This is a genomic window from Microbacterium sp. ARD31, assembly GCF_031844425.1.
Genome location: NZ_JAUZVE010000029.1, coordinates 1 through 83,361, shown reverse-complemented (window position 1 = coordinate 83,361; position 83,361 = coordinate 1). Strand labels below are relative to the sequence as shown.

88 protein-coding genes are annotated in these 83,361 nt (G+C 69.0%); 58 read left to right on the top strand and 30 right to left on the bottom strand.

Going from position 1 to position 83,361, the window contains the following annotated elements; all coding sequences use genetic code 11:
* The 19 genes from Q9S36_RS36885 to rplQ form a co-directional block, all read left to right on the top strand.
* Nucleotides 1–115 (top strand): uL14 family ribosomal protein (locus Q9S36_RS36885; protein ID WP_311289749.1); only part of this gene is annotated, 115 nt, incomplete at its 5' end.
* Between the two features lie 2 nt (nucleotides 116–117).
* On the top strand, nucleotides 118–477 hold the full coding sequence (rplX, locus tag Q9S36_RS36880; RefSeq protein WP_064003325.1) for a 50S ribosomal protein L24: 360 nt from the start codon (nucleotides 118–120) through the stop codon (nucleotides 475–477).
* 2 nt (nucleotides 478–479) lie between these two features.
* Nucleotides 480–1,070, top strand: a complete 591-nt coding sequence (gene rplE / locus Q9S36_RS36875) for a 50S ribosomal protein L5 (protein WP_064003324.1) — start codon at nucleotides 480–482, stop codon at nucleotides 1,068–1,070.
* Between the two features lie 134 nt (nucleotides 1,071–1,204).
* The gene (gene rpsH, locus Q9S36_RS36870) at nucleotides 1,205–1,603 is read left to right on the top strand and encodes a 30S ribosomal protein S8 (RefSeq protein WP_064003323.1); all 399 of its coding nucleotides are present in this window, start codon (nucleotides 1,205–1,207) and stop codon (nucleotides 1,601–1,603) included.
* Between the two features lie 6 nt (nucleotides 1,604–1,609).
* On the top strand, nucleotides 1,610–2,146 hold the full coding sequence (gene rplF / locus Q9S36_RS36865; RefSeq protein WP_311289743.1) for a 50S ribosomal protein L6: 537 nt from the start codon (nucleotides 1,610–1,612) through the stop codon (nucleotides 2,144–2,146).
* Nucleotides 2,147–2,148: 2 nt separating this feature from the next.
* Complete coding sequence (gene rplR, locus Q9S36_RS36860) at nucleotides 2,149–2,508, top strand: 50S ribosomal protein L18 (RefSeq protein WP_311289742.1); 360 nt, start codon at nucleotides 2,149–2,151, stop codon at nucleotides 2,506–2,508.
* On the top strand, nucleotides 2,505–3,185 hold the full coding sequence (gene rpsE, locus Q9S36_RS36855) for a 30S ribosomal protein S5 (protein WP_311289741.1): 681 nt from the start codon (nucleotides 2,505–2,507) through the stop codon (nucleotides 3,183–3,185). The genes rplR and rpsE overlap by 4 nt, the downstream gene beginning before the upstream one ends.
* Nucleotides 3,185–3,370 (top strand): 50S ribosomal protein L30, encoded by a 186-nt coding sequence (rpmD, locus tag Q9S36_RS36850; RefSeq protein ID WP_020098644.1) that lies wholly within the window; start codon nucleotides 3,185–3,187, stop codon nucleotides 3,368–3,370. Before rpsE ends, rpmD begins: the two co-directional genes overlap by 1 nt.
* The gene (rplO, locus tag Q9S36_RS36845) at nucleotides 3,370–3,930 is read left to right on the top strand and encodes a 50S ribosomal protein L15 (RefSeq protein WP_311289739.1); all 561 of its coding nucleotides are present in this window, start codon (nucleotides 3,370–3,372) and stop codon (nucleotides 3,928–3,930) included. The genes rpmD and rplO overlap by 1 nt, the downstream gene beginning before the upstream one ends.
* Before the next feature lie 100 nt (nucleotides 3,931–4,030).
* Nucleotides 4,031–5,356 carry a preprotein translocase subunit SecY gene (secY, locus tag Q9S36_RS36840; RefSeq protein ID WP_064003319.1) on the top strand — a complete coding sequence of 442 codons (1,326 nt, stop codon included), beginning with the start codon at nucleotides 4,031–4,033 and terminating at the stop codon, nucleotides 5,354–5,356.
* Nucleotides 5,353–5,946, top strand: coding sequence for an adenylate kinase (locus Q9S36_RS36835; RefSeq protein WP_217528396.1), 594 nt, complete (start codon nucleotides 5,353–5,355; stop codon nucleotides 5,944–5,946). The genes secY and Q9S36_RS36835 overlap by 4 nt, the downstream gene beginning before the upstream one ends.
* Nucleotides 5,946–6,779 carry a type I methionyl aminopeptidase gene (map, locus tag Q9S36_RS36830; protein ID WP_311289738.1) on the top strand — a complete coding sequence of 278 codons (834 nt, stop codon included), beginning with the start codon at nucleotides 5,946–5,948 and terminating at the stop codon, nucleotides 6,777–6,779. Before Q9S36_RS36835 ends, map begins: the two co-directional genes overlap by 1 nt.
* A gap of 13 nt (nucleotides 6,780–6,792) precedes the next feature.
* Entirely contained in the window at nucleotides 6,793–7,470 is a 678-nt protein-coding gene (locus Q9S36_RS36825; protein ID WP_311289737.1) for a thioredoxin domain-containing protein, read from the top strand.
* Nucleotides 7,471–7,609: 139 nt separating this feature from the next.
* Nucleotides 7,610–7,831 carry a translation initiation factor IF-1 gene (gene infA / locus Q9S36_RS36820; RefSeq protein ID WP_017201569.1) on the top strand — a complete coding sequence of 74 codons (222 nt, stop codon included), beginning with the start codon at nucleotides 7,610–7,612 and terminating at the stop codon, nucleotides 7,829–7,831.
* 66 nt (nucleotides 7,832–7,897) lie between these two features.
* A complete protein-coding gene (gene rpmJ / locus Q9S36_RS36815) occupies nucleotides 7,898–8,014 on the top strand; it encodes a 50S ribosomal protein L36 (RefSeq protein WP_005050492.1) in 117 nt (38 codons plus the stop codon).
* Nucleotides 8,015–8,162: 148 nt separating this feature from the next.
* Nucleotides 8,163–8,537 (top strand): 30S ribosomal protein S13, encoded by a 375-nt coding sequence (rpsM, locus tag Q9S36_RS36810; RefSeq protein ID WP_064003314.1) that lies wholly within the window; start codon nucleotides 8,163–8,165, stop codon nucleotides 8,535–8,537.
* Nucleotides 8,538–8,571: 34 nt separating this feature from the next.
* On the top strand, nucleotides 8,572–8,970 hold the full coding sequence (gene rpsK, locus Q9S36_RS36805) for a 30S ribosomal protein S11 (RefSeq protein WP_018171470.1): 399 nt from the start codon (nucleotides 8,572–8,574) through the stop codon (nucleotides 8,968–8,970).
* Nucleotides 8,971–9,085: 115 nt separating this feature from the next.
* Nucleotides 9,086–10,075 (top strand): DNA-directed RNA polymerase subunit alpha, encoded by a 990-nt coding sequence (locus Q9S36_RS36800; protein ID WP_217528388.1) that lies wholly within the window; start codon nucleotides 9,086–9,088, stop codon nucleotides 10,073–10,075.
* Between the two features lie 56 nt (nucleotides 10,076–10,131).
* A complete protein-coding gene (rplQ, locus tag Q9S36_RS36795; protein ID WP_311289736.1) occupies nucleotides 10,132–10,701 on the top strand; it encodes a 50S ribosomal protein L17 in 570 nt (189 codons plus the stop codon).
* A 250-nt stretch (nucleotides 10,702–10,951) separates the two neighbouring features.
* Here the strand turns inward: rplQ and Q9S36_RS36790 are convergent, their stop codons facing one another.
* Nucleotides 10,952–12,895, bottom strand: coding sequence for an acyltransferase family protein (locus Q9S36_RS36790; protein ID WP_311289735.1), 1,944 nt, complete (start codon nucleotides 12,893–12,895; stop codon nucleotides 10,952–10,954).
* A gap of 192 nt (nucleotides 12,896–13,087) precedes the next feature.
* Between Q9S36_RS36790 and Q9S36_RS36785 the strand changes: the two genes are divergently transcribed.
* From Q9S36_RS36785 to truA, 3 genes are read left to right on the top strand one after another with little or no spacing between them, the layout of a single operon-like run.
* Nucleotides 13,088–13,930 carry a universal stress protein gene (locus tag Q9S36_RS36785; protein ID WP_311289734.1) on the top strand — a complete coding sequence of 281 codons (843 nt, stop codon included), beginning with the start codon at nucleotides 13,088–13,090 and terminating at the stop codon, nucleotides 13,928–13,930.
* Between the two features lie 42 nt (nucleotides 13,931–13,972).
* Nucleotides 13,973–14,878 carry a PfkB family carbohydrate kinase gene (locus Q9S36_RS36780; RefSeq protein WP_311289733.1) on the top strand — a complete coding sequence of 302 codons (906 nt, stop codon included), beginning with the start codon at nucleotides 13,973–13,975 and terminating at the stop codon, nucleotides 14,876–14,878.
* Nucleotides 14,879–14,900: 22 nt separating this feature from the next.
* The gene (gene truA, locus Q9S36_RS36775) at nucleotides 14,901–15,743 is read left to right on the top strand and encodes a tRNA pseudouridine(38-40) synthase TruA (protein WP_311289732.1); all 843 of its coding nucleotides are present in this window, start codon (nucleotides 14,901–14,903) and stop codon (nucleotides 15,741–15,743) included.
* Between the two features lie 79 nt (nucleotides 15,744–15,822).
* On the opposite strand, the gene Q9S36_RS36770 is transcribed toward truA, so the two are convergent.
* Nucleotides 15,823–16,389, bottom strand: coding sequence for a hypothetical protein (locus Q9S36_RS36770; RefSeq protein WP_311289731.1), 567 nt, complete (start codon nucleotides 16,387–16,389; stop codon nucleotides 15,823–15,825).
* Between the two features lie 228 nt (nucleotides 16,390–16,617).
* Here Q9S36_RS36770 and Q9S36_RS36765 point away from each other — a divergent pair, with 228 nt between their 5' ends.
* The 3 genes from Q9S36_RS36765 (at nucleotide 16,618) to Q9S36_RS36755 (ending at nucleotide 19,935) form a co-directional block, all read left to right on the top strand.
* Complete coding sequence (locus Q9S36_RS36765; protein ID WP_311289730.1) at nucleotides 16,618–17,235, top strand: hypothetical protein; 618 nt, start codon at nucleotides 16,618–16,620, stop codon at nucleotides 17,233–17,235.
* Nucleotides 17,236–17,396: 161 nt separating this feature from the next.
* On the top strand, nucleotides 17,397–18,230 hold the full coding sequence (locus tag Q9S36_RS36760) for a fructose 1,6-bisphosphatase (RefSeq protein ID WP_311289729.1): 834 nt from the start codon (nucleotides 17,397–17,399) through the stop codon (nucleotides 18,228–18,230).
* Between the two features lie 19 nt (nucleotides 18,231–18,249).
* Nucleotides 18,250–19,935, top strand: a complete 1,686-nt coding sequence (locus tag Q9S36_RS36755; protein ID WP_311289728.1) for a glycosyltransferase — start codon at nucleotides 18,250–18,252, stop codon at nucleotides 19,933–19,935.
* Between the two features lie 198 nt (nucleotides 19,936–20,133).
* Here the strand turns inward: Q9S36_RS36755 and Q9S36_RS36750 are convergent, their stop codons facing one another.
* Both Q9S36_RS36750 and Q9S36_RS36745 read right to left on the bottom strand, forming a co-directional pair.
* Nucleotides 20,134–21,114 carry a response regulator gene (locus Q9S36_RS36750; protein ID WP_311289748.1) on the bottom strand — a complete coding sequence of 327 codons (981 nt, stop codon included), beginning with the start codon at nucleotides 21,112–21,114 and terminating at the stop codon, nucleotides 20,134–20,136.
* 103 nt (nucleotides 21,115–21,217) lie between these two features.
* Nucleotides 21,218–22,228, bottom strand: coding sequence for a glycoside hydrolase family 6 protein (locus Q9S36_RS36745; RefSeq protein WP_311289727.1), 1,011 nt, complete (start codon nucleotides 22,226–22,228; stop codon nucleotides 21,218–21,220).
* Between the two features lie 31 nt (nucleotides 22,229–22,259).
* On the opposite strand from Q9S36_RS36745, the gene Q9S36_RS36740 reads away from it, so the two are divergent.
* Nucleotides 22,260–22,955: an endonuclease/exonuclease/phosphatase family protein gene (locus tag Q9S36_RS36740; RefSeq protein ID WP_253035290.1), complete on the top strand. Its 696-nt coding sequence runs from the start codon at nucleotides 22,260–22,262 to the stop codon at nucleotides 22,953–22,955.
* Between the two features lie 2 nt (nucleotides 22,956–22,957).
* On the opposite strand, the gene Q9S36_RS36735 is transcribed toward Q9S36_RS36740, so the two are convergent.
* The 6 genes from Q9S36_RS36735 to Q9S36_RS36710 all read right to left on the bottom strand — a co-directional run bounded on the left by Q9S36_RS36735 (nucleotide 22,958) and on the right by Q9S36_RS36710 (nucleotide 31,520).
* Entirely contained in the window at nucleotides 22,958–23,515 is a 558-nt protein-coding gene (locus Q9S36_RS36735) for a cell wall protein (RefSeq protein ID WP_311289726.1), read from the bottom strand.
* Nucleotides 23,516–23,609: 94 nt separating this feature from the next.
* Entirely contained in the window at nucleotides 23,610–25,406 is a 1,797-nt protein-coding gene (locus Q9S36_RS36730) for a DUF4012 domain-containing protein (RefSeq protein WP_311289725.1), read from the bottom strand.
* A gap of 37 nt (nucleotides 25,407–25,443) precedes the next feature.
* Nucleotides 25,444–26,574 (bottom strand): hypothetical protein, encoded by a 1,131-nt coding sequence (locus Q9S36_RS36725; RefSeq protein WP_311289724.1) that lies wholly within the window; start codon nucleotides 26,572–26,574, stop codon nucleotides 25,444–25,446.
* Nucleotides 26,571–28,208 (bottom strand): ATP-binding protein, encoded by a 1,638-nt coding sequence (locus Q9S36_RS36720; protein WP_311289723.1) that lies wholly within the window; start codon nucleotides 28,206–28,208, stop codon nucleotides 26,571–26,573. Before Q9S36_RS36720 ends, Q9S36_RS36725 begins: the two co-directional genes overlap by 4 nt.
* Before the next feature lie 45 nt (nucleotides 28,209–28,253).
* Nucleotides 28,254–29,714 (bottom strand): sugar transferase, encoded by a 1,461-nt coding sequence (locus Q9S36_RS36715; protein WP_311289747.1) that lies wholly within the window; start codon nucleotides 29,712–29,714, stop codon nucleotides 28,254–28,256.
* Nucleotides 29,715–29,858: 144 nt separating this feature from the next.
* Nucleotides 29,859–31,520: a HAMP domain-containing sensor histidine kinase gene (locus Q9S36_RS36710; RefSeq protein ID WP_311289722.1), complete on the bottom strand. Its 1,662-nt coding sequence runs from the start codon at nucleotides 31,518–31,520 to the stop codon at nucleotides 29,859–29,861.
* A gap of 101 nt (nucleotides 31,521–31,621) precedes the next feature.
* On the opposite strand from Q9S36_RS36710, the gene Q9S36_RS36705 reads away from it, so the two are divergent.
* On the top strand, nucleotides 31,622–31,987 hold the full coding sequence (locus Q9S36_RS36705) for a response regulator (protein WP_253035297.1): 366 nt from the start codon (nucleotides 31,622–31,624) through the stop codon (nucleotides 31,985–31,987).
* Nucleotides 31,988–31,991: 4 nt separating this feature from the next.
* On the opposite strand, the gene Q9S36_RS36700 is transcribed toward Q9S36_RS36705, so the two are convergent.
* The 3 genes from Q9S36_RS36700 to Q9S36_RS36690 all read right to left on the bottom strand — a co-directional run bounded on the left by Q9S36_RS36700 (nucleotide 31,992) and on the right by Q9S36_RS36690 (nucleotide 34,746).
* Nucleotides 31,992–32,213, bottom strand: coding sequence for a hypothetical protein (locus tag Q9S36_RS36700; protein ID WP_311289721.1), 222 nt, complete (start codon nucleotides 32,211–32,213; stop codon nucleotides 31,992–31,994).
* Nucleotides 32,214–32,340: 127 nt separating this feature from the next.
* The gene (locus Q9S36_RS36695; RefSeq protein ID WP_311289720.1) at nucleotides 32,341–33,228 is read right to left on the bottom strand and encodes a hypothetical protein; all 888 of its coding nucleotides are present in this window, start codon (nucleotides 33,226–33,228) and stop codon (nucleotides 32,341–32,343) included.
* A 3-nt stretch (nucleotides 33,229–33,231) separates the two neighbouring features.
* Nucleotides 33,232–34,746 carry a polysaccharide biosynthesis tyrosine autokinase gene (locus Q9S36_RS36690; RefSeq protein WP_311289719.1) on the bottom strand — a complete coding sequence of 505 codons (1,515 nt, stop codon included), beginning with the start codon at nucleotides 34,744–34,746 and terminating at the stop codon, nucleotides 33,232–33,234.
* A gap of 116 nt (nucleotides 34,747–34,862) precedes the next feature.
* On the opposite strand from Q9S36_RS36690, the gene Q9S36_RS36685 reads away from it, so the two are divergent.
* Nucleotides 34,863–35,348 carry a DUF4916 domain-containing protein gene (locus tag Q9S36_RS36685; protein ID WP_311289718.1) on the top strand — a complete coding sequence of 162 codons (486 nt, stop codon included), beginning with the start codon at nucleotides 34,863–34,865 and terminating at the stop codon, nucleotides 35,346–35,348.
* Here the strand turns inward: Q9S36_RS36685 and Q9S36_RS36680 are convergent.
* From Q9S36_RS36680 to Q9S36_RS36665, 4 genes are read right to left on the bottom strand one after another with little or no spacing between them, the layout of a single operon-like run.
* Nucleotides 35,336–35,602 (bottom strand): Dabb family protein, encoded by a 267-nt coding sequence (locus tag Q9S36_RS36680; RefSeq protein WP_311289717.1) that lies wholly within the window; start codon nucleotides 35,600–35,602, stop codon nucleotides 35,336–35,338. The two genes, Q9S36_RS36685 and Q9S36_RS36680, sit on opposite strands and share 13 nt — an antisense overlap.
* 21 nt (nucleotides 35,603–35,623) lie before the next feature.
* Entirely contained in the window at nucleotides 35,624–36,646 is a 1,023-nt protein-coding gene (locus tag Q9S36_RS36675; protein WP_311289716.1) for a GDP-L-fucose synthase, read from the bottom strand.
* Nucleotides 36,604–37,632 carry a GDP-mannose 4,6-dehydratase gene (gene gmd / locus Q9S36_RS36670; protein ID WP_311289715.1) on the bottom strand — a complete coding sequence of 343 codons (1,029 nt, stop codon included), beginning with the start codon at nucleotides 37,630–37,632 and terminating at the stop codon, nucleotides 36,604–36,606. The genes Q9S36_RS36675 and gmd overlap by 43 nt, the downstream gene beginning before the upstream one ends.
* A 29-nt stretch (nucleotides 37,633–37,661) precedes the next feature.
* Nucleotides 37,662–38,933: a glycosyltransferase family 4 protein gene (locus tag Q9S36_RS36665; protein ID WP_311289714.1), complete on the bottom strand. Its 1,272-nt coding sequence runs from the start codon at nucleotides 38,931–38,933 to the stop codon at nucleotides 37,662–37,664.
* Nucleotides 38,934–38,985: 52 nt separating this feature from the next.
* Here Q9S36_RS36665 and Q9S36_RS36660 point away from each other — a divergent pair, with 52 nt between their 5' ends.
* The 12 genes from Q9S36_RS36660 to rfbD all read left to right on the top strand — a co-directional run bounded on the left by Q9S36_RS36660 (nucleotide 38,986) and on the right by rfbD (nucleotide 50,751).
* Complete coding sequence (locus Q9S36_RS36660; protein WP_311289712.1) at nucleotides 38,986–39,537, top strand: acetyltransferase; 552 nt, start codon at nucleotides 38,986–38,988, stop codon at nucleotides 39,535–39,537.
* Entirely contained in the window at nucleotides 39,537–40,376 is an 840-nt protein-coding gene (locus Q9S36_RS36655; RefSeq protein WP_311289711.1) for a glycosyltransferase family 2 protein, read from the top strand. The genes Q9S36_RS36660 and Q9S36_RS36655 overlap by 1 nt, the downstream gene beginning before the upstream one ends.
* A gap of 27 nt (nucleotides 40,377–40,403) precedes the next feature.
* Entirely contained in the window at nucleotides 40,404–41,528 is a 1,125-nt protein-coding gene (locus Q9S36_RS36650) for a glycosyltransferase (RefSeq protein WP_311289710.1), read from the top strand.
* Nucleotides 41,525–42,736: a hypothetical protein gene (locus Q9S36_RS36645; RefSeq protein ID WP_311289709.1), complete on the top strand. Its 1,212-nt coding sequence runs from the start codon at nucleotides 41,525–41,527 to the stop codon at nucleotides 42,734–42,736. The genes Q9S36_RS36650 and Q9S36_RS36645 overlap by 4 nt, the downstream gene beginning before the upstream one ends.
* A 60-nt stretch (nucleotides 42,737–42,796) precedes the next feature.
* Complete coding sequence (locus Q9S36_RS51695; protein WP_396653915.1) at nucleotides 42,797–43,474, top strand: acyltransferase; 678 nt, start codon at nucleotides 42,797–42,799, stop codon at nucleotides 43,472–43,474.
* A gap of 154 nt (nucleotides 43,475–43,628) precedes the next feature.
* The gene (locus Q9S36_RS36640) at nucleotides 43,629–44,822 is read left to right on the top strand and encodes an O-antigen ligase family protein (RefSeq protein WP_311289708.1); all 1,194 of its coding nucleotides are present in this window, start codon (nucleotides 43,629–43,631) and stop codon (nucleotides 44,820–44,822) included.
* Nucleotides 44,823–45,028: 206 nt separating this feature from the next.
* The gene (gene rplM / locus Q9S36_RS36635; RefSeq protein ID WP_253036147.1) at nucleotides 45,029–45,475 is read left to right on the top strand and encodes a 50S ribosomal protein L13; all 447 of its coding nucleotides are present in this window, start codon (nucleotides 45,029–45,031) and stop codon (nucleotides 45,473–45,475) included.
* A gap of 29 nt (nucleotides 45,476–45,504) precedes the next feature.
* The gene (rpsI, locus tag Q9S36_RS36630; protein ID WP_064003289.1) at nucleotides 45,505–45,990 is read left to right on the top strand and encodes a 30S ribosomal protein S9; all 486 of its coding nucleotides are present in this window, start codon (nucleotides 45,505–45,507) and stop codon (nucleotides 45,988–45,990) included.
* A 7-nt stretch (nucleotides 45,991–45,997) separates the two neighbouring features.
* Nucleotides 45,998–47,341 carry a phosphoglucosamine mutase gene (glmM, locus tag Q9S36_RS36625; RefSeq protein WP_217528328.1) on the top strand — a complete coding sequence of 448 codons (1,344 nt, stop codon included), beginning with the start codon at nucleotides 45,998–46,000 and terminating at the stop codon, nucleotides 47,339–47,341.
* A 142-nt stretch (nucleotides 47,342–47,483) separates the two neighbouring features.
* A complete protein-coding gene (gene rfbA / locus Q9S36_RS36620) occupies nucleotides 47,484–48,353 on the top strand; it encodes a glucose-1-phosphate thymidylyltransferase RfbA (protein ID WP_311289746.1) in 870 nt (289 codons plus the stop codon).
* Nucleotides 48,353–49,351: a dTDP-glucose 4,6-dehydratase gene (rfbB, locus tag Q9S36_RS36615; RefSeq protein ID WP_311289706.1), complete on the top strand. Its 999-nt coding sequence runs from the start codon at nucleotides 48,353–48,355 to the stop codon at nucleotides 49,349–49,351. Before rfbA ends, rfbB begins: the two co-directional genes overlap by 1 nt.
* Before the next feature lie 2 nt (nucleotides 49,352–49,353).
* Entirely contained in the window at nucleotides 49,354–50,751 is a 1,398-nt protein-coding gene (rfbD, locus tag Q9S36_RS36610; protein ID WP_311289705.1) for a dTDP-4-dehydrorhamnose reductase, read from the top strand.
* A 16-nt stretch (nucleotides 50,752–50,767) separates the two neighbouring features.
* Here rfbD and Q9S36_RS36605 read toward each other — a convergent pair whose 3' ends face one another.
* Complete coding sequence (locus Q9S36_RS36605) at nucleotides 50,768–52,231, bottom strand: glutamate--cysteine ligase (protein ID WP_311289704.1); 1,464 nt, start codon at nucleotides 52,229–52,231, stop codon at nucleotides 50,768–50,770.
* Nucleotides 52,232–52,414: 183 nt separating this feature from the next.
* Between Q9S36_RS36605 and Q9S36_RS36600 the strand changes: the two genes are divergently transcribed.
* Nucleotides 52,415–52,585: a CsbD family protein gene (locus tag Q9S36_RS36600; RefSeq protein ID WP_064003284.1), complete on the top strand. Its 171-nt coding sequence runs from the start codon at nucleotides 52,415–52,417 to the stop codon at nucleotides 52,583–52,585.
* A 134-nt stretch (nucleotides 52,586–52,719) separates the two neighbouring features.
* Nucleotides 52,720–54,537: a hypothetical protein gene (locus tag Q9S36_RS36595; protein WP_311289703.1), complete on the top strand. Its 1,818-nt coding sequence runs from the start codon at nucleotides 52,720–52,722 to the stop codon at nucleotides 54,535–54,537.
* Nucleotides 54,538–54,554: 17 nt separating this feature from the next.
* Here the strand turns inward: Q9S36_RS36595 and Q9S36_RS36590 are convergent, their stop codons facing one another.
* The 3 genes from Q9S36_RS36590 to Q9S36_RS36580 all read right to left on the bottom strand — a co-directional run bounded on the left by Q9S36_RS36590 (nucleotide 54,555) and on the right by Q9S36_RS36580 (nucleotide 57,711).
* Nucleotides 54,555–54,692 (bottom strand): hypothetical protein, encoded by a 138-nt coding sequence (locus Q9S36_RS36590; protein WP_311289702.1) that lies wholly within the window; start codon nucleotides 54,690–54,692, stop codon nucleotides 54,555–54,557.
* A gap of 74 nt (nucleotides 54,693–54,766) precedes the next feature.
* Nucleotides 54,767–56,317: a GMC family oxidoreductase gene (locus tag Q9S36_RS36585; RefSeq protein WP_311289701.1), complete on the bottom strand. Its 1,551-nt coding sequence runs from the start codon at nucleotides 56,315–56,317 to the stop codon at nucleotides 54,767–54,769.
* A gap of 17 nt (nucleotides 56,318–56,334) precedes the next feature.
* On the bottom strand, nucleotides 56,335–57,711 hold the full coding sequence (locus tag Q9S36_RS36580) for an alpha/beta hydrolase (protein WP_311289700.1): 1,377 nt from the start codon (nucleotides 57,709–57,711) through the stop codon (nucleotides 56,335–56,337).
* A 246-nt stretch (nucleotides 57,712–57,957) separates the two neighbouring features.
* On the opposite strand from Q9S36_RS36580, the gene Q9S36_RS36575 reads away from it, so the two are divergent.
* Complete coding sequence (locus Q9S36_RS36575; RefSeq protein WP_311289699.1) at nucleotides 57,958–58,851, top strand: SDR family oxidoreductase; 894 nt, start codon at nucleotides 57,958–57,960, stop codon at nucleotides 58,849–58,851.
* A 3-nt stretch (nucleotides 58,852–58,854) separates the two neighbouring features.
* Here Q9S36_RS36575 and Q9S36_RS36570 read toward each other — a convergent pair whose 3' ends face one another.
* Entirely contained in the window at nucleotides 58,855–60,426 is a 1,572-nt protein-coding gene (locus Q9S36_RS36570; protein WP_311289698.1) for a cellulase family glycosylhydrolase, read from the bottom strand.
* A 135-nt stretch (nucleotides 60,427–60,561) separates the two neighbouring features.
* On the opposite strand from Q9S36_RS36570, the gene coaA reads away from it, so the two are divergent.
* Nucleotides 60,562–61,509, top strand: a complete 948-nt coding sequence (gene coaA, locus Q9S36_RS36565; RefSeq protein WP_311289697.1) for a type I pantothenate kinase — start codon at nucleotides 60,562–60,564, stop codon at nucleotides 61,507–61,509.
* Nucleotides 61,510–61,529: 20 nt separating this feature from the next.
* Here the strand turns inward: coaA and Q9S36_RS36560 are convergent, their stop codons facing one another.
* Together Q9S36_RS36560 and Q9S36_RS36555 are read right to left on the bottom strand one after the other, a co-directional pair.
* Nucleotides 61,530–61,994 carry a VanZ family protein gene (locus Q9S36_RS36560; protein ID WP_311289696.1) on the bottom strand — a complete coding sequence of 155 codons (465 nt, stop codon included), beginning with the start codon at nucleotides 61,992–61,994 and terminating at the stop codon, nucleotides 61,530–61,532.
* Between the two features lie 73 nt (nucleotides 61,995–62,067).
* The gene (locus tag Q9S36_RS36555; protein WP_064003278.1) at nucleotides 62,068–62,565 is read right to left on the bottom strand and encodes a CAP domain-containing protein; all 498 of its coding nucleotides are present in this window, start codon (nucleotides 62,563–62,565) and stop codon (nucleotides 62,068–62,070) included.
* Nucleotides 62,566–62,720: 155 nt separating this feature from the next.
* Here Q9S36_RS36555 and glmS point away from each other — a divergent pair, with 155 nt between their 5' ends.
* Both glmS and Q9S36_RS36545 read left to right on the top strand, forming a co-directional pair.
* Nucleotides 62,721–64,571, top strand: coding sequence for a glutamine--fructose-6-phosphate transaminase (isomerizing) (gene glmS / locus Q9S36_RS36550; protein ID WP_311289695.1), 1,851 nt, complete (start codon nucleotides 62,721–62,723; stop codon nucleotides 64,569–64,571).
* A gap of 429 nt (nucleotides 64,572–65,000) precedes the next feature.
* Nucleotides 65,001–66,311, top strand: coding sequence for a UDP-glucose/GDP-mannose dehydrogenase family protein (locus Q9S36_RS36545; protein WP_311289694.1), 1,311 nt, complete (start codon nucleotides 65,001–65,003; stop codon nucleotides 66,309–66,311).
* Between the two features lie 28 nt (nucleotides 66,312–66,339).
* Here Q9S36_RS36545 and Q9S36_RS36540 read toward each other — a convergent pair whose 3' ends face one another.
* Nucleotides 66,340–67,155: a CPBP family intramembrane glutamic endopeptidase gene (locus tag Q9S36_RS36540; RefSeq protein WP_311289693.1), complete on the bottom strand. Its 816-nt coding sequence runs from the start codon at nucleotides 67,153–67,155 to the stop codon at nucleotides 66,340–66,342.
* Nucleotides 67,156–67,271: 116 nt separating this feature from the next.
* On the opposite strand from Q9S36_RS36540, the gene Q9S36_RS36535 reads away from it, so the two are divergent.
* The 8 genes from Q9S36_RS36535 to Q9S36_RS36500 all read left to right on the top strand — a co-directional run bounded on the left by Q9S36_RS36535 (nucleotide 67,272) and on the right by Q9S36_RS36500 (nucleotide 72,807).
* Nucleotides 67,272–67,859: a low molecular weight phosphatase family protein gene (locus Q9S36_RS36535; protein ID WP_311289692.1), complete on the top strand. Its 588-nt coding sequence runs from the start codon at nucleotides 67,272–67,274 to the stop codon at nucleotides 67,857–67,859.
* A 214-nt stretch (nucleotides 67,860–68,073) separates the two neighbouring features.
* Complete coding sequence (locus Q9S36_RS36530) at nucleotides 68,074–68,430, top strand: holo-ACP synthase (RefSeq protein ID WP_311289691.1); 357 nt, start codon at nucleotides 68,074–68,076, stop codon at nucleotides 68,428–68,430.
* A gap of 5 nt (nucleotides 68,431–68,435) precedes the next feature.
* Nucleotides 68,436–69,551: an alanine racemase gene (alr, locus tag Q9S36_RS36525; protein ID WP_311289745.1), complete on the top strand. Its 1,116-nt coding sequence runs from the start codon at nucleotides 68,436–68,438 to the stop codon at nucleotides 69,549–69,551.
* Nucleotides 69,548–70,051, top strand: coding sequence for a tRNA (adenosine(37)-N6)-threonylcarbamoyltransferase complex ATPase subunit type 1 TsaE (gene tsaE / locus Q9S36_RS36520; RefSeq protein ID WP_396653914.1), 504 nt, complete (start codon nucleotides 69,548–69,550; stop codon nucleotides 70,049–70,051). The genes alr and tsaE overlap by 4 nt, the downstream gene beginning before the upstream one ends.
* 48 nt (nucleotides 70,052–70,099) lie before the next feature.
* Nucleotides 70,100–70,768 carry a tRNA (adenosine(37)-N6)-threonylcarbamoyltransferase complex dimerization subunit type 1 TsaB gene (tsaB, locus tag Q9S36_RS36515; RefSeq protein ID WP_311289690.1) on the top strand — a complete coding sequence of 223 codons (669 nt, stop codon included), beginning with the start codon at nucleotides 70,100–70,102 and terminating at the stop codon, nucleotides 70,766–70,768.
* Nucleotides 70,765–71,262: a ribosomal protein S18-alanine N-acetyltransferase gene (gene rimI, locus Q9S36_RS36510; protein ID WP_064003268.1), complete on the top strand. Its 498-nt coding sequence runs from the start codon at nucleotides 70,765–70,767 to the stop codon at nucleotides 71,260–71,262. The genes tsaB and rimI overlap by 4 nt, the downstream gene beginning before the upstream one ends.
* Nucleotide 71,263: 1 nt before the next feature.
* Nucleotides 71,264–72,322, top strand: coding sequence for a tRNA (adenosine(37)-N6)-threonylcarbamoyltransferase complex transferase subunit TsaD (gene tsaD / locus Q9S36_RS36505; protein WP_311289689.1), 1,059 nt, complete (start codon nucleotides 71,264–71,266; stop codon nucleotides 72,320–72,322).
* Entirely contained in the window at nucleotides 72,319–72,807 is a 489-nt protein-coding gene (locus Q9S36_RS36500; protein WP_311289688.1) for a hypothetical protein, read from the top strand. Before tsaD ends, Q9S36_RS36500 begins: the two co-directional genes overlap by 4 nt.
* A gap of 1 nt (nucleotide 72,808) precedes the next feature.
* On the opposite strand, the gene Q9S36_RS36495 is transcribed toward Q9S36_RS36500, so the two are convergent.
* A complete protein-coding gene (locus Q9S36_RS36495) occupies nucleotides 72,809–74,008 on the bottom strand; it encodes a class I SAM-dependent methyltransferase (RefSeq protein WP_311289687.1) in 1,200 nt (399 codons plus the stop codon).
* Between the two features lie 170 nt (nucleotides 74,009–74,178).
* Between Q9S36_RS36495 and groES the strand changes: the two genes are divergently transcribed.
* The 3 genes from groES to Q9S36_RS36480 all read left to right on the top strand — a co-directional run bounded on the left by groES (nucleotide 74,179) and on the right by Q9S36_RS36480 (nucleotide 77,053).
* Complete coding sequence (groES, locus tag Q9S36_RS36490) at nucleotides 74,179–74,475, top strand: co-chaperone GroES (protein WP_017203655.1); 297 nt, start codon at nucleotides 74,179–74,181, stop codon at nucleotides 74,473–74,475.
* Between the two features lie 131 nt (nucleotides 74,476–74,606).
* Nucleotides 74,607–75,545, top strand: a complete 939-nt coding sequence (rarD, locus tag Q9S36_RS36485; protein ID WP_311289686.1) for an EamA family transporter RarD — start codon at nucleotides 74,607–74,609, stop codon at nucleotides 75,543–75,545.
* A gap of 146 nt (nucleotides 75,546–75,691) precedes the next feature.
* Nucleotides 75,692–77,053 (top strand): ABC transporter substrate-binding protein, encoded by a 1,362-nt coding sequence (locus Q9S36_RS36480; RefSeq protein WP_253035317.1) that lies wholly within the window; start codon nucleotides 75,692–75,694, stop codon nucleotides 77,051–77,053.
* A 210-nt stretch (nucleotides 77,054–77,263) separates the two neighbouring features.
* Here Q9S36_RS36480 and Q9S36_RS36475 read toward each other — a convergent pair whose 3' ends face one another.
* Genes Q9S36_RS36475 through Q9S36_RS36460 form a run of 4 tightly spaced genes read right to left on the bottom strand, consistent with a single transcriptional unit; the run spans nucleotide 77,264 to nucleotide 81,352 of the window.
* Nucleotides 77,264–78,031 (bottom strand): ABC transporter ATP-binding protein, encoded by a 768-nt coding sequence (locus Q9S36_RS36475; protein WP_253035316.1) that lies wholly within the window; start codon nucleotides 78,029–78,031, stop codon nucleotides 77,264–77,266.
* Complete coding sequence (locus Q9S36_RS36470; RefSeq protein ID WP_253035315.1) at nucleotides 78,028–79,056, bottom strand: ABC transporter ATP-binding protein; 1,029 nt, start codon at nucleotides 79,054–79,056, stop codon at nucleotides 78,028–78,030. The genes Q9S36_RS36475 and Q9S36_RS36470 overlap by 4 nt, the downstream gene beginning before the upstream one ends.
* Nucleotides 79,046–80,026, bottom strand: coding sequence for a branched-chain amino acid ABC transporter permease (locus tag Q9S36_RS36465; RefSeq protein WP_217528277.1), 981 nt, complete (start codon nucleotides 80,024–80,026; stop codon nucleotides 79,046–79,048). Before Q9S36_RS36465 ends, Q9S36_RS36470 begins: the two co-directional genes overlap by 11 nt.
* A 6-nt stretch (nucleotides 80,027–80,032) precedes the next feature.
* Nucleotides 80,033–81,352: a branched-chain amino acid ABC transporter permease gene (locus Q9S36_RS36460; RefSeq protein WP_253035314.1), complete on the bottom strand. Its 1,320-nt coding sequence runs from the start codon at nucleotides 81,350–81,352 to the stop codon at nucleotides 80,033–80,035.
* Nucleotides 81,353–81,556: 204 nt separating this feature from the next.
* On the opposite strand from Q9S36_RS36460, the gene guaB reads away from it, so the two are divergent.
* Nucleotides 81,557–83,059 (top strand): IMP dehydrogenase, encoded by a 1,503-nt coding sequence (gene guaB, locus Q9S36_RS36455; protein ID WP_311289685.1) that lies wholly within the window; start codon nucleotides 81,557–81,559, stop codon nucleotides 83,057–83,059.
* The last annotated feature ends 302 nt before the right edge of the window (nucleotides 83,060–83,361 follow it).

Here is an 83,361-nt window from a genome sequence, read left to right as displayed (position 1 = left end):
CATCCTGAAGAACGACGGGGAGCCCCGCGGCACCCGCATCTTCGGCCCGGTCGGTCGTGAGCTTCGCGACAAGAAGTTCATGAAGATCGTCTCGCTGGCACCGGAGGTCATCTGATCATGGCGCACATCAAGAAGGGTGACCTGGTTCAGGTCATCAGTGGCCGCAAGCAGGACAAGGGCGGCGACCGCGGCAAGCAGGGCAAGGTCCTCGAGGTCCTCGTCGAGCAGAACCGCGTCGTGGTGGAGGGCGTGAACTACGTCACCAAGCACACCCGCGTCGGCCAGTCGCAGCGCGGCACCAAGACGGGCGGCATCGAGACGATGGAAGCCCCGATCCACATCTCCAACGTGGCGCTGGTCGACCCGTCGACCAAGAAGCCGACCCGTGTCGGCCACCGCGTCGAGGAGCAGACGAAGGACGGCGTCAAGCGCACCGTCCGCGTCCGCTACGCCAAGAAGAGCGGCAAGGACCTCTGAACATGAGCAACGCAACTGCCGCGGAGGCTGGCAAGATCCAGCCCCGCCTGAAGCAGAAGTACCAGACCGAGATCAAGAAGGCTCTGCAGGACGAGTTCGGCTACGCCAACGTCATGCAGATCCCCGGTCTCGTGAAGGTCGTCGTCAACACCGGTGTCGGTGAGGCTGCGCGCGACAGCAAGGTGATCGATGGTGCGGTCGACGACCTCACCAAGATCACCGGCCAGAAGCCGGTCGTCACCAAGGCCCGCAAGTCCATCGCGCAGTTCAAGCTGCGTGAGGGTCAGGCCATCGGCGCCCACGTCACCCTCCGCGGTGACCGTGCGTGGGAGTTCGTCGACCGTCTCGTCAACCTCGCCCTGCCCCGCATCCGCGACTTCCGCGGACTGTCGGCGACGCAGTTCGACGGCAACGGCAACTACACCTTCGGTCTCCAGGAGCAGTCTGTGTTCCACGAGATCAACCAGGACAAGATCGACCGCGTCCGCGGTTTCGACATCACCATCGTCACGACGGCGAAGACGGATGACGAGGGTCGGGCGCTGCTCAAGCACCTGGGCTTCCCGTTCAAGTCGGCGGACGCTCAGGCGTGATCCGATAAGATCGATCGTTCGGCCTCGGGGCGTGCTCCGGGGCCGAACGACTGCACAACTGAATATCGCTCATTCATAGAAGGTCGCCTGTCGTGTAACGGCAGTCGAAACCTCATGACTAAAGGAACACACTTATGACGATGACAGACCCGGTCGCAGACATGCTGACCCGTCTGCGCAACGCGAACTCCGCGCACCACGACACCGTCGCGCTGCCGAGCTCGAAGCTCAAGACGCACATCGCCGAGATCCTCCAGCAGGAGGGCTACATCTCCGGCTGGGAGGTCTCCGACGCCCGTGTCGGCCAGACGCTCACCCTGACCCTGAAGTACGGCCCGAACCGCGAGCGGTCGATCGCCGGCATCAAGCGCGTCTCCAAGCCCGGTCTCCGCGTGTACGCGAAGTCGAACGAGCTTCCCAAGGTCCTCGGTGGCCTCGGGGTCGCGATCCTGTCCACCTCTTCTGGCCTCCTCACGGACCGCCAGGCCGAGCAGAAGGGCGTCGGCGGGGAAGTCCTCGCCTACGTGTGGTGATCTGACATGTCGCGTATTGGACGTCTTCCCATCGACATCCCCGCCGGTGTGACCGTCACGGTCTCCGGCCAGGACGTCGCCGTCAAGGGCCCCAAGGGCGAGCTGAACCTCAGCGTGGCACAGCCCATCGAGGTCAAGGTCGAGGAGAACCAGGTCCTGGTCTCCCGCCCCGATGACGAGCGCGAGTCGCGTGCTCTCCACGGGCTCACCCGCACCCTCATCAACAACAACATCATCGGCGTGACCCAGGGCTACACCAAGGGCCTCGAGGTCGTCGGCACCGGTTACCGCGTCGCTCAGAAGGGCACGGCGGTCGAGTTCGCACTCGGCTTCTCGCACCCCGTCCTGGTCGAGGCGCCGGAGGGCATCACGCTCACCGTCGAGGGCAACAACAAGCTCACCGTCGCCGGTATCTCGAAGCAGGCCGTCGGCGAGGCAGCCGCCAACATCCGCAAGATCCGCAAGCCGGAGCCCTACAAGGGCAAGGGTGTGCGGTACGCGGGCGAGGTCGTTCGCCGCAAGGCCGGAAAGAGTGGTAAGTAACCATGGCTCTCAAGTCGAAGTCCGACGCACGTTCGCGTCGTCACGCCCGTCTTCGCAAGAAGATCGTGGGCACCGAGGCGCGTCCGCGTCTCGTCGTGACCCGTTCCGCCCGCCACGTCTTCGTCCAGCTGGTCGACGACAGCAAGGGCTTCACCGTCGCATCGGCCTCCACCCTCGAGGCCGACCTGCGCACGTTCGATGGTGACAAGACCGCCAAGGCCCGCAAGGTCGGCGAGCTCGTCGCTGAGCGTGCGAAGGCTGCCGGCATCGACACGGTCGTCTTCGACCGTGGCGGCAACCGCTACGCGGGCCGCGTCGCTGCGATCGCCGACGGCGCTCGCGAAGGAGGTCTGAACCTGTGACCGAGAACAAGGAGAACGAAGTGACCGCGACCGAGCAGCCCGCCGCGGCTGCGGCCGAGGCGCCCGCCGAGCGCGAGCGCGAGCCGCGCCGCGGTGGCCGCGAGCGCAGCCAGACCCGCGACCGCAACTCGCGCGACCGCGGCGACAACCAGTTCCTGGAGCGCGTCGTCACGATCAACCGCGTGTCGAAGGTCGTCAAGGGCGGTCGTCGCTTCAGCTTCACGGCGCTCGTCGTCGTGGGTGACGGCAACGGTCTCGTCGGTGTCGGCTACGGCAAGGCGCGTGAAGTCCCCCTCGCCATCTCGAAGGGTGTCGAAGAGGCCAAGCGCAACTTCTTCCGCGTGCCGCGTGTCGCCTCCAGCATCCCGCACCCCGTCCAGGGTGAGGCTGCTGCCGGTGTCGTGCTGCTGCGTCCGGCCGCTGCCGGTACCGGTGTCATCGCCGGTGGTCCGGTCCGCGCCGTCCTCGAGTGCGCCGGCATCCACGACGTGCTGTCGAAGTCGCTGGGTTCGTCGAACACGATCAACATCGTGCACGCGACCGTCGCAGCGCTGAAGCAGCTCGAGGAGCCGCGCGCCGTCGCTGCGCGTCGTGGTCTCGACTTCGACCAGGTCGCCCCCGCGCGTCTGGTCCGTGCCGAGGCTGACGCCGCCAAGGCTGCAAAGGTGGGTGCATGATGGCTGCTCGTCTGAAGGTGACCCAGGTCAAGTCCAAGGTGAGCGAGAAGCAGAACCAGCGTGACACGCTGCGTTCGCTCGGTCTGAAGCGGATCAACGACTCCGTCGTTCGTCCCGATGACGCGCAGACGCGCGGGTACATCAAGACCGTCGCGCACCTCGTGAAGGTTGAGGAGATCGACTGATGGCTGAGAAGAAGGACGAGACGGTCGAGGCCGTCGAGCCCAAGGCCAAGAAGCCGGCAACCCGGAAGGCTGCGGCCAAGCCCGCTGCCGACAAGGCTGCCCCGAAGAAGGATGCGGCGCGCCCCGGCGTGCTGAAGGTCCACCACCTGCGTCCGGTCCCCGGTGCCAACGTCGCGAAGACCCGTGTCGGTCGCGGTGAGGGCTCGAAGGGTAAGACGTCGGGCCGCGGTACCAAGGGTACGAAGGCTCGTTACCAGGTCAAGGTGGGCTTCGAGGGTGGGCAGATGCCCCTCCACATGCGTACGCCGAAGCTGCGCGGGTTCAAGAACCCGTTCCGCGTCGAGTACCAGGTGGTCAACCTCGACAAGCTCGCGGAGCTGTACCCCAACGGTGGCGACGTCACCGTGACGGACCTCGTCGCCAAGGGCGCCGTGCGCAAGAACGAGAAGGTCAAGGTGCTCGGCACCGGCGACATCTCGGTCGCGCTGACGGTCTCCGTCGACAAGGTCTCGGGTTCGGCCGAGCAGAAGATCGTTGCCGCCGGCGGCTCGATCAAGTAATCACGTGCCAGGGGCCGGAGGATAACCTCCGGCCCCTGTTGCCGTATGTTGGAATGCGGCGAGCTCCGGCGCGCCCGGCATCCCACTGGAGGAAATCCCTTTGTTCAGCGCCATCGCGCGGGTCTTCCGCACTCCGGATCTCCGTCGGAAGATCGGTTTCACGCTCGGCATCATCGCCATCTACCGGTTCGGCGCGCACATCCCGGCTCCGTTCGTGGACTTCCCGAACGTGAAGACCTGCCTCGACCAGTCCGGGTCGACCGAGGGCCTGCTCTCGCTCGTGAACCTCTTCTCGGGCGGCGCGCTGCTGCAGCTGTCGATCTTCGCGCTCGGCGTCATGCCCTACATCACCGGCACGATCATCGTGCAGCTCCTCCGCGTGGTGATCCCGCACTTCGAGACCCTGTACAAGGAGGGCCAGGCCGGTCAGGCCAAGCTCACCCAGTACACCCGCTACCTGACGATCGCGCTGGCGCTGCTGCAGTCGACCACACTCGTCACCGTCGCCCGCTCGGGTCAGCTCTTCGGCATCACCGGCGTGGCCGAGTGCCAGCAGCTCCTCACCGACGAGGCCTGGTGGGCGCAGCTGCTCATGATCGTCACACTGACCGCCGGCACCGGCCTCATCATGTGGATGGCCGAGCTCGTCACCGAGCGCGGCATCGGCAACGGCATGTCGCTCCTCATCTTCACCTCGATCGCGGCGACCTTCCCGTCGGCGCTGTGGAGCATCGCGGTCGCCCGCAGCTTCGAGATCTTCCTGCTGGTCCTGGCCGTCGGCATCGCGACTGTCGCGCTCGTCGTGTTCGTCGAGCAGTCGCAGCGCCGCATCCCGGTCCAGTACGCGAAGCGCATGGTCGGGCGCCGGACGCTCGGCGGCAGCAACACGTACATCCCGATCAAGGTCAACATGGCCGGCGTCGTGCCCGTCATCTTCGCCTCGTCGCTGCTGTACATCCCGGCCCTCATCGCGCAGTTCAACGCGAACCCCGCCGCCGACGGCAGCGTGCCGGGCTGGGTGTCGTGGATCCAGGCGAACTTCGTCAACGGCGACCACCCGCTCTACATGGCGGTGTACTTCCTGCTCATCATCGGCTTCACCTACTTCTACGTCGCGATCACGTTCAACCCGGTCGAGGTCGCCGACAACATGAAGAAGTACGGCGGGTTCATCCCCGGCATCCGTGCGGGACGTCCCACGGCGGAGTACCTCGACTACGTCCTCACCCGCATCACCCTGCCGGGTTCCATCTACCTGGGCCTCATCGCCCTGCTCCCGCTCCTGGCCCTCGCGACGGTGGGCGCCAACCAGAACTTCCCGTTCGGTGGCGCGTCGATCCTCATCATCGTCGGTGTCGGTCTCGAGACGGTGAAGCAGATCGACGCCCAGCTCCAGCAGCGCCACTACGAAGGACTCCTCCGATGACGCAGAACCCCGCCCGCCTCCTGATCATCGGCCCGCAGGGCTCGGGCAAGGGGACGCAGGGAGCCCGCATCGCCGAGCGGCTCGGCATCCCCACCGTCTCGACCGGCGATGTCTTCCGCGCGAACGTCAAGGACGGCACCGACCTCGGGCTCAAGGTGAAGGCGATCATCGACGCCGGCGACCTCGTCCCCGACGAGCTGACGAGCGAGATCGTCCGCGACCGACTGTCGCAGCAGGATGCCGCGCACGGCTTCCTGCTCGACGGCTACCCGCGCAACCTGACCCAGGTCGGCCACCTCGACGGCTTCCTCGAGCAGCGGGGCGAACCGCTCACCGCGGTCATCGAGCTCTCGGTGCCGCGCGACGAGTCGATCGCCCGCCTCTCACGTCGCGCGGCCGAGCAGGGCCGCGCCGACGACAACGAGGAGTCGATCGCGAAGCGCCTGTCGATCTACGAGTCCGAGACGGCGCCGATCCTCGACGTGTACCGCGAGCGCGGCATCGTCGACGAGATCGACGGCGTCGGGTCGCTCGACGAGATCACCGAGCGCATCACGGCGGCCCTCGCGGCACGCGGCATCACCGCCTGATGGTCTTCCGACGCTCCATCTACAAGACGCCCGCGCAGCTGCGCGCGATGGTCGAACCGGGTCTCATCACCGCGGCGGCATTGGATGCCGTGCGTCCGGCGGTTCGCGCGGGTGTGGCGACCGCGGAGCTCGATGCCATCGCCGAGCGCACGATCCTCGCCCGCGGGGCGGAATCGAACTTCCAGCTGGTGCGCGGCTACCACCACACGACGTGCATCTCGGTCAACCAGGAGGTCGTCCACGGCATCCCGGGTGATCGGGTCCTGCAGCCGGGCGACATCGTCTCGATCGACTGCGGCGCGCAGTTCGAAGGGTGGAACGGGGACTCGGCGATCACGATCGTCGTGCCCGCCCCGGACCGTCCCGAGCTCGTCGAACGTCGTCAGCGGCTGTCGGACGTGACCGAGGGCTCGCTGTGGGCCGGCATCGCCGCGCTCGCCTCGGCCTCGCGCGTCGGCGAGATCGGCGACGCCGTGCAGTCCTACGTCGAGGCGTCGGGGGAGGGCTACGGCATCCTCCGCGATTACGTCGGACACGGGATCGGCCGCAAGATGCACGAGGGCCCGACGGTCTTCAACTACCGCGTCGCCGACCTCGGACCCGAGGTGCGGCCGGGGCTGTGCGTTGCGATCGAGCCCATGATCGTCGCGGGGGGCGAGGCGACCCTCGTCGAGGACGACGACTGGACAGTCAGCACGGTCGACGGCCAGGACGGCTCTCATTGGGAACATAGCGTCGCGGTGCACGAAGGAGGTATCTGGGTGCTGACGGCCTTTGACGGCGGCGCCGCGGGACTCGCGGCCTTCGGCATCACCCCGACCCCCATCTCCTGAGGAGGGCACACACATGGCGACGGCCACGGGTAAGACCAACTGGTTCGCGATCTGGATCAGCGTCGCGGTGGTGGCGGTCCTGGTGGGTGTCGTCGCCGTTGTCGCTGTGCTGAACTCGCAGGCGTCGGACCCCGGACCCGTCCCGCAGGCCAGCGGCATCAACCGCGAGACCGGTGCGATCACCTTCGGCGACGGGCCCGACACCGTCGCCACCTACGTGGACTTCATGTGCCCGTACTGCGGCCAGTTCGAGGAGACGGAGGGCAAGACGATCTCGGGCCTCGTCGACGACGGCAGCATCACCCTCGAAGTGCACCCGGTCACGATCCTCGACCGGCTCTCCCAGGGCACCGAGTACTCGAGCCGTGCGGCATCCGCCATGTACGCCGTCGCCGAAGCCGACCCCGACAACGCCTACGCCTTCTTCCGTGCGCTGTGGGACGAGCGGCCCCAGGAGCAGACGCCCGGCCTGACCGACGACGAGCTCATCCAGATCGCGAAGGATGCCGGCGTGAACGTGACCGCCGAGCTCGAGAAGTCGATCAAGGACCACGAGTACAAGAGCTTCGCCCAGTCGCAGGAGTTGCCGGAAGGCGCCACCGGGACCCCGACGCTCGTCGTGAACGACGAGGTCGTCCCGGTCACGTACGACCCGCAGGCCGACATCCTCTCGCGACTGTCCGCTCGGTGATCTCGAAGGCGACACGCCGAGTGGCGGGTCGCCTCGATATCACGTACACTAAATCTTTGGTGCGTTGCGCCTGTTTCGGCGTGTCACCACAATCCCCACTCACCGCAGACCGACCGGTCTGCCAACTGTAAGCGAGCGTATGGCGAAGAAAGACGGTGTCATCGAGATCGAGGGTGTGATCTCCGAGGCTCTGCCGAACGCGATGTTCCGCGTCGAGCTGAGCAACGGTCACAAGGTCCTGGCCACGATCTCCGGAAAGATGCGGCAGAACTACATCCGCATCATCCCCGAAGACCGTGTCGTCGTGGAGCTCTCGCCTTACGACCTCACGCGCGGTCGCATCGTCTACCGCTACCGCTGAGACCGGTCGAGAAGTAACGCCCCGCACACCCGTGTGCGTCGGCGAAGACAGCGAATCAGGAAAATCATGAAGGTCAACCCCTCCGTCAAGCCCATCTGCGACCACTGCAAGGTCATCCGCCGCCACGGTCGCGTCATGGTCATCTGCAAGTCGAACCCGCGCCACAAGCAGCGCCAGGGCTGATGGGATGCCGCGCCCCGGCGCGGCCTCGCAGGCTCACAACTGAACACATCTCGGCAGGATCAGAACCCGCTCAGCGGGGGACACCTCGGGTCGGAGGCCCGGGCACCGATCCTGCTCCACACCTCCACTTACTCCTAGGAGACATCGCATGGCACGTCTTGCCGGCGTTGACATCCCGCGCGACAAGCGCGTGGTGATCGCCCTCACCTACATCTACGGCATCGGCCGTACCCGCTCCGTCGAGATCCTCAGCTCGACCGGCATCGACGAGTCGATCCGCGTCAAGGACCTCACCGACGACCAGCTGGTCGCTCTCCGCGACCACATCGAAGGCACTTACAAGGTGGAGGGTGACCTGCGCCGCGAGGTCGCCGCAGACATCCGCCGCAAGGTCGAGATCGGCTCGTACGAGGGTATCCGCCACCGTCGCGGTCTGCCCGTGCGCGGCCAGCGCACGAAGACCAACGCGCGTACCCGCAAGGGTCCCAAGCGCACCGTCGCCGGCAAGAAGAAGGCGCGCTAAAGCGCGGCCGCCACAGGTTTAGGAGAACACTCACATGGCACAGGCCAAGTCCGCTGCGCGCAAGCCGCGCCGCAAGGAGAAGAAGAACATCGCGCTGGGCCAGGCCCACATCAAGTCGACGTTCAACAACACGATCGTTTCGATCACCGACCCCTCGGGTGCGGTCATCAGCTGGGCCTCCTCGGGTGGCGTCGGCTTCAAGGGCTCGCGCAAGTCGACCCCGTACGCCGCCGGCATGGCCGCCGAGTCCGCTGCGCGTCAGGCGCAGGAGCACGGCGTCAAGAAGGTCGACGTCTTCGTCAAGGGCCCCGGCTCGGGCCGCGAGACCGCGATCCGTTCGCTGACCGCCGCCGGCCTCGAGGTCGGTTCGATCCAGGACGTCACGCCTCAGGCCCACAACGGCTGCCGCCCCCCGAAGCGCCGCCGCGTCTGATCCTCGACGGATGCCGGGGTGCGACGTGCGTCGCGCCCCGGCATCCCGGTCACAACTCAACACTTCACCAACTGCACGTGTCATATAGCGGTCACGTGACTGAAAGGAACACATAGTGCTCATTGCACAGCGTCCCACTCTGACCGAGGAGAAGGTCGGCGACTTCCGCAGCCGATTCGTCATCGAGCCCCTCGAGCCGGGCTTCGGCTACACGATCGGCAACGCGCTGCGTCGCAGCCTGCTGTCGTCGATCCCGGGTGCCGCGGTCACCAGCATCCGCATCGACGGCGTGCTGCACGAGTTCAGCACCGTCCCGGGTGTCAAGGAGGATGTCACCGAGATCATCCTCAACATCAAGCAGCTGGTGGTCTCCAGCGAGCGCGACGAGCCCATCACCGCGTACCTGCGCAAGACGGGCGCCGGCGAGGTCACGGCCGCCGACATCTCCGCTCCGGCGGGTGTCGAGGTCCACAACCCCGACCTGGTCATCGCGACGCTCAACGACTCGGCGAAGTTCGAGCTCGAGCTGACGATCGAGCGCGGCCGCGGCTACGTCTCGGCCACGCAGAACCGCAACGAGTACGCCGAGGCCGGTCAGATCCCGATCGACTCGATCTACTCACCCGTCCTCAAGGTCAGCTACCGCGTCGACGCCACCCGTGCCGGTGAGCGCACCGACTTCGACAAGCTCGTCCTGGACGTCGAGACCAAGTCGTCGATCAGCCCCCGCGACGCCGTCGCGTCGGCCGGTCGCACGCTGGTCGAGCTGTTCGGTCTCGCCCGCGAGCTGAACGTCGAGGCCGAGGGCATCGAGATCGGCCCCGCGCCGGTCGCCGAGGTCCTGACCAACGAGCTCTCGATGCCGATCGAGGACCTCGACCTGTCGGTCCGCTCGTACAACTGCCTCAAGCGCGAGGGCATCAACACGGTGTCCGAGCTCGTCGCCCTTTCGGAGACGCAGCTCATGAACATCCGCAACTTCGGTCAGAAGTCGGTCGACGAGGTCAAGGACAAGCTCGTCTCGCTCGGCCTGTCGCTGAAGGACTCGGTCCCCGGGTTCGACGGTGCGCACTTCTACGGCGGCTACGACGACGAGACCGTCTGAGCGGACTCCGGTTCGCCCCGGTCCACTGACTGAATTTCTTTCCAGGAGTAATTGACATGCCCAAGCCCACGAAGGGTGCCCGCCTCGGTGGCGGCCCCGCCCACGAGCGTCTTCTGCTTGCGAACCTCGCTGCCGCGCTGTTCACGCACAAGTCGATCACCACGACCGAGACCAAGGCCAAGCGCTTGCGTCCGTTCGCCGAGCGCCTGGTGACGTTCGCCAAGCGCGGCGACCTGCACGCTCGCCGTCGCGTCCTGTCGGTCATCGGCGACAAGTCCGTCGTGCACGAGCTCTTCGCCGAGATCGCGCCGCTGGTCGCCGAGCGTGAGGGTGGCTACACCCGCATCACGAAGGTCGGCAACCGCAAGGGCGACAACGCGCCCATGGCCGTGATCGAGCTCGTCCTCGAGCCCGTCACCCCGAAGGCGAAGTCGTCGAAGAAGGCTGCTCCGGCCGCCGCTGCGCCGGCTGCCGAGGAGCCCGCTGCCGAGGAGACCGAGGTCGAGACGCCCGCTGAGGACGCCGCCGACGCCGGTGCCGAGTCGCCCGAGGAGGGCGCTGCTGCCGAAGCCATCGCCGAGGACGCCGTCGCGTCCGACGACGAGAAGGCCGACGAGGCCAAGTAAGGCTCCCTCCCCGGAGGGAATCCGAGGGCCCGCCCCCGTTTCGGGGCGGGCCCTTTCTCGTACCCGCGCGGGTGCGTGGGTGCGTGCCCTCCCTGGCCACATCATGTGCTCGCAACGACATCACACGCTGTGCACGGTCCAGAACGTGTGCCCTCGTCCGGAGCACATGATGTGGATGCAGAGGCGGCGCCGCTCGGCGGGCGCGGTGGGGCGGCGGGCGCGGGGGGCGGCGGGAGCGGTCCCGAGGGGGTCAGCGCGCGGCGTCGAAGGTCTGGGCGACGGCCCACTGGGCGAGCTCGACGCGGTAGCGCAGCTGCGCGCGGCTGTTCTCGACACCGTCGATCGCGTCGGCCACGGCGTCGGCGTAGCGCTGTCCGCCACGGGCGCCGGGGTGGATGCCGTCGCCCGCCAGCAGGTCTTCGTGACCGCTGATCGCCGCCGACCAGTCCGCGATCGCGACGCCGGGGGTGTGCGCAGCGAAGGACTCGAGCTCCTCGTTGACGCCCGGGATCCAGTCGCGGGGCGCGTGGGCGGTCACGAGCACGAGCGTGCGGTGGGGACCGACATCCTTCTTCAGGCGCGCGAGGTCGTCGGGGTTCACCGGTCCGTTCGTGCCGAGACCCACGACGACGTAGTCGCGCAGCTGTCCGCGGGCGGCGAGGCGGTCGACGATCGCGACGCCGGCCCCCATCGAGCGGGACACCTTCGCGTCGACCTGGGCGCCCGGCATCCGGTCGAGGAGGCCGCCGGCGGACGCGAGCATCACCGAGTCGCCGACGAGTGTCACGCGCGCTCCGGCGACGCGGACGGAGGCGGGCGGTGCGGGGCGGCCGTCCGGCGGGGTGCAGAGTCCCTCGTCGTCGCTGAGGTGCGCGGAAGGGCACTCCGGACGCAGCACGGCGTCGTCGCTGCGGAGGGCGGCGCCGGGCAGCGTCGCGTGATGCGAGCGGGAGGATGCCGCGGCGAGCGCCGCGCGTCCGTCGCGGACGGCGGCTTCGCTCGAGGCCATCGTCGGCGCGTCGGCGACCGCCGCAGTCGTGCCGGCGACGACGAGGAGCCCTGCGACCATCGCGGCCGTGGCGGTGAGGCGTCGCACGGGGCCGCCGCGGAACGCGCGCCCGACGGACCGGAGCGACGCGCGGAAGCCGAGCCGGCGCACCGGCTGCTCGATGAAACGGAACGACACCTCGGCGGCGACCAGCGTGAGCGCCAGGGTGAGGAGCGCGACCTCGACCGGCACCGCGACGTCGGGGGAGGAGCGCGTGGTCGCGACCGTCAGGATGACGACGAGAGGCCAGTGCCAGAGGTAGATCCCGAAGGACCGCTCGCCGATCCAGCGCAGCGGCGCGACGTCGAGCGCCCGTCCGAGGCGCGAACCCGCGCGCACGGCTGCCGCGATCGCCACGACGGTCAGGACGGATGCCGCGACGAGAAGCCCGGGGAAGGTCTCGATCCCGTCGCCCGGCGTCACGAACGCAAGCGCGACGACCCCGGCGATCGCCGCGCCGCCGACCACGGCAGGCACGCCGCCGCGGCGCTCCGCCGGGCGCAGGAAGGCAAGGGCGACGCCGAGCAGCAGACCGAAGGCGTGCGTGTCGGTGCCGTAGTACACGCGGGTCGCGCCGCTGCCGGCGAGGAGCACCGCGGCCACGACGGATGCCGCCGCCAACCCGACGGCGACGGGCACCCGGCCTCGTCGCAGCCGCAGGACGAGCGGCAGCAGCAGCGGCCAGAGCAGGTAGAACTGCTCCTCGACGGCGAGGGACCACAGGTTCCGCAGCAGTTCGGGCGCGGAGGAATCCAGCCCGCCGCCGAAGTACGACGACCCGTTCGCGACGGCGACCCAGTTGTATGAGAACGTCGTCGCCCCGAGCAGCTGACCGCCAAGGCCCACGAGGATGTCGCCGCCCACCATCCAGGCGAGCGACGCGGTCACGAGGACGACGACCCCGATCGCGGGCAGCAGGCGGCGGGCCCGCCGTCGCCAGAAGTCCACCAGGCCGATCCGACCGTGCTCGTCGTGCTCGCGGAGGAGGAGGGTCGTGATGAGGAACCCGGAGATCACGAAGAAGACGTCGACACCGAGGAACCCGGCGGGCAGCGCCGGGAACAGGTGGTACACGACGACCAGCAGGACCGCGACGGCGCGGAGTCCGTCGAGGCCCGGCAGGCGCGCGGAAGAAGGTCGAGTCATGTCGAAGCGGGGAGGGGTCTCGAGGCGAGCGGGCGATTCGCGGCATCCAGTCTAGGTCGGCATCCTGAACGGGCCCGCCCCTTCCCGCCTCGCCCGTGGCTGGGATAGGTTGGCATCACCGAGACACGGACGAGCGCCCGCAGACGTCACCGCGATCCGGCAGGCGCGTCGCCCCCAGAAGGGACGTGCAGCATGGCCGGAAAGATCATCGTCGGAGTCACGGGTGCCCCGGTGTCGCGCCGTGCCGTGGACTGGGCCGTCACTCGTGCCGCCCAGCGCCAGCAGGCGGTCGAGCTCGTCTCGGTCGTCGGCGGCGCGGTCGGGGCCGTCGGCGAGGCCGAGGTGCTCGGTGCGGCGCAGACCGCGACGCAGCGTCTGCTCGACGGCGAGGCGGCGCGGGTGACGGATGCCGGGGTCCCGGTCACGACCCGCGTCGAATCCGGCAACCCCGTCACCAAGCTCATCGAAGCCGCCGCGGACGCCGCGCTCCTCGTCATCGGCAGCGACTACCGGGGACCAGGGACCGGCCCGGCACGCGGGGTGCACGGCATCCGGATCGCGGCCGGCGCGAAGTGCCCCGTGGTGGTCGTCCCCGACCGCGATCTCGGGGAGGGGGCGGGGATCGTCGTCGGCATCGACGGGTCCGAGGTGTCGGAGCAGGCGATCGAGTTCGCCGCCGCCGAGGCGGACCGGCTCGGCGAGCCGCTCATCGCGGTGAACGTCTGGACGCCGCTGCACACGCCGCGGAACGCGATGGAGGTCTACCCCGACCTCTACCTCGCGAACATGCAGTCGACGGCCGAGGAGGTGCTGGCGCTGTCCGTCGCCGGCCTGTCGTCGCGCTACCCCGACCTGCGCATCGTCCGCCGCGTCGAGCGCGGTTATCCGTCGCAGGTGCTGGCCGGGATCGCCGCCGACGCCCGCATGGTCGTCGTCGGCACTCACGGCCGGGGTGCGCTCGCCCGCTTCCTGCTCGGGTCGATCAGTCAGGAGCTCCTCTCGCACCTGCCGACCGTCACCGCCGTCGTCCGCTGACATCGACGTGCGCGCCCGCGGGCGACGTGCGAAAGTGAGGGCATGACCTCTCGGCACGCCGTCCTCGTCCTCGGCGAAGCGCTCATCGACATCGTGGAACGGGACGGCGGTGACGCCGAGTTCGTCGGCGGCAGTCCCGCGAACGTGGCCGTCGGCATCGCGCGGCAGGACGTGCCGGCAACCCTGCTGACGCGCCTCGGCCGTGACGACCGCGGCCGGCGGATCGCCGATCAGGTGACCGCGTCCGGCGCGGTCGTCCACGAGGCGTCCTGGACGGATGCCGCGACCTCCACCGCCCGTGCCCGGCTGCGCGCCGACGGCTCGGCCCAGTACGACTTCGACATCGCCTGGGCGCTCGAGGCGGACGCCGCGGCGGACGCGGCAGCGGCGGCATCCGTCGTCCACTCCGGGTCGATCGCGCTGTTCCTGCAGCCCGGGGGAGACGTCGCGCTCGCGACCCTCGAACGCGCACGGCAGGCGGGCCGTGTCGTGACGGTCGACCCGAACGTGCGGCCGGCGCTCGTCGGACCCGACCCGCGGCCGGTCGCCGAGCGGGCATTCGCGGCGGCGACGCTGGTGAAGCTGAGCGATGAGGATGCCGAGGCGCTCTACCCGGGTGTGCCCGCCGCGCGCGTGCTCGAGACCATCGCCGCCCGGGGGGCGCAGATCGTCGTGATGACGCGCGGCGGCGAGGGCGCCCTCGCGCTCGGGCCGTCGGGTCTCGTCGAGGTTGCGCCGCTCGTCGTCGACGTCGCCGACACGATCGGCGCGGGCGACGCGTTCATGGCGAGCCTCATCACGAGCCTCGTCGACGACCCCGGACTGCTCGCGGGCGACGCTGACGCCCTGCCGCGCGCGCTCCGCCGCGCCGTCGTGACGGCGGGGATCACGGTGTCGCGACCCGGCGCCAACCCGCCCACGCGCGCGGAGGTCGACGCGGCAGTCTGACCGGCGCGGATAGGCTGACACCGTGCGCCTCCGGATCGATCTCGCCTACGACGGCACCGACTTCCGGGGCTGGGCGCGACAGCCGGGCCTGCGGACCGTGCAGGGGACGCTCGAGGCGGCGATTGCCCGCATCCTCGGCGGGGATCCGCGGCTGGTCGTCGCCGGGCGGACGGATGGCGGGGTGCACGCGTCGGCGCAGGTGGCTCACCTCGACCTGACCGACGGGCAGGAGCGCCGGCTGCTGTCGGGACGGCGACCGGAGCCCGAGGCGCTCGCCGCGCGCATCAACGGTGTGCTCGGTCCATACCCGGATGTGGCCGTGCACCGCGTGAGCGTGGCGCCCGAGGGTTTCGACGCACGCTTCTCGGCCGTCTGGCGTCGCTACGCGTACCGCGTCGCCGACCGCGTCACCGGGTACGACCCGCTGGAGCGCGGCCGCACGACGTGGGTAGCCGCGGAACTCGACGTGGCGGCGATGGATGCCGCAGCCCGCAGCCTGCGCGGACTGCACGACTTCGCCGCCTACTGCAAACCGCGCGAAGAGGCGACGACGATCCGGACGCTGCTCGAGTACGGGTGGCGACGGGACGAGTCCGGCGTCCTCGTCGCCTCGGTGAAGGCGGATGCGTTCTGCCACAGCATGGTGCGCGCGCTCGTGGGCGCCTGCGTCGCGGTCGGGGAGGGGCGCATCGGCGTGGACCGCGTCGCCGAGATCCGCGACGAGCTGGTCCGCACCAACGAGGTGAAGGTGCTCGCCGCCCGCGGCCTGACGCTCACCGAAGTGGGCTACCCGGCGGATGACCTGCTGGCCGCGCGCGCGGAGCAGACCCGGGCCCGACGGGAACTGGGCGCCGCCGACGACTGAGCCCTGATGACACGAGAAACGGAAGAACCCCCGGACCGTGGCCCGGGGGTTCTTCGTTGTGCGATGGTTCGCGAGTGCCTTATGCCCGACGCGTGCGGCGCACCGAGGTCGCGACCGCGATGCTCGCACCGGCGAGGACGAGGACGCCGCCGCCGACCCAGAGGCCGAGGAGCGCGTCACCGTCGAAACCGGTGTCACCGAGGGCGGGGCCGCCGGCGCTGCCGTCGTCCGAACCACCGTCGCCGCCTGCCGGAGCGGCGAGCGCGATCGTCACGGGCTCAGCCGCGCCGCTTTCGGAGCCCACCGCGGCCAGCGTGTAGGTGCCGGTCGCGTCGTCGGGGAGGGTGACCGTAGCCGTGGCTGCACCGTCTTCGCTCGCGTCCTTCGTGACAGACGTGGAGGTCACAGCGAAGGAGACGAAGGCGAGGTTGTCGGGGCCGACGCCCTCACCCGTCAGGGTGAAGGTGACCTGCTCGCCCGGCTCGAAGCCGGTGAACTGAACGGGAACCGTGCCGCCGGGAGTGATCGTGATCGTCTCGGGGCCGGCGGGGGTCGGAGTGTAGGCGCTCGCGACGGCCGGAGCCGCGAAGACCGCCGCGATGGCGACGGCGAAAGCCGCCGCAGCCTTGCTGATCTTGTGCTTCATGGTGCTTCTTTCGGTCGTCTTGAGTTCGGGGCGCAGACGGCAAAAGAAGATCCAACCGGCCGCCCCCCGTTGGTTGGACATTGCCAGTATTCAGGAATCGCTCAGGAAGAGCAACTACAGCGGGTTTCGATCAGGTAAACAGTGTCACGGGTCGACACATCCGCATCGGGTGGCAGCGGCATCCGCACTTGTAGACTGACCGCACCGCAGGGAGGGGTCATGATGCGGATGAGAACCATGCGTCTGGCCGCCGCGGCGGCGCTCGTCGGCAGCGCGGTCGTGCTGTCGGGATGTGGCCCGTCCCCGTGGGCCCTGCAGAGCCCGACCCCGACGGCCCCGGCCGCGGTGTCGAGCTCGCCGGTCGTGGTCGCGCCTCCGGTCGAGAACGACCTCTCGAGCGGGTCCACGCAGCGGGACCTGACGGCAGGCGCCGTGAGTGTCGCCGTCAACTACTGGTCGGACCTGCGGATGGACCGATGGACGGCGAACGCGGTCAAGCCCGTCAGTCTGTCGCTCGTGACGACCATCACGCCCAACGACGGGCAGAAGGTGTACCTGCAGAAGGCCACGATGCTCGCGGTCCCCGCGAACGCCGAAGAGACCTTCCCCGCGCTCGACCCGCAGATCGACGAGGCGAGCGTGAAGAACGGCTACCTCGTCCTGAAGCCCTACAGCTACTCGCAGACGTTCAACGTCGGTCAGGTCCCCGAGGGCGCCACCTACGTCACGCTGCAGTTCACGTACGACTTCCTCGTGCAGACCAAACCCAAAGCCGACGAGTACGCGAAGCAGACCGCGACCGACACGGTGACGGTCGCGATCGCGCAGCAGGCGGCATCCGGCTGAACCTCAAGAACCTCAAGGTCCGGTAAAGACCAGCGCGAGGCTTCGCGAAGTCACCGGTGAGCGAGGGTTTCCGCGCCTACGGTGAAGACGTGGCACTGGCGGCGGCGACCCGAACCCCGCCGCCGGTGCCCTCCATCCTTCACACCGAACGAGGTTCGCGCATGTCCATCCGTCCCACCGCCCGTCGCTGGCTCGGCGTCGCCGCCCTGGCCGCCGCGGCTGCGCTGTCGCTCTCGGGGTGCGCTCAGGTCGTCGAAGCCTTCAACTCCATCTCGGGGACGAGCGAGAACGTCGCCGCCACCCCCGCTCCGAACGCGACGCCCGCGACCGGGACGGTGGAGATGCCGTTCGACTCGCAGTTCACGTACGACGGCTCGGTGCGGATGACGTACGAGATCGCCGACGGTCTCGACATCATCCTCGACTTCTGGGCCGTCGACTCCAAGCGCACCCGCGAGTGGTACGCCGACAACGCGAAGACCTTCGGCTTCGCAGTCAACGTCAAGGACACCCGCGTCGACGAGAAGGCGGTGCTCAAGCAGAAGCGTCGCGTGTTCCTCTCGAACGTGTCGATCTCGTCGCAGACCGCGCAGTCCTCGAACCAGGTGAGCTCGCCGTTCCAGTTCAGCGCCGACCCCCGCACGCTCGTGCCCACCGACACGATCCGCTCGAGCAAGGGCCTGCTGATCAACAGCTACCAGGGCGGTCTGCTCGTCCCCGAGACGACGATCAATCAGCTGCCGCCGGACACCTACGGGATCACGCTGCAGTTCGCGCTCGACGTGTGGGTCGAGGGGGCGGCCGACGACGACAAGTCGTTCGTGCAGCAGACGGTCTACCCCGTCATCCCGATTGCGATCTATCCTCGTGAGACAGAGACCGACGGGTCCACGGGGGGCGCGACCGACGGCACGTCGAACGACGGCTCCCAGGGAACCACAGGCACCGACGGGTGGACCACCACCCCCGGTACCGGCGGTCCCACCAGTCCGTGATCCAGTTCGAGGAACCGACGTGACGAGTCCGTACATCCCCGGCCCGCAGGGCTGGCAGCCCGCGCAGCCCCCGGTGGGCGCGCAGCCGGCGGCCGGCGCCTGGCCGGGCCAGGAGCCGCAGTGGGGCCAGCAGCCCGCGTGGCAGCCTCCGCAGGCGCAGCAGCAGCCGCAATGGCAGCAGCCCGCCCCGCAGTGGCAGGAGCCGCAGGCGCAGTGGCAGGGCGTCGCCCCGCAGGGTTCCTGGCAGGCGGCCCCCGAAGCGGCCGGTTATGCCGCGTCGCCCGGCGGTCCCGGCGAGATCGTCCCGGTGGATGAGTTCGCCGACGACTTCGCCTCGGTGCTCGAGCACCACTCGGTGCACCGGTCGACGATCGGATGCGTCGTCCCGGCCTACAACGAGGCCGAGTCGATCGCCGACGTCATCCGCTCTCTCCTCGAGCAGAGCCGCGTGCCCGACGTGATCCACGTGGTCGTCAACAACACCTCCGATGACACGGTCAAGATCGCGTCGGAGTTCTCCGGACCGCACGAGGTGGAAACCGAGCTCGGGCTGCAGTTCACCGAGGTCTTCGTCCACGACATCGGCAAGAACCCCGACAAGAAGGTCGGCGCGCTCAACTACGGCTACGCCCTCGTCGAGGGGTACGACTACCTGCTCGGCGTCGACGGCGACACGACCGCCGACCGCCGCGCCGTGGAGTACCTCGAGAACGAGGCCGTCTCGGACTCGCGCATCGGCGGCATCTCGGCGATCTACACGATCGACGACCGACCCATCAAGGGCTTCATCGCCAAGTGGCTCATCGCCGGTCAGCGCACGCAGTTCGCGGCCTTCAACATGCAGAACCTGCTGCGCGGACGCAACATGGCCGTGCTCGGCGGACAGTTCTCGATCTTCTCGACGACCGCCCTGCGCGACGTCATGAAGGAGAACCACCAGAACTCGCCGTGGGTGAAGGACTCCGAGGTCGAGGACTCGCTGCTCTCGCTCCAGATCAAGTCGGCCGGCTATCTCACCAAGATCAGCCCGTTCGCGCGAGCGGATGTCGGCGGCATGACGACCCTCAAGGGGTACGACGCGCAGCAGGTCAAGTGGACCTACGGCGCCATCGAGCTGATGTGGCCCGGTCAGCGTGGAGACACGAAGGGGCAGCCGTTCCACCCGAACCTGCGTCTGCGCTGGTTCGAGCAGTTCTCGATGCTCACGAACTTCTTCGTCCGTGTCGCGTTCATCACCCTGCTGATCGCGTCGCTGTCGATCAACGCGTTCGTGTTCTCGCCGTGGTGGCTGATCCCGCCGCTCGTGGCCGCCGGCCTGAACCTGCGGATGGCCCGCGCGATGGAGAAGTGCAACTCGCGCGACATCGCCTTCGCCGTGCTGCTGTTCCCCGCCGAGATCTTCATGTGGATCCGCATCAGCCACTTCATCCGGTCGTGGACCCGCTTCCTCTCCAAGAAGAAGGTCGACAACTGGGCCCTGCAGGCGAGAGCCGAGAAGGGCGGCGTGAGCTTCGGACACTGGACGCCCTTCATCATCCTCGCCATCGTCGCCGTCACGATCGCCGTCATCTGGAACCTGCTCGACCCGATCACCCAGTCCGCGATCCTGTGGGTCGGCTGGCCGATCGTCGGTGTCGTCACGGTCCTGCAGACCCTCACGATGGCCATCAAGCTGTTCCAGCGCCACCAGGGCTACAAGGTCTGACCTCGCCCGTCCCGAAGGAAGCCCCCGGAGCCTGTCTCCGGGGGCTTCTTCCGTATGGCCGGGGTGTCCGCGGATGCAATGGATCTGAGGTGACACGCCGATCAGTGGCAGGCGGATGCGGGGTGTCGTGCGGCATCCGTTGCATCCGTGAACGGGGTGCACGAGCGACGCACGCGCACGCGCGCGGCGGGGCGAGGGTCAGGCGCCGGCGACCGTTTCGGAGGTGAGGCGGTAGCCGACACCCCGGACAGTCTCGATGTACCGGGGGTTGTTCGGGTTGTCGCCGAGCTTGCGGCGCAGGTTCGTCATGTGCGCCTCGATCGCGCGCTTGTCGGCCTCGCCGACGAAGTAGCTCGTCACGTACGACTCGCCGCGCAGCACCAGCGTCAGATCGGCCTTGCTGCGCACGCGACGCTTGGACTCCATGAGCGTCGACAGCAGGTCGAACTCCGTGCGGGTGAGCGTGAGCTCGCGCCCCGCGACGAGGACGACCCGGTGCTCGGCGTGCACGGCGAGGTCGCGGTGCACGGTCCAGCCGGGTCCGCCCACGGGCGGGACAGCGGATGCCGGGGCCACCGCGTTGCCGGGCTGCGGCATGCCCGGGTGGGCCCCGCCCAGCTGCGGCGCTCCCTGCGGCGGCAGGACCACCGCCCCGCCCTGCGGCGGCTGCTCGCTGTACACGGGCGTCATGATGCGCTCGTCGAACACGGGGGAGGTGGGCACGGCGTCGTACTGCGGCACGGCGGGTCGTGCGCCCGGGAACGACGGACCGGTCGCCTCCTGCCGCGGCGCGGCGGCGACGGCCGTGCCGGTGGCGCGCGGGCGGCGCAGCAGCGACTCGACGCGCGCACGCAGTTCGCGCGGGCGGAACGGCTTCACGACGTACTCGTCGGCGCCGGCACCGAGGCCGAGGACGACGTCCGCCTCTTCTTCGAGGCCGGTGATCATGATGATGTAGGTGTCGCTCTGCGCACGGATGCGGCGGGCCGCCTCGAACCCGTCGATGCCGGGCATGTTGACGTCGAGGGTCGTGATGAGCGGCTGGTACGAGAGCACGGCGCGGACGCCGTCGATGCCGTTGCCGACCGAGACGGTCGAGAATCCAGCGGCCTCGAGTACCTCGACGATGAGATGACGGATGTCGGGATCGTCCTCGACGATGACCGCCGTCTTATGCATCGACATCGAATCACTCATCGATGTAGCCCCCCGGATCGCGTGTGAAAGTCGGTCCTCATGCTACACAGGCGGCAGGCACCGCCTCGCGCGGTCGCAGCCGCGCTCACCGGACGTCCCGCGTCAGCTCGACGCCGGCTTCGGGCCAGTAGACACCGGCAGCCGGTCCGCCGTTGCACTCGCCGTCGCTCTCGCCCGGCGGTTTGATCCAGAGGTTCGTGTCGACGACGGTGTCGTGGAAGGTGCCGCCCGGCTCGCCGACGAGCTGTCCCGGCGGGTTGCACCATTCGCCGCCCGAGGTGGCCGCGCCGCTGCGGGAGGTGTCGACGATGGCGTGCGCTCCGCCGAGGAGCGACGACAGCGACGCCGCGTAGGCGAACTCGTCGGCGGGGGACTGGTAGTTCGAGACGTTCGTCACGAAGCCGCGCACCCGGTCGATGACACCGGTCTGCCGGATGAGGTCGGCCATCTTCTGCGGCGGCAGCCAGTTGCTGTGCCCGCCGTCGATGTAGATCCAGGTGTTCGGCGACGTGATCAGGTCGACCGCCGTGCTGAGCTGGCGCGCGCGATCGGCGATGTTGCCGCACTCCTCCGACAGGGCGATGCTGTCGGGCTCGAGCGCGACGATCTTCTGCACGTCGGGCGCGGTTTCGAGGGCCGAGCCGATCTCGCGCAGCCAGACCGGGTAGTCCTGCTCGGACAGGCCGCCGGCGGAGTGGTTGCCGCAGTCGCGCCCGGGCAGCCCGTAGACCACCAGTGCGACGGAGCGACCCTGATCCCGCGCCTGGGAGATGAGGTCGAGTACTGTCTCGCCGGCGGTGCCGATGGGGTCCTGCTCGGAGGTCAGCCAGTAGGCGGTCGGCTGCGCGGCGAGGTAGTCGGCGGCATCCTTCTGCTCACCGGAGAGCTCGCGCGCGGCTGCGGCGGCCTTCGCCTGGGTCGGCGCGATGACGGTCGTCCCCATCTCGGGGGCGCGCGCCGTGAGGGCGTGGAATCCGCGGGTCACGGCGCCTCCGATGACACCCACGAGCACGAGGACCACGACGAGTCCCAGCACGATGCCCAGGGGGACGAGTACGCGGGCCGGCGGCATCCGCAGCTTCTTCCTGGGAGCCACTCTTGAACTCTAGTCATAGGCTGATACTCCGATGATCAGTGTCGTCTCGTACAACCTGCGCAAGCACGCCGCGGCGGGCGAACTCACCGAACTGGTGAGCCGCTACGACGTCGACGTGCTGTGTCTGCAAGAGGTGGACACGACCGACATGCCCGAGCGCATCGGCGGCCTCGTCCTCGCCGACGCGACCCGCTCCAATCGATTGGGCCTGGCGATCTACTACCGCGAGAACGGGTTCCGCGCCGGTGCGAGCCGCACCTTCTCGCTCAAGAAGTCGTTGCACGACATCGTCCTCAAGCCCGCCGACGAGCGGATGCTGGGGCTCCACCTGCGTGACATCGATCACGGCACCGAGTTCATCGTCGCGTCCTTCCACGCGGCACCGCTCACCGCGCTCAACTCGCTGCGTCGTCATCAGATCCGGGCGGCGCTGCGCGAGCTGTCGACGCTCGGCAAGGGCGCGCCGATCCTCATGGTCGGCGACTTCAACTACCCGGTGTTCAAGGAGAACCTCGGGCAGGTCATCCGCGAGAGCGGATACGAGCTGAGTCTCAGCGATGCGCGCACGTACACGCGGTACAAGTTCTTCAAGGGTTACTACGACTTCGCGACCTCGAGCGGGTTCGAGATCCAGCAGGTGCGGACGCTGCCGCAGGGGGCGAGCGACCACCTGCCGATCCTGGTGACGGCTGAGCCGATCGCGCGGGCGAAGCCCGACGTCGCCTGACGTCAGTCGTCGATCCGGTCTCGTCGGCGACGCAGACCCGCGGCGACGAGGATGACGGCACCCGCCGCGACGAGCGCGCCGGCGCCGATCCACAGGCCCGTGAGCTGGGTGCCGTCGAAGCCCGCCCGCACGAGCGGGTCGGTGCTCTGACTGGTGTCGATGACGGCGCTGGCGGTGCCGCCGGCCGAGGTCGCCGAGACGGCGGCGATGTTGTACACCCCGCGGGCGTCGGAGGGCAGGGTGATGCGGACGGTGGGCAGCGCCCCGCTCGCGTCGGACTCGTAGACGGCGCTCGCCGTCGAGACGGCCATGCGCACCATCGCGAACGTCGCACCGGCGCCGTTCTCGCCCGTCACGGTGACCGTGACGGTCTCGTTCGGGCCGAACGTGGTGTCGTCGCACGAGAAGCTGACCGTGTCGCCCGGGCCGGCACCGGCGGCATCCGACTGGCAGGCGTCGACCGGCGGGTAGATCGTCGAGGCGTGAGCGGCGACGGGCGCGCCGACGGCCAGTGTCGCGAAGACGGTGGTCGTGAGGAGGGCGCGGGGGAGACGGCGCATGGATGCTGCTTTCAGGCCGGGTACTCACCTGAGTGTAACTGAGGCCGCCCAACCTGCGGTTTCCGTCGTGTGACGATTCGGGGTGCCGGCCGGGTCAGCCGAGGACAGCGCCGTCGGCGGGGTCGCACGACGCGCGCACGATCGGCGAGAGATCGGCGTCGGCGGTGGGGGTGACCCATGCCTCGGCGTCACGGATGTCGGTGTCGGCGGTGACCTCGATCGTCACCGTCTGCGTGTCGCCGGGCTTCAGGTCGACCGAGTACGACAGCACCTGACGGCCGCCGACCATGCCGCCGCCGAACCCGCTCTCCGTTGTGATCTCGGAGGAGGCGACCTCGAAGCCCTCGGGCAGGTAGACCTCGCCGACGACGCGGGCGATCCCGGGCGGGACGCCGTTGGCACCGCCGCCCGTGATGTATTCGGGGAACGAGGTGGCGGCGTCGGCGGGGGCGTTCGAGGTCAGCGTGACCTGCACGGTGAGGGTGCGCGGGGTGGCGCCGACCCCGCATCCGGTGATGGCGAGGTTCACGTCGGGCGTGACGTAGTAGTCCATCTTCGAGCCGGTGCCGTCGTTGAGGTACACGCCGAATCGCGCGGTGTCGTCGTCGTTCGTCGGGGGAGCCCCTGCGAGCGTCGTGCCGGCGAGGACGTCGGCGTCCGCCGGGACCGCGCTCCAGAGGTACAGGCGGTGCTCGGAACCGGCGCGGGACAGCGCGCGCAAAAGCGCACCGGCGTCCACGTCGCCGCTCGTCAGCGCCGAGAAGACCGCGCCCGCCGCTGCCGAGAACACGAGGTCCTGCTGGTCGGCGTCGGGGTAGTCGAGGTAGACGTCGTTGAGCAGGAACTGTGCGGCGCTGGCGCTTGTCAACGTCACGCCCGTCGGCAGGTCGACGGGGCCCGTCGCCTCGAGCAGGTACGACAGGGCGACGGGGTCGATGGAGATGACGCCGTCGACGGGCACGTCCTCGCGCGCCGCGAACTCCTTCGCCAACTCGGCGGTGAGCCGGAAATCGGGCACCTGCGTGATGTTCTGCAGGAAGCGCCCCGGTTTGGCCTGGTAGATGGAGGCGTACTCACCCAGGTCGAGGATCGACTCGGGGTACTGCGTCGTCGCGCGGGCCTGGATCTGCTCGCCGAGCGCGAGGCGTCCGTCGTCGGCGCGCACCGGGGTCATCGAGCCGACGATGCCGCCGAGGGTGCGCCATTCGGCGTTGTTCTGCACGAGCAGAAGGTGGTTGCGCGCGCCCTCGGCGCCGAGCATCGACGGCAGGAGCGTGCTGGCACGCGCGAGGGCGTCGGTCCCCGCGGCGACCTGCGAGAGGGCGTCGCCCAGCTGGTCGACGGCGTCGGCGATGGGGGCGACGAGGGGGGTGCGGTCGATCGCCGCCACGTCGTCACGAGCGGATGCCGCGACCCCCGCGGCATCCGTGGCCGGATCCGCGAGCGCCGCGAACGCCGACGTGTCGATGCGTCCGTCGACGGGGACGAACGCCTCGGCACCGAAGCCGACGGCGACGGAGGCGATGGGGCGGGCGGTGCCGGTGACGACGTCGTCGACCGCCGCAGCGACGTCGGCGACCGCGGCGAGCTGCGGGCCGATCCAGGCCACGCCCTCGGCGCCCTGCCAGAGGGGGTCGGAGGTCAGCTCCCGCGCGGCGGCGGTGTGGCGCGCGATCTCGTCGATCGCCTCACCCGCGGCGCTCAGGTCGCCGAGGTCCGACGCGATCTCGGGCGCCCGCTTCTGCGCGCTCGAGAGGTGGTCGTAGGCGAGGTACCCGCGCACCGCGATCCACCCCAGAGCGAAGAGGACGAACAGGAGCGCGAGCCCGAGGACCCACACGACGACGCGCCCCGCGGTGCGGGCGGCAGGGGGCAGGAAGGTCTCGGGCATCGGCATGATCCTACGGGGGTCGGCCGACTGCGCCGGATCAGGGGGCGAAGACCGCGCGTTCCCAGCGGTCGCCGCCCGAGACCTGTGCGTGCGCGGCGGCGTCGCTTGCCGCCGCGCGCAGGCGGTCGAGGTCCCAGTCCGCGAGGGGCGCGGCAGCCACGCCGATGCTCGCCGACAGTCGGACGGGCACGGCCTGCTGGTCCGTGAACGTGCCGATCCGCTCGAGGAGCTGCGACATGAGTCCCCTCACGGCGGTGTCGGGACGCGGCAGCAGAACGAGGACCTGAGTTCGTGACACGGCGTGCAGGTCGGCCTCGGGCGGCATCACGTCGCGGATGTCGTTCGCGAAGCGAGTGGTCACGCGCTGAAAAACCCGGCCGCTCGATGCCTCGAGCAGCTCACCCGGATCGTCGAGGCGGATGTCGAGAAGGGACCACCAGTGGTCGTCGGCGGCTCTCGCGCGGGCGAGGCGGTCGCGCGCGATCGTCGAGAAGTCTGGTGTCTGCTGCGGATCCGCGCTCTGCGAGCCGCGACGCACGAGATAGAGAAGCGTGACCAGCGCGCACACGAGATACAGCAGGGCGACGAGCTCGTTGAGCGCGTAGAGCCCGGACATGTCCGCCTCGGTCTGCCCACCCTGTCCGTTCACCCACCGGATGATGCCGTCGATGCCCACGAGGAGCGCGAGCCCGACGAATCCGACCGACGCGACGAGCAGCGGAAGAGACATCTCCAGCTCCGGCCGGCGCAGGCGGACGAGTTCCGACACGGCCAGTCCCGATACGACGGCCCCCACAGCGAAGGCGACGCGGAAGACCAACCCGTAGACATCCGTCTCCGCGGTGAGACCCAGCGCCACGGTCAACACGCTGAAGACGGTGATCGTGGGCACCAGCATGATCGGTTCACGCCCCCGACGGGCTCGCAGTCCGACCCACACGAAGGCGGAGGCGCACAGGATCGGGCCGTGCGCGGCGGCGCGCAGGAAGCTCGAGTCGAGCTGGTCGGCGACGACGAGCAGGTAGCAGCTCAGCATGGCGAGGGCGAAGCCCGACGACCAGATCGCCGCCGCGCGGCCCGGGAACGGGAGGAAGCCCAGCCCGATCATCATGATCGTGCAGGCGGTCGCGATCGCGACGAGCGCGATGGTCACATCGACCTGCGTCATGACTCGACCCCCTCATCACGATCCGCGGCGGGCAGTCGGACCGTGACGGTCGTCCCGCGTCCGAGGGTGCTCTCCACCGCGATGCTACCCCCGTGGGCCTCGACGATGTCGCGGGCGATGCCCATGCCCAGCCCCGTGCCCGACACTGAGCCCTCCTGCGCGTTCTGCGCCCGGAAGTACGGGGTGAACACGCGCTCGACGTCCTCGGCTGTCATGCCGATGCCCTCGTCGGCGATCGAGACGGCGACCCAGCCGTCGTCGTCGAGCGCCGCCGCGACGCGCAGGGTGCCGCGGTCACTGTACTTGATCGCGTTGCTCATGATGTTGTCGACGACCTGGCGCAGCCGGAACTCGTCGCCCTCGACGAGGAGGGGACCCGCGACGACGGATTCGATGGCGAGGGCCGAGGCGGATGCCGCGGGCTCGAACGCCTCGATCGAGGCCTCGACGAGCGCGGCGGCGTCGAACCTCGCGTGGTCCTCCGCGGCATCCGTCGACTGCGAGAGGAGGCCCTGGATGAGGGTGAGCATGCGCTCGCTCGCCGATTCGATGACGTCGAGGTGGTCGCGCTGCCCGGGGGTGAGGTTCGAGCCCTCGAGGAGCAGGTCGGCGTGGCCGAGGATCACCGTCAGCGGGTTGCGCAGCTCGTGCGCGACGACGCGGGTGACGTGGGGCCGCTCGCGCTGGGCCTCGGCGACGGCGGTGAGGTCGGCGAGCTCGATGACGACCGTCTGCTGGCCGAGGGAGTTGGGGGCGGCGTCGCGGATCGACAGTCCGAGCGCACGCCAGGTGCCGCTGCGGTCGAAGAGCCAGAGCCGCTCGTTCTCGACCAGCTCGCCTCGCACGGCGCGGGCGACGGTCGTCTCGGTGGGGCTGAGCGCCCGCCCGCGATAGTCGGAGTACTCGACGGCGCCGCCGACGGGGAAGCGCAGGTCCTGCGTGTCGAGGGAATACAGGGCGCGGTACGCGGCGTTCGCCGAGACGATCTCGCCGCCGGGCGTGACCCGCGCCAGCGCGACCGAGATGGAGTCGAACACGGCATTGACCCGCTGCTCGGTGGCCTGGACCCGGTCGACCGTGGCGGCCAGGCGGCGCGCCTGGTTGCGGGCGAGGACCCGGAACGCGCGGATGCGGCGGGCGCCGCTGGCGACCGTGATGGCGAGGAATGCCAGCGCCAGCAGGATGATCAACAGCTCGACGATCACGTCGGGCGAGAAGCCCCAGTGCGACGGGTCGGCGAGGCTCATGACCGCGACGGCGCAGATGGCGAGGACGATCTCGGCCGACCCGTAGTAGGTCGCGATCCAGGCGATCGGGAACACCCACAGGTAGCCGAGGCTCGGTTCGCTGAGGGTGAGGAACCCGATCGCGACGATGTCGACCAGCGGGAGGACGAAGGCGGCGTGCCGAGGTATGCGGGCCCACGGGGTGACCAGGGTCGCCATCGAGCAGATGACGATGACGAAGATCCCGACGAGGAAGCCCGGGCTCGCGAGCAGTCCGACGTTGAGGACGCCGACGACCAGCGTGATCGCGACGACGCTGAAGGTGAAGATGAGCTGCCACTGCCACACGGATCTCACACGCGTGCCGATGAGCTGACTGTCTGCCCAGCGGCTTTCGGTTGTCGGCATCAGTTGGCTCCGTCGCCAGTGTATCCACGCGCAGAGCGCGCAGCGTCAGAAGGCGGTGTCGCCGGGGGCGAGCGCGGCTCGTGCGGTCTTGAAGAGGATGACGACGTCGCCGACGAGCGTCCAGTTCTCGACGTACGACAGGTCGAGCCGCACCGACTCCTCCCAGGACAGCGAGGAACGGCCGCTGACCTGCCACAGTCCGGTGATGCCGGGCTTGACGAGGAACCGCCGGTGGACGTGATCGGCGTAGAGCTCCACCTCGCGCGGCAGCGGCGGGCGGGGGCCGACGAGCGACATCGATCCGCCGATGACGTTGAACAGCTGGGGCAGCTCGTCGAGGCTGAGCCGCCGCATGATGCGACCGATGGGGGTGACCCGGGGGTCGTTCTTCATCTTGAAGAGGACGGTGTTGCCGGCATCCCGTTCCTGCTCGAGGAGGGCGTCGAGACGCTGCTCGGCGTCGACCACCATCGAGCGGAACTTCAGCATCGTGAACTCGCGGCCGCCGTGACCGACGCGCGTCTGGCGGAAGAGGATCGGGCCGGGGCTGGACAGCCGGATCGATGCGGCGAGGAACAACAGGACCGGGCTGATGAGCGCCACGCCGAGCGACGCCGCGCTCACGTCGAGGATGCGCTTGGCGACACGCTGACCGCCGCTGAAGCGCGGCGTCTCGACGTGCAGCAGGGGCAGGCCGGCGACGGGGCGGCTGCTGATGCGGGGGCCGGCGATGTCGGCGATGCCGGGGGCGATCACGAGGTGCTGCCTGCCCGCCTCGAGGCTCCACGAGATCTGCTTCACCTTGTCGGCGGGCAGTTCGTCGGTGCTGGTCACGACGACGGTGTCGGCGTTCGTGACTTCCATCGCGCTGCTGAGGGCCGAGATCGACCCGATGATCGGGATGTCGGTGCCCTCGACAGTGTCGGCGACCGCCGCACCCGGGATGCAGGCGCCGACGACGTGGTACCCCGCGCTCGGGGTGCGGACGAGCTCGTTCGCGATGTCGACGACCGACCGCCGCGACCCGACCAGCAGGACGCGCGCCGAGAAGTCGCCCGTGCGGCGCTGGGCGATGAGCCACTGCCGCCAGAGCCACCGTTCGAAGAGAAGGACGAGGATGCCGAGGGGCAGGCTGATGAGCAGGAAGCCGCGCGCGACCTCGATCTGCGTCAGGAACGCGACGATCGCGATGACTCCGAAGAGGGTGACGCTCGACCGGGCGATCCGCGCGTACTCGGCCGAGCCGGCGCCGATCACCCGGTGATCGCGGGTGTCGGCGAGGCTGAGGGTCAGCATCCACACCAGGATGAGCCCGGTCGAGAAGGTCCAGTACGAGATCTCGCCCGCCACCCTGCCGTCGCGGATGGCGATCTCTGCGGCGCCGAGGCCGAACCAGGCGATCTGGGTGCCGTAGACCACCCAGATCAGAGCGAGGAGGTCGCTGACCCACAGGCGGCGCGCGTAGACGCGACGCCACGGTGCGGAGAAGGGGGCCGTCGCCGTCACCGGCGCGCGCCCGCTCTGTTCGTCCCTCGTCTCGGTCACCGTCGTGCTCGCCACATTCCCCCCAGGATGAGAGGGCTCTCACCTTCTCTCATAGGGCACCGTACCAGCGACCTGTAACACGGGTGTGTCGAGGATGTCATCGGTCTACACCGCGGGCGCGGCGGGAAGGCGCAGCGTCGCCCGCACACCCCGTCCCGGCGTCGAGACCAGCGTGACGTCGCCGTTGTTGCGGCGGGCGAGATCGCGCGCGTTGGCGAGCCCGAGGCCCAGGCCGCTGGCGGTGCGCCCCTCGGCTTCGCGGCCGCGGAAGAACCGTTCGAAGGCGCTCGCGAGGGTCTCGGGCGACATGCCCGGTCCGTCGTCGGCGACGACGATCGCGATGTCGTCGCCGTCACGGCGGGCCTCGACCCAGACGGTGCCGGCCTCGGCGAAGGTGACCGCGTTCGAGACGAGACTCCAGAGCGCCCGCCGCGCGTCGGGCTCGGCCGCCCAGACGTGCAGGCCGCTCGGCGTCGTCACGAGGTGGGTGCCGCGGGCGACGGCTTCGGGGCGGTGGGCGTCGCACACCTCGAGGATGAGCTCGTCGACCGGGATGCGGGTGGGCTCGCCGCCCGAGGCGGCCTGGGTCAGTCCGTCGAGCAGGCCTGCCAGGCGGGCGGCCCCGCGCCGGATCGCCTCGACCCAGCCGCGCTGGTCGCCCGACAGCGGGGAGTCGGTCAGCAGGTCGGCATAGCCGAGCACGTTGGTCACAGGGGTGCGCAGTTCGTGGCTCGCCGCGGTGACGAAGTCCTCGCGCTGGCGTTCGAGGTCGAGCTGCTGCGTCATCGCGGCCGCGCGCGCCCGCTCGGCGGCGGCGATGTCCTCGGCGGCCCGGACGGCGAGGGCGGCGTTGGTGCGCCCCTCGAAACGGGCGGTCGAGACGAGCACGGTGAAGACGCCGATCGCGCTCATGAACACGACGAGGGTCACGGCGGCATCCCGCGACTCGACGGTGCCGAGCCCGCTCCTGCCCCCGGCGGTGAGGGTGAGAAGGAGGACCGCGATCGAGGTGAGCAGCGCCGACCAGGTGGCGACGCGAACCGGGAAGCGCAGGCACGCGACCGCGATCGCCGCGAAGGTGAGGAACGACAGGTGTGCGAGGCCGGGTGGGCCGAAGGTGAGGATGACGCTGGCTCCGACGGCCGCGGCGTGCACCACGAGTTCGAGAGGACGAGCGCGCTCCTCGCGGCCGGCGGGGAGGATCGCGAGGCTCCCGATCAGGATCATGGCCGAGCTGTGCGAGGCGAAGATGACGATCGAGGTGGGGAAGAAGTCATCCCGGAGGAGCAGGACGTTGGTCGCGGCGATCCCGACGCTCGCGACGGCGGCGCCCCCGAGCACGGCCGCGACGAACCCCGTCGCCCGCGACAGGGTGTCGAGCCGGAATCCGGTGCCGCGCCGGGTGAGGAGCGCGGTGACGAGCAGCACCTCGAGGGTGTTGAAGAAGGCGTACAGCAGCCACAGCTCCCAGGAGCGGCCGGCGATCGCGTTGGCGGTGGCGGTGAGGGCGAAGATCAGCGCCAACACGATCCAGCGCCGTTCGGGCGCGACACGCAGCGCGAAGGCGAGCGACAGACCGGCGGCCGGCCACCAGATGGCGATCGGCAGGCCGTTCGCCTGCAGTCGGACGCCGACCAGGGCGAGCAGCAGGATGCCGGCCGACGTGAGGGCCCACCACAGGATGCGGCGGCCCGGGGCGAGGTCCGGGGCGAGACCTGCGGCGCGGCCGCGCGGCGGCGCGCCTTGCCCGCCCCCGCTTCTCGTCACGCGTACACCGTACAGTCGGCGGTGTTCCGGTGGGTACGGCGGTGTAATGTCTGCTGCATCGCCGACGTTCGGGGTCGGCGTCGATGACGCGAGGTGAGCGCGTGGCACACGTGCTGGTGGTGGAGGACGACGTCGATGTCGCGTCGTTGCTGCAGCAGGTGCTCGCGCGCGTCGGCCACGAGGTCTCGGTCGCTCATGACGGCGGCGCCGGGCTCGATGCGGCGCATGCGCGGCATCCCGATGTCGTCATCCTCGACTGGATGATGCCGATCAAGACGGGCATCGAGGTGTGCTCCGAGCTGCGGGCGGACCCGGGGTTCGCCGACACCCGCATCCTCATGCTCACCGCCCGGTCGTCGCCGCAGGACGTCTCGCGCGCGAAGGCGGCCGGGGTCGACGACTACGTCGTCAAGCCGTTCACTCCGCGTCAGCTGCGGGAGCGGGTCGAGAACCTGCTCGCCGGCTGAAGCGTCAGTCGGCCGGCACCACCAGCTCGCGCTCGAGCACGACCTGATCGCCGACCTGCCGCAGCGCCGTGCCCGCCTCGCGCGTGCCGAGCCCCGCCGGGACGGCGAGGGTCAGGGCGCGGGGGGAGAGGATGCCGGGGCTCCAGACCTGCACCCGCAGCCGGTCGCCCGTGCGGGTGAGCTCGACGGCGGCTTCGCGCGCGCCGGAGTGCTTGACGGCGTTCACGAGTACTCACCGCTCGCGAACGGGGCCGACAGGACGGCGACGGCGAGGTCGGTGCGGCGGCGCCACCTGGACGGCACCTCTGTCCTCGCGCCCTGCACATGGGCAGCGTAGCGGCAGTCCGGTGTTCTCAGCGCGGGACGGTGGTCAGGTCGTCGCCGGTCCAGAGCAGGACCGCGTCGGGGGTGATCGCGAGGGCTGCCGGGGTCGCGGCATCCGCTGTCACACAGGCGAGCGGGTCGGTGTCGGAGGTCAGCGACGTGAGCAGCAGGCCGTCGCAGTCCGGGGTGCGGGTCGCGGCGATGATCTCGCCGTCGAGGGTGTCGAGGGCGACGACGTCGGTGCCGATCGCGGTGGTCTCGCCGTCGGCGGTGGCGTAGGCGGTGCCGGCGCAGAGGAAGGCGACCGTGCCGGCGAAGGAGCGCAGTCCCCACGGGGCGGGGCAGGGCGCGGCCAGGGTGTCGCCGTCGACGACGACGTCGGCGCCGACGAGGTAGTCGGAGCGCGCGAGCACGTCGTCGTAGGGCGACCAGAACGCGCCGTCGGTGAAGGTGCGCAGGGCCTGGGTCTCGCAGTCCTCGCCGACGTCGGCGACGGCGGTCGCCTGGGTGTCGGCGACAGAGCGCAGGGCTCGCACTTGGGCGATGTCGCGGTAGAGCGGGGTCTCGTCGGTCCAGGTCGCGCCGTCGTCATCCGATCGCTCGATGAGGGGCGCCTCGCCCCCGCACGCGCCGGCGGTCGCGCGCCAGAGCACGTCGGTTCCGGCGGCGAGGTAGCGCTCGCCCGCGGCGAGTGCCGTGACCGCCGGAGCGGCGCTCGCCGTCGGCGACGGGCTGTCGACGGGAAGGGTTGCCGCGGGCACGGATGCCGCGGGCCGCGCGACGCGCTCAGGATCCATTCCCTGCGTGCGCTGCAGTGCGAGCGCGACCAGGCCGCCGACCGCCACCGTCAGGGCGACGACGAGGACGGCGACGACGGCGGAGGGCAGGCCTCGGCGCACCCGCGACCGGCGAGCCATGGGTCAGCGGACGGCGGTGTCGCCGGCGTCACGCGCTTCGCGTCGCGTGTCGAAACCGATCTCGCCGATGGCGGGGGCGGTGTCGGGCACGACGGCGACGGGCGCCTTGCGCTTGCGGCCGCGTGCCGCCTTGGGCTGCTCCTGCGTGTAGCCGTAACCCCCGTATCCATAGCCGTAGCCGTACCCGTAACCGCTGTAGTACGAGTCGGGTCCGCGGGTCGGCACCATCGACATGACGAATCCGGCGACCTTCGCGCCCACCGTGTGGAGTGCCTCGACGGCGCCCTCGAGCTGGTGGCGGGTGACTTTGCCGGCCGAGGCGACGAGGATCGCGCCGCTGGTGCTGCGGGCGAGGATGGCGGCATCCGTCACGGGCAGCAGCGGGGGAGCGTCGCAGAGGACGACGTCGAAGTCGCGCTCGAGGACGTCGAGGAGGGTGCCCATCTGCTTCGAGCCGAGCAGCTCGCTGGGGTTCGGTGGGATCTTGCCGGCGGGCAGGACGAACAGGCTGCGGCCGCCCCACGGGAGCATGACGTCGCCGACGCGGGCGCGCCCGATGAGCACGTCGGTGAGGCCGACGCCGCCCTCGATGCCGAGGTACTCGGCGACCTTGGGCTTGCGCAGGTCGGTGTCGAGGAGAGCGACCTTCTTGCCGGCATCCGCTAGGGCGATCGCGAGGTTGATCGTCGTCGTGGACTTGCCCTCGCTGGGGACGGAGCTCGTGATGACGAAGCTCGACCGGCCGCCCATGTCGAGGAACTGCAGGTTGGTGCGCAGGGCCCGGAACGACTCGGCGCGGGGGCTGAGCGGGTCGGCGTGGACGATGAGTGGCCGATCTTTGGCCTTCGCGTCGTAGGCGATGGCGCCGAGCGAGGGCGCGGAGGTGATGTGCTCGGCCTCGCGGGGCGTGCGCACCTTGTTGTCGAGGACGGTGCGGAGGACCGCGACACCGATGCCGAGAGCAAGGCCGACGAGCGCACCGAGCGCGAGGTTGAGCGGCACGTTCGGGCTGGCGGGGCTCAAGGCGGGCTGCGCGTCGGAGATGCGGGTGATGCGGATGGGGCTGCCGCCCTCGGCGATCTCGGGCTCGATCTCGGGCACGACGGTCGACAGGCTCGCGGCGATCTGGTTGGCGAGGTCTGCTGCGGCGACGGGGTCGGGGTCGGAGACCGTGATCGTGATGATCGTGGTGTTGAGCGCCGATGAGGCGCTCACCTTGTCGGCGAGGGACTCGGCCGTCACGCCGAGGTCGAGCTCGGCGACGACCGGGTTGAGGACGATCGGGGTCTTCACCAGTCCGACGTACGTGTTGATGCGGGTCTGCGCGAAGTTGGCGCCCTGCTGGATGTCGGATGCCGTGCCGCCGGTCTGGGTCGAGACGGCGACGCTGCTCGACGACTCATATATAGGCGTGCGCGTCAGCGAGTACGCCGCCGCAGCCCCGAGACCGACGAGCGTCAGCACGACGATGATGAGCCAGTTCTTGCGGAGGACGCGGATGTAGTCGCTGAGCTCCATGGTGCCTCTCGTGCCTACGCCCGGTCGGGCGTCCGATCAATTCGGCTCAGTCTGCCACAGGGGTGTGTCGGGCACGTGACGCGGTGGAGTCCGCACGGCTGCGCCAAGATCGTCGAGTGACGTATCTGCCGGACGATGTTTACGCGCTCATCGAGAAATCCGTGCCGATCCTGTGTGTCGACTTCTTTCCCTTCGAGGTCGCGCCCGAGGGCGGTGAACGGGTGGGGTTGATCCTGCGGCACTCGCCGTTCGGCGACGTGTGGTGTCACCTCGGCGGTCGTGTGCATCGTGGTGAGTCGCTGCGTGCCGCGGTCGATCGGCACGCCCGCGACACTCTCGGCGTGTCTGTCGAACTCCCGTGTGATCAGCCGGACTACGTCTACCAGTGGTTCCCCGCCGACATCGCGCCGACCGACGGCACGGCGCACGGCGACGACCCGCGCAAGCACTCCGTCGGGCTGACGTACCTGACTCGGCTGGCCGGTGTCCCGACGCCGCGGAACGAAGCGCTGGACTTCCGCTTCTTCCCGGTAGACGCGCTGCCCTCGCCGATGTGGCCGGGTTCCGCCGATCTCCTCGAGCGAGTGCTTCAGGCGCGGTAGTCGCCGACCCACCAGTCCGAGATCTCGGACATCCGGGCGGCGACGTCGCGGTGACGCGGGTCTTCGCGGAACGCCGCGAACGCGGCCTCATCGGCGAACGTCGCCTCTTCGATCAGGATGCGGCCCTTCCGCTCGTCGAGCGATCGGGCGATGCGCCAGTCGTCCATGCACGGCAGCTCGGCCAGCGATCGCAGGGCGTCGACCGCGCGCGTCACGTCGTGCTCTTCCACGTGGTCGTGGAAGCGGAAGAGCACGACGTGACGGTAGGTCACTGATTACTCACGGATGGTGTCGACGTGGTCGCGGTACCAGGCGACGGTGCGTTCGAGGCCTTCTTCCAGGCTGATCTTTGCGGTCCAGCCGGCGTCGGCGAGCTTGGACACGTCGAGGAGCTTCTGCGGGGTGCCGTCGGGTTTGGTGGTGTCCCATTCGGTGGTGCCGGTGAACCCGGTGACCTCGGCGATGGTGTCGGCGATCTCGCTGATGGTGACGTCTGTACCGGTGCCGACGTTGACCTGGTCGGGGCCGTCGTAGTGCTCCATGAGGTGGAGGACGGCGTCGGCCATGTCGTCGGAGTGCAGGAACTCGCGGCGCGGGGTGCCGGTGCCCCAGTTGGTCACCGCATCCGCGCCGGTCTTTGCCGCATCGTCGTACCGGCGGATGAGGGCGGGGAGGACGTGGGAGCCCTTCGGGGAGAAGTTGTCGTTGGGGCCGTACAGGTTGGTCGGCATGGCGCTGATCCACGGCAGCCCGTACTGGCGGCGCACGGCCTGGGTGTGCAGGATGCCGGCGATCTTCGCGATCGCGTACGCGTCGTTCGTGGGCTCGAGGTGCCCGGTGAGGAGGGAGTCCTCACGGATGGGTTGCTCGGCGAACTTCGGGTAGATGCAGGACGACCCGAGGAACGCGACCCGTTCGACGTCGTTCGCGAGGGCCGCGTCGAGCACGTTGGTCTGGATCCGCATGTTGTCGGAGAGGAAGTCGACCGGGTAGGTGCTGTTGGCTAGGATCCCGCCGACCTTCGCGGCGGCGAGCACGATGTAGCGGGGTTTGATCTCGCCCATGTACGCGAACACGTCGTCACGGTTCTTCAGGTCGAGCTCGGCGGAGCTCTTCCCGACGACGTGCGTGAACCCTTCGGCTTCGAGCTTTCGGACGATCGCCGACCCGACGAGGCCGCGGTGCCCGGCGACGTAGAACGTCGCGTCACGGTCGAGCTGGGTGGGTGTGTAGGTGACGCCGTCGGTGGCGGTGGTCACTTGGTTCCCCACGAGGCGAGGCTGACGGTGTCGATCCATTCGGGACCCTTTTCGAGTGCTTCCACGTCGGCGTCAACCATCAGCTTGGCGAGTTCCTTCCCGTCGATGGTGGGAACCCAGCCGAGCTTGTCAGCGGCCTTGGAGGGGTCGCCGATGAGCGCGTCGACCTCGGTGGGGCGCAGGTAGCGCTCGTCGAACTTGACGAACTCCTGCCAGTCGAGCCCGACGTGACCGAACGAGGTCTCGAGGAAGTCTTTGATCGTGTACCCGACACCGGTGCCCAGCACGAAGTCCTCCGGCTCGTCGACCTGCAGCATCCGCCACATCCCCTCGACGTACTCGGCGGCGTACCCCCAGTCGCGGATCGAGTCGAGGTTGCCCAGGTACAGGTCCTTCTGCACGCCCGCCTTGATGCGGGCGACAGCGCGGGTGATCTTGCGGGTCACGAACGTCTCACCGCGGCGGGGCGACTCGTGGTTGAAGAGGATCCCGTTGACGGCGAACATGTCGTACGCCTCGCGGTAGTTCTTCACGATCCAGTACGAGTACAGCTTCGCGACCCCGTACGGGGAGCGCGGGTAGAACGGGGTGTCCTCACCCTGCGGGGGAGGGGTCGCACCGAACAGTTCCGAGGTGGATGCCTGATAGAACCGCGTCTTGATGCCCGACAACCGCACCGCCTCGAGCAGGCGGATCGTGCCGGTGCCGGTGGTGTCGGCGGTGTGCTCGGGCTCATCGAACGAGACACGCACGTGCGACTGCGCGGCGAGGTTGTACACCTCGTCCGGGTTGATCTCACTCATCAGCGTGACCATGCGGGCGCCGTCGCTGAGGTCGCCGTAGTGCAGGAACAGCTTCGCGTTCGGGTCGTGCGGGTCGACGTAGAGGTGGTTGATGCGGTGCGTGTTGAAGGTCGACGCGCGACGGATCAACCCGTGCACTTCGTACCCCTTCGACAGCAGCAGTTCGGCGAGGTACGAACCATCCTGGCCGGTGATACCGGTGATGAGAGCGCGCTTGGTCACGGTGTTTCCCCCTGGGCTAGGTGAGGTCGTCAACTCGCCGACGCGAGGGTACGCGGAGACCGCGCACGGTCCCCATCGATGAGCGTTTCGAGAAGAGTAGCGAACGATTCGATCGCGAATGTTTCGTCGAGCACCGTCTCGCGATACCGCTTGCCGTTAGCGCCGAGCTGGTCGGCGCGGGCGTGATCGCGGCCGAGGTCGAGGCTCGCGTCGAGCAGTGCCTTGGGGCTGGCGGCGGGGACGACGACGCCGGCGCCGGCGGAGCGCACCTCGTCGGCGGTGATGCCTTTGGCGTCGGTGGCCGCGATGACGGGGCGTCCGCTCGAGAAATAGGACGTGAGTTTGCTCGGCACCGCCATCTCGCTGACGCCGGGGTACTCGTTGACGAGCAGGATGTCGGCGGCGGCCAGGGCTGCGGAGAACTCGGCGTCGGGCAGTGGGTCGATGAACTGCAGGGTGGGGATGCCGTCGCCGAGGGCGCGCAGGCGGTCGCGTTCGCCGCCGCCGCCCATGAGCACGAAGCGCACGTTCTCGCCGCGTTCGGCCGCGAGTCGGGCGGCGTCGACGACGTTGCCGAGGCCTTGTTTGATGCCCATGTTGCCGGCGTGGAGCACGACCACCTCGTCACCCCAGCCGCGGGCGGCTCGTGCGGCGGCGCGATCGATGGGCGGGGTGGGGGCGAGGTGCGTCCAATTGCGTACGACGTGGATGCGTTCGCGGGGGATGTCGAAGTCGTCGCTCACGCGGTCGGCGAATCGGTCGTGGATGACGACGACGCGATCTGCCTTCGACAGCAGCCACTTCTCGGTCAGCTGGATGATGCGGCTGCTCAGGCCGCCGGCTTGGCCGGTCTCGCGCAGGCCGAGCCAGTAGAGGTCCTGCACCCAGACGATGAGGGGTGTCTGGCGGTGGAACACCTTGAGGCGGAGGGCCGCCAGGGCCGACGAGAAGAGGGCGGGGGAGACGGCGATGACAGCGTCGGGCTGCCGGAGCGGTGCCGTGAGGAGTCGCGCTCCGAAACTGAGTTCGGAGAGCAGACGGCGGATGCCGCTGGGCTTGCGGGGCACGTAATGACGCAGGCGCAGCACGTCGGCGCCGTCGAGATGTTCGCTCCGCGACCACTGCCCGTAACCTGGCGACACACGCCACTCCGGATAATGAGGATGCGTCGTGACCACGTGAGTCCGGTATCCCCGCCTCGTCAGGCCGCGCGTCATCGCACCGGTGTAGGGAGAGATTCCGGTCGGCTCGGGAGGGTAGTTGACTCCCAGTACAGTGACTGCGGGGGCGGGACGCGACATGTTCATGACCCTAGCCGCGCGTCGGTTTCGGTCTGGTTTCAGAAGGTGGACGATGTCTGACATCCCGGTGATCGACCTCTCAAAAGCCCCAGGTGAGCGTGCGGCCTGGGATCGGCCGGCGTGGTTCGTCTACCTCTGGGCCGTGTGCGAGTTGCTGTTCGTGACGAATCCCTGGCAGATCAGTTCGGGGCTCCGGATTCGAGTGCTACGTGCTTTCGGAGCGACCATCGGCGCTGGCGTCGTTTTTCGACCGAGAACCAGGATCAAGTTCCCATGGAAGCTTTCGGTCGGCGATCGATCCTGGATCGGTGAGGGGGTGTGGTTCCACAACCAGGACCACGTCCACGTAGGTTCGGATGCTGTGATCTCCCAGGACGCGTTCCTCACGACGGGAAGTCACCGTCACCGCGAAGATATGGCCCTCATCACGCGGCCAATCTCTGTCGAGGACGGTGCCTGGGTGACGTCGCGCTGTGTCATTCTCGGCGGAAGTCGGATTGGTCGGCGCGCGATCATTCGCCCTCTGTCTTTGGTTGCGGGGGAAGCCGTCCCCGCCGGTGAGATCTGGGGCGGGAACCCGGTGCGGAAGGTAGCGAACCGCTGATGAGTCAAATTCCAGTCTCCGTCCTCGTACAAACCAAGAACGAGGAGGTGGGCATACGTGCATGCCTGGAGGGCCTTGCGGATTTCGACGAGGTGATAGTGGTCGATTCGAATAGCACCGACGCAACAGTCCGCATCGCCACCGACATGGGCGCCCGAGTCGTCAACTTTGACTGGAACGGTCGTTACCCCAAGAAGAAGCAGTGGCAGCTGGACAACGTTCCCGTCCGGAACACCTGGGTGCTCTTCATGGATGCGGACGAGACACCGTCTGCCGAACTTATTGCCGAACTCCGCGAACGGTTCGCTGACGGCGTACTTGGAGACGTCGCCGCCATGGATATCGATCTCGACTATGTATTTGCCGGGCGCTTGCTTCGGCACGGACATCGAGTAACCAAACGCGCGCTCGTCAAAGTTGGCAAGGTCCATTTCCCCGTAGTCGATGATCTGAACGCGCCAGGAATGGGTGAACTCGAGGGGCATTACCAGCCCGTGGCTGACGGTCGTGTTGAGCGTGCTCGGGGTCGAATCAAGCATAACGACTTAGACCCCGTATCGTCATGGTTCGCGAGACACAACAGATATTCGGATTGGGAGGCACATCTCCGTACGAGAAATGCACTCAAGGCGGAGATCCGCAAACGTCGTACCGCTAAAGGACGCCTCTTTGACGCCGTTCCGTTCAAGCCGTTCTTATTCTTTGTATATGCATACATCCTTCGGGCAGGTTTCCGTGACGGTCGCGCCGGGTTCGATTACGCATTCGCTTTGGCTACGTACTATTGGCAGATCGGCCTGAAAACGCGCGAGCTGTCGAGGGCAGAGGGCCGGGGTTGAAGCTTGAACCTTAGGATCATCCAACTTGTGAACACGCTCTCAACCGCAGATGGCGGGCCTGCGCGTAATTCATTCGAGCTCAATATGGCGCTCAATCGCGATGCACGGGTCAGGGCGCAGCTACTTTGGATAACGGGCGAGCACGCGGGCTCCGTGATGTCCTCGCACCGCGGACCGCACGCCGACGTTTATCCCCGACAGGCGCTCAACAAAGAGTCCGAGTCTCGAGCGCACCTTTTTCGGGACCTGCGGACGGCCGATGCGATAATCGTTCATGGCTACTACCTGTGGTGGGTGCTTCCCGCGGTGGTCCTAGGTCGTTGGAGGAAGGTTCCGGTATTCTTGATGCCGCACGGGTCTCTCACTGCCTACCAGCGTCAGTTTTCTCGGCTTAAGAAGTTCATTTTCGAGTGCACCTCGGGTTGGTTGATTCGCCGGTGGGTGACGACGTTCGTAGTCGGCTCGAGTCGGGAGGCGGATGAGCTGCGAGAATTCGTGCGAAAAAGTCCGGTGATCGTCTCCGGAGTTGGCACGAGTGTAGTTCCTGTGGCGAGAGACCGAGGCTGGCAATATCCTCCGCAATTGCTCATGCTGGGTCGGATCGCTGCCAAGAAGCGTGTAGATCTGTCGATTCAGGCTCTCGCTTGGCTAATTCAAAACGGTCATCAGGCGGAATTGACAGTTGCCGGTGCGGGACCTGCCCAGTTGCGTAGTGAGCTCTCCCATCTTGCGTCGGATTTGGGCGTGGGTGAACGGGTGGCATTTGTAGGAGAAGTCGTCGGCGCTGAAAAGACGGAACTGCTGGAGCGAGCAGACATATTCCTGCTGCCCAGCGACGACGAAAACTTCGGCATCGCCGCTGCGGAAGCGCTTGCATCCGGGCTACCCGTAGTTGGGAGCGACGCCGTTGCCGCAATAGAAGGATTGCCGGAAATTGCTGGCGCCCGATTGTCTCAGCCTGATGGCTCCTCGCTCGGCTCGCACTTGAAAAGGATCCTCGACACAGACCCGCGTGCCACCCGCGAGGCGGCAGCAGCGTTCGCAGCCTCGCGGTTTTCGTGGGAGGTCGTCGCGGCGAGATGGATCGACGCTATCGCGGCCGAAATTTGCAGCGACGTTGAATCGAGAGCCGAGCGGGACGCGGACAAGTGAGCCTATCGTTCCGGAACCGGATGCTCGTTCTCCTCGCTTCGAGAGCGGCTGCGGCTATTGCTCAAGCTGTCACGCTCGTCCTCGTTGCACGCGGGTCTAGCGTTGAGGCGTTCGGCGTCCTGATCGCCTGGAGCGGAATCTTCCTTGTAGTCGCGGGAGTTGCTGACCTCGGATTATCCGGATTCATCCTCGTGCAGTTCGCAAAGGGTGACCATGGCGCGGTTCGGACCGCTGTCCAAACTAACCGCGCATCGGCGGCACTGGCCGCCGCCTTACTGGCGACGGCGACGCTGCTGTGGGCTCCTCCTGCTGCACAGCTGGCACTTGTCGCCCTCGCCATCGCATTCGCAATGGAAAAGAACACTGATACCTGTCTCAACGTTGCGGTTGCCGGGGGGCGAGTTGGCGCGAGCGCGCTGTCTCTATTAGTCAGGCGATGCGGAGCTCTTGCCACAGTGGCGACTCTCTCCTTTGTGGGGAACTTGGACTCGATCGCTGTTTACGGAGTGGCATACCTTCTGTGGGCGTGCGTCGCTCAGGCTCATCTGACGTACATATTGCCCTCGTTCGGCATCACCAAGGGGCCGGCGGCCCCGGTTTTGCCGGTGCTTCGCGCGAGCTCGCGATACATGGCTCAGTTCGTCGCGGGGCAATCTCGTTCTCTCGACACCGCGATTGTCGGGCTGATCGCTGGTCCCGCTGTGGCGGGCCTTTACGGGGCCGCTAACAGGCTATCCGCTCCGGTCCTGCTCGTTCCCGGAGCCATAGCCAGCGTTCTCACTCCCCATTCCGCGGCCCGAAGCGGGGCTGAGGCACGTCGCGCTGTGCGGCGGGTCCTGATATCAATGGTACTGGCTCTCGCGGTGGTGGTCGTTCTGGCTCCTTTCGCTCCCGCCGCAATCGTCGCCCTCCTTGGTGAGAATTTTGCAGACGCAGCAGCGCCTTTCATATTCACGGTGGCTGCAATGGTCTTCGTGGGTTTCACAGTGCCGATCGCGGGTGTCTTGCAAGGGCAAGGGCGGCAAACCTTTGTCGCATGGGTGAGCCTCGGAGGCGGGGCCGCCACTCTGCTGGCGGTTGGGATTGGCGCCTGGGTGGCTGCTGCCGAGGGCGCGGCAACAGGCCTGCTAATCGCGAGTATGGTCACGCTGTGTGTTCACGCCACAGTGGGACTCAAGCTTGGAGGAGCCGTCGATGGTGCACTTTGACCAAAGCCGGGGGTGCCGCCCGATGTCAGGGCGTCCGAGTCGTACGAAAAGGAGTTCTTAATGAAAGCGCTTGCGGTCGCCCTCGTGGGGTTCTTCCCTTCCTCCCCTCTGAAGAACTATCTGCTCCGAAGGCTCGGATGGGATGTCGCGGGAAGTGCGGACATTTCGCCGTCTCTTTACTGGAGAATTGGCGGTGTCACAATCGGAGAAAATGCGCGCATCGGTATTGGCAACGTTTTCCGTGACCTCCGCGACCTAAGATTGAGTCACGATAGTCGGATCGGACAGTGGAATTGGATCTCCGCGGCAACGCCACTCGTGCGAGCCGGCGGCGCGGGGGACCTGCTGCTCGAGCAGCACTCAGCTCTCACATCGCGACACTATCTGGATTGCAGCGGAGGTATTCAGATCGGAAGCCACGCTACGGTTGCTGGAGTTCGGTCGACGTTCGTGACCCATGGGCTGCAGTGGACGACGTCGATGCAATCGTTCCGAGGTATAAAAATTGGTGCTTACAGTCTGATATCTTCCAACTGCTCTCTAACGCCCGGTACGCGGATCGGCCGTGGAGTCGTGATCGGGATGGGGGCGACCGTAGCAGGCAACTTGTCTGAACCTGGTTTGTACCTGTCGAACCGAGCGAACCTGGTAAAAAGTCCGTTGGAGGGTGAGTATTTCACGAGGACCGTTGGGTACATTCGGGATATCGCACCACCGAGGTCTACCGATGGTCTTTAGGTCGAGGTTGGAGCGGGGGCCGTCTACCATCGGATCAGGGTCCCGGCCCCGTCGGGTCGAAGATGCAATCTCCAATTCGTTCGGTCCCGTCGACCCGAATGGACCAGCGGTCCCCAAGCGAACGACACTCACCGATGTAGCCGCAGTTGTGTTGATGGCTTCGGCTGTCTTCTCTACGTGGAACGCCTTACCCCCTATCGGGCCGCTAGCAATTTCTTACTGGCTGCTGCTGATTGCCATTCTTCTACTCTTCATAGATTCGACCGCTGCAAAGCTTCGACCGCTTGTTCCGATGTGGATCGGGCTTCCCATCCTTGCTCTCGTCATTGTCTTGATCGGAAACTACCTCTTCCCGACTGAACCGGCTTACCTCGGGTCTCGATTCGTATACTTTGACGCGGCAACTGTCGCGGATGCCAACCCCTTGATCCGCGCCGTACAGTGGGGAATCGGGCTCGCCGCTCTGCCCCTTTGCCTGGCAACCGCCGGGTTGATCAGATCGACCTGGATTCCGAAAGTCATGTACGCATGGGTGTTTGGCATTGCCGTGAGTGGCACTGTTGCCTGTCTCGACTTTGTCGGGTTGACGAGCTTCTCTCTCAACTTGCTCGGCTTTGAGAACGCGGGCGCCCGTCAGGCAGGTCTGACCTTCCACCCGAACAGCCTTGGGATCAGCTGCGCTATGGCACTTCCGATAGCGATGGTGGGAGCATCTCGCAGGCCGCGCATTGGGACGATTTTCTTGGCGCTGCTCATCGCGGGCGCTTTTGTGTCAGGTTCGCGCGCCGCTCAGGCGGGCGCAGTGGCGGGCGTTCTATTCACGCTGCTCTTTGTGCCGTCTTCGAGGAGAGTCATAGTTCCCCTATCGCTGATAGGAGTCGGACTCGGGGTAGCGCTATTTTTGTCGACACCGGATCTCTTCCGCGACGCGGCGCAAATCCTTCGGTTCACGGAAGGAAGCTCGGGGGCGAGCGACGTCGGGCGCTCCGAGCTGGCCGCGCAGGGCGTGCGCGACTTCGTAGAACGCCCGATCATCGGAATCGGCCTGGAGTACCTGCTGTTTGCGCATAGCGTGCCACTTCAGCTCGCGGCGGCGGGGGGCATCCTGCTTGCTGTTCCCATGGCCGTGTACTTCGCTGCTGCGCTAATCCAAGGGTGGAGGGTCGGTGCCACTATCGGGGATCCAGCTCGATCATATGTCGCGGCGCTCGCAGTTTGGATGGGAGTCGGGTTGGTTTCGAATCAGTTGATCGATGTCTTCCTCTACTACCCGATCGCAGGTATCGTCGCGGCATTGTCGCTCCAACAGGCTCGTCAGCTGCGATTGGCGGCCCCTTTAACAGCGTGACCGCGAAGGCGGACGGCGCTGGGAGCCAGTCGGTGGCGGGACGGTTGCCGGCGTCGTGTATGATCGAAAGCTGGTGCCTGCGCCCTGCTGGCCTCGCACCGCGAACGTGAGCCCTCCACTGGCGTGTTCGACCGGGATCCCGAGCGAACCACCCCGGAGTGGGATTCACGAACCTCTCCGTTCGAATCTATGAAAGCAGCACTACTGTGACGCGCACGTACACCCCCAAGGCTGGTGAGATCACCCGTGAGTGGGTGGTCATCGACGCATCCGATGTCGTCCTCGGCCGCCTCGCCTCGCACGCTGCCACGCTCCTGCGCGGCAAGCACAAGCCCACCTTCGCGAACCACGTCGACACCGGCGACTTCGTGATCATCATCAACGCCGACAAGGTGGCCCTCACCGGCCAGAAGCTCGAGCAGAAGAAGGCCTACCGTCACTCGGGCTACCCGGGCGGCCTCAAGTCGGTCACCTACGCCGAGCTCCTCGAGAAGAACCCGGTGCGCGCCGTTGAGAAGGCCGTCCGCGGCATGCTCCCCAAGAACAGCCTCGGTCGCCAGCAGCTGTCCAAGCTCAAGGTCTACGCCGGTGCCGAGCACCCGCACGCGGCCCAGCAGCCCACCACGTACACCTTCGACCAGGTCGCCCAGTAAGCGCCGCAGAGAAGAACAAGGATTATCTGATGGCGAAGATCGCTGACTCCCTCGACCAGACTCCCGAGAACTACTCCACCGAGACGCCGGCTGCCGCTGAGGCCGCCCCGGCTCGCCCCGTCCTCTCCGTCCCCGGCGCCGCTGTGGGCCGTCGCAAGCAGGCCATCGCCCGCGTGCGCCTGGTTCCCGGCTCGGGCACCATCACGGTGAACGGCCGCACGATCGAGGACTACTTCCCCAACAAGCTGCACCAGCAGCTCATCAACGACCCGTTCACGGTCCTCGGCCTCGCCGGTGGCTACGACGTGATCGCCCGCATCTCGGGTGGTGGCCCCTCGGGCCAGGCCGGCGCCCTGCGCCTCGGCATCGCGCGTGCCCTCAACGAGATCGACGCCGAGAACAACCGCCCGACCCTCAAGAAGGCCGGCTTCCTGTCGCGCGACGCTCGCGTCAAGGAGCGCAAGAAGGCTGGTCTCAAGAAGGCGCGCAAGGCTCCCCAGTACTCGAAGCGTTAATCCTTCGATGGCACTGTTCGGGACAGACGGTGTGCGCGGCCTCGCAAACGGCCCGCTCACCGCAGATCTCGCGCTGACCCTGGCCCAGGCGACTGCCGTCGTCCTGGGCCAGGGCCGTATCGCCGAGGCGCGAAAGGCCACAGGTAAGCGCCTGACCGCCGTCGTCGCCCGCGATCCGCGCGTATCAGGGCACTTCCTCAGCGCCGCCGTGGCCGCAGGGCTCGCCTCTTCGGGCGTCGACGTGCTCGATGCCGGCGTGCTGCCGACACCGGCCGCGGCGTTCCTCGTGAGCGACATCGACGCCGACTTCGGCGTCATGATCTCGGCCTCGCACAACCCCGCGCCCGACAACGGCATCAAGATCTTCGCGCGCGGCGGCGTCAAGCTGCCCGACGAGGTCGAAAAGCGCATCGAAGAGGCCATGGCCGGCCCGAAGCTGCTCCCCACCGGGGGAGCCGTCGGACGCATCAGCCGTTTCGCCGACGCCGAAGACCGGTACGTCGTGCACCTGCTCGCCTCGATGCACACCCCTCTCCGTGGACTGCACGTCGTTCTCGACTGTGCGCACGGCGCGGCCTCGGGCGTCTCGCCCGAGACGTTCCGCGACGCGGGAGCGAAGGTCACCGTCATCGGCGCCGATCCGGACGGCGTCAACATCAACGACGGTGTCGGATCGACCCACACCGACGTCCTCGTCGCCGAAGTGCTCCGCACCGGCGCCGACCTCGGCATCGCCCACGACGGTGACGCCGACCGCTGCCTCGCCGTCGACGCCGACGGCCGCGTCATCGACGGCGACCAGATCATGGCGATCCTCGCCGTCTCGATGAAAGAGCGCGGTCTGCTGCACCAGGACACCCTGGTCGCCACCGTGATGAGCAATCTCGGGCTCCACCGCGCGATGGAAGCCCACGGCATCCACCTCGAAACGACCGCCGTCGGCGACCGCTATGTGCTCGAGCGCATGAACGAGGGCAAGTTCTCGCTCGGAGGCGAGCAGAGCGGGCACGTCATCATGAGCGAATACGCCACCACCGGCGACGGCCTGCTCACCGGCCTGCACCTCGCAGCCGAAGTCGTTCGTCAGCGCAAGCCGCTGTCAGAGCTCGCGAAGGTCATGACGGTCTTCCCGCAGGTGCTTCTGAACGTGAAGGGCGTGGAACGTTCGCGCGCCACCGACCCAGACGTGCTCGAAGCCGTCGCGGCCGCCGAGGCTGAGCTCGGCGATGCAGGGCGCGTGCTGCTGCGCCCTTCAGGCACGGAACCGCTCGTGCGCGTCATGGTTGAGGCTGCGTCGGAGAACACGGCGTACAAGGTTGCCGAGCGTCTCGCGGAGGTCGTGCGGCGCTGAGGCGCCACGCAGCGCTACCCTCGACCACACAGTTGGGGGTAGGCTGTGACCGCCTCGGATACGAGGCGAGCCCGCATTCTGACCATTTGGGGTGGTCGAACGGGCTGGATTCCGCTTGGGGGCGGAAATGGTTGGGGGAACCATGAAGGGGATTATTCTCGCGGGCGGGTCGGGGACTCGGCTGCATCCGCTGACGCTTGGCGTGTCCAAGCAGCTCATCCCGGTGTACGACAAACCGATGATCTACTACCCGTTGTCGACGCTCATGCTTGCCGGCATCCGAGACATCCTGATCATCACGACGCCGCATGACGCACCATTCTTCGAGCGCCTGCTGGGCGACGGCTCGCAGTTCGGCATCAATCTGAGCTTCGCTGTTCAGCCGTCACCCGACGGACTTGCGCAGGCCTTCACGATCGGCGCCGAGTTCATCGGCAACGACAAGGTCGCCCTCGTCCTCGGCGACAACCTGCTGTACGGGCCCGGCCTCGGGCGGCAGCTCAAGCGCTTCAGCGACGTCGAAGGCGGCGCTGTCTTCGCCTACTGGGTGCGCTCGCCAGAGGCATACGGTGTCGTCGAGTTCGACGACACCGGGCGCGCGATCTCCCTCGAGGAGAAGCCGATCGCGCCGCGCAGCAACTACGCCGTGCCCGGGCTCTACTTCTACGACAACGACGTGGTCGAGATTGCGAAGAACCTCTCGCCGTCTCCGCGCGGAGAGTACGAGATCACCGACGTGAACCGCGCTTATCTCGCGGCAGGAAGGCTGCAGGTCGAAGTGCTGCCGCGCGGTACCGCCTGGCTCGACACGGGAACGTTCGACGACATGACTGATGCTGCCGACTACGTCCGCACACTGCAGCGACGGACAGGAATGTCCATCGGGAACCCCGAGGAGATCGCCTGGCGTGAGGGCTTCCTCTCTCGCGACGAGCTCTGCGGCCGCGCTGAGAAGCTCACGAAGTCGGGATACGGCACCTACCTGCTCGACATGCTGAGCCGTTCCGCCTGATGGCACACCTCCTCGTCACCGGCGGCGCCGGCTTCATCGGCTCGAACTTCGTCCACCACGTCGTCGCGCACACCGATCACACCGTCACCGTGCTCGACAAGATGACCTACGCGGGCAACCAGGCATCCCTCGCCGACCTTCCCGAGAACCGCGTCGACCTCGTCGTCGGGGACATCGCCGACGCCGAACTCGTCGACGGACTCTTCGCGAAGGCGGATGCCGTCGTCCACTACGCGGCAGAGTCGCACAACGACAACTCGCTGCACGACCCGCGACCCTTCCTCGACACCAACATCGTCGGCACCTACACGCTGCTTGAAGCCGCCCGCCGCCACGACACCCGGCTGCACCACATCTCCACCGACGAGGTGTACGGCGACCTCGAACTCGACGACCCCGCCCGGTTCACCGAGGACACGCCTTACAACCCGTCGTCGCCGTACTCGTCGACCAAGGCCGGCAGCGACCTGCTCGTGCGCGCCTGGGTCCGCTCGTTCGGCGTCCGCGCCACGATCAGCAACTGCTCCAACAACTACGGGCCCTACCAGCACGTCGAGAAGTTCATCCCGCGACAGATCACGAACGTGATCCGCGGCATCCGTCCCAAGCTCTACGGCACCGGCGAGAACGTGCGCGACTGGATCCACGCCGACGACCACTCGTCGGCCGTCCTCACCATCCTCGACAAGGGGCGGATGGGCGAGACATACCTCATCGGCGCCGACGGCGAGAAAGACAACAAGACCGTCGTCGAACTCATCCTCGAGCTCATGGGCGAACCTCGTGACGCCTACGACCACGTCACCGACCGCGCCGGCCACGACCTGCGGTACGCCATCGACTCCACCAAGCTCCGCACCGAACTCGGCTGGACGCCCTCCTACCGCGACTTCGAGGCGGGACTCGCCGCCACCATCGACTGGTACCGCGAGAACGAGAGCTGGTGGGCTCCGGCCAAGGACGGCGTCGAAGCGTTCTACGCCAGCAAAGGCCAGTGATCATGACGGAGTTCGGCAAGGCGCTCACGCCCACCGACACCGGCATCCCGGGACTCGTCGTCTGGGATCTGCCCGTCCACGGTGACAGCCGCGGCTGGTTCAAAGAGAACTGGCAACGCGAGAAGATGACCGCTGCGGGGCTCGCCGCCTTCGGCCCCGTGCAGAACAACATCTCGTTCAACGACGCCGTCGGGACGACTCGCGGCATCCACGCCGAACCCTGGGATAAATGGGTCTCCGTCGCCACCGGCCGCATCTTCGGGGCCTGGGTCGACCTGCGCGAGGGGCCCAGCTTCGGCACCGTCTTCACCACCGAGCTCGACCCGTCGCGCGCGATCTTCGTGCCCCGCGGCGTCGGCAACTCGTACCAGACCCTCGAGCCCGACACTGCCTACACCTACCTCGTCAACGACCACTGGTCGCCCGACGCGTCGTACTCGTTCCTCAACCTCGCGGACGAGACCGCCGCCATCGCGTGGCCCATCCCGCTCGCCGACGTCGAGATCTCGCCCAAGGACCTCGCCCACCCGCGCCTCGCCGATGTCGTGCCGATCCCGCCGAAGAAGACGCTCGTCGTCGGCGCGAACGGACAGCTCGGCCGCGCGCTGCGCGACGCCTACGCGGACTCCGCTGACGTCGAGTTCGCCGGTCGCGAGGACCTCGACCTCGCCACGGACCTCACCGGCGCACGCCGCTGGCGCGACTACGGCACCATCGTCAACGCCGCCGCCTACACCGCGGTGGATGCCGCAGAGACCGACCGTGCCGGCGCCTGGGCCGGCAACGTCACCGCCGTCGCGCAGCTCGCCCGCATCGCGACCGAGAACGGCATCACGCTCGTGCACCTCTCGAGCGACTACGTCTTCGACGGCACCCACGATGCACCCTACGGCGAAGGTGAGCCGGTCGCGCCGCTCGGCGTCTACGGCCAGACCAAAGCCGCCGCCGACGCGATCGTCGGCACCGTGCCCCGCCACTACATCGTCCGCACCTCGTGGGTGATCGGCGAAGGCAAGAACTTCGTCCGCACGATGGCCTCACTCGCCGAGCACGGCGTCGCGCCGTCGGTCGTCGACGACCAGATCGGACGCCTCACCTTCACCGGTGACCTGGCCCGCGGCATCCGTCACCTGCTCGACGTCGACGCTCCCGCCGGGGTCTACAACCTCACCGGCGGAGGAGACGCGGCCTCATGGGCGCAGATCGCCGCCGAGGTCTACGCACAGACCGGCCACGACGGTGCCCAGGTGACGGGGGTGTCGACCGAGGAGTACTTCGCCTCGGCATCCGGCCCCGTTGCACCCCGACCCCGATGGTCGGTGCTCGACCTGGCGAAGATCGAGGCGACGGGGTTCGCACCGCGCGACTGGCGCGACTCGCTCCGCGACTACCTGAGCTGAGTCGAGCGCCTCGTGCTCAGCTCCAGGTGTGCACCGGCTCGTTCGTGTGCATCGCCTCGCGGTACTCGAGCAGCGTGGCGCGGAGAGCGTCGGCACGCTCCATGCCCGAGCGGGCCCGCATCCGCTTCGCGAACCACTCCGCACCGTTCGTCTTCGTCGCGCAGCGCCCCTCGATGATCCCCAGGTAGCGGTCGCGCTCGGTCGGCGAGACGCCCCAGGCGTCGAGCCCCTCGGCCGCGAGCGGCAGCAGAGTGTCGAGGATGAGCTCGGTCGCCGGCACGTGGCCCACACCCGGCCACGACAGCCGCGCGTCGATGCCGTCTCGCGCCGCCGAGAGGAAGCTCTCGCGTGCCGTCGCGAACGGCATCCGCGACCACACCGGCCGCTCATCTTCCGCGAGCGAACGCACGAGGCCGAAGTAGAACGCCGCGTTCGCGACCGTGTCGACCACCGTCGGCCCCGCCGCGAGGATCCGGTTCTCGACGCGAAGATGCGGCATCCCGTCGGCAATGTCGTACACCGGACGGTTCCACCGGTACACCGTCCCGTTGTGCAGCTTCAGCTCCGCCAGCGACGGCACCCCGCCCGCCTCGAGCACCTTGAGCGGATCCTCATCGTCGACGATCGGCAGCAGCGCCGGGAAGTACCGCACGTTCTCCTCGAACAGATCGAACACCGACGTGATCCAGCGCTCGCCGAACCACACCCGCGGACGCACCCCCTGCGCCTTCAACTCCTCGCTGCGCGTGTCGGTCGCCTGCTCGAACAGCGGGATGCGGGACTCCCGCCACAGCTCCCGCCCCAGCAGATACGGCGAGTTCGCCGCCACCGCCAGCTGCGCCCCCGCGATCGCCTGCGACGCGTTCCAGTACGCCGCGAACTGCGCCGGCGACGTCTGCACATGGAACTGCGTGCTCGTGCACGCCGCCTCGGGCACGATCGAGTCGGCCGTCGTCTCCAGCCGCTCCGGCCCCGCGATCGAGATCGCCAGATCCTCGCCGCGCGCATCGAGCACCTGCTCGTTCAACAGGTCGTACCGCGAATCCGCGCTCAACGTGCTCCGGCTCAGATGCCGCTCCGCCAGCGTGGGAAGGATGCCGATCATCACCAGATGCGCACCCAGGTCCTCCGACCGCGCCTCGGCCTCGTTCAGCCGCCCGCGCAGACCCTCCTCGAACGTCGTCAGCCCGCCCTCGCGCAGCTTCGCCGGCGGGAAGTTGATCTCCACGTTGAAACGCCCCAGCTCCGTCACGAACGCCGGGTCCGCGATCGCCCGCAGCACCTGCTCGTTCCGCATCGCCGGGTCACCGACGGCGTCGACGAGGTTCAACTCGAGTTCGAGGCCCGTCATCGGGTCATCCGTGTCGAAGCGCGCCTCGCGCAGCATCCGCTCGAACACGTCGAGGTTGCGACGGATCTTCTCGCGGTGAAGGGTGCGGTCCGCGCCCGTGATCTCCTGGCTCTCGACTTCTTCTCCCACCCCGCCACGATAGGTCGCGACACCGCCGCCCGCCGGGGCGTTGACAACCCGCGCCCCGTCGACCATGACGCGCTAACCCATCACGCCGCGAATAGCCAGGGGTTGGCTCGCGTCCGGCGCCTGCCTAGCGTGGGTGGTCCCGGAACGCGCCGCTTCCGGAAAGATCGACGGAAGGACCAGATCATGGGACTCGACGACAAGATCAAGAACGCCGCACAGGACCTCACCGGCAAGGGCAAGGAAGCTGCCGGCAAGGCGAGCGACAACGAGCGCCTCGAAGCCGAAGGCCACCAGGACCAGACCGAGGCCAACCTCAAGAAGGCCGGCGAGAACGTGAAGGACGCGTTCAAGTAAGCCTCCCTCCACCGAACGCCCGGGCCCACCACGGATCCGGGCGTTCGGCATGTCCCCGCGTCTCTCCGCGCCGCGCCTGACCCCTCGCTAGACTGACGCCGGGCCGACCCGGGCCCGCTGGGGGAAGACGAAACATGGCCGGGGGAGATCCCGCACCCGTCGTTCGGCGACGCATCGGTCTCGGCGCTCACGTGTGGTGGGATGCCGTGACCAGCGGTGCCTTCTTCTCGCCCGCGGCGCTGTGGATCAGCATCCTCATCGCGGTCACGGTCCTCGCCCCGTTCCAGCACATCGACGAGGGCGCCGGGGTGGCCCACGTGGTGTCCGTCGGATTCCTGGGATGGGCGGCGCTCGCGGTGCTGCTCGTCCCGGTAGCGCTCGCCGAGCGACGACTGCGCCGCGCGTCGCACCGCGGCATCCTCGTCCTCACCGCGGTCGCGGTGGCCGCCGGCATCCGCCCGTTCGTCAACGAAGCCATCCACGTCGGGCTGTACGACGGGGTGCCCGACTTCGACGGGATCGGCGCACGCATCGGGTCGAACGTGTTCGTCTGGCTCGCCGGCCTGTCGATCATCGCGATGACGGTGCGGTCGATCGAGCTCACCCGCGGTTCGCGCCGCCGACTCACCGAGGCGATCGCGGCGCTCGCCGCCGGCCGCCGACGCCTCGCGCGGTTCGAATCCGAGAACCGTGCCGAACTCGCCCCGCTCGTCTCGCGACTGCGTCGTCGCCGCGACGAGATGCTGGCGGGCACAATCGACTTCGCCGCTGTCCGCGCGTACTCCGAGGAGGTGCGCACCGCGAGCCACCGTCTCGAGGAACGCGCCGGGCTCGACCTGCGCGCCGTCGAGGGCGGCACCGGTGAGCACGTCATCGAGCCGCCGTCCCGGTCTGCGTTGACGATGCTCCGCCCCGCGCCGTACCTGCTCACCGGCTTCGTCTTCCTCGTCGGCGCCGTGCCGTACGCGTATGAGTCGAACGGACCGTGGGCGGCGCTCGCCGCGATGCTCGCCGGAGCGCCGGTGACCCTCGCGGCCGACGCCGTCATCCGGTGGCTCGCCCGCGGCAAGGCCCCCGCGCGACGCGGACGGATCCTCGTCGGCGTGTGGCTCGCAGCCGGCATCGCGATGACCGCGGTCGCGTGGGGCATCCTCGGACCGGCCGATCCGACCCGCTTCGTGCCCCTCATCTCGCTGCCGCTCGTCGCGCTCGCGCTCGCCGCGTGCACCGACGCGATCGCCCGCGCCGCCGACAGCGCCCATCGCCTCGAAGCGGTGCTGGGCCTCGTCGCCCGCACCCTGACCGCGAAGACCGCGTCGGCCCGCCGCCCGCTGCGGAACGCGGCGCACGTGCTGCACGGGCGGGTGCAGGGACGGTGCGTGCTGTTCGCCGCGGCCGCCGACGAGTGGGAGCTCACGCCCGACGACATCGAGACGTTCCGGCGAGAGACGGATGCCGCCTTCGACTCGATCCTCGCGTTCATCGCCGAGACGGATTCGGCCGCGCTCGAGGGAACCCTGCAGGGAGCGCACGAGGACCTCTTCGAGCTCGTCGCGACGTGGCGGACGGTGCTCGGGGTGTCGAGCGAGATCTCGCCCGAGGCGGTCGACGCGCTGCAGGACCCGGCGCTGTCACGCCGCGTTGCGACCGTCGTGAACGAGGGGTTCGTCAACGCGATCAAGCACTCCGAGGCGAAGGAGGTGTGGCTGTCGATCGACGTCGTCGACGGTGCGCTGCTCGTCCGCACGTGGTCGCGCGGAGTGCTCGACCGCCGGCCCGCGGTGGGTGCCGAGCTCCGCGGCATCGACGTGCTCGGCGTCGGGTCGCGCATCTACCAGCGCGACGACGTCGTCGTGCTCGAGGTGCCGGTGCCGCTCAGCCCCGAGCTCGCCGTCGCGGCCGAGCCGGTTCGGCGGCCGTGGTGGACGCCGCGGGCGTCGCGCGTCGGCTGAGGATCAGTACTCGAGGATCAGTACTCGAGCAGCGCCGCGACGACCAGCGCGAGCGCGCCGAGAGCGACCCGACCAGCACGGCATACGCCCACCGGGGCAGGCCCGGCGGCGCGGGCGACCCGCCGGTCGCGGATGCAATGGATGCCGGGCGACACGCGGCATCCATTAGGCCGGGGACGGCGTGTCGGGGCGGATCTGTTGCATCCGTGAATGCAACGGCCGGCCAGCCTCAGCGCGCGGCGAGCATGAGGTCGGCCGTCCGCAGCGACAGGGCCATCTGCGTCAGTGCCGGGTTCGCGGTCAGCGCGCTCGGGAACGTCGAGTTGTCGCAGATCCAGAGGTTGTCGACCTCGTGGGACCGACCGGATGCGTCGACGACGCCGTCCTCGGGATCGTCACTCATGCGCGCGGTCCCGAGCGTGTGGCACGAGCGCTGCGTGACCCGCGTGCTGCGCGCCCCCGCCGCCCGCAAAATGCGCTCCATGACGGCCACGCCGTGCCGGTCGATGGCCCGCTCGTTCTCTCCCTGCGAGAACGAGATCTCGGCGCGCGGCATCCCGTCCTCGGCGAGTTCGTCGCTCAGCGTCAGCGCGTTGCGGTCGTCGGGCAGGCACTCGCCGTTCATGCCGACACCCGCGCTGTACGGGTACTCGTCGACCGCCGTCATGAGGTCGTCGCCCCACAGCCCCGCCCCGCGGACGAGCTGCGTGCCGAAGTTCAGCGGCATGACGCCGAGGCTCTGCAGCAGGTACCCGCCCACGAAGTCGGCATCCGCGGGGCGCACGAAGTCCTCGCTGATGATCGACGACGGGTAGCCCCGGTACGCGCGGATCGGCTCGTCGAACCGGCCCCACACCTGCACGCCACCGTGCGCCATGAACCCGCGCCCCACGACCCCGTTGGCGTTCCCGACCCCGGTGTGCAGCAGCAGCCGTGGCGTCTCCACGCCGCCCGCCGCCAGCACGAGCGCGGCGCACCGCTGCCGCCGCTCGACGCCGCCCGAGCGGTACACGACCGCGGTCACCCGGCCTGCGGCATCCCGTTCGATCCCGTGGACGAACGCGTCCGGGCGCACCTCGGCACCGGCCGCCACGGCGGCGGGCAGGTACGTGTTCGCGGTCGTCGCCTTCGCGCCGAACCGGTCACCCTGGTGGATGTCGCCGTTGTCGAGCGTCGCCGGGCGCACGCCGAAGTGCGGCTGATCGCGGTCGCGCGTCAGGATCGCGGCCGGTCCGTCCGTCGCGGTGATGCCGAGTGCGTCGCAGCCGCGGATCATCACGTCGGACGACCCGTTGCGGCGCACCGGGGGATAGGCGTACCGGCGCGACGGATCCCACGGGTAGTGCGCGGGACCGCTCACCCCGATGTCGGACTCCACCCGCTCGATGTAGCGGATCAGCTCGGCGTGATCGATCGGCCAGTCCCGGCCCTTGCCGGTCTCCGAGCGCAGCCGCAGGTCGCGCGCGTCCGGCCGCGGCGTGAACGCACCCCAGTGCAGCGTGCTGCCGCCGACGCCGTAGCCGCTGTTGTTCGGTCCGAAAGCGGTCGGATCGGCGCCGCCGCTCAGCCGGTCCGACATCCAGTTGATCTTCGTGGACTCCAGCTCGTCGGGCGTGAACTCGCTCGGCGCGAAGTCCGGGCCCGCCTCGAGCGCCACGACCCGCAGCCCGGCCTCCGCCAGCCGTGCGAGCAGGGGAGCGCCACCGGCACCCGTCCCGACCACGACGACGTCGACCACTTCGTCCAGATCGAACCTCTGCATGCCCGGGTGGTCAGTCACCCGGCGATGATCGCCGGTCACGCGGCATCCTCCGCCACTGTCTGGCCGAGCTCGCTCGGCTCCCACGTCTCTCGTCCTCCGGCCGCGATGGTCGCCCATCCCGCCGGCTGTTGCGCCGTACCGCCCACCGCGAAGCCGTCGAACCCGATGCGCGCAAGGGATGCCGGGTGGGCGAGCCACATGCGCAGCAGATCGTTGCGGGCATCCTCGAACCACGAGCGGATGCCGTCGGCCCCGAGTCCGTCCGCGGCGATCCCGTCCGTGATCAGCGTCACGATCAGGCGGCGCTGCTCGGCGACGTCCGTCGGCCACACCGCCGCGATCGCGTCGAGGCCGCGCGCGTACGCGATCGGGTCTGCGGGGGAGCCCAGCGGGCGCCAGCCGTCGGTGCCGCCCTCGGCGAGCATGTCGTCGATGCGCGTGGCGAGATCGATCGTCCCGCCCTCGCCCTGCGGCACCAGCAGCGACGCGAGCGCCCGGAGCGTCTGAATCTGCGCGGGGTTCAGCGAGCGGGCAGCGCGGCCGCGGTCGTCCGCGATTGCGCGGCGCGCGAGGGTTCGACGCACGGCGACGTCGACCCGCGTCGACGCGATGACGCGCCCCCATTCCGCCGGCACCATCGGAGCCGCGGCGCGGATCGCGTCCCACGTCTCGGCGAGCACAGCGGCGACCCGCTCAGGGGTCTCGTAGGGCAGCAGATGACCGACACCCGGCATCCGCTCGACACGGGCACGGGGGTAGACGTCGGCGATCAGATCGGGCTGCGCGTCGGCGCCGAGCGCCTCGTCGGCATCGCCCGCCAGCACCACGACGGGCAGGTCGAGCACACCCACGAGCCCGGTCGCGTCCTCGAGGCTGCCCGCGGTGAGCCAGTCGCGCCAGGCGGATGCCGGCTGCCGCACGACGGCATCGATCGCCGCGTCCTGCACCTCGGTGGACAGCGGGGCGGCGACGTTCGCGGCGACGAAGGCCGCGGCATCCTCCCGCGACAGGTGGTCACCCTGCGTGGTCGCGAGCATCTCGGCGCGTTTGTCGTCGGGCATCGGTTCGGGTGTCGGGGGAGAGGGCGCGAGCAGCACGGCGCCCGCGAGCCCGAAGACTTGCTCGGTGCCGGCCAGCACGCGCGACATGACACGCGCGGCGACCTTGCCGCCGAGGCTGTGGCCGCAGACGAGGAACGGGCCGCCGTCGGCCTCGGCCGCGATCCGTTCGAGCGCGGTGTCGGCCAGGTCGTCGACGGATGCCGCGCGCCCCCGATCGAGCAGGTCGACGCCCACGACGCGGAGTCGCGGATCGGCCGCCGCCGCGATGGCGCCGGCGGATGCGGCATCCAGCCCCAATCCCGGCAGGAAGAAGACGGTGCACTCGTGAGGGGGGTTCGCAGCGCTCGGCACGGGACAACCCTAGGAACGCGGCCGACCTTCCTCGCCTGCTTGCGCACCCGCCGGGGAGGTGCGATCATCCCCGCCGCCCCGCGGCGTGCGCCGGATTCGGAGATCTGCCCCGAATTCGGACCAGACACCGCTCCCCGATCCGAATCCGGCCTCATCCTCCGAATCCGACGCGGGGCCTCCTGTCACCGGAAGCCGCCGCTGGCAAGGGGCAGAACGGATGCCCCGCCCCGGCCTACCGTGGCGGGCATGACCGACCAGTACACGTTCGACAACCCCGTCACCCGCTACGCCCGCGTCGAGCCGCCGGTGCAGCACCAGCCGGAGCCCGGCGTACAGGCGCGGATGACGCCGGTCCCCGACCTGGGCGAGCACACGTACCGGGGCTCCGACCGCCTGCGGGGGCGCAAGGCGCTCGTCACCGGGGGCGACTCGGGCATCGGGGCGGCGGCCGCCATCGCCTTCGCGCGCGAGGGAGCGGACGTCGTCATCGTGCACCTGCCCGACGAGCAGGAGGATGCCGATCACGTCCTCCAGGTCATCGCCGACGCGGGCGTCCGCGGCCACGCGATCGCCGCCGACATCACCGATCCCGGTCGCTGCCGCGAACTCGTCGCCGAAGCGGCCGAGTTCCTCGGGAGCATCGACATCGTCGTCAGCAACGCCGGGAAGCAGGTCGCGGTCGAGCGCGTCGAGGACCTCTCCGACGACCAGTTCCGCGCCACGTTCGAGACCAACGTCTTCGCCTTCTTCTGGATCGTGAAGGCCGCCCTCGTACACATGCCGCCCGGGGCATCCATCATCAGCACCGCCTCGCTCGAGGCGTACAAGCCCGCGCCCGACCGTCTCGACTACGCCGCGACGAAGGCGGCGATCAACAACCTGTCGAAGGGTCTCGCACAGCAGCTGGCGCCCCGCGGCATCCGGGTCAACGTCGTCGCCCCCGGTCCGGTGTGGTCGGCGCTGCAGGTCAGCGACGGGGTCTCGGACGAGCAGATGCGGGCGTTCGACGAGGAGAACGAGTACAAGCGGGCCGGACAGCCGGCCGAGATCGCACCCGCGTTCGTGTTCCTCGCGTCGGCGGAGTCCAGCTACGTCTCGGGCGAGACCCTGAACGTCAACGGCGGGATGGTCACGCCGTAGCGGTCAGCGCGCCACCGAGAGCGACAGGGCGGGGGATACCGGTGCCTTGGGCGCGGTGAGGATCGCCCCGACGTCGACACGGGACCCCTGCGTCAGATTGGCGAGTCCCCACTCGACCCCCGAGCAGCTGATGCGGGCACCCGCGGTGCCGGGGCTCGCGACGCGGCACGACATTCCCCACGCACTGTCGACGGCGGTCGCACCCGGCGACGCCCACGAGGCCGTCCACGACCGCACCTTCACGCCCGACGACGTCGTGAGGGCCAGGGCGATCTGGTATTTCGACGGCCATGAACTCGTCACCGTGAGTGTCGCCGAGACGCCGTTCGACGACGCGCTCGTGGATTTCCCGACGGCGGGGTCGGGCTTCGTGCCGGGGGACGAGGGCTGCGGGGACGGCTGGGGTGCGGGTGTCGGCGCCGGCGCGGCCGGGTAGCGCACGTTCTTCGGAGTGAGGATCGGCTTCAGCGCCGCGAGCTTCGCCTTCTCGCGCGTGAACCAGTCGTCCTTCAGCAGGCCGCCGGTGTCACCGCTGTTCGGGTTGAAGGACCAGTAGCCCCAGCTGATGCGGCGGTCCTTCAGGTAGCCGACGAACTTCGACAGCCACTTCTTGTCGGACGAGGTCTGCAGCTTCGTGCCGAATTCGCCGACGAACACCGGCGCGATGTTCTTGGTGACGATGTAGCCCCACTGCTTGTCCCACACCGCGCGGAGGTTCTCCGGGTATCGCTTGTCGTGGAACCAGGGCTGATCGAACACCGACGAGGGGTACTCGTGGGGCGAGTAGACGACGCGGTTCTTGACCTTGAGCACCACCGGCTTCGACTTCACGCCGGTCAGGTTGCCACCCCACCAGGTGCCCTTGCCGTCGGCGCCGTACTGCACGCCCTCGACGATGATCAGCAGCTTCGAGTTGACGGTGTGGATGGCGTCGCCCGCCCGCGTCGCCGCCGCGCGCCAGTCGCGCGCCTTCACGCCGCAGCCCCAGCACGCCGAACCCTGCGGCTCGTTATGGAGGTCGAAGCCGATGATCGTCGGCTGGTTCTTGTAGCGCTTCGCGAGCATCTTCCAATCCGAGATCCAGCGGGACTCGGAGTACTTCTTCGTGTACCAGAGCTCGGACTGGGCATCGGAACCCGGCCGGTGCCGGTCGAGGATCACGCGCAGGTTGTACTTGCGCGCGCTCGCGACGACGGCATCCATCACCGTCAGCGTCGACGCTTTCGCGAGCTTCGGGTTCAGTGCGGTGTTCACGGAGCCGACCGATTTCTTGGTCAGGCACTCGTTCGAGAACGGCAGGCGCACGGTGTTGAAGCCCATGCCCGAGATCTGGGCCATGCCCTGATCGAGCGTGATCGACCACAGGCCGTGCGGCGCGCACGTGTCGGTCTCCATCCCGAACCACGAGGTGGCCTTCACGGTCACGGTGTTGCCGGTCGAGGCGTCCTGGATCTTGGATCCGTGCGTCTTCAGCCAGGGGATCGTGGCGGCCTCGGCCGTCGCGGGGGCGGAGGCTACGCCCAAGGATGTCGTCAACACGACAGCGGCAAGGACCGCCAGAACGCGTCGCAGCATCGGAAAAACCCCCGTCGAGAACGGCAGAACGGCCGCGTTGGAACACCCGCTGCCAAGAGTACGCGACACACCCCCTCTCGCGCGCGTACGTCCCGCGCGCGAGAGGGCGCTCGACCGCGGGCTAGAGTTGCCGCAATGTCCCCCGACGAAGCGCCGACGACGAACGATTCGCTGTACCGCGAGATCCCCCGTGCCGAATGGGCGCGGATGGCCGCCGGCATGGAGCAGCCCCTCACCGAGACCGAGGTCGTGCAGCTGCGCGGCATCGGCGACCGCCTCGACATCACCGAGGTGCGCGAGGTCTACCTGCCGCTGAGCCGGCTGCTGTCCCTGTACGCCTCGGCGACCAAGCGGCTCGGCGCGGACACGGCGGAGTTCGTCGGCGAGAACGACGCCACGACGCCGTTCATCGTCGCGGTGGCGGGATCGGTCGCGGTCGGCAAGTCGACGGTCGCACGACTGCTCCGCGAGCTGATGAGCCGCTGGCCGGGCACCCCGCGGGTCGAGCTGGTGACGACCGACGGCTTCCTCTACCCCAACGCCGAGCTCGAACGTCGCGGGATCATGGATCGCAAGGGCTTCCCCGAGTCCTACGACCGCCGCGCGCTCGTCGAGTTCCTGCTCGCGGTGAAGTCCGGCGAGGCAGAGGTGAAGGCGCCCTATTACTCGCACATGCGGTACGACATCATCCCCGACGCCCAGGTCACCGTGCGCCGGCCGGACGTCATCATCGTCGAGGGCCTGAACGTCCTCGCCTCGGCGCCCAACCCGCACGACATCGCCGTCAGCGAGCTGTTCGACTTCTCCATCTACGTCGACGCCGATCACGACCACATCGCGCAGTGGTACGTGAACCGCTTCCTCGCCCTCCGCGAAGCCGCGTTCTCGAACCCGAACTCGTTCTTCAAGGTCTTCGCCGACATCTCCGACGACGAGGCCGTGACACGCGCGCTCGGGTACTGGAACGAGATCAACCTCCCCAACCTGGTCGAGAACGTCGAACCCACCCGTCACCGTGCGAGGCTCATCCTCCGCAAGGCCGCGGACCACACCGTCGAGACGGTGCGCCTGCGCAAGCTCTGAGTCCGTGCCTACGCCCGGGCTCAGCGGCGTCGGATCCTCCGCCAGAGCTCGAGTCCCAGCATCCCGACACACGCCCCCGTCGTGTTCGCGATGATGTCGAGCACGCTCGGAAAGCGCTCGGTGAGGAACGCGGCCTGTCCGCATTCGATCGCGACCGTCGCGACGATCGCGATCGGCAGCACGAGCTCGCGTGAGCGCAGGATCATCGGTAGCAGCACGCCGAACGGCACGAACAGCCCGACGTTCGCGGCGAACTCGACCCGGGGGTAGCTGAGCGCGGGCAACCGCCGCGAGAGGGCTTCGAGCAGCGGTGCGACGCCCGCATCCACCGGGGTCGGCCAGAACGCGATCACTGCCAGCGCGACGACGTAGCCGCCGAGCACCATGAGCGGGACGGATGCCGGTCGCCGTCGCGCGGCCGCCGAGCCAGGCAGCGGAGGTCTGGGCGGTATCTCCTGCGGGATGGGCGGCGGGACGTTCGGCATCGGTCCTCCTCGGGCGGGGCGCGACGCTGCGGCGAAGATCGCCGAGTCTACGCCCCGCCCGGGGCGAGGCCGATCAGCGCGCCGGGTACGAGCCGAACACCTGCGTGTAGAACGGCAGACCTCGCTTCGAGCACGCGACGCCGATGCCGATGCGGTTGTACGAACCGAGGATGTTGGCCCGGTGCCCGGTGGATTTCATCCATGCCGGGGTGACCTTGGCGGGGGTGTAGCCGAACGCGACGTTCTCGGCGGCGCGCGTCCAGCCCGCGGGGATCTGCGACGAGTACTTCGGGTTGTGGCTCATCCGGTTGGCGGCGGCCTGCTTCGTCGACCAGGCCACAGCGACCTTCGACATCGACGCGTTGAGGGTCAAAGGCTTCTTGCCTTTGGCCTTGCGCGCCGCGTTCACGTCGGCCAGGACGCGTTTCTGGACAGCGGCTTGCGTCGTACCGGTGCACGAGACCGACGTCGCCGCGGATGCGGACGCGGCCGGCGCTACCGACAGGGAGAGGGCGAGGACGGCGGTGAGCGCGATCGCGGATCGCCGTCGGGTACGAGAGGATGCGGACACGGGGGACTCCGTCGTGTGGGGGCACGGCCGTGCGGAGGACACGGTTCTCCATGGCTACCAAACGGATACCGCCTCCCGCCAGCCCTCGTCGCACGCGACGCGCCTGAGCGCGGGCAGGGGAGTTGTCTCAGCCCGTCCCGCTTAGAATCGGACGCATGTGTGGAATCGTCGGATACGTGGGGCCTCGCGACAGTCAGGCCATTCTCCTTTCGGGCTTGGCTCGGCTCGAGTATCGGGGGTACGACTCCGCAGGGATCGCCGTCATCGACGGCGAGGGAGACCTCGAAATGCGCAAGCGCGCGGGAAAGCTCCAGGTGCTGCGGGACGATCTGACCGCGCACCCCATGACCGATGGCACGACCGGCATCGGCCACACCCGTTGGGCGACCCACGGCGGCCCCACCGACGCGAACGCGCACCCGCACCTCGCTGACGACGACAAGCTCGCCGTCATCCACAACGGCATCATCGAGAACTTCGCCGAGCTGAAGGACGAGCTCCTCGCCGACGGATTCACCTTCCGCAGCGAGACCGACACCGAGGTCGCGGCGGTCCTGCTCGGCCGCGAGTACGCGGCATCCCATGACCTGGTCGCCGCCTTCCGGACGGTCGCCGCTCGCCTCGAGGGCGCCTTCACCCTCCTCGCGATGCACCAGGATCAGCCGGGCCTCGTCGTCGGCGCTCGCCGCAATTCGCCCCTCGTGATCGGACTGGGCGAGGGAGAGAACTTCCTCGGCTCCGACGTGGCGGCCTTCGTCGAGCACACCCGCAACGCCCTCGCCATCGGCCAGGACCAGATCGTCGCCATCACGCCGCAGGGCGTCGAGGTCACCGATTTCGGCGGCCACACCGTCGAGGTCGAGCCGTTCGAGGTCGTCTGGGACGCCTCGGCCGCGGAGAAGGGCGGCTGGTCGTCGTTCATGGCCAAGGAGGTCTCGGAGGAGCCCGAGGCCGTCGCGAACACCATCCGCGGTCGTTTCTCGGACGGCGCCGTCACGATCCCCGAGCTCGACGGTCTCGACGACCTGTTCCTCGGCATCAGCCGCGTCATCGTCGTCGCCTGCGGCACCGCCGCGTACGCGGGCATGGTCGGCAAGTATGCCCTCGAGCAGTGGACGCGCGTCCCCGTCGACGTCGAGCTCGCGCACGAGTTCCGCTACCGCGACCCGGTCATCGGCCCCGACACGCTCGTCGTCTCGATTTCGCAGTCGGGCGAGACGATGGACACACTCATGGCCGTCAAGTACGCCCGCGAGCAGGGCGCCAAGACGCTCTCGATCTGCAACACGCAGGGCGCGACGATCCCGCGCGAGTCCGACGCGATCGTCTACACGCACGCCGGTCCCGAAGTCGCCGTCGCCTCGACCAAGGCCTTCGTCGCTCAGATCACCGCCCTCTACCTGCTGGCCCTCCACGTCGGTCGTGTGCGTAGCGTCCTCTCGCACGAGGACTCGGCAGAGGCCGTCCGTGAGCTCGAGGCGATCCCCGCGAAGATCGCGCGCGTCCTCGAGACCGAGCAGGAGCACATCGAGCAGTTCGCCGGCTGGATGGCGGACACGAACTCGGTCCTGTTCCTTGGCCGCCACGTCGGATACCCGATCGCCCTCGAGGGTGCGCTGAAGCTCAAGGAGATCTCTTACATCCACGCCGAGGGCTTCGCCGCCGGTGAGCTCAAGCACGGTCCCATCGCGCTCATCGAGCCCGGTCAGGCGGTCTTCGTGATCGTCCCGTCGCCCCGCGGCGCGGCCGAGCTGCAGAAGAAGGTCGTCTCCAACATCCAGGAGATCCGCGCCCGCGGCGCCCGCGTGATCGCGGTCGCCGAAGAGGGGGACGTGTCGGTGCTCCCGTTCGCCGACGAGGTCCTGCGCATCCCGCTGGCCGCGCCGCTGTTCGAGCCGCTCCTGGCGGTCGTCCCGCTGCACATCTTCGCGATGGGTCTCGCCACGGCGAAGGGCCTCGACGTCGATCAGCCGCGCAACCTCGCGAAGTCCGTCACCGTCGAGTGAGTCGGGCCGGGTTCCGTCCCGGCCCGAACGACGCGCTCCGCGCCTCGTCGACCCAGGCGCGCAGCTGCCACGGTGCGAACCGGAACAGCGCATACGGCCACGGCTGCGGGGGTGCCGCCGGCCCGGCATCCGGTTCTCACACAGGTGCTTCGGTGTGCGCAGGCGAGGGTGATCCGGCCTGTGAGGCGCCTTCTGCGGAGGTGCTCATCGTGACGTCCTCTTCGGGTGAGGTGATGTCAGAACTCGGAAGTGATCGTGCAGTTGTCCGCTCACGATAGCGATCCTTGCCCACGGCGTCACGCGCGTGCTCGCCCCGATTGACAGGATCGCCGCGTCCGAAGACACCTCCGCGACAAATGGTCGTCATCGGAATCTGATAGACACGACCGGCACGCCGAAGACACGGCGTGCCTGTGGAGGGACTCTGAGATGCGACTTTCTGTCATCGGATGCGGCTACCTGGGGGCGGTGCACGCGGCGGCCATGGCCTCGATCGGCCACGAGGTGGTCGGCATCGACGTGGATGAGCGGAAGGTCGCCTCGCTCGCCGCCGGCGAGGCCCCGTTCTTCGAGCCCGGTCTGTCCGAGATCCTCTCCGAGGGCATCGCCTCCGGTCGACTGTCCTTCTCGACCGACTTCGCCGCCGCCGCGGGCGCAGCCGTCCACTTCGTCGGTGTCGGCACGCCCCAGGTCAAGGGCGGCTACGCGGCCGACCTGACCTACGTCAACGCGGCCGTCGATGCGCTCCTGCCGCACCTGTCCGAGGGTGACATCGTCGCGGGCAAGTCGACGGTTCCCGTCGGCACCGCCGCATCCCTCGCCCCCCGCGTCAGCGCGACGGGCGCGACGCTCGTCTGGAACCCCGAGTTCCTGCGCGAGGGATTCGCCGTGCAGGACACGGTCGACCCCGACCGCCTCGTCGCGGGTGTTCCCGCCAGTGACGAGGGCGAGCGCGCCACCCAGGTGCTGCGCGAGGTCTACCACCCGTCGATCGCGAAGGGGACGCCCTTCATCGTGACCGACTACGCGACCGCCGAGCTCGTGAAGGTGTCGGCGAACGCGTTCCTCGCGACGAAGATCAGCTTCATCAACGCGATGGCCGAGATCGCAGAGGTCGCCGGTGCCGACGTCACGATGCTGGCCGACGCGATCGGCCACGACGCCCGCATCGGTCGCCGCTTCCTCGGCGCCGGCATCGGGTTCGGCGGCGGCTGCCTGCCGAAGGACATCCGCGCCTTCTCCGCCCGCGCCGAGGAACTCGGCCGCGGTGAATCGGTCGCGTTCCTGCGCGAGGTTGACGAGATCAACATGCGGCGCCGAGAGCGCGCGGTCCAGCTCGTCCAGGACGGCCTCGGCGGCGAGCTCTTCGGCAAGAAGGTCACCGTCCTCGGCGCAGCCTTCAAGCCCTACTCCGACGACATCCGCGACTCTCCGGGTCTCGACGTCGCCGTCCGTCTGCACGGGCTCGGCGCGAGCGTCACCCTCACTGACCCTGAGGCGATCGAGAACGCGCGCCGCCAGCACCCTCATCTGACCTACGTCGCCGACCGCGACGAGGCGCTGACGGGCGCCGACGCCGTCATCCTGGTGACCGAGTGGGATGAGTACCGGCGCGAGCTCAGTCCCGAGCATGCGGCATCCCTCACGGCCGGCCGCGTCGTCGTCGACGGCCGCAACGCCCTCGACCCCGCCGCGTGGCGCGCCGCCGGATGGACGTACTACGGGATGGGTCGCCCCTGACCGATGCGCGGCGCTCCGGCGGGTGGTGTCACTGCCCGCCGGAGATCGCCGCGCCCGCCGCCATCAGGAGCAGCGCCGTCGCGTTGTAGACGATGTGCGCGAACACGGCCCCCCAGATGCGACCGGTCAGGATGACGAGGGTCGCGCAGACGAGGCCGACGGCGCCCACCGAGAGGGACTCGCCGAGCGGCAGCGAGCCGTCGACGACGTGGATGAGGATGAAGCTCGCCGTCGAGACGAGGACCGCCGCGACCGCCGCCGCCGCGCGACCCGCGGTGCGACGGAGCAGCCCGTACATCGCGACGAGGATGACGGTGCGGAAGAAGAACTCCTCGACCACCGGGCCGACGAGCCCCGACGGGATCGCCTCGGTCAGCAGCCACGACGAGGTGAGGTTCGCGGACGGGAACGGGCGGGCCGCGGCATCCGACACCCATCCCTCGATCACCCGCAGGCCGAGGCCCAGAGCGAGTCCGTAGATCAGGTCCGCGCCGCGCACGCGCAGCAGCCCGGCCGGGCGTCCTCGGCGGAACGCCACCACGACGGGGACCAGCATCCCGACCCACAGGACCGCCGTCGAGACCAGCGGCGCCGACGGCGACCGCCACAGCAGCTGCACGAGCGAGCCGGCGAAGATCGCCGCGCCCAGGCTGAGCAGCGCGATGACCAGCAGGCTGCCGTTCCAGGGGCGCACCCCGGTGCCGCCGAGGCGCCAATCGGTGCGGCGCCGGCGGCGGCCGCGGCGGCGCCGCTCATCGCCGTCGGGGCGGTGCTCGGGCTCGGCGATCGGGGTCTCCGCCTCCGCCGCGGGGGACGAGGGGCCGTCGCTAAGCTGATCCTGCACGGGCCTACCGTATCGGGTGCCCGTCCGCGTCCCACCCCCGCGCCACCGTCCCGCCGAGCACCGAGGGGGAGACTCGGGCGAGGGCGAGTCGCGGCATCCGTCTCGAAGGGCCCCGCGTGATCCACATCCTCACCGTCTGCACGGGCAACATCTGCCGCTCGCCGCTCGTGGCGCTCGTCCTCGAGCAGCGCCTCGCGGACCTCGGCGTGGTGGCGACGAGCGCGGGCATCCGCGCACGCGAGGGGGTGCGGATGCCGGTTGAAGCCGCCGAGCTCGCGATCGCCCGCGGTGTGCCCGCCGACCGGATCGCGGCCCACGGATCGCGGTACCTGACCGAGGCGAACCTTCGAGGCCCCGACCTGGTGCTCGCCATGGACCGCGACCACCGGCGCGCGGTGGTCGAGCTCGCCCCGGGGCAGCTGCGGACAGCGTTCACGATCCGTGAGTTCGAGCGGCTCGCCGCGGCGACCCCCGACGAGGCGCTGCGGGCCGGTGCGGTCGGCGCGGAGCCGCGGGACCGCCTGCGCGGCGCGCTCGCCGTCCTGTCGGGGCAGCGCGGTCTCGTCCTCCCGCCCGCGGATCCCGCCGACGACGACGTGGTCGACCCGTACGGCCGCTCCCGCGAGACCTACGCACGCTCTGACGCGCAGCTCTCGCCCGGTCTCGACGCCGTCGAGCGAGTCGTCCGCCTCGCCCTCGGCTGATCTCGTCGACCGATCCCGGCGGCCGATCCCGGCGGCGGCAACATCCGCGGAGAAATCGGTGCCACGGAGCGACTCCGGGCGGAAAGTCCGCCCTTCTCCTCGCACACCGGCGCCGGATCTCCGAAGTACGTGCCGGCCGCGCCGTGCGAACGTCCTGCCGCGCACCCCGGATATCCTGATCTGATGCCGTAGAGCGCGGCGAGGGGGAGGCGGCATGATCATCGGCATCGGCGTCGACCTCGTCGACATCCCGCGCTTCGAGGCGTCGATCGCCCGCACCCCGAAGCTCATGCAGCGCCTGTTCACGCCCGCCGAGCAGACCCTCAAGCCGCACTCGCTCGCCGCCCGCTACGCGGCGAAGGAGGCGCTCATCAAGGCGCTCGGCGGGTCCGAAGGCGTGCACTGGACCGACATCGAGGTGGCCTCCGAACCTTCGGGGCGCCCCGTCTTCGCGCTGTCGGGCGAGACCGCCGCCACCGTCGCCGACCGCGGCATCACGAGCGTGCACCTGTCGCTCTCGCACGACGCGGGACTCGCGACGGCCTACGTCGTCGCGGAGGCGCGATCGTGACCCGGATGCCGGAGGGCGTCGCGCGGGAAGCGGTCATCGACGTCGGCGCGATCGAGCACAACGTACGGCACCTCGCGCGGGTGACCGCGTCGGAGGTCATCGCCGTCGTGAAGGCCGACGGGTACGGTCACGGAGCCGTCCGCTCGGCGCGTGCGGCCCTCGCCGGCGGTGCGGCGCGCCTGGCGGTCGCCGATGTCGGCGAGGCGCTCGAGCTGCGCGCCGCGGGCATCGACGCCCCCGTGCTCGCCTGGTTGCACGCCCCGGGCGCGGATTTCGCCGAGGCCGCCGCCGCCCGCATCGAGCTCGGCGTGTCGAGCCTCGAGCAGGTCCGCGCCGCCGCGGCGGCCGGGTCGCGGGAGCGGCCCGTCACGGTGCAGCTCAAGGTCGAGACGGGCCTCGGCCGGAACGGCATCGCCCCCGCCGACTACGGCGCGGTGTTCGCCGAGGCGGCGGCCCTCGAGGAGGCCGGTTTCATCCGGGTCCTGGGCCTGTTCAGTCACCTCTCCAACACGTCCGCCGCCGACGACCGCACGGCGCTGTCGCGCTTCACGGTCGCCCAGGCGGCGGCCGAAGCGGCGGGTCTCCGTCCGCCGTTGCGGCACATCGCGGCATCCCACGCCGCCCTCGACCTGCCCGAGGCCCGCCTGGGCTGCGTCCGTCTCGGCGTCGCGATCTACGGGCTGTCGCCGTTCGCCGACCGGTCGTCCGCCGACCTCGGGCTGCGCCCCGCGATGACGCTCCGGGCTGCGGTCGCCGCTGTCCGCCGCGTGCCCGCGGGGCAGGGGGTCTCCTACGGCTACCTGCACCGCACGGCCAGCGAGTCGACGCTCGCGCTGATCTCGATGGGCTACGCCGACGGTGTTCCGCGCGCGGCCTCGGGAGCCGGCCCCGTCTCGATCGGCGGGCGCACGTTCCCCGTCGCCGGACGCATCGCGATGGACCAGTTCGTCGTCGACGTCGGCGACGCGCCGGTCGCAGTGGGCGACGAGGCGGTGCTCTTCGGCGACCCGGCGACGGGCGTGCCCGCCGCGACCGACTGGGCCGACGCCGCCGACACCATCAACTACGAGATCGTCACGCGCATCGGCCCGCGCGTGCCGCGACGGGAGGTGCGGTCGTGACCGGGATGGAGCACTTCGAGGGGCGCCGAGAGGTCGCCTCGCCCGAGGACATGGAGCGGCTCGGCCGCGAGCTGGGCGGCGCCCTGCGCGCCGGCGACCTGCTCGTCCTCACGGGTCCCCTCGGTGCCGGCAAGACGACCCTCACCCGCGGCATCGGCGCGGGCCTCGGGGTCCGCGGTCCCGTGCAAAGCCCCACGTTCGTGATCGCCCGCACCCACCCGTCCGAGGTCGGCGGCCCGGCGCTCGTGCACGTCGACGCCTACCGGCTCGGTTCCCCGGCCGAGCTCGACGACCTGGGCCTCGACCCCTACCGGTCGGTCACCATCGTCGAGTGGGGGCGCGGCATGGTCGACGGCCTCGTCGACACGTGGTGGGAGCTCGAGATCGAGCGCGGCTGGAGCGGCACGGGCGTCGACAACGCCTGCGGCACGACCGGCCCCTACGCCGCCGAGCTCGAAGACGCCGCACCGCGCATCGTCACCGTCACGCGACGTCCCTGACCGCGGCGGCCGCGTCGCGGCATCCGTCCTCCCGATACCCTTGATCCTGTGATCCTCGGCATCGACACGTCCCTCGGCACGGCCGTCGCCGTCACCGATGTCGACGGTGCGGTGCGCGCGGAGGTCGCCAGTGCCGACCCGCTCGGGCACGCCGAGATCATCGGCTCCCTGCTGCAGCAGGTGATGACGGATGCCGCGCACGGCCCCATCGGCGCGACCGGCACTCCGCAGCCCGTCGCCCTGACCCACGTGGCCGCGGGCATGGGTCCCGGGCCGTTCACGGGGCTGCGGGTCGGGATCGCGGCGGCGCGCGCATTCGCGCTGGGCCGCGGCATCCCGGTCGTCCCCGTCCGCAGCCACGACGCGGCCGCTCTCGCGGTGCTGCTCGCCGACCCGTTCGCCGAGCTGCCGCGGTTCGCGGTCGTCACCGACGCCCGCCGCCGCGAGTTCGCGTACACCGTCTACGACGGCATCGACGACGACGGACTCCCGCGGCGCGCGACCGAGGCCACCCTGACCCCGCGCGACGCCGTCGACGACGCACTCGCCGCGCACGGCGCCGAGCGCCGGGACGTGACGGCGATCCCGGGCGCGATGGTCGCGCTCGTCGCGGCGCGCGCGGTCGCGGCGGGCCGGGTCGAGTCCCTCGGCGAGCCGCTCTACCTGCGCGCCCCCGACGTCACCCTCCCCGGCGCTCGCAAGAAGGTCGGCTCGTGACCCTCCGCACCGCGACCGCCGCGGACCTCGACGACATCATGCGCCTCGAGCGCGCGTCCTTCCCGACCGACGCGTGGAGCGACGCCCTCATGGCGGGCGAGCTCGCCTCGCCTCACGGCCGGTACGTCGTCGACGTCGAGGCCGGCCGCGTCGTCGGGTACGGCGGTGTGCGCGCCGTGCAGGGCGCAGCGGATGCCGACATCCAGACGATCGCCATCGCCGCCGACGCGCGGGGTCACGGCCGGGGCCGCGCGCTGCTGCGCGAACTGCTCGCGACGGCCCGGTCCCGCGGCGCGCGCGAGGTGTTCCTCGAGGTGCGCGCCGACAATCCCGGAGCCGCCGCGCTCTACCTGTCCGAAGGGTTCGCCGAGGTGGGCCGCCGGCCGCGCTACTACCAGCCCGACGACGTCGACGCGATCGTCATGCAGCTGAACCTCGTCGCCTGGGACGCCCGTCGCACCGCGGCGCCGACCGCCGCCGAAGGATGGTGCTGAGATGACGCACGAACCCCTGGTGCTCGGCATCGAGACGAGCTGCGACGAGACCGGCATCGGCATCGTCCGGGGACGCACCCTGCTCTCGAACACGATCGCGAGCTCGATGGACGAGCACGCCCGCTACGGCGGCGTCGTGCCCGAGGTCGCCGCGCGCGCCCACCTCGAGGCGCTGCAGCCGGCGATCGAGGCGGCGCTCGCCGAGGCGCAGGTGTCGCTGAGCGACCTCGATGCCGTCGCCGTCACGAGCGGGCCGGGTCTCGCCGGCGCCCTCATGGTCGGCGTGGGCGCCGCGAAGGCGCTCGCCGTCAGCCTCGACAAACCGCTGTACGCCGTGAACCACCTCGTGGGGCACATCGCCGCCGACATCCTCACCGGTGACGAGGTCGAGTACCCGACCGTCGCGCTCCTCGTGAGCGGCGGGCACACCTCGTTGCTCCTCGTCCGCGACCTCGTCTCCGACGTCGAGCTGCTCGGCGAGACGATGGACGACGCCGCCGGCGAGGCGTTCGACAAGATCGCCCGCATCCTCGGTCTGCCCTATCCCGGCGGCCCCGAGATCGACAAGGCTGCCGCGACGGGCGACCCGCAGGCGATCCGGTTCCCGCGCGGTATGTCGCGTGCGTCCGACATGGCCGAGCACCGCTACGACTTTTCGTTCTCGGGGCTCAAGACCGCCGTCGCGCGCTGGGTCGAGCAGCGCGAGGCGGCCGGTGAGCCCGTCTCGGTGCCCGACGTGGCGGCATCCTTCCGCGAAGCGGTCGTCGACGTTCTCGTGACGAAGGCGCTCGACGCCTGCGCGCGTCACGACGTGCCCCGCCTGCTGCTGGGTGGCGGCGTGATCGCGAACAAGCGCCTGCGCGACGTCGCGCTCGAGCGTGCGCAGGCCGCGGGGGTGGCCGTCCGCATCCCGCCCCTCTCGCTCTGCACCGACAACGGGGCGATGATCGCGGCGCTGGCGTCCGAGCTCATCATGAGCGGTCGCCCCGCCTCGACCCTCGCGTTCGGCGCCGACTCGACCCTGCCCGTCACGACGATCCAGGTGGAGCCCTCGTCATGAGCGACGAGCGGATGCCGCCGCCCGCCGCACCTGCCGCGGACGAGCCCCCCGCCGCCCCCGCCGTCGAGGCGGCATCCCCCGACGTCGTCCTCGCGCCGACGGACACCGCGCTCCCCGGCGCGCACCGGGGCGGTTTCCGTCGGGAGCTCACGCAGCCGCTGCCCGTCGCGCCGCCACTCGCGGTGCACCCGGATCCCGCCGAGGCCGCCGCCCCGGACGTCCGCTGGATCCCCCCGGCGCCGGTGCTGCCGCGCAGCGCCGGCTGGTCGCTGCTGTTCGGGTCGCTCGCGCTCGTGCTGGCCTGCTTCGTCGGCTGGGGGTTCCCGGTCGGCGTGATCGGCGTCGTCCTCGCGGTCCTCGCGCTGCGACGCCCGTGGGAGAAGCGCGAGACCGCGTTCTGGGGTCTCGGCCTGAGCATCGCCTCGCTCGCCTACAGCGCCGGATGGCTGTGGTGGGCGGCCTCGCAGGGCGCCCTGTCCGGCTGACTCAGACGCGCTCCGCGAGCACAGCGACCCGCTTCGCGTCCCGCCCCTCGCCGACCCTCGTGAGGATCACCGTCGCTGAGGCGTCGCCGCGCAGCGTGAGCTTGCGCCGGAACTGCGCCGGGTCGACGTCGACGCCGCGCTTCTTGATCTCGACGGTGCCGACGCCCCTCTCGCGAAGGGCGGCGTTGATCGCGGGCACCTTCATCGGCAGGACCTCCCGCACGCGGAACGACTGCACGAACGGGTTCGTCAGGGCGGCATCCGAGGTCAGGTAGGCGATGCCCTCGGCCACCATCCCCGCCTGCAGGTCCCGGGCGACCTCGCCGATCAGGCGCGCGCGGATGACGGCGCCCTCGGGCTCGTGGAGGAAGGTGCCGAGTTCGCGGACCGGCTCGTCGGGCGCGTCGGCGGCCGCCGTCAGTTCCGCCGCGGCCCCGCCCCGCATCACGAGCGCCGAGCGGGCCACACCGTCGCGACGTAGCGCGCCCGACCACAGGACGAGCTCGACGGTCGCACCGTCGACGCTGATCCACTGCGCCTCGACGTCGTCGGGGAGCAGGCTGCGATCGAGGCTCGGTCCGAGTTTGATGCCCACCGGCATCCGCTCTGCGAGGGCGAACGCCCAGTCGAGCGAGGGTGACCAGTCCTCGGGCCGGGTGCGGCTGGTCTCGCTGTGCCCCGCGGTCCGGCGGGCGGGGTCGAGCCAGACCGCGTCCCAGCCGTCCAGGTCGGTCTCCTCGGCGAGGCCCTGCCGCACGGTGACCGCGTCGCCGAACGGCGCGAGGTTGTAGGCGGCGAGGGCGGCGGTCGTCTCGTCGGCGTCGACCGCGAGCACGTCGAGGCCGATGCCCGCGAGTCCCAGGGCGTCGCCGCCGATGCCGCATCCGAGGTCGGCGACGCGGGTGATCCCCGCGGCCCGGAACCGTCCGGCGTGCCGGGCGGCGACCTCGAGGCGGGTCGCCTGCTCGAGTCCCGCGCGGGTGAACAGCATGCGCTCGGCGAACGGACCGAACTTGCCCTCGGCACGCACCCGCAGGTGCGCCTGACCGACGACGGCCGACACGAGATCGGGGGAGTGGCCGGCGGCACGCAGCCGCGAGACGGCCGCCGCGACCTCGGCGGTGGATGCCAGGGGTCCGACCTCGTCGATCATCCGCAGTCCCTGGGGGGTCAGGAGGGCGGTGAGCTCGGCCTTGTCCATCCGGCCAGCCTAGGTCTCCCCGGTCGGATGGCGCGTCGCGGCATCCGTCATCGTGTTGGCACTCGCGTTGCATGAGTGCCAACCGCGCTCTAGACTTTTGTTAGCACTCTCGGTAAGCGAGTGCTGATGAGTCTTGTAGCAGGACCCCACCAGCAAGAAAGAGGTAGACCGTGTCGGTTTCCATCAAGCCGCTCGAAGACCGCATCGTCATCAAGCAGGTCGAGGCCGAGCAGACCACCGCAAGTGGCCTGGTCATCCCTGACACCGCCAAGGAGAAGCCCCAGGAGGGCGAGGTCGTGGCCGTGGGCCCCGGCCGCATCGACGACAACGGCAACCGCGTTCCGCTCGACGTCGCCGTCGGCGACCGCGTCCTGTACAGCAAGTACGGCGGCACCGAGGTCAAGTTCGGCGCCGACGAGTTCCTCGTCCTGTCGGCTCGCGACGTCCTGGCGGTCGTCGTCCGCTGACACGCAGCGACTGCAGCGCAGGGCCCGGATGCTTCGGCATCCGGGCCCTGTCCCGTTGATGGCAGGATCCGGGCGATCGACGGCAGTGCGGATGACGCGCCCGCTGTCATGACCGTCGTAGGCTTGTGCTCATGACACCGGAGCAGGCCGCGCGCGAGAAGTCCCTCGGGGGCGTCTTCGTCTTCTCGGCCTACCTCCTGTGGGGTTTCCTGCCGCTCTACTTCGTCAGCCTCGATCCGACGACCCCGTGGGAGGTCGTCGGCTGGCGCATCCTGCTGAGCCTCGTCTTCTGCATCGCGCTGCTCGCGATCACCCGCGGCTGGGGGCGGATGCGGGTCATCCTGCGCGATCGTCGCCTCATGCTCTGGACGCTCCTGGCGGGCCTGCTCATCTACGTCAACTGGCAGGTCTTCCTCATCGGGACTCTGACCGGTCACGTCGTCGAGACGAGCCTCGGCTACTTCATCAACCCGATCGCGACCGTGCTCCTCGGCGTCATCGTGCTGAAGGAACGTCTGCGCACCGCGCAGTGGGTCGCGGTCGGCATCGCGGGCGTCGCGGTCGTCGTGATCATCGTCGCGGTCGGCCGCGTGCCCTGGATCGCGCTCACCCTCGCGGCGAGCTTCGCCACGTATGGTCTCGTCAAGAAGAAGATCGGACCGTCGGTGGATGCCGTGAGCGGCCTCACCCTCGAGTCCTTCTGGCTCGTGCCGATCGCCGTCCTCCAGCTCGTCCTCGTCGGCGTCACCTCCGGACTGACGATGGGCCGCGAGGGGACCGGGCACACCGTCCTGCTCCTGCTGGCGGGGGCCGTCACCGCCGTCCCACTCCTGTTCTTCTCCGCCGGCGCCCGCCGCACCACGCTGACCGTGGTCGGCATCCTGCAGTTCATCGCGCCGATCATGCAGTTCCTCACCGGGGTGCTCATCCTCGGCGAGCCGATGCCCTTCGAGCGCTGGATCGGATTCGGCCTCGTCTGGGTCGCCGTCGCGGTCTTCACGGTGGACTCGCTCCTGTCGTCCCGGCGCAACCGGACCCGCGCCGAAGCGCTGGTGCCCGACCCCGTCTGACCGCGCTTTCCGAGACCGTTATGGGAGCGTGCCCACCTCGTTACACATCGTTAACGAACGGCAACATTGGGGAGACGAGCGCGCCGCTAGGTTGATCACACCGGGCTGGTCCCGAACTGACCCGTGTCACCACAGCAAGGAGCACAATGAGCGTTCTCTCCCGTTCGCGTTCCGCAAAGGTCATGGGCGCCATCGCCCTGGTCGGCGCGAGCGCATTGGTCCTGGCCGGCTGCGCCGGATCCTCGACCCCCACAGCGTCCGGCGGCGCGTCCAACGAGCCGGCCGGTTTCGAGTTCCCGGTCAACTGCGACGAGGCCGAACCGGCCTCGTACACCCCGGAGTACACCTCCACGTCGGAGGGCCCCGCCACCGACCTCGAGTTCACCATCGGCACCGCGTTGCCTGTCACCGGAAACCTCGCCTTCCTCGGCCCGCCTGAGATCGCCGGCACTGAATTCGCTGCCGCTGAGGTCAACGAAGCGGCGAAGGGTGTGACCATCAACCTCGTCCAGGGCGACTCGGGCGACACCGACAACAAGGCCTACGAGACCGAGATCCCCCGTCTGCTGAACGCGGGCGCCACGGCGATCATCGGCGCGGCGTCCTCCGGCACGTCGCTGCAGTTCATCGATCAGGTCATCGCCGCCGACGCGATCCAGTTCTCGCCCGCCAACACCTCGGCCGCCTTCACGGGTTACGAGGACAAGGGTCTCTACTGGCGCACCGCTCCTTCCGACGTCCTGCAGGGCGAGGTGCTCGGCAACCTCATCGCGGGCGACGGCGCCGAGACGCTCGGCATGATCATCCTCAACGACTCGTACGGAACGGGTCTCGCCTGCTTCACGAAGGCCGCCTTCGAGAACGCCGGCGGCGAGGTGGTCTCCGCGTCGCTGTACAACACGGGTGACACCAACTTCTCGGCTCAGGTCGAGGACGTCCTCGCGGCTGACCCCGACGCCATCGCGCTGATCACGTTCGAAGAGGTGAAGACGATCATCCCCGAGCTCGTGGGTGCCGACTTCCCGAAGGACAAGATGTACCTCGTGGACGGCAACCTCTCGAACTTCGGCGACGAATTCGAGGCCGGCACCCTGACGGGCGCCAAGGGAACCTACCCCGCCGTCGACCCCGACAGCATCGCCACGTTCCGCGAGGATCTCAACGCGTTCTGGACGGGCGAGGGCAACGAGGAGCTCAAGGACTACACCTACGGTCCCGAGTCCTACGACGCGGTCATCCTCCTCGCACTCGCTGCCCTCGAGGCCGGCTCCAGCGAGGGCCCGGACGTCGCTGCGCACTTGCAGCAGGTGTCCGGCGGCTCGGGTGACGGCACGAAGTGCACCACCTATGCGGAGTGCGCCGACATCATCAACGCCGGTGAGGTCGCCGACTACGACGGTGTCTCGGGCCCCATCACCTTCAACGAGGTGGGCGACCCGACGGAGGCATCCATCGGTGTCTTCCAGTACGGCGAGGACAACAACTACTCGTTCCTCAACGTCGGCTGATTCGACGATCACAGAACGGCCCCGGTCCTCGGACCGGGGCCGTTCTCTGTGCACCCGACGCGCCGTCACCTGCAGCGACGGGCCGGTGCTTGGCGCATCGCGACAGGGGAGCGGATGCCGCCCGTCGACGACGTCCGCCGGCGGCATTCCGTGCGCACATGACGACGCCCCCGACCGAAAGGCGGGGGCGTCGAAGGGTCCTTCGGGAGGTCAGGTGCCGAGCGTCCCCAGGTAGAGGCCGATGACCTTCGGATCGTTGAGCAGCTCGCGGCCGGTGCCCGTGTAGGCGTCACGGCCCTGATCGAGGACGTAGCCCCGGTCGCAGATCTGCAGGCACCGGCGCGCGTTCTGCTCGACCATGATGGTCGTCACGCCGGCTTTGTTGATCTCCGAGACGCGGAGGAACGCCTCGTCCTGGCGGGACGGCGACAGACCGGCCGACGGCTCGTCCAGCAGGAGGACGTAGGGGTCCATCATCAGTGCGCGACCCATGGCGACCATCTGCCGCTCGCCGCCCGAGAGCGAACCGGCCCGTTGCTGCAGACGCTTGGCGAGGTCGGGGAAGATCGACGTCACGAAGTCGATGCGTTCGTTGACGACCTTCGGCCGCTGATACGCACCCATCTGCAGGTTCTCAGCGATCGACAGGCTCGGGAAGACGTTGTTCGTCTGCGGGACGAACCCGACGCCCTTCGCCACCAGCTTGTTCGCCCGCAGGCCCGTGATCTCCTCGCCATTGAGCACGACGGCACCGGAGCGGACCTTCACCTGTCCGAAGATCGCCTTGAGCATCGTCGACTTGCCGGCGCCGTTGGGGCCGATGATCCCGATGAGCTCGCCCTTCGCGGCCGTCAGATTGGCGCCGTTGAGGATGTTGACGCCCGGCAGATAGCCGGCGTGCACATCCCGCAGTTCGACGACGTTCTGAGCAGGTGCGGTCGCAGTCGCGCCCGCGGGGGATGCGGCGGTGTCGCTCACTTGGTCTCCTCCGTTCCGCGCGTCGAGCCCGGAGTGCCGGGTGCCGACGAATCCTCCGCGGCGCGCGTCGTGGCATCCGCCTCGACGGTGTCCTGCAGCTTGTGCTGCTCCTTGATCAGTTCCTGAGCTTCGGTGGTCAGCTCGCCCTCGTAGCGGCCCGTGACGACGCCGAGATCGACGTCCTGGTGGGCCCCGAGGTAGGCGTCGATGACGGCCTGCTCCTTCATGACGGTGTCGGGCGGCCCCTCGGCGACGACCTTCCCCTCGGCCATCACGACGACCCAGTCGGCGATGTGACGGACCATGTGCATGTCGTGCTCGACGAAGAGCACCGTCATCCCGAGGTCCTTGAGATCCAGGATGTGGTCGAGGAGGGACTGCGTGAGCGCCGGGTTGACGCCGGCCATCGGCTCGTCGAGCATGACCAGCGTCGGGTCGCTCATCAGGGCGCGCGCCATCTCGAGGAGTTTGCGCTGACCGCCAGAAAGCGACGCTGCGAAGTCCTTCTCCTTGGCGTCGAGCTTGAACCGGGCGAGCAGGCCGCGGGCCTTGTCCTCGATCGCTGCTTCCTGCTTGCGCCAGAGGAACGGCAGGATGCCGCGCCAGATGGTCTCGCCACCCTGACCGGGCGCCCCGAGCTTCATGTTCTCGAGCACCGTGAGCAGTCCCAGCGACTTCGTCAGCTGGAAGGTGCGCACCTGGCCCATCCGGGCGGCCTTGAACGCCGGGATGCCGGCGAGGTTCTGGCCGTCGAAGGACCAGGTGCCCTCGTTGGGCTTGTCGAACCCGGTCAGCAGGTTGAACAAGGTGGTCTTGCCGGCACCGTTCGGGCCGATGAGCGCGGTGATGGCATTCCGCGGGATCTCGAGGTGGTCGACGTCGACGGCGGTCAAGCCGCCGAAGACTCGCTTGACACCGTCGGCGACGATGATCGGGTCGACCTTCTCCACACCGGGGCGGATCTCGCCCTTGTGCAGGCCGGTGGCCTTGGGACGGGGAGCGGGGGGCGCGACGTCAGCGGACAAAGGTCAGCTCCTTCTTGCTTCCGAGGATGCCCTGCGGTCGGAAGATGACCAGCAGCATGAGGGCGACACCCACCAGGACGAACACGAGCATCTGGCTCTGCTCCGCGGTGAGGAAGGGCAGCCAGCCGATCTTCACGAGCGCGGGGAGGAGGTTGGACAGGAATGCGCGGACGACCCAGAAGAGCACCGCTCCGAGCACGGGGCCGAAGATCGTGGCGGCGCCGCCGAGCAGCAGGGCCGTCCAGACGTAGAACGTCTGCGACGTCACGTACACGTTCGGGTTCACGTTGGTACCCATCGCCGTCACGATTCCGCCGGCCGCGATGATCACGCCGCCCACGATGAGCGCCTGCATCTTGAAGGCGAACACGTTCTTCCCCAACGAGCGCACGGCGTCCTCGTCTTCGCGGATCCCGCGAATGACACGTCCCCAGGGACTCCGCATCAGCAGCCAGACGAAGGCGACGACGACCGCGATGACGACGATGCCGACGATGATGACCCACCACTGGTCGGACTGATACGTCCACGGTCCGAAGCCGTAGCGGCCCGGCGGCAGCGGATTGCTCGCGCGGAAGTCGCGCTGGAAGCCCGAGAGGCCGTCCGCCGAACCCGTCACCTCGCGGTAGGAGGACGTCAGGAAGAGCAGACGCACCACCTCCGCCGCAGCGATCGTGACGATGGCCAGGTAGTCCCCTCGCAGACGCAGAGTCGGGATGCCCATGACCAGGGAGAACAGCACCGCACCGACCAAGCCGATCAGGGCGGCCACCGCCCAGGGAAGGCCGAAGGTGAGTGTCGAGATCGCGAAGCCGTAAGCGCCGACGGCCATGAAGCCCGCGACGCCCATGTTGAGCAGGCCGGCGAAGCCGAAATGAACGGAGAGACCGATCGCCGCGAGAACGAAGCCGAGGGTGACCGGCGACAAAATCTGCGCCGCGGTGTTGCTGAGGATCTGGAGGAAGTCCATGAGGCGTTATCCGATTCGCTCTCGGCGCCCGAGGAGACCCTGCGGACGGAACAGAAGGATGACGATGAGCACGACGAGCGCGCCGACGTACTTCAAATCAGACGGGATCCACAGCGTCGAGACCTCGACGAGCAGGCCGACGATGATCGCGCCCACGAGCGCGCCGAAGGCGGTGCCGAGACCGCCCAGCGTGATGGCGGCGAAGACCAGGAGCAGGATGCTCGTGCCCATGTCCCACTTGATCCCCGGGCGGAAGTAAGCCCACAGGACGCCCGACAGTCCCGCGAGCGCAGCGGCCATGATCCAGACGATGCGGACGACGTTGTCGACGTCGATGCCGCTTGCCGCTGCCAAGGACGGATTGTCGGAGACGGCGCGCGTCGCGCGACCGATGCGGGTGCGCATGAGCCAGAAGGCGAATGCCACGATGACGACGATGGAGACGCCCATGCTGATCAGGTCGGTCACCGTCAGCCGGATCGGGCCGAGCCCCGGGATCGTTGCGGATGCTCCGCCCGGCAGATTGACCGTCCCACCGCCGACGAACATCTGGAAGACGTAGCGCAGCGCCAGCGACAGGCCGATCGAGACGATCATGAGCTGGACCGTGCCGATGCCCTTTCGTCGCAATGGCCGCCACAGGCCGGCATCCATCCCGAATCCGAACAGCCCCGAAACGATCACCGCGAGCGGGATCGCGATCCAGATCGGCATGTCCACGGCTACGGAGAAGAAGAGCGCTGCCAGTGCGCCGAAGGTCACCATCTCGCCGTGCGCGAAGTTCGACAGACCGGTCGTGCCGAAGACGAGGGAGGCGCCGATCGCGGCGAGGGCGAGCATGAGACCGAAGTTGAGCCCGTTCACGGCTCGAGACAGGAACTGGTCGAAGAAGGACGTCGTCGTCCGTTCCGCCGCTCCCAGCGTGAAGTTGCGCGTCACGTTGCTCGTCGCGCCGAACTCCACCTCTTGCGTGAACGCGAAGCCGTCGGGCGCGCTCACGCCGTCCGGAAGCGAGTCCTCGACGAGCTCGACCGTGTAGGGCACGTCCTTCGTGGGGACGGGCACGCGCCACGATCCGTTCGCTGCGGTCTCCGCCTCACCCGTGTATTCACCGCCCGTCACGACGACCGTGGCACCTTCGACGGGCTCACCAGCGGCCCGGACGTTGCCTTGGACGGCGAAAGGGAAATCCTCCGGATCCTGGGTGCCGGCCATCGCGGGATTCGCGAGGCCGAACAGCAGGGCGCCGGAGAAGACTCCGGCGATGAGGGCTACGAGTGCGCGTCGCCATCGATTGCGGGCGCGCACAGAGCGGGTGGTCGTCACCGACACCTCCTGGTTGAAGCATGGTCAGCGCGCAGAGGTACGGGTGCCCCCGGCGCCACACGACCGTATCCAGCGATTGTTGCCGCTGTGTTTCCCTGCCGCAACCATCGACACTCCGCCTCTTGCCCTTATCTCGGGCGGAGGGAATGAAAGCAGCGCCCCGCGCCTTAGAATTCAGACAAGCCGTTCGATGCAGGAGAGCACATGGAGCACAACGACCCGTTCGGATTCGTGGGACTGACGTACGACGACGTCCTGCTCCTGCCCGGTCACACGGACGTCATCCCGTCCGAGGCCGACACCTCCTCCCGGGTCACGCGACGCATCACCGTCGCGACTCCTCTCCTCTCCGCCGCGATGGACACCGTCACCGAGTCGCGCCTCGCGATCGCCATCGCGCGCGAGGGTGGCATCGGCATCATCCACCGCAACCTGTCGATCGCCGACCAGGCATCCATGGTCGACCGCGTGAAGCGCAGCGAGTCGGGCATGATCACCGACCCGATCACGACGACCCCCGACGCGACCATCGAAGAGGTGGACGCGCTCTGCGGGCAGTACCGCATCTCGGGCCTCCCCGTGGTGGATGACGAGGGGCACCTCGTCGGCATCGTCACCAACCGCGACATGCGTTTCGTCTCGGGCTTCGAGCGCCAGACGACGAAGGTGCGCGACGTCATGACGAGCGAGAACCTCGTCACCGGCAAGGTCGGCATCGGGGCGAACGAGGTCATCGCGCTCTTCGCCCACCACCGCGTCGAGAAGCTCCCCCTCATCGATGACGAGGGAAAGCTTGCCGGGCTCATCACCATCAAGGACTTCGACAAGAGCGAGAAGTACCCGCTCGCCACGAAGGACGATCAGGGCCGGCTGCGGGTCGGCGCAGCAATCGGGTTCTTCGGCGACGCCTGGGAGCGCGCCGAGGCGCTGCGGGATGCCGGGGTCGATGTCATCGTGGTGGACACGGCCAACGGCCAGTCCGCCGGAGTCATCGACATGGTCAAGCGGATCAAGGCCGACGCCTCGTTCGCCCACATCGACGTGATCGGCGGCAACGTCGCGACCCGCGAAGGCGCGCAGGCGTTGATCGACGCCGGAGTGGATGCCGTCAAGGTCGGCGTCGGGCCGGGGTCGATCTGCACGACCCGCGTCGTCGCCGGCGTGGGTGTGCCGCAGGTGACCGCCATCTACGAGGCGTCGCTCGCGGCGCGCGAGGCCGGCGTGCCGATCATCGCCGACGGTGGTCTGCAGTACTCGGGAGACATCGCGAAGGCGCTCGTCGCCGGTGCGGACACGGTCATGCTCGGTTCCCTGCTGGCGGGTACCGACGAGTCCCCGGGGGAGGTCGTCTTCCAGGGCGGCAAGCAGTTCAAGCTCTACCGGGGGATGGGTTCGCTCGGTGCGCTGCAGACGCGCGGCAAGAAGACCTCCTACTCGAAGGACCGGTACTTCCAGGCGGACGTGCCGAGCGACGACAAGCTGATCCCCGAAGGCATCGAGGGGCAGGTCGCGTACCGCGGTCCGGTCTCGGCCGTGGCGTATCAGCTCGTCGGCGGGCTCCGCCAGTCGATGTTCTACGTGGGCGCCCGCACGATCGAGGAGCTGAAGGCGCGCGGCAAGTTCGTGCGCATCACCTCGGCCGGTCTGAAGGAGTCCCACCCGCACGACGTCCAGATCGTTGTCGAGGCGCCGAACTACAAGCGCTGAGCGGGTCTGCGAGCCCGACACGCCCGGGATGCGGGGCTGATTTGCCCAGTCCCCGAACCCCGCGTAACTTATTACTTGTTCGCCCCACAGGGAAGAGCGAGAGGCCGAAAGGCCCGCCGCCCTCAAGATGGCGAACCACCCCCTCCAAGAAGAAACAGTCGCTCTGCGATTGGGTCTGACCGCAGGTCTAGGACGGGGCATCGGGACGCTCCCGCAGTCGTCACCTCCCACACCCGCGATCTCTTGAGATCACCGGCGTGTCGGGTTTGACGGGTTCGCGGGTGTCATCCTAAGGTAGAGAA

Excerpts from the sequence above, each read along its gene's own strand:
- Q9S36_RS36720 (WP_311289723.1), bottom strand. The coding sequence starts at position 28,208 with ATGCCGACAACCGAAAGCCGCTGGGCAGACAGTCAGCTCATCGGCACG.
- Q9S36_RS36785 (WP_311289734.1), top strand. The coding sequence starts at position 13,088 with ATGGCCGGAAAGATCATCGTCGGAGTCACGGGTGCCCCGGTGTCGCGC.
- rfbA (WP_311289746.1), top strand. The coding sequence starts at position 47,484 with ATGAAGGGGATTATTCTCGCGGGCGGGTCGGGGACTCGGCTGCATCCG.
- Q9S36_RS36835 (WP_217528396.1), top strand. The coding sequence starts at position 5,353 with ATGACGCAGAACCCCGCCCGCCTCCTGATCATCGGCCCGCAGGGCTCG.
- rpsI (WP_064003289.1), top strand. The coding sequence starts at position 45,505 with ATGGCGAAGATCGCTGACTCCCTCGACCAGACTCCCGAGAACTACTCC.
- Q9S36_RS36730 (WP_311289725.1), bottom strand. The coding sequence starts at position 25,406 with ATGCCCGAGACCTTCCTGCCCCCTGCCGCCCGCACCGCGGGGCGCGTC.
- rpsM (WP_064003314.1), top strand. The coding sequence starts at position 8,163 with ATGGCACGTCTTGCCGGCGTTGACATCCCGCGCGACAAGCGCGTGGTG.
- glmM (WP_217528328.1), top strand. The coding sequence starts at position 45,998 with ATGGCACTGTTCGGGACAGACGGTGTGCGCGGCCTCGCAAACGGCCCG.
- rplO (WP_311289739.1), top strand. The coding sequence starts at position 3,370 with ATGGCTGAGAAGAAGGACGAGACGGTCGAGGCCGTCGAGCCCAAGGCC.
- Q9S36_RS36765 (WP_311289730.1), top strand. The coding sequence starts at position 16,618 with ATGAGAACCATGCGTCTGGCCGCCGCGGCGGCGCTCGTCGGCAGCGCG.
- Q9S36_RS36570 (WP_311289698.1), bottom strand. The coding sequence starts at position 60,426 with ATGCTGCGACGCGTTCTGGCGGTCCTTGCCGCTGTCGTGTTGACGACA.
- Q9S36_RS36480 (WP_253035317.1), top strand. The coding sequence starts at position 75,692 with ATGAGCGTTCTCTCCCGTTCGCGTTCCGCAAAGGTCATGGGCGCCATC.
- Q9S36_RS36780 (WP_311289733.1), top strand. The coding sequence starts at position 13,973 with ATGACCTCTCGGCACGCCGTCCTCGTCCTCGGCGAAGCGCTCATCGAC.
- Q9S36_RS36695 (WP_311289720.1), bottom strand. The coding sequence starts at position 33,228 with ATGGCTCGCCGGTCGCGGGTGCGCCGAGGCCTGCCCTCCGCCGTCGTC.
- Q9S36_RS51695 (WP_396653915.1), top strand. The coding sequence starts at position 42,797 with ATGAAAGCGCTTGCGGTCGCCCTCGTGGGGTTCTTCCCTTCCTCCCCT.
- Q9S36_RS36465 (WP_217528277.1), bottom strand. The coding sequence starts at position 80,026 with ATGGACTTCCTCCAGATCCTCAGCAACACCGCGGCGCAGATTTTGTCG.
- rplQ (WP_311289736.1), top strand. The coding sequence starts at position 10,132 with ATGCCCAAGCCCACGAAGGGTGCCCGCCTCGGTGGCGGCCCCGCCCAC.
- Q9S36_RS36725 (WP_311289724.1), bottom strand. The coding sequence starts at position 26,574 with ATGACGCAGGTCGATGTGACCATCGCGCTCGTCGCGATCGCGACCGCC.
- Q9S36_RS36530 (WP_311289691.1), top strand. The coding sequence starts at position 68,074 with ATGATCATCGGCATCGGCGTCGACCTCGTCGACATCCCGCGCTTCGAG.
- rplF (WP_311289743.1), top strand. The coding sequence starts at position 1,610 with ATGTCGCGTATTGGACGTCTTCCCATCGACATCCCCGCCGGTGTGACC.
- Q9S36_RS36735 (WP_311289726.1), bottom strand. The coding sequence starts at position 23,515 with ATGCGCCGTCTCCCCCGCGCCCTCCTCACGACCACCGTCTTCGCGACA.
- Q9S36_RS36665 (WP_311289714.1), bottom strand. The coding sequence starts at position 38,933 with ATGTCGCGTCCCGCCCCCGCAGTCACTGTACTGGGAGTCAACTACCCT.
- map (WP_311289738.1), top strand. The coding sequence starts at position 5,946 with ATGGTCTTCCGACGCTCCATCTACAAGACGCCCGCGCAGCTGCGCGCG.
- coaA (WP_311289697.1), top strand. The coding sequence starts at position 60,562 with ATGTCCCCCGACGAAGCGCCGACGACGAACGATTCGCTGTACCGCGAG.
- Q9S36_RS36760 (WP_311289729.1), top strand. The coding sequence starts at position 17,397 with ATGTCCATCCGTCCCACCGCCCGTCGCTGGCTCGGCGTCGCCGCCCTG.
- rfbD (WP_311289705.1), top strand. The coding sequence starts at position 49,354 with ATGACGGAGTTCGGCAAGGCGCTCACGCCCACCGACACCGGCATCCCG.
- Q9S36_RS36655 (WP_311289711.1), top strand. The coding sequence starts at position 39,537 with ATGAGTCAAATTCCAGTCTCCGTCCTCGTACAAACCAAGAACGAGGAG.
- Q9S36_RS36495 (WP_311289687.1), bottom strand. The coding sequence starts at position 74,008 with ATGGACAAGGCCGAGCTCACCGCCCTCCTGACCCCCCAGGGACTGCGG.
- Q9S36_RS36675 (WP_311289716.1), bottom strand. The coding sequence starts at position 36,646 with ATGGATCGACACCGTCAGCCTCGCCTCGTGGGGAACCAAGTGACCACC.
- rfbB (WP_311289706.1), top strand. The coding sequence starts at position 48,353 with ATGGCACACCTCCTCGTCACCGGCGGCGCCGGCTTCATCGGCTCGAAC.
- rarD (WP_311289686.1), top strand. The coding sequence starts at position 74,607 with ATGACACCGGAGCAGGCCGCGCGCGAGAAGTCCCTCGGGGGCGTCTTC.
- Q9S36_RS36560 (WP_311289696.1), bottom strand. The coding sequence starts at position 61,994 with ATGCCGAACGTCCCGCCGCCCATCCCGCAGGAGATACCGCCCAGACCT.
- Q9S36_RS36660 (WP_311289712.1), top strand. The coding sequence starts at position 38,986 with ATGTCTGACATCCCGGTGATCGACCTCTCAAAAGCCCCAGGTGAGCGT.
- alr (WP_311289745.1), top strand. The coding sequence starts at position 68,436 with ATGCCGGAGGGCGTCGCGCGGGAAGCGGTCATCGACGTCGGCGCGATC.
- rplR (WP_311289742.1), top strand. The coding sequence starts at position 2,149 with ATGGCTCTCAAGTCGAAGTCCGACGCACGTTCGCGTCGTCACGCCCGT.
- Q9S36_RS36770 (WP_311289731.1), bottom strand. The coding sequence starts at position 16,389 with ATGAAGCACAAGATCAGCAAGGCTGCGGCGGCTTTCGCCGTCGCCATC.
- rpsH (WP_064003323.1), top strand. The coding sequence starts at position 1,205 with ATGACGATGACAGACCCGGTCGCAGACATGCTGACCCGTCTGCGCAAC.
- Q9S36_RS36545 (WP_311289694.1), top strand. The coding sequence starts at position 65,001 with ATGCGACTTTCTGTCATCGGATGCGGCTACCTGGGGGCGGTGCACGCG.
- rpsK (WP_018171470.1), top strand. The coding sequence starts at position 8,572 with ATGGCACAGGCCAAGTCCGCTGCGCGCAAGCCGCGCCGCAAGGAGAAG.
- rpmJ (WP_005050492.1), top strand. The coding sequence starts at position 7,898 with ATGAAGGTCAACCCCTCCGTCAAGCCCATCTGCGACCACTGCAAGGTC.
- Q9S36_RS36825 (WP_311289737.1), top strand. The coding sequence starts at position 6,793 with ATGGCGACGGCCACGGGTAAGACCAACTGGTTCGCGATCTGGATCAGC.
- rplE (WP_064003324.1), top strand. The coding sequence starts at position 480 with ATGAGCAACGCAACTGCCGCGGAGGCTGGCAAGATCCAGCCCCGCCTG.
- rpmD (WP_020098644.1), top strand. The coding sequence starts at position 3,185 with ATGGCTGCTCGTCTGAAGGTGACCCAGGTCAAGTCCAAGGTGAGCGAG.
- tsaD (WP_311289689.1), top strand. The coding sequence starts at position 71,264 with ATGACGCACGAACCCCTGGTGCTCGGCATCGAGACGAGCTGCGACGAG.
- Q9S36_RS36640 (WP_311289708.1), top strand. The coding sequence starts at position 43,629 with ATGGCTTCGGCTGTCTTCTCTACGTGGAACGCCTTACCCCCTATCGGG.
- Q9S36_RS36600 (WP_064003284.1), top strand. The coding sequence starts at position 52,415 with ATGGGACTCGACGACAAGATCAAGAACGCCGCACAGGACCTCACCGGC.
- rplX (WP_064003325.1), top strand. The coding sequence starts at position 118 with ATGGCGCACATCAAGAAGGGTGACCTGGTTCAGGTCATCAGTGGCCGC.
- Q9S36_RS36790 (WP_311289735.1), bottom strand. The coding sequence starts at position 12,895 with ATGACTCGACCTTCTTCCGCGCGCCTGCCGGGCCTCGACGGACTCCGC.
- Q9S36_RS36595 (WP_311289703.1), top strand. The coding sequence starts at position 52,720 with ATGGCCGGGGGAGATCCCGCACCCGTCGTTCGGCGACGCATCGGTCTC.
- infA (WP_017201569.1), top strand. The coding sequence starts at position 7,610 with ATGGCGAAGAAAGACGGTGTCATCGAGATCGAGGGTGTGATCTCCGAG.
- Q9S36_RS36740 (WP_253035290.1), top strand. The coding sequence starts at position 22,260 with ATGATCAGTGTCGTCTCGTACAACCTGCGCAAGCACGCCGCGGCGGGC.
- Q9S36_RS36500 (WP_311289688.1), top strand. The coding sequence starts at position 72,319 with ATGAGCGACGAGCGGATGCCGCCGCCCGCCGCACCTGCCGCGGACGAG.
- Q9S36_RS36575 (WP_311289699.1), top strand. The coding sequence starts at position 57,958 with ATGACCGACCAGTACACGTTCGACAACCCCGTCACCCGCTACGCCCGC.
- Q9S36_RS36690 (WP_311289719.1), bottom strand. The coding sequence starts at position 34,746 with ATGGAGCTCAGCGACTACATCCGCGTCCTCCGCAAGAACTGGCTCATC.
- Q9S36_RS36750 (WP_311289748.1), bottom strand. The coding sequence starts at position 21,114 with ATGCATAAGACGGCGGTCATCGTCGAGGACGATCCCGACATCCGTCAT.
- guaB (WP_311289685.1), top strand. The coding sequence starts at position 81,557 with ATGGAGCACAACGACCCGTTCGGATTCGTGGGACTGACGTACGACGAC.
- glmS (WP_311289695.1), top strand. The coding sequence starts at position 62,721 with ATGTGTGGAATCGTCGGATACGTGGGGCCTCGCGACAGTCAGGCCATT.